The following is a 115,343-nucleotide window of genomic DNA, read 5'->3' as shown; positions in this document are numbered from 1 at the left end:
CATTGGTGCTTGTGTTGTTAGCCACTGCCCCGCTGGCGACACTAAAGTCGGCCGCCGCAATGACCGCGGTGGCCTCATCCGCTATAAAGGTCGAATTTTTCGGTACTGTCGTGCTCGCCCCCACTGCGGCCGTTACCGAGTGATCACCCGCCACCAGGCTCACCAATTCGGCGGTGGCTACACCGCTGTTATTGGTGGTCGCGGTCAGGCTGGTCTGGGTGCTACCGGTAAAGGTCGCCCCACCGGTGACGACAAAAGTGACACTCACATTCGGCACCGTATTGCCTCCGGCATCTTTCACCGTGACACTTAGCGCATTGGTGCTTGTGTTGTTAGCCACCGCCCCGCTGGCAACACTAAAGTCGGTCGCCGCAATGACTGCGGTGGCCTCATCGGCGATAAAAGTCGAGTTTTTCGGTCCTGTAATATTGCTTCCTACCGCCGCCGTTACCGAATGATCACCTGCCACCAGACTCACCAGTGCCGCTGTCGCCACCCCGCTATTATTGGTGGTCACTACCAAACTGGTCTGGGTGCCACCGGCAAAGGTCGCTCCGCCGCTCACCACAAAAGTGACACTAACATTTGGCACCACATTGCCCCCGGCATCCTTCACCGTGGCACTTAGCGCATTGGTGCTTGTGTTGTTAGCCACTGCTCCGCTGGCGACGCTAAAGTCTGCCGCCGCAATCGCTGCGGTGCTCTCATCCGCAATAAAGGTTGAGTCTTGCGGTGCCGTGGTGTTGGTCCCCACGGCAGCTGTTACCGAATGCACGCCCGCCACCAAACTCACCAGCCGGGCTGTTGCTACCCCACTATTGTCGGTGGTCACGGACAGATGAGTCTGGGTACCACCGGCAAAGGTCGCTCCGCCGCTCACCACAAAAGTGACACTTACATTCGGCACCACATTGCCCCCAGCATCCTTCACCGTGGCACTTAACGCATTGGTGGCAGTGTTGTTAGCTAGCGCTCCGTTGGCGACGATGAAGTCTGTATCTGCAATCTCGGCTGTTGTCGCATCCGCCTTAAAAGTGGTGTTCACACTGGCATTACTACTATTTACCGTCGCCGTCACCACCGTGGTACCCGTCACAGTATTGGTCAACGTCATCGTGGCAATACCATCTGGCCCCGTACTTGCACTCGGGCTGGCCAAATTACCATTATCCACACTGAAGCTGACTACCTCGTTGGGAACGGGATTGCCATTTGCATCGGTGACCAAAACCTGCACCGCATTACGGTCACTGCCATTAGCGGTAGCATTATCAACCGTCACGGTTAGGTTGCCACTGACTATCTCTGCTGTGCCGCTATCGGCAATAAAGACCAATGGCGCTTGCGCACGATTGCCGTTATCCAATGCACCACGGATATGCCCGCCACCAGCTAGCGTACTTCTGATCGTAATATTCGCTTTGCCCTGATTATCCGTAACAGCATTCGGGGTCAATACATTACCCACGGTGGAATCAAAGACGATATTCATCCCTGCTAATGGAGTTGCTACCGTGCCGCTCGTATCAACCACGGTCGCAATATAGCTCACCGGAGCATTACCATCGGCAATCGCTATATGGCTGCCACCACTAAGAGTAAGAGAGATTTGTTGCGGTGATTCTTGCACCACAAGAGTAGTTGTTGCTGTATTGGAGCGATTACCACGCACATCATAAGCAACGGCACTAATCTGATAGTTGTTAGCGGTCTGGAGCTGTTGATAAGGTGGCAGAGTGACAGACGCGGACTCCATGGTCAGCGGTATGATTGATCCTCCCGCAGCAATTAATGCCGGGGCACTCCATTCCATTCTCTCTGCGCCATATTTGGCAGTGATATTACCTGTTAGCGGAAGATTGGTAATCGCATAAGCCGACAGGGTTTCCGGCAATACCAGTTTGATTAAATCCTGTTTCTCATATTGCATGACAATATTGTAATTGCGGTCAACAAGATCGTAGCGGCTGCCCATTAGGCTACGCATCAAGCCAACGGTGTTCTTATTAATTTGATCGATCCAGGGCACCCCAAAGCGGTAATTAAAGTTCAGGCCAAGTTGTAATTCGTTATTGGTATTTTGACCTTTCTTATGTGCCACATCGACCGTGAATAATGGAATTGGCGTGTAATTAACCCCCACAGTGAAAGCCGAAGGGGAATCGCCTAAATCACCCGGATTTGTGCTACCCGAATTCAGGGCGACACCTTTGCCAAAATATTTTTCATACATTAAACGGCCACCCAATTGTGGATAGCTGGGCAGATAAGCCTCCGCACGGACATCAAAACCATTAGCCGGACGTTCGTTATAATCTTCCATATTGGCCAGCACGGACTGATGCCAGTCAGTCAACCGGTAATAACCATTAGCAGAGAATTTAAGGTTGTCAGTCCAAGCTTCACCGCCCACCCCCAAACGACTATTTTTGCCGGTCAGGTCGTAATCATAAAAAGTGTTAACACCAAACATCCAACTGTCGCTGAAGCTTCGCACCCCAAGGCCGACGTTATTGGTCGTTCTTTCCCCGTTGTAACGCACACCTAACTGACCAAATAACAGATTATTTTGCGTTTCAGTTAATGGGATCAGCACATCGACATTACCGATACTGTTCGAATTGAGTTGCACTCTGGCATTACCATACTGACCTAGCCAGTCTGCTGCCGCTTGCGAGGCTAAACCAGAAGCGACGCCAGTGACGGCACTTTCTGCCGCCCGGCTGCTATTCTCGTTACCCATAATGCCCCAAAGCTGAGTCGCAGCACTGGCAACATTATCTTCTGTTACGGCAAACTTATTGTTCACGTCGATATCATTCTGAATACTGCCTAAATCAGGCAGCTCAATGATATTTTTAGATGTATCTTGCGGTATGAAAAGAGGTGTCGATGGAACATTCAAAGGGGCATCTGACGGTAAAGAAGGCACCAAAAATGGGTTGTCAGATAAAGGGTTATCGGATTGTCCACTGTGCTGAGGTTCCGTGGTGTTGGGCTCTGTCAGGATGTCTGACAAACGCATTCTCGCCATCTGCTCATCTAATTCATTAGCACGAGCAGACGCAGAGATGAGCGGAGTAAACGCAATCACAAGTGGCAGCATTAATTGCACTAATAAAGTATTTAGTGCGACCATCCGCATAAATGATTTATATGAATAGAAACCGTTCATAATAAATTCAAAGTTCCGATTTTTAATTGGCAATATAACTCTAACAATGCAGACATAGAGTCATTGCGTTAGCAACAAAAAGGCGAATATCATCATAGTGATACATATGATGAACTTGCCTATCCTTGTGGCCTAAAGTATGTATATCACTCAAAGGTGATTTAGTTACACGCACGCATGAAGAATAAGCTGTTTAGCCAGCCAAACAGCCCTAGTTACTCATAAAGTTAATTATCTTTCTGTATAGGAATAGCCAATGAACCCGCTTATCTGAAGCAGAGATAAAGTGCATTTAAAATAACACAATAGAAAATTAGCACTGTTACTGACAAAAAGATTAAACGGGTAAACATGCCATAACACAAAAATACTAAATACGAGAAAGGTAATTCACTTTATTTTGTACTTCGTTGAAAGCAGTGTTTCTAACTCTGGCACACACCATTTTCAATTTTGAATCCAGCTCTAACGAAATAAGCTGCTTAGGATCATTATCAAGTATATTCCTATTCTGCTCCAAGAATGCATACATATCGTTGATCTTATCAAACTGACCTCTGAATACAGCGAAGTCATTCGCATTCAGCTTTTTAACCATAGAGAAGTTATTGACACATTGATCGTTAGTACTTTTTTTAATGATAGCGGCTGTCTGCTGTTCTGATTCCGTTTTAGCTTTTGTAGTACAGCCCATAAGAGCAGTACTTAGCATTAGTATTGTAATTGCCACGCCTTTCATATATATCCTCACTGCTCCTTTATAAGGAGCTGTTTCTATACTTTTTTCTGTTATTATTACGCATTTTAGACAACATACTAAATATGTTAAACGTAATATAAACGAACCTAAACAAAGTTAAAAAAATCTAAACTGACACCAAAATCCTGTAGTCCGATGCCTTTATATCACGATCTTTTATGCTATCAAACATTGTTATGTTAGTTTTAAATACCAACAAGACAGGTTCAACCAGTTTATTATTCTTTATAACTATTAATTTAAGGATACATAGATCGTTGATAATGTATTTTTTAGTTATATCTTTCATATTGTCGCACTATATTAGCTAATTCCCCTGAGTGAATTAAATGTATAAAATTCATGTTCAATCACAAATATTGTGGCCGATGTAATAAAAAACCAATTAATGCACTAATATTTTTCAATTAAAAACACAAAACATTATATTATCAAATCAATAACAAAAAACCTTAATTCATAGCATAATAGGTATTTTCTATTCAATAAACAATAATCCAAGAATGTTCTTATATTTAATGCGATGATGAATGAGGATATATCTAGCACAACAAGATTATATGCAAAAACATAGACACTCTGGTTATAGTGATCTTCTCTTTCAGCAATGTATCACTAGGTATGTTTTGTTACAGTAAATCCAACCCCCTTAACCAAGCCGCGGTATGACCATATCAGTACCAACGTCAAAATAGTGAAATATTCTGAGCCTAGCCCCAGAAAACAAAAAGCCAGCTATTAAGCTGGCCTTTTTTTCGGAATTTAGACATTCTTAGTGGTAGAAAGAGAGCGAATACCAAGTATCGATTACATCATTATCAAATACTCTTCCCGTCGTTAATCAGCGACTGAGCGCGTATCTGCTGGTTGGGCTATCAGTGCATATCGGTTCAATAGTTGGCTAAACCGGCTGTCTATCTGTTGGCGTAGAGCTGAAGGTGGCGTTTGTCCTAATGCAGATTGGACCTGATACTGACGCAGCAGTTCTTCCAGCGGTAATGTTTTTTCCAGCGGTTGCTGAATGGCAAAAACCACCGATTTCAGCTCAGAAACCGTCATATAGCGCCCTTTCTTCTCATCCAGCCCATTCAGACGTTCCGCAAGTTGGCGTAAACGTTCTTGCGCCAGTGCAAATTGTTCCAACTCAGCCACGGGTGCGGCGGCAGCTTCTCGCTGTTGTTGCCACCAAGTATTCAGCCGCTTGACCTCTTGACTGGCCGGCCAAAGTTGTTGTGCCTGTGACAACAATCCATCGCCTTGCGCCTGCACCCACAATGGTGGCAACAGGGTTAGTTGCTCTAATTGTGAAGCAGTGCCCTGCAATACAGGTTCAGCCAAAGCAGCCAATGTGTTATCCGAAGTGTGCTTTTTCAACTCATCGATTGATTTAGCAGGCAGAGACACAGGTAAAGCTACGGTACTGGTCAGCAACGCATCCTGTAGCGGATTGGCTGATACCGACTGCCAGATAAAGCAACCGCCAGCAACCAGCACTGCCATCAGTGATAAACCAGCAACAAAACCATGACTTGCTTTCCAACGAGGAGGGGGCGGCGAAGGCGGCGACAACTCTACCTGAACACGCGCCGGTGCCGGTTCGTTGACAATATAGACCAGTGGTTCACTGACTGCCGACGACGTGAATGTCAGTTCGGGGTGAGATTCTGGGGCTGATATACCGGCATGCCGCGCGGGTATGCTTAATCGGTCGGAGGTATCAGAGGCCGCCTCAGCACTTTCCAAACGCAGTGCAGCGTTATGCAACATCAGACGAACACCGTCCAGTTTGCTCAGGTGTTTAAGCTCCAGCGTTTGCAACTGAGTACACAATTGTTCCAGCGCCCGTTCTGCCCGATAAATCAGAGCCAAATCACCGTAGCACGGTGTCATTGTCCGCCAGACTTGCTGCAACCGGTTACTCAGCCATGCCAACAACTCAACCCGGGCATGTGTTTGCGGTGGCCACAATGCAGTCCATTGATGGGAGACTAACCCCGCCAACAACTCCAGCCCCTCACATAATCCGGCTAACCCCGCAAGCTGCGTCCGAGCCAGCGTAAAATCGACAGTGGTCTGTAACTCAACGCCATTTTGGCGGAACAGCGCCAGACATAAATGTTCCACCCGCCCCCAATTAACATCCGGGCGAGCGGGATGATGTAGCTTGCCGATCTCGTCACGCAGTGCGGTAAATTCAGCGAGATGGCGAGGATCTCCCCCGGTTTTCAGCGTACGTTCAGTATTCAATATCATGTGATGGTCTTCCCTGAACCGGCGTTAAAAGGACTCGCCCGAATTGAGATAATTTTGTTGTTTAAGATGACGTATCAACACCCTACCCTCTGGCATAAACGCCGTACCAAAGTGCACCAGCCCATACTCTTTCAGCTCGGCGTCAATGCCATATTCCAGGTGCCCCGGGGTGGATTGCGGCAGCAACACTACGGTGATACTTTTCAGCCGTGGCTCATATTTCAGCAAGGTGTCAGAGAGCGTGGTCAGCAGTGAATGTGCAGTGCCAGGCATCCCCTGTAGGATTTTGCTCATGTCCGGCAGACCGTAATCTGGTAGATGGCTGAGCGAACCGGCACGGCAATTAAGGATACGCTGCATATTATCGAGTACCGACAGAACCCCTTGATCGGCTTCGTTCACCTGATGGAGATCGAGACCACCGGCTACGTTGCCGAACAGCATTTCATAGAGAGAAGGCTGGGACATATTACTTATCCTTCAAAGGTAACAGTGCCATCCCATGATTGTTCAGTTCAATCTGGCGGGCCTTATCGGGGTCGAGGTCGTCACGGCTCAACACCAACCGCCACGTGTTATTAGCAATATCAGGTGCCAGAAACATACCTGCGACCGCCACATACTGCGTTTTTTCATCCAGCGGTACATCTATGGACACCGCCGCCCCCGGACGAATACGGATATCTTTTTCAGCAATCAGATCCGCTTTGATGGCCTGACTGTCCTCGGCAAATAGGGAGGGATAATCGGTGCCATCAAACGTTTTGCGATCCTGTAGCTGATAGATACGCACTACCGTGGCTAGCGGAGCACCTGTCGCGTTGTTGTTTACCGCGTCCCGCGCCTGTATATCCAGATGCAGGGTTTTTACCTGCTTATAAAAAATGGATTTTGTCATAGCGACGGTGCCGTCACTCACTTTCTGGGTCAACCCACATCCGCCCAAGGTGAATATCGTGACCAGCATCAGTAATGCAAAACGTGTTTTACCAGCGATAATCGCCATGTTCGTCAGTTTCCCTTCGGTGAAAATTTTCCTGAACACGCTGATAGCGGCCCAGATTAATCGTGATTATTTCAATATCAGTTTGTGCCGTTGACATGACGCGCTGTGTTCGCATCACAGCGGTTCGGCCTAGCAGAATACCGGTGCTTTTCGGCTGGCAGGAAAGTTGGGCATCAGGCAACAACGAGCGTGAGACAGACAACTGCAAACGCACGTTCAGCCGCGACCCCAGATACACCTGCAATAACGCTAAAAAATCTGAGTGTAACTGTCCGCCAGGGAGCCATGCTTTGGCTTCCTCGGGATTATCCGTATCCAGTCGCAGTAATACCTGACTATTAACATCCACTGCGTGACTCCCCATCACCGGGCTGTTGTTCATGCTGACAGGGTGGCGCGCGCTCAGTGCCAGTGGATTGCGCAAGGGGATTCGGCAGTGGTCATGCGCTATCACGTGAGCGTTTGTTTGCGGTGCCAGTAACTGAACCAGCGCAATAATGCCTTCGCTGGTGCGCGTGGGCAGGCGCATCATGCCGGTTAGGGCCAAAAAACGTGATACCGGCGTAGCGATATTCTGTGCACATCCCTCGATACCCAGGCCACAGAGGCTCAACAGATACTGCGAAGTTTTATCCGTACCGCCGGGAGAAAAGCTGGCGGGATAAGAGTACTTACGCCAGATACGGTAGTACTGAGTGATGAGTCGGTGATTGAAAATATCGAGAAAGTCACTGACCGCCTCATACCCTTCCCTGCGCTGGGTAATATCATCGATATACGCGGTGGGCAGCGGCGATTCCACACCATACAATCCCATAAAAGTGGTGCGAATGGTCGGAGGGAGATGTGCATGCTCGGGGATTTCCACCCGTTTAAATTCACTGGCCGGAAAACCCATGCCCGGATGGGGACGAAAACGAACCGGATCGTGTCTCACCTGCCAGTGGCTGCCCAGCGGAGGAGCATCCGGCTGGCTTTGCTCCAGTAACTGACAGAAGCGATAAAACTGGGTGTAGGGCAGTTTATCCCACAGTTGTTCGATTAGCCGGGCAGGCGCTGATTGTGATTCTCTTTCCATCGGATACATTTCCCGGCAGGCTGAACGATAAGGGTGAGCTGATTGAACAAATGGATGTCAGCATAAAGGGCAAAGAAACGGTTGAGCATTTCCCCGAACAGATGAATATCACCTTCACCGGTAAAACCGTTACCATCCAGCGTCACTTCAATGTCGATGCCTCGCAGCAGAAAGCCCTTTTCAAAACGCTGAGTCTGGTGGTGCTGCACCTGTTGAATGGCGTCAAGACGGCGATTATTCAGTTCATCCCCCTGCCAGTTGTACAGTTCCAGCGTCCCACGCAGCACTTGTGCGCTGCTCATCAGGTTAAGGTAACTTGAACCCAGATGGCTCAGTACCCGCCACTGGAAGTGATCTTCCGCTGGAGGATAAGACGGTAGCGTAGGCTTACAGAGATTGCGCACTTTCAGCGGCGTCTGTAACACCGCTTCGCAGCGGTCCAACAGCGTGCTCTGTAACGCTTTACGCGGTAGTTGGCCATTGGTACCGGTAATTTTCAGCGACACTGCCTCGCGGGTGAACAGCCGGTCCACTTCCCACTGCTGCCCCCCGAGGATCAACCAGGTATCGTGTAACCCAGTCACACCCCGTTTCACCCGAGTGTGGAAATAGCGTTCCGGCGCATGCCGTCTCTGCATTCCGCCGCGATGGCGAAAACTGGTAAAAGGGACATAGGTGGCATCCGATGTCCGCTGCGAGCCAGTCACCGAGTCCACGGAGTAAATTTCGGTGTGCCCATCCTGCAAGCGGCGTGGGCGCAGCATATACTCACTTTCCAGCCCGTTGATGGTCAGCGGATCAGCTTCCAGAGAGAACAGGTTAATCACCGGCACACAATGCAGATGAAGTGCATCATCCCTGACCGGCAGATCACTTTGCCACTGACCGTCAAGTACCACTTCGATATCAAACCAGGCAATCCCCGCAGGTAACGTCACTGTTTCCAGCCCATTTAGGTGCACGAACATAAACTTCTCGCGGAAAGTGAAATACTCCAGCAGTAACTGATAGCCACTGAATGCGCTGTCGCCTTTAGGCCACAGCAAGTCTTCGTCGGCAAAGCCGCCGGGTGAAAACCAGCCATCCAGTTTTATTCGGTCAGCCTGATTGGGTAGCCGCAAATAAAGTGCGGCCTGACGCCGGGTCAGTGCCAGATGTAACGCACTGCTAACCGCCGCCTCTCCCGCCAGATAAAAACACAGACGACGCAAGTCCACCTGTGACCAGTCAGCCTGTGGGCTGCATGCCAGCCGCAGACGCAGCACCGAGCGGCCATCCGGTTCTGTAGCCATCACCACGGTTGAGACGGCGAGGGGGTTGAGTGCTATATCACGGGTGGTTCGGTACTGACAGACGGTATTTTTCGGCCCAATGGGTCGGGAATAGACTTCCATTCCAACGGGGACGTTTTCGGTCATTTTCATCGCCGGGATATCCGGGGTCAACGCAACCACCGACAGCGAGGGAATGGTGCGCAGATAGTGTGGCCACAACATACTCACCAGCCCTTCGGTAAACTCCGGCAGGTCGTCATCAATTTTCTCGCGCAATCGCCCCATCGAGAAGGCAAAACCTTCAAACAGGCGTTCCACGTAAGGGTCAGGTGTGCCGGGTTTATCCAGATCTAACATCGCCGCCCGGTCAGGATGCGTTTGGGCGAACTCTTTGGCCGCATCGCGCAGATAGCGCATTTCAGCATCGTAATAACGCAGGGTAAGGTCTTTCATGGTTTTCTTTTTTTATCAGGATAGGGTTATCAATTAACCACACAGCACCGCAGCCCTTGCCGGGTCGAGGGCCACTAATCCGGCGAGCAGGTTTTCCATCTCGCTATGCAACCGTGATTTGTCCGACTCTGTCCGGCTGGCTTTCATGCGCAGCAGCTTCAGGCGACGGGCTTTCACTTCAAACAATAATTCCGGCTCCCATTGGGTGAGTGTCATCTGGGTTGCATTCCCCTCCAGTTCACCCAGCAAATGCAACGCCATATCGTTCTTTCCGTATTGCTCGGCCACCCGCGCCATCAGCAGGCGGATCAGCCACTGATGGCGCGGTGTACGGACATTCGGACGGTTCTGCAGCCAGTTCAACGCCGCTTCCACACCTTCGCTGTCGGCCTGTACCAGCGCTTCCGGCTCCAGTTGTAAAATATCGTCGTCGCCCGCCGTGCTGGCGGAGACAGCAGGTTCACTACCCCAACTGTCTGCTGCCATGACATGCTGGTTTATCCAGTGCAAGGTCACTTCGTCGGCGAACGGGGTACCATCATTGAACGCCAGCCCTTCAAGCCCCGGCAGGCGGGTCAGTAGCCCATTAAGATCCTGTTTAATGATGTCAGCCCAACGCTCATAGGGTGTACCCGTTTTCATCAGTGCCTGGTGGGTATACCACTGAAGATCCAGCCACAGATGATTGACGCCCTGAGCGAATAGAATGTCAGTTTGCTCCAACAGTTCCAGCCAGCTTTGTTGCAGATAAAGCCGCTTCAGCAGTGCACGATTTTCCGGTTTTGGCGGAGCCAGACGGGTACATCCATCAGCAGCCAGCGGTGGCAATTCATGCAGTGTATCCAAACGAATACTGTTCATCAGATGATGGCCCGATAGCCAGCCATTCGGCTGGTCGCGCAAAAAAACGGCCAGCAGTTTTGCCTGATCGAGTAAATCACGCCCAGAGGTGACGGCTTTCAAGGCTGGCGCATCAGGTGCAGCGTGACGGGAAGGACTGCTGTTTTGTGGAATGACGGCATCAGGGCCGCCAGACTGCATCAGCCGATTTTCCAGCGCTGTATAAAGGCCACCGAGCTGAGGACGGATGGACTCATCCCAGCAACTCACACTGTCTTCGGTTAACGCCAGCGCCCCTACGATACGTTCAAAGTCAGCTTTGGTGACTTCCGGGTAAAGTGACAGGCTGTCCAGCACTCGGTTACCCGCCAGCCATTCCAGTGCCAGCTTGCGGCTGTTGCCACGCTGCGGATGCAGTTCATCACCAAAACGTTGGACCAATCCAGCCAGCAGGGCCAGACCGTCCGCCAGTCCGCTTTCGCCATCGATGTGCAGCCGCGCCCAGATATAGTAAGTCGCGACACGTACATCCTTGCACGCCCCCGTCAGCAGTTTTTCCGCCAGTGCACAGATCAATCCCGTATCTGCGCCAGACAGTTTGTTGACCTCTTCACGCATCTGCTGGAAGTCATCGTCATAACCGGGATCGTCACCTACCGGTGCATCTGCGGCTATGGGGAGCAGCCATTTATCCCAGAGCAAAATCTGCTGCTGTACCTGCTGCGAAAGCGCCTGCTGTTCGACATGACTGGCGGTAAGTAATGTGTGCAACGTAGCCATCAGTCGCCCTCTCCTGTTGTGGTATCCGGTCTCTGAACACTACCTGCGGCATCCACACTGAATATTTGTGTTGGTAATACAAAGTTACGCAGTTTCAGTAAGGCCAGCGGCCCTTCTCCAGCTTCAGTCCGTAGGGTGTAGTTCAGCGGCCGGCCATCAGGTGCTTTCCAAGTGAGATTAAAACTGCTGTTCACTCCCTGATACGGTGTCACCTGAGCTTTCTCCAGTAAACGAATCCACCCCCAAGCTCCAGGGTGATCGGCAAACTGCCGGGTACCAGCCTGAGTGCTTATCCAACTCAGACTGCCACCCGGTGCTTCGGTGTCATTGGGCCAAGTGAAACGCTTCCAAATAGGCAGTTGGTTGTAATAGCTGAGCTTCTGACTGTCGATCACCAGGTCAGTCTGCATCACGTCCTTGGCAGTCCCTGGCCGCAGTTCAAAGCGCATTCCCGCTTCTCCGTCGGCAAACACGACATCAGACAGGTAACTTAGCTGGTCCACGGCTTTTAGGAACGCTGGGTTGAACGTCAGTCCCTGAGCATTAATACTGTCCGGAACCCAATGGCTGCCCTCTTTGTGCAGCACACCGTTCAGCCGAGTTTGCAGGAAACGGGCAATACGCCCACTGTCGCTGTTAAGGTAACGCGCCAGCAGCGGGAGTGACACTTCACTGCTGGTATCTTTTAAGGGATAGCGTCCGCCAAAGGTACTGTTCCAGTCATCGACAATAGACGCCTGCCACTGGGCATTCAGGCTCTGGGCGGCAGGGGTTAAGACCTGCTGCCACGCCTGTTCCATCGGCTGAACAAACACCGTCTGGCCAAATCCACTCCATTCCTGACCGAGACTGGCGGCCACCAGACTGCCGTAATCACGAGTTTCAGTCAGATCGACCGCCTTGCCCTGAAATACTGTCTGCGCCAGAGTCTGGGTCATGGCCTGAGGGTCGGCGGCATTCACCACCTGTTGAAGTTTAAGACGTACCTGAGTAACACGGGTCAAGAAGGTTTGCAGACTGAGGTTAGTGTTGCCCTGTCCGCCAGCCTTACCATCCATCAGCGCCAGTACTGGCCCGAAAGTAGCATCCAGCGGCCCTTGGGCACCGGCTTGCTGATCAATAGCAGGCTGCTCATCGCGGTTTAACAGATTCTTGGCCGATTTCACCAGCGAGTCCGACAACGCCTCACCGGTTTGCCCGGTTTTCCCCTGTATACTCAGGGTGTTCATTAGCGCCACCAGAGGGGACTGACGCACGTCGGCCATTAGAGTGAGCTGGTCGATAGAGTCCGACAGCGTCTGTGCTGGCTGCCAGTGCAGGCTATTGAGGAAGTCCAGCCAACTGGTGGAAAAATCAGCGAAATAGCGCGCTTTCAGACGTGCCTGCAGGGCTTCAGGAGAATCCTGCTGTAGCACGGCATTCTTACTGTCACTCAGCACCCAGTCCATCTCTTCCCGACGCTCGCTGACCACCTTTTCAATTGCTGGTTTTACTGCGTCCTCCCAGGCTTTACGGGTGAACATCCCCGGCACTACGGCGTCGGTGATAAAGATCCGCTCAGCATCGGTATCGCCAGTCATATCAGACAAGCGCAGATCAGCATACTGGTGCGCGACCTGAACCAACATCTTCTGGTAGAGCGAAGATTCACTGTTGCGGGCACCCAGTTGGCTGATCAGCCGAGTCCGCACCTGACTAACCAGATTCTCATCCAGCTTCAGACGCCAAACCGGGTGCAAGGGAAGATTGCGAGCATAAAAGTCCAGCAGAGCCGGGCCGCTACCCTGCCAGAGACTATCTGGCACACCATCGCGCTGTGGCCAGTCGCGCAGCAGCGTGGAGCTAAACCATGCTGCATCCATTTTTTCCGGACGCGCCAGCATCAGATAGAGTTTTAACTGGTCATAAGCGGGTTTTACCAGCGTGTCACGTAGCGGAGAGTCGGGAGGAAGCTGCGCCATGGTATTGAGTTGTTCTTCAAGGTGACGGGCAGCAGCATCACGCAATAAAGGAGTCGCGTTAGCCTGATAGTGCGGCCAGAGTGCCGCCAGCAGCGATTCGTTCTGACTTAGAGCAAACCGGCTGTACCAGGGGGCACCTTGCTGCTGACGATACTGAAGCCGGTCCAGTGTGTGTTGCAATTCCAGCAGCGCCTGAAGACGTGCCGGGAGGGCCTGCTGCACATTAGCGGCTTGTTTCACCTGAGATTCAGCGGTATTAAGGGTGTCGCGGTTGACCAGGAATGACATCACCATGCCCGCGCCCCACAGCACCATAATCCCTGCAACCGCCATTCCCAGTGTTTTACGCCAGGCGAACCCCAACTTTTTCGCCGCTAAGCCGGTGGGCAATGACGACAATGAATCAACCAGCACATCCCAGCGGTTATCCTTACCCCAGTGGTGTTTCACGCTGCGTTTTGCATCAACGGATGCCGGACTGAAGATAATCCCCGCCAGCGGTGAGGGACGATAGGGATTCAGTAGCGCAGCAAGGGGGCCTGCGACAGAATCCGGCTGACGTGATAATTGATCAGCCAGTTGCAACAAAAATGGGTGCTGGGTGTTGCTGCTAATCTGTTGCGTGCCCTGCTCAATCAAGGACGGCAGCAGCCCAGCAAGCTGTGCACTCAGTTCATCAGGTTTACAGCCCGCGGGCAGTAAACAGCCGACAGATTGTGTGATGCGGTCAACCCCATCATCGGCATGCAATGACCAGACATACAGCGGCAACCGCCAGCCGAGGAGTTCATAACGCGAAGCAAATGCCTGCGCCACGCTGTCCATCATATCGGCAGTAAGTGTTGTTTTAGATTCGTTCTGACCAAGCGTAGTGCGTTGGGCTAAGGCTGAGGTCACCCAGACGATGCCATCCAGCGGACGGTTGCGCAATTTACGCAGGGAACCCAACCACGCACTATCGGCCTGCGCCCCCAGATCGCCCCCCCACAACAGCACAGTGCCACTGTCTTCCTGCCAGTATTGCGACGTCAGGCCAGGGGTGAGCTGTTCTACATCAGCTGCACTACCGGTAAGCAGGAGGATGCGCACTTTGCGGGGCCAGAAGCGGCCATAGGTATGGTGCAGAGCTTGCTGTAATTCAGTGACCGTGACATGACGGGGCGGTGTTTGGAGCAGGCGCTCTTCGCTGCCTGGCAGAATATTTTGCTGCTTCTCTTCTTTTCTGTGCATTAATTGGCGCACTAAACGGAGAAAGGCGGGGCCAAAACGCAGCGCCATACCCAGCAAACAGACCAGCAGGAATACCACAACTTTTTTGTTGGTCGTATCGAGCCCTATCATTTCACCCTGGTGCCAGATAGCCCAGCCAATGAGACTCAGTGCCGCCAGCAGTAGCACTGTCAGTCCTCCAACACGCCAGATCCTACTTAACACGCTCATCCCCACTCCCTGATGTGATGGTATAGACAAAATTTTCTGCTCCTGTTGTGGATAACCCTAACCATGATTGCTTCCCGATACCGACCAAGTCAGCCCCCAGAGCAAGGGTAAACCACGGGGAAAAAGGCCCCTGGATACCGCAATATGTTTCGATAGTCTGAATATCTTCGGCCTGCCAGACCGTACCCAACGCGTTGCCGATTTGGATGAGCGTGGCAGATGACGCCATCCATTTTTGGTGGTCACCGAGAATACTGACGGTCTGGCGCGCCTGCGTCTGGGTGGTCAGAAACAATGTCAGTTCATCTGCAAGATTGCTCACATCCAGTGCCATAGGGCGCAGCAACCGAACGGAATGGGGTAATGAATATTTTTGTGCCACATCGTCACTGGTGAACAGCAATGCTGTCAGACCGTCGGAATAACGATCTCCCCCCTGCAATTGTATAACCAGAACCAGCTGGAGGGTGGACTCAGGCTGTTTAAGTCGCTCATCAAGGGTATGGAAGGATAAATGGTCCGTGATATTCAACGATGAAGGAGCAGAAAGTTCAGGGAATCTTTCCTGCCAGCAGCCAGCAAACAGAGCGTATAAATCCTGCCGGATTGCTTCCGGTTCATCGGTTAATAGTGTGACCTGAAGTAATAATTCCTGAGGAAGAGCCAGAAGTGCATTTTCGATTCCATTCAGTAACCCATTGATTGCCGTCAGAGATAGCTGTGTGTCTTCTGCCAAATAATCAATGCGGCGCACCAGACCCTGTTGTTGTGTCAGCCCCTGGGCATTTTGTTGTAACAAAGCCGCTGAGATATGGTCAGGCAGCAGCAAACAACTTGCTGACACAGCCAGATAACGTTCCGCCCAGTCTGTCCACTGCTGCTGCGCATGCCTGGCCTCATGTTGTAAGAACTGAAAGTGTTCCAGCTCACGTCCGTAGAGGTAGCCGCGCAGGCTGAAAACCAGTATCCAGAACACTAGTGGTGCCAAAGCAAGCAGCCAGATATTGATTGAATTCAACATACTCAGTGAGCCGGATGCATGTAAAATAAACAGCAACACGCCCGCAATAACTGCCAGCACCGCGCCGAGCAACCAGCTCGCAGACGAAGGCGGTGTAGGCTGCTCAGCCGTAAAGGGTTTTTGACGTTCCCAGCCCATGATTTATCCTATTGCACAATCCGATGCGCTGGAGATGACCTGACAACCGCACTGACAATGGCAACCATCCACCACGACTGCTTTACCGTCTGAAGACCATTCAGACGAACCTTCCACGATGGAGTTAGTGCCATGCCCGGTGACAGGGCAACTGACTTTATCGCCAATCAGTGCGACCTTTTTACCATTAACAACCATGGTCGAGGAGGCAGAAATAACGGAACCACCGTGGGTAGTTTTATCGCCAAGTAATACGAAACCTTTGGGCATGAGAATCCTTGTTTTATAAAATCCATCGCGAGGATATTAACGTTTTACAATCAGAGGTTATTATTTATTTACCACACTACGGAAATTATACTTAGGAAATATCTCACTATCTTTATTATCAGGATCAGGCTTCGAAAACTGCCGGTATACCGCTTGGTTTGTGAACTCTCCACCACCAGTTTGATAACCTCGAATTACCTTATACACACCATTCTCGGGACCTTGAGGATTTATTTCAGGAGAATTATTATAATAGCTATCATCATACCAGTCACTGATCCAGTCTACGCCATTACCTGCTATATCAAACAAACCAAGTGGAGTAGGAGGAAGTTTTCCGATAGGATAACTAAAACCAGAATCTACTAACATTTCTGATTTTTGAACGCTGCTGGCTAAATTACTTCCTGGCTCATATTTTCTATTATTCGTTGCGAAAATAACATTCCCCCCTCTATTCCGTGCAGCATATTCCCATTGTGATTCAGTCGGAAGATCTATTTTTTATTTGATTGCTCTCCTAACCACAAACAATATTCCCTTGCCTGTTGCCAGTTAACTATCGCTGGCATATTTTCATCTCGAACGTTAGGAAAATACTTTAACCACGATATCAAAGGAGAAATTGTGCTTTTTTTTGTTTAAGATAGAACACTCATCATATTCTTTGAATGTTATTTTATATTTCCCCATTGAAAAGTCGCTGAGCGTAACTTTATGAAGTTCTTTATCATCGTCATTTCCAGTGAGTGGTAACTTTTCTCCAATTAAAGGATCAAAGTCCCCCATCATAAAACTGCCACCTTTAATGTCGACCATATTATTCAGAGACTGCTGGACTAAAGTATCTTCCGCCTGATACCTGCTGGTCTTTTCTTCATGTTTTTGATCACACCCGCTAATAAGCAGAAGAAAATATAGTGTTGTATATATTATTCACATTCAACTTCCTAAGTGTTGCTATCCATCATTTATTAATGACACAACGGAAATTATATATTGGAATTATTCCTCCTTCTTCTTTATCAGGGTCTGGCCTTACAAATTGGCGGTACATAGTTTGATTAGTAAAAGGCCCTCCGCCTCCAAGGTACCCTCGAATAACTTTATAATTTCCATTGACTGGTCCTTGTGGATTTAATCCTGGTGATTTTATATAATAATCTTTTTCATACCAGTCATTCATCCAATCCACACCATTACCTGCCATATCAAATAAACCAAGTGGAGTAGGAGGGAACTGGCCTATGATATAGCTGAATCCGTCTATACCAGTGAGCGTTAGTTTTTGTTCTCCGTCAGCCATGTTTTTACCGGGTTCATATTTTCCATTATTTGTGGCAAACACAATATATTTGCCTTTGTTGCGGGCCGCGTATTCCCATTGTGCCTCTGTTGGTAAATCAATACTTTTTCCTGATTGTTTTCCTAGCCATTGACAATAGTCTTTTGCTTGTTGCCAGGTTGTCACTGCTGGCATATCCGGATTACGAAGCTTAGGGTAATCTTTGATCCATAATTTTAATGGAGTTATTTTTTTTGTATTAGTCAACAAAGAATATTCATCGTATTCTTTGTAGGTGATTTTATATTTCCCCATTGAAAAATCGCTGAGTTTAACCTTATGAAGGTCTTTATCATCCTCATTTCCAGTAAATGGCAATTTTTCTCCAACTAAAGGACCAAAATCGCCCATCATAAAACTGCCGCCTTGAATGTCGACCATATTCTTCAGTGACTGCTGGACTAAAGTATCTGCTGCCTGCTGGTCGATGGCCTTTTCTTCAGGTTGTTGGTCACAACCACTGACAATAACTAATGCCAGCAACCATAGATTTTTTTTTCTCATATTAGACTCCTGATTATGCTGTCATTGTATTACTATGAGATGTTGTTACAAATGCCAGATATTCATCCATTTGATATTTAGGGATTGGTTGTAACGGTGCAGTTGGATCAATATCTGTACCATCGGGTAGTCTTTGATAAAGCCATTTCAATTTTTTACCATACTGAGTGGAAAGATTTCCCATCCATCCTTGTTCACTCACAGATAAAAAATTAATTACTTTTTGTTCATTATTTTTCCAATCACCTTTTCCTTGAGCAGGAATTATTGTCAGGTGTTGCATGACATTCTCATAATCTGATTTTGATTGCACCCACATTAGTGCATTAAAAATGGCTTGCTTACGCAGTTTCATCGCACCCCATTTATAGGAGTTTAGGGTGGTCAGGTCGTTATTTTGGTTTCGTAGATCAATGCCATCCCAAACGGAAGAGTCAATTAAAATGGCAATTATTGCACCTTTGGTTTCAGGTGCTGTAAATTTTAAACTGTCAGGATTATTATTAATTGATTGCATCAATTTTACACGTTTATTAGCTTGTTGCAGATCAATTCGTATTGCTGTTAATGTTTCTTGGAATGTATCAAATGCTAACTCTGAAATTTGTACGCCTGCGCTGAGTGCTATAATGGGTAGCATACATAGTGTTTTAAATGCATTATCATCCATAATTTTCAGCATCTTGATATAATCCATATTTCTCAGCATATGTGTAAACATAGGCATAAACTCAACCAGCAATCCGGCGTCAACATCAAAACCAATGTTGCCCTTTGCACCAGCCCCCCAACACAAACCAGCCTTACAGAATATGCGGAACTTTCCTTTTACAAAAGTAATATAAAACTGCCCACTAGCACCCGCTCCAGCCTGTAGTGTGATACCTGGCATCAATTTCGCAAATACTTTAAAGTCGTTATTTTTTTCGGGCGATTTCCATTCAATTGTTCCGGCAAGATTAATACCTGCTTCTAACCCAGCAAAAGCACCAAGCTCTGCGCCAACTTTGGCATCAGGCACAGGAATGGAGATGTTACTTTTTTGCATTCCGGGTAATGATTTCAGCTCTAATTTAGAATTTGCTCCCCGGACACCATAGCCTTTTGCTGTCTTTCCACCCCAATCGAGTAAAACACCCGCCTCTACCCCCAGACTTGCCCCGACACTCCCAGTTGCGGTGATAATAATTACTGTTTTTATACGCCCAAGGGTGCCTTCTTTTCCATGGTTATTGGGGTAGCACATTTTGAAGCCGGCTTTATCCGGTAAATGTTTTTTAAATTCAGCTTTAGCCTCTCCTAATACGAAACTAGCATGTCCTTTAACTTTTGCATTCAATTGCTTATCAAGAGGATTATAGTCAGCACCAGCGCTTAGGCCTCGGGAGAAACGCATTAATTGTGCTTGAGCACTAAGATCCACACCTTTACTGTTTTTGTATATCTGATTGAGATTATCGAGTGAGTGTTCCAGCGTTTTATTATGTTCTTTAGCCCAATCACTCAAGATGAAATCTGCATTTTTGATTAGATCAGTACCCGCTATGGAACTTTTAATAGAAGGTTTAATTGATGAAAATTGTTTCAACAGTTTCTCACTGTCTATTTTATAGGTTGTTTTCTCTTTTCTTTTACCATTGGCATCAGGAGGTAAAGTTATTATTGTTTTCTTTAGAAAACTTTTATCCGCACTCTTACTGTCGCCTTTACTTAACTCATATGTGCGAAAATGGTTTGCCATTTTATCAGATCGCACATAGGTCATTTTGAAGCCAGCAGCCCCTCGTTTCGACATTGGGATTAATTCCATTATCCCTATAGCACTTTTTTTAGTGTCTGAACTGAGTAGTTTGCCATCATGAATAGCTGGCGTTAGGTCTTTTAATGCTTCTCTGAGCTTAATTGTGGCATTGTTTACCCGCTCATAAGCAGGTTTCAGTTGCATCTCTGCTGCACGTGGATTGGTTTTAGCCAATGCAAAGCATTGGTCGGTCACTTTTTCTAGTGCTTCTTTCGCGGCTAATTGATTTTCCATCAATTGGCTAAGAAATATTTGCTCTTGTTCAAGTAACTTATTGTCTTTAGCTTCAAATAATAAAAATGTACCGCTGTCAGGGTGAAAATAAAGTTCAGGGGAGGCTTTGACTTTTACCGGAATACCTTTTGGAGTATTGCTTGTTTTGCCTTGTTGTGGTTCTGCCATTATTTTTCTCCATAAAATTTCGTGCAGGGTGTTTATAGAAATTCAATTTTCATGTCGTCAGCAGTCGCAGTAAAAATCGAAGCCGTTTTACCTTCTGCATCAGTAATACCCTCAAATATTTCGCCTTTCCCTGTTGTAATGCGGTAGCGTTTGTGGGGCCACAATTCTCCTGTATCTTCATCTTGTGCGATGAAGTGCTCATTAAATCCTTTAGGTAATTCAGGCATTTTTACGTCAAAATCTGCGGGGCCCATCTTTTGTACATTCGCTGCTTTTAATAGAATATTCTGCGGACAACCCAGTTCGAGATTTCCGCCACTGAGTTTGATATATGCACCGCCACATGTCAGTACTAACTCTTTCGCCGCTGTCACCGTCACAGTTCCTTCCACGCTGGTTACAGTTATGTCCTTTTTCGCCAACGCTTCAATATTGTCATCTTGTGCTTGAATCTCTACTTTCCCTTTCGCCGCAAATAGTTTCATTCCCATCTTCTGGGCAAGCAAACTCACGGCCTGACCTGCAACAGCCGTGAATTTTTTCATTACGCTGATATCTGCATTCCCCCCCGCGGCTATCCCTACGCTCTCACTCCCTGATGACACTCGTACTCCTTTTGGGCTACTGATGCTTACACCCTCAGGAGCATTCAGCACCATACCGGCCTGAGCCAAGTCTTTCAAAGCGTCATTTAACCCTGCCCAGGAGGCGGTGTCCGCCGGGAAGGCTTGTGCCGTTTCTGCGCCAGTTGAAAGAGATTTAGCGATACTCAGTGCATTTTCTAACTGAGCTATCGCTTCATCCATCCCCAGCATTTTCCCATTAGCCGAGAGTTGTTTATCCGCAGAGATAAACACACCAGCCCCACCACGTACCGTCACCCATTTATCGGTACGCAATTCAGCCCCTTCACCACGCAGTGCTCTTTCGGAGTCCACGTTATGCCCGAGGTTCAACTGGGTTTTGCCACCGTATTCGGTGCTGAGCTTGATGTGCTCTTCGCCGCGTTTGTCTTCCATGCGCAGCTTGTTGAAAGCAGGAGTACGAATCACGTTACGGGTGTTATTCTTTTCGGTTACATGGTCGGTATGTCGCGAGTCGTGCAGGGCATGGGCGATATAGGGGCGGTCTGGGTCACCGTCATGGAAGGCTATCGCTACCTCGGTGCCTTGTATCAGTGGGAAGTGAATGCCGTACACATCGCCACCGTAAGGTTTGGCGAGTCGCACTGGCATACTCTCCTGACCTTGAGCTTTATCATCCTGATCCGCATCAAATTTCACCCGATACAAACCGGAGGTATCCTGCCAGGCATAAATATCATTCGACTTGGCACTGGTCACGCGTGCCATCATGGTGCCGCTGACTTTCGGGCGTGGAAGTAATGCCGGACGCCAGCACAGGGTTTCACTGTATGGGGTTGCCATCCAGTTCACTACTAATGCATCCTTGCGGCTGGCACTGAAGAAGGTGGCAGTAATAAGAAGACCGTTGTTCATAGCTGTAGGGAGTGTTGGAACGATGACGGTCTCGGTTATGGTCAACACTTGTCCTGGGCTGAGGGTAGCATCATTGCCCAAGCCGACAATGGTTGTCTGTGCCGATAAAAAACGCTCATGGTCGAGGCGTGCCAAGAAGTTGGCTGTTTCAGCTGTGGGGGCTGTTTTATCGCCGGTATCCAGATGACGAGGTTTGTAATGATACACTTCGCCATAAGTCACCTCGTCACTCTCACCGCGAGTCATATCTACCTTGGCGGACTGAAGGACTTTCTGAGCTTCACGATGGTTGTAATCTTTGGTGGTCACATTAGCCTGTACCACATGGTGCTGCACACTCACGTCCCAAACAGACACTGCACCGCTGTCACTCATGCCTGACGGGCTGTTCAGTGGCAGGGTTTTACCGAACTCATAAGCACTCTGCTTATCAGCAAAATGGACCACTTCAGTCTGAGTGTCCGACTGCAAGGTGAAAAAGTAGAATATCCCCATCTCTGAAAGCAATCGTTCAATGAAGGCCAGATCGCTTTCCTGATACTGATTTATTTGTTCACGTTTCGGATAGGTCTGCTTCAGAACAAACTCATATTCCCAGTTTTTAAAACCATGATCCTGAAGTATCTGCTCGACCACTTCGGGTACCGATTTGTTGACAAAGAAGCGGTGCGTGCGGAACTGATTGCGCAGCAATGCCAAAAATGGTGACAGCGTTATCTGGTATACTGTCTGGTCTTTTGAGCCACTGATCCGCTCAAAACTCGTCACTACCCCATGCACCACCTTTTGCTCCGAGAGGTTCTGCAGCAAACCCGTCCCCATCGTCAGGCTGGCGGGTTTACGTAGTAACTGACTGGCATCAATGTCTTTGTCAGTACTGGTGAAATGGACTGTGTAGCAATACAGTTCACTCATTGCTTCCGTCCCCACAAAATCCTCCACATCCAGAGGAGACTGGCAGGAAGGAATATCAAGGCGGTAACGATTTAGTGTAGTTTTGGTGATGGCTGATAGCGTGTTTTGAAGTGTATCAATGATACTCATGGGTTTTACTCCGTGTAACAACCTGTATTCCATGGGTTTGCACACCACATAGCCAGTTAACAGCCGACAGGTTTATTTTGAAGGGGAGATTATTATTTAATTTATCCAGTTCAGTTATATAGCCAATGCCCGGCCTTGGCTGATGCAATAAACATCCCCATCGTTAATGGTATTTTGTTTTGATTAATGGCTCTTCGTGAAAATACAGATTTCACCTTCCAAGGGTAATAGCTATTGAGGGAAAATCCGGCAGGCTGAACATTAAAATGTGAGAAAAATTTCTCTGCCATTTCAGCGATATCATCTGCTTCATGCAAATTCTGTAAGGGGGTATCATCGTCAATATCAATTTTTTTCATGAACAAATTGGTCACTAACGGTAGCTCGCTTTTAACAAACTCTCTGACCTTGTCTTCAATTGTCATGTTCACCAGATTTTATCCTCCGGCCGCGCTATGGTGTTATACCTACTGACGGTTTTGAAACTTATCGTAGCAACATCAGTCGCCAGTATAATCCACCCTAAAACGGGAACTGCTCTTCCTGCAAATGCCCCCAGATTATTAACCCAAAACACTCTGACTCCGCTTAATGAAAAGGATTTTTTTGTCAGTGTTGGTAGGATGCGTTTTTTGAATTTGTAGCTGAGATGCTTGCGAAAAAAGAGTGATGCATGTGACGTCCCCTTTGTTGCTGTATTGGGCTTTCCGGGTACGTCGACACTATTATTACCGAGAATGACAAAAGCTATCCCAATGATGTCCTTGATGCCGAGTTGATTTTCAGTTTCATCCACCAAGATCCAAAACAGCAACTCATAAGCTGTCAGATTATTTAATCCATTAAAAAAATAAGTACCGTTAAGTTCTTCAACTGTATCCATAGGTATAATTCTTCCTGGCAATAAACTAGCTGTGCTTGCTACGTCCCTGTCTTTTTAGAGATGGGCATTTTCTCAGTTAGGTAACATTGAGTCCTTAATCACCAAACTCCAGCACAATCCCTTCTTCTTCATCCCAGCCCAAAGTCAGTGACGTGGTAGGTGTTTGCTCCGACATCCGTTGCAGCAGTTGCTGACTCAGCACCGGTAAAATCTGTTGATTAAGTAGACTATCAATGTTGCGCGCACCGGTGTCTGGCAATAAGCAGGCAGCAACCAAGGTGTCATACAGACTGTCACCCAGGGTACATTGCAGGCCATAATGCTTATGTAGGCGTTTTGCCACCTGTGCCAGTTTCATTTTGACGATGGTGCGCAACGCGGTGGCATCCAGCGGGCGGTAGATTAATGTTTGGAAGCGGGCCAGCAGCGCAGGTTGGAAGTGATCACGCAGGATCGGGCGCAGCATTTCTTGCAGATCGCTATCGGTGGATTGCGGCTGTTCATCCAATAACTGCATGATGTGGTCACTGCCCAGATTGGCAGTCATCAAAATCACCGTGTTGCGAAAATCAATTTCACGCCCTTCGCCGTCGCGCATAAAACCACGGTCAAACACCTGATAGAACACATTCAGCACATCGCGATGGGCTTTCTCAACTTCATCCAGCAACACCACACTATAAGGTCGCTTGCGCACCGCCTCGGTCAAAATCCCCCCCTGACCATAGCCGACATAACCCGGTGGCGAGCCCTTAAGTTGGGAAACGGTATGTGCTTCCTGATATTCAGACAGGTTGATGGTAATCAGTGATTTTTCACCACCGAACAGTGTGTCGGCCAGTGCCAGCGCGGTCTCGGTTTTCCCTACACCACTTGGGCCAACCAATAGGAAAACGCCCAGAGGGCCGTTTTCTGGTGTTAGGCCGGTTTTCGCTGCCCGTAACCGCTGAGCCATATCTTTCAGGGCAGCATCCTGCCCAACTACCCGACTGGCTAAATGATTCTCCAGGGAGAGAAGGTTGGTTTGTTCATCCTTCAACAAACTGCCTAAGGGAACCCCAGTCCAATCGGCGATGACCGTTGCAACGGTACGGACATCAACATCCAGTGACAGTAATGGCGCACTGCCCTGCAATTCACTTAATTGCTGCTGTAGTGCATTGATATCGACCTGACGGCTGATGTCCTGACGAGTTTCCAGCAGTTGCTGCGTCAGGTTTTTTTCCTCATGGTACTGATTCTCCAGCCCCCGCAGTTGCTCATCTAAACTTGTTGTTTGCAGTTCAATCTGACCCAGACGCTCAGTGTTGCGGTGGTTACCGAGGGCGATATCTTCCAACAGCGCCTGTTGTTCCATCGCCAATGCGCTAATCTGCGCCTTCAGCCGGGTTAACTCCTCCGGCAAGGTATCAAGGCTCATGCGCACGCGGGCACTGGCGGTATCCAGCAAATCAACCGCTTTATCTGGAAGTTGACGGCCGGTGATGTAACGGCGTGACAGGCTGACCGCCGCTTTCACCGCCTCATCAGTAATGTGGACACCATGGTGTTGGGCATAACGCGACTTCAGGCCACGCAACATCAGGCACGCCATGTCGTCATTCGGCTCGTCGACTTTAACAATCTGGAAGCGACGTTCCAGTGCCGCATCGCGCTCAAAATACTGTTTGTATTCAGACCACGTAGTCGCGGCAATAGTACGTAATTCACCACGAGCCAGTGCTGGCTTTAATAGATTAGCGGCATCAGCGCCCCCTGCCTGATTACCAGCACCAATAATAGTGTGTGCCTCATCAATAAACAGCAACACAGGGTGAGGAGACTGCTGTACCGCCTCGATAACATTTTTCAAACGCTGCTCAAACTCCCCTTTGACTCCAGCGCCCGCTTGTAACAGGCCAAGGTCAAGTGTGCGCAGGCTGACAGTTTTTAGGCTATCCGGCACATTGCCTTCGGCGATACGCAATGCCAGACCTTCAACCAGTGCCGTTTTCCCCACTCCCGGTTCACCCACCAAAATGGGGTTGTTCTTACGCCGACGCGACAAGATATCCACCATCTGGCGGATTTCATTATCGCGACCAAATACCGGGTCAATCTGCCCAGCTTTAGCTTTGGCGGTCACATCCAGAGTGAATTTATCCAACGCTGCTTGCAGGGCGTCATTCAGTTGGGGTTGGCCGCTGGCTGAGGGGATGGTCGCTGCTTCGTCCGTCAAATTGACCGGGCTGTCCGCCAGTGCCGCAGCTTGCTGAACCTCGGGACGTTCATCGGATTGACTGTCCAGCAGCGGTAACAGACGGTGTAACTGGGTGGAACTCAGGCTGAGCAACGGCCAGGCGGCATCGGCGGCTAATAATGACGGCGTGGCAATCAGCGCGGCCAGCAGATGAACGGAACGCACGGTATCGGCGTTTTCCTGCAACGAGGCATCCAGCCAGGCACTTTTGATCAGTTGCTGTAACGCGGCCGACAACTGGGGTTTACCCTGCACTGTGCGCGGCAAGGTATCCAGATGGGCCAGCAATCCCTGCCACAGACTGTCCATGTCCCACTCATAGCGACGGGCAATCACCGTGATATCGCCTTCACCCTGCTCCAGCAATTTCAACAACCAGTGTTCGACGGTGATCTCGGCATGGGCTCGGGTCTGACACAGAGTAGCGGCACCGGCTAGTGCCTGCGCACAATAGGGATTTAACCGACGTAATAAGTGTGCTGAATGCGTTGTCATAAACTCTCTTCCTTGTGTGCGAAACCGTTGCAAAACCTGATAAGTAAGCTAGCGTCGGACACGCTACCGCCCATAGCCGTCAACCGAGGCCCATAAGGTCATCTGATAAAATGTGTATGCGTTTGGCTGAATACCGATGCACAGATACTCAGCTAAAAACACAAAAAAGCAGACGGCGAACCGCCTGCTGATGCGGGTTACCCTAAATAATTCGTGTTGCAGGCAGGCGGCAAGTGAACGAGCCCCTGGGAGCATAGATAACTATGTGACCAGGGTGAGCGAACGTCGCCAACGCACCTGCGGCGCGAAGAATGACGGGTAACTATGCGGTAGTACGTTCGTTCCATGAATCGGAATGAATGATGTTGCCGTCTTTGTAAGTCCAGGTGATTTTTTCGTAACGCAGTTCAATCGCTTCCAGATGGTTGTGTTTCTCTTTAGCTGGATCTTTGATGTCATGCATCTTCGGCGCGACTTTCACCAGTTTTACGTTCTCAAGCTTGGTGTTGAAATACTCCACTTCCTGACCTGCATCGTTAATGCGATACCATTTAAATTCCGCAGATTTCAGGGTCTGACCAGTGGTCACCGCCTTGTACAAATACGGGCTGGAAGAGTCGATTTCTTTGGTAAACAGGAATGGAGTATGAATACGGGTCCCTGTCAGCTTGCCGGTGTTGTTGTCAGTCGGGATATACAGGTTGTGTTCCTGCGCCACGATCTCGATGCTGCCTTCACGATCTTTAACGTCGACGGAACCTTTAATGTCCGCACCGCCGTCATCTTTCAGCCACAGATAAACTGGAATTGCCATGGTTTACTTCTCCATTTCTTGAGTTGATACGTCACTTTCATCCTGTGACGCTGTTTTTACGCCTGGCAGGCGACAGGCATCAGCCTGCGGTACCAGACTGATTTCGACACGGCGATTGAGCGCACGGCCCGCTTCCGTATCGTTAGATTTCAGCGGCCGACTCTCGCCATAGCCTTGTACGGCAAAGCAGCTTTCCGGAATGTCCCCGGTATCACGCATCCAGTCTCGTACCGATCCCGCCCGCTTAAGTGACAAAATCTGGTTGGACTGACTATCCCCCGTGATATCGGTATGACCCGCGACCACGATCAGCCAGCCAGGTTTCGCCTTAATCCCGACCAGCGCATTGATAAGCACTTTGGTGGAGCCCGCTTTGAGTATTGACTGACCCACGTCAAACAGTGACAGGCTATCCAGACGCAGGGTTTTGGGTCCCTGAACAATTCGATTAATTACGGGAGGGGGCGGTGGAGGAGACGTCCAGCTATTGATAGCAATTTCAAGTGGAGCCCTAAGCCGCAGGCCCTGATACAGCCCCAGAGACAAACGCATGGGTGCACCGCGGCGTAACCAGTCATCCAATAGGTGTGCATCCGCACGCAGTTGCTGCTGAGCCAGAGTCTTCGGAGCTGGAGGCGTGCCAGTGAGCCGGTTATACAGCGACAGATGATCGCCCACACTCTGAACCAGACGCTGGTTATTAACAAAAGAGGCCAACAGGGCAAACAATAAAAATACACCGCACAGCACACCGGCCATCTGCCAGCATTGCATCAGGCGGGAGACACCACGACGGCGAGGCAAATAAGGCAGTAACACTTCTGGCAACGGCAGGTCATTTTGCTCAGTGGCGGCTACAGGTGTCAGCGTGGTGACGCCACGAATGTATGTCTGCCACAGATTGTTTTGACGCCCCGTAATCGGGGTAAAACAGCAACCCCATGCACACGGGATCAGTGGAGGGACATCCCCTTGCCGCTGTGTCAGGATGCTCAGAACATATTCATCAAGCCAGCACAGAAGACTTTCCATCCATAATACAGAGCTCAGCCTTTCCTGCCCGTTGCGGGGATCTTGATGCCGACTCCATTCAACCAACGGCATAATCCCTGCCCCGGCTTCCTGAACCTGAATGCCTTTCTGCCCCGGCGTGACCATATACCAACGATCTGTTTGCGCTGGTGAAACCGTAGGCTGTGAAAGCCAGATGCCCAGCCAGACAGGTGGAACTCCTGCAAGCCATCCTTTGCACTGCACGATAGCCCGTTGCCAAGCACGCAGCGACTGTGAAAAATCATCCCGGTCCTGATGCTGCTCTGGCACAATGGCCAGTAACACAGAGATCTGAGCAATCAGCGCCGGACGTTCCGCCGCCAAATATTGCGCAAATATGGGCAATTGTTCTGGCATCTTCACCGTTAGATACCAACCCTGGTGGGTTTCACGAAAAGAGGCTGAGGGGGAAAACAGGGCATTGTTGTCACCGCAAACCAGCACTACCGCGCCCTGAAAATCTTCAGGTGGCAGCGTTGAATCTGCAATGGAGTCATGAGCCACTTTATAGCGGTTGTGTTTGCGCCACTGAAAATAACCGACACCGCCACAGAGGATGACAACCACGATGCTCAGTGCCACGCGGCTACCTGTCCCCAACGGCCAAAAACCCAGGATAAGCCACAGTGCCAGGCATGCACTCAGCAGTAGCAAGAGTAACGGCGTTAATCCACGCATCCGCTAATGCATCCCTGTCAGCTGAGACACCATCTGCGTAAGCCGGGTCGACAACATGAACCACAAAGCAACCAGGATTGCGACACCCGCGACCCACGAGAACCAATAGGTTTTGCGTCCGGAGCGCAGACGCAGTGAGCGCGAGACCAGCGGTGTCTCCTGTGAAGAAGCGAATGGTGGCACCAGCAAACTCAGCTTACGCACCACATCTTCTCTCCGCTCATCTCCCTGTTCACGATAGCGACCGGAGAATCCTAAGGTCAACGCACGATAAAAGCAGGTCAGCACTGCGGTATCCGGTGCCGGCTCCTGTAACACCGTACGGATCCGCTCCCACAATTCCTCACCTGCATTCAGGGTATTAAAGTAGCGGGCTTGAAGCGGGTTTTTCAGCCATTTGGTATAGCCACTGTCCTGTTTCTGGCGGTTCAGCACACTTTCATCCAGTAACGCACACTGGGTATACAACATATGGTCACTGCTGATTTCACTGAAACCGGCACGCGACAACGCCTCACGCGCGCCGTCAATCCACTCACAGGCACGGCGGTACAAAGCCTCACCGTCTTCAATTTCCTGACCGTTGCGCAATTGGCTAACCATCAGCCAGCAGGGATAGAAAACCGCATCAACGACAGATGTATTTATTTTGCTCATGAGCGCAGCACCGCAAACAGTTCAAGTTTGATATCACCCAGCGAACCTGGAGTGTAGAAAGCACAGTTACCCGCATCCAACATGGCTTGCGCTGCTGGCCCGTTGAGTTCAAGGGCAAAGTACTGATTCTCCAGACGCAGCGGGATAGCAGCCGGAACATGGGACAGTGGTTTCATCGCCACACCGTTGAGCGCCACATTAACCACATCGGACACATCTTCAACGCTGCCGGCTTTACACAACAGTGGGAACTGGGTCTGCAACAGATGATTGGGGATCGAAGAGCGAACAGACAGATAGAAATCAGCCCCTTCACGCAGGCGAGCATCGTGTAGAGAACCGGTCCAGAATTGGCCCTCATGAGCGAGTTCAATCACCACCATACGGGATGGCAGACTGGCTTCGAGCAGCGCATCAAGCAAGGTGAACAGCGGCGGGAAAACCTGCTCCGGTGCGTCATGCTGATACAGCGGAATGTCTTCGGCTTTATGCTCCAGAGAAAACGTCAACAGGCTACCGGCGAGGCGAACCAGTTCTCGATAGAACAGTTCGGGATGGCGCGAAGGCGTCTGATACAGTTCTGTTAATACCGGCTCAGCACTGTTTAACGCATTCAACAACCAAAACAGCGACACATCGGCCACCGAGAAATCAGCCATCCGCTCGTTGCTTTCACGCCGCATGGCCATCAGACGACGCCGACGAGCCTGCAGTCGATGGATGAGATCCCCCAACGCCATCAACACAACCGGACTGGCCGCCAGTGACAGCATCGGTGGGATAAAATTCTCATCTGGCATCCACTGCCCCTGGGCACTGCGTATTAACCGCACCACCGGACAGGTCAGATAGGCACTATTTTCCTGGTGAGCAAAACGCAGCGTGACCGCATGGCGCATTATTGCCAGTTCGGTACGCTCATGACCAGCAAGCTCCTGTACGGTAACCCACTCCTGCTGCCAGCGGCGAGGACGCGCGCTGTCCTGCCCATCATCCAGATTGCCGCCGTTAGCCGAAAGCAGCGGCAATGCCAGCACCACGTCCACGGCATCACGGTCTGAAACTACAGACAAATCGCAGCTAGGGGGCAGGTTATCCGCCCGTTCAGAATCAATTAGCGTGCCATCAGGAAAACGAACCACCAGTTTAAGCACGTTCAGGCGAGAAAGCGCCAACGACCCCCGGTCGAAGGTTGCCTCAATAACTCCCCAAGGAGATGCCAGTGCCATATGGGCCACGCTATCTGCCACATAAGCATCCCAGCGGGCCTGTTGCTGGAATTGTTGCGGGGCCAAAAAGGCCCCATCGCTCCATAACGGACGATAAATTTTCATCCCAACGACCGCCTTAAGCTTTAGCCTTCGGCATCTGCGAGACTAACGACAGATTGACGTCCATACCTTCCACCTGGAAGTGTGGTACGGCATACAGCTTGACGCGGAAGAAACCTGGGTTGTCTTCAATATCTTCTACTGTAACTTTTGCATCACGCAGAGGATGAGAAGCCTGCAAATCATCGCCCGGATCAGTCATCTCAGTGACCAGACTGCGTACCCAATTATTCAGCTCCAACTCCAACAAACGGCGATCTTTGGTGGTGCCGATATTTTCGCGTTGGATCAACTTCAGGTAATGAGCAATACGTGACAGCAGGAAGATGTACGGCAGACGGGCATTGATGCGGCTGTTGGCTGTCGCATCCGCCGTTTCATACAATGCTGGCTTCTGGGTAGAGTTAGCCGAGAAGAAGCAAGAGTAATCACGGTTTTTGTAGTAAGACAGTGGGATAAAGCCCAGATTGGCAAACTCAAACTCGCGCGTTTCCGGGATCATCACTTCTGACGGGATTTTCACCTGATTACCGGTGCCCAAATCGTACAGGTGAATCGGCAAGTCAGTTACAGCACCACCCGCTTGTGGACCACGAATCTGTACGCACCAACCATTTTTGATGAAGCTTTTCACCATGTTGGCCGCAAACGCAAAAGACGCATTCGCCCACAGATATTTTTCATGATCCGGGCCTTTCACTTCTTCGACGTAATTAAAGCTACGTACTGGCACAGTATCAGGGCCATAAGGCAGACGACCTAATACACGCGGCATAGTCAAGCCGATATAGCGTGCATCGTCAGAGTCGCGGAACGATTTCCATTTGATGTATTCCGCGCGATCAAAGTAGTTGCCGATATCTTTGATGGCAGCCACTTCTTCCATGGAGTCTTTGAGGAAGAATTTAGGGCCAACAGAGGCGATAAATGGCATATGTGCCGCAGCAGAAACTTTAGAAATGTTGCGTAATAGCGCGACATCTTGCGGACCGGCATCAAACTCATAGTTAGAAATAACCGAACCGATAGGCTCGCCACCTGGTGTGTCATATTCCTGAATATAGGTATGGCGATATAAGCCACTCTGGACAATTTCTGGGCAATCTTCGAAGTCCTGACGTAAGTCTTCTTTCGACACGTCCAGCAGTTCAATTTTGACATTCTGACGAAAATCAGTGCGGTCAACCAGGAACTTAAGGCCACGCCAGCCAGACTCTACACGCTGGAAATCAGGGTGATGCATTACCGCATCTAGCTGGCGACTGATTTGGTCGTCCAGTGCTGCAATGTGGCCATCCAGTAAGGTTTTATCCAGTTTTTCTACTTTTCGAGACGACTGTTTCAACAAGTCTAAAAAGACGCTGACCGCAGCGGTAACACGCTCGTCGGTTGTGGCTTCTGCCAGTGCATCGTTGTTTTGAAAAGCATCAAGACGGGTCAGTGATGACACTGGGCTAAGATTGATTTTTTCAAACAGCGAGGCATAAACCCCCTGGGCGACGGGGCGGTTCTTCTCTAATACGGTCGTCGCACTACCCTGCGCAGCATTTTCCTGTACAGACATCAGCATGTTCCTTTTCTTCTTTCCGTTTACAAGCGGCTAATTCAGTGATTAACAGTCTTTCGGGGCCAATGCCGCCAGTTCAGCACGCAGCTCATCGCTCAGTGCCTCGTCTTTGAGGATATTTTCCAGCTCACGGCGGAAGGTGGCGTTGTCCAGCAGATTGGATTTGAGGTCACGCAGCAGGTTACGCATCGCCAGCAAAGCCCTTAATTGCGGGATTTGACGCGCCACGCTTTCCGGTTCGAAATCTTTCATGTCTCGGAAGGTCAGGGAGACCGCTGTATCCGTGCTATCCCCGGCAAGAGTGTCAGGTACAGTCAGCTTCAGGCTCGGTTGGAACTCAGCCAGAACACTGTTGAAATTGTTTTTATTAATATCAAGCTTGTCACGCTCAGACAGCGGGCGCTGTTCCTGACCATTGCTATAATCTCCCACTACTAATAATTTCAGAGGAAGCTCAACTTTCTTCTGAGCTCCGCCAGTGTGGAGATCTAATTTAATATTAACGCGCGCTTTGGGTATTTCATTCTGGAAACTTGAAGAGGACATCAACGTTCCTTATTGAGTGAAGGAAACTTAGGAAATCCATTCCTGAGAAGATGTGTAAAAATAATCTACGCTGCCAGGTTCAATATCCACAACTCACCGACAATTCGGGTGAATGAAATAAGAAAATAATTGTTCGTAGATAACCTTACCCATTCACCGGATGGCATAAAACAGTCTCTGACAGGTATTTTTCGCACACATTAGCACATCAATTAAATACCCAGCGGCGGCAGTTTAGAAACATTAGACACTTAACACCAATTAGTTAAATGTAACAATTTGTAACAGCAACAAGACTGCCACAAACGGATCATCATATTGATATATAAGAATTTTCTCGGCACGGCACAATAACACCCTGTTATTTAAGGGAGACGGAAAACATCATCAAGGCTAAAGTAAGATTACATGTAATTAATTGTAGGACTACTCCTACAATATTTTTTCAAAAAATGTGATTTAAGACGGGAATTTTTATCGATGAGAAAACGAGGGAAATGCCATACCCATTATCATAATGAATAAGTTAATTTATAATAATATGAATGTAGCTTACGAATAGGTCTGACCATTGATGTTCGCAAGTTATAAAACATTACCAGACAGTATATTTCTCAATATAAACTTCAGAATAAATAACGTTTAAATCCATTGGTGACACTTTGTTTCGGACGAATTAATCATGATTTCCAGTTTAAAAAACCAATAATTAGATCTTACCAGCCAGATAATCCTGCCGTAAAACTTCAATTCATCGTTTCAATTCCAATTAAATTGAAACGACGAATATTTAGCATGTGAATATATTCTTTCAGTTTACTGCGGCATTGGTCATTCTACCCATCACGAAAGCCAAATTGGCGGCAGCAACTAATGAAGCGGCGTGGGCATCGGTACTCATTTGCTGAGCATTTAATAGGCCATTTGCAGCTTCGTTTGCGACCGTGATAGTACCGACACCATTGCGGTAAGACTCCAGTGCGGCGTCATAGGCGATAAATGAGGTTTTCACCAGATTTAGCGCGGCCTGATTGGATTCAAGTGCAGACCGCAAAGTATCCGCTGCGACCACAATTTCACGTACGGCCAATTCTTGCGTTTTCTTAAATCCTTCAGCCGCCACCGCAGCACGCGACTCGGCTTCTTTGACCCTTGCGGCGCGTATCCCACCATCGTAAATAGGCACACTGACACCGACTAAAATGCTGGATGATGAAGTTTGCTGGCTGATTCCCGGTAAACCCTGAATATCAAAGCGCCCATCTCCCCCAGCCACCGCGCCAGCAAGATAAACCTTCGGCAAGAAGTCCGCCTCCACCGCTTTGACGCCTGCGGTCGCCGCTTCAACTGCCGCGTAGCTAGCTAACACATCTGGTCGCTGGGAAAGGGCCAGACGAATCATCCTTTCTGTTGGTGGGCTAGCGACATCCGGTAAAGCGCGATCCTCCGCATAACCGACTTTAATCGCCAATGAAGGCGAAACCCCCATGGCACCAAGCAATGCCTGATAGGCATCACGTTCAGTCCCCTTGGCCACCACTCGGCGTAATTCAGATTGCGCAACTTGCTGTTGGGCCAAAGCCACTTCTACTGACGTGGCGATACCATTTTTCCTACGCTCCTGCGCAGCATCCTGAATTTTCAGACTATTTTTCAGTGTTTGCTCAGCGATTTGAGTCTGGGTTTGCGCGGCACCATATTGGAAATAGGTGCGGGTAACATCGTAAATAAGCTTCTGGTGCATACCATTAAAGCTCACATTAGCCGCATAGGAAGTCTGTTTGGCCGCTTCAAGTAATGCGCTGCGCTGCCCGAAATCAAAGATAAGCCACTGTAATGCCAATGCAGGAACAACAGCACTTCCAGAGGTTTTAAAATCCTTCTCACCGCCGATAGCATAAGGCAAGGGGGTGCTGGTGCTTTGGTAGCCGCCAATAACACTGGCTGAAATGATCGGTAGGAATACCGCCTCGCCCATACCCACGGCAAGTGCGGCCTGTCGCGCCTGCTGCCAGGCAATACGAGTATCAGGGTTCTGATTCTGGGCAATATCGATAAGCTCTGGCAATGAGTAAAGATGCTCACTTTTTATTGCCGGAGATTGGGGCAACTCTGCCACTAGCGGATTCGCTGGCACTGAAAAGTTACCGGCACCAACCGAGGCTCCGGCATTCCCATCAGGTGTCCAAGGGGTGGAATAGGAGCTGGGGGCGAGGTCTAAGCGGTCGGTAGCACAACCGGCAATTAGCATACTCAGACTCATTACTGCGCAAGTCAGACTTATTTTGGCGATCCGGGCCGTTAGTACCGCGTGCGTCATCATGTCATCAAGTTCCCAGAAGTTCCTCAAGCCGCTTTATGCGCTGTTGAATCGTCATCTCAATCGGCGATAATGGGTGCCGTAAAGAGTCACTATGCTGCTCTTGCTCATCAGAAAATACGCTAACATCGTCACCTGCCGAGAGGCGGCGCAGTTGCTCAGCATCTGACGGCGATTTTTGGCTGGATAAATACAGGGCCGGGCCTAATCTGCCGATTTCCGCCAATATTGCCTGTAGTCGTGCGCACTCTTCGCCTGAGGGGCGCAATTGTTTTGGCTCAAAGGGAACCAGCGCCAACTCTTCTCGTGCAGCGGTAACTTCGGCTTCAACAAGGGTTGCTTCTCTCAATGCCGCAGGGCGAGCATGAGATGGCAACGCGGCCAAGTTTGTCAGCCCGGTCAATGCTTTGCTAATTCGTATCTGCACAGCATCGGCAATCGCTACTGGCCACCAACGGGTGAAAATTAAATACACCACCACATTACCCAGCAATATGCCGAGCACCCTATCGAGTGCCACGCCCATATCGGTGCTCGGCCCAAAGCCTTGCAATACTGTCAGGAGGAAAGCCAGCCCTATTTGCACACCGGCATAAGCAATACGTTCGTTGCCACACGACACCCAAGCGGCCAATATCACACCACCAAACACCAGCGCCATCAATTGCCCAATCTCATTCATGTATGGAATGATGAAAATGATCGCGAGCACCCCCATTAAGGCTCCAATCAGGCAACCAATGATGCGCAACACCAGTTTGTGTACCGTCTCACCCGTGGTACCCAGTGCCGCAACATAGCAGGTGATCATGGCGGTATGAATGTCCTGCCAATCCAACGCGGTGTAAATCAGGTAGCAAATCAGGGCTGCGGCAGTGGTCTTCAGAGCAAAACGTTGATGAACTGGATTAGTGAGCGCATCAGCGGCAAAAAATGAGTCTTTGGGCGCATCAGGATCTGGCCCATTATCTGCATTAGCCAGTGCTAGCAGCGCATTGCTGATTTCAGTAATTTCATCCCCCGCCGACTCAATAGCAAACGGTGGGGCGACGGTAAGATGACCCGCAGCAATTGCCTCGCCAGCACGGGTGCAATATGCCGCCAGCTCAAGGCGCACATTTTCAGGGGTGGTGGCCGGTAAAACCGAGGTTGCCAGCAACAGCCGAAAACTGCTTTTTACCGCACTTTCGAGCCAGTGTGCTTCAACCGAGGGGCGCAGATGAAAAATACGCACGAACAGCGCCCGCTGCTGATGCTCATTTTGCCCTTCCTCTAGCAAGTCGGTCACTTTAGCCATATTAGCGGCATCGGGCTGCCGTAGTGCCTCGCCCACCGCCAATAAACGCTCTGACAAACTGGCTCGTAATAACCGCTGCGGGGCGCGGCCAAGAAAGAGGTTAAAGCCAATAATCAACAACATAGGAGCGACAGCCATTAGCCAGGCATAGAGTAGCCCCCGCGTCGCGACTTCACCGAGGGGAATATCACTGAGCAAGGTCATCACAAAAGCGATGACCAGCGCAATAATACTGCCTGCCGGGCCCAATTTGCTCGCCGACCCCAAATAGAGAAACAGAAACGAACTGACGATCAGCGCTGCCATGCGCAGTGGCGCGGCTTCCAAAGTGAAGTGGATAAGTAGAAATACCAGCCCGACAACTAGCGAGACCAATACCGTGATAGCAATCGCCATCACCATGCTCTCTACGCCATCCGGTTTCATGACGAAGATAATGAGATAGCAGCTAATCGCGGATTCCGGGATGCCATAAACCATGGCGACCATTGCCATCAAGGCGCACAGCACCGCAACCCGCCATGCCATGGCAAATCGCCCAGGGAAGAAGGCCAGATCAGCTTTTGCCTGGCGGAGCATGCCGCCAAGCGTACCGTCAGCAACCATCGTCATTTCGCACGACAACCACAGCCGTCGCTCCAATGCGCATTAGTTCTTCCGGTGGGTTATCCAGACTAATACGTACCGGGAAACGCTGTACAACGCGGACCCAATTCAATGACTTCGGCACATAAGGCAGCCCACGTGGAATATTGAGCAAATCCTCCGAGCTCACTCCCCAGCCAATCCCCTCGACCCGTCCCTGAATCGCGTGCTGACGGTCCGCCATAACATACACAGTGGCACAGTCACCCACTTTAATGTTCTTCAATTCTGTTTCACGGAAAAATGCCGACGCGTGCCAATGCTCGGTATTGATGAGGGTGAAAATAGCCTGATCCGGGGCGACAAACTCCCCAGCCGAGACAGTGAGCCCCACCACCCGGCCATCATGCGGAGCGCGTATTTGCGTGTTCGCCAGTTCCCGCTCGGCAATGGCTAATGCCGCGCGACGAGCAACCACCAGCGCTTCGGAAGCTGCCGTTGTGCTCACCAAAGCCTCAGCCGCAAAGGACTGTTTCAGTGCCTGGTTTAAACTGACCTCGGCATCATGTTTCGCCGTCGCGGCATCGTCTACCTGTTGCGCCGTCACATAACCTTTAGGCAACAAAGGTTGTAGCCGTGCCAGTGTTTGAGTCGCCAGCTTAAGATTGGCCCGCGCCCGTACAATTTGTTGGTCAGTGATGGCGGCATTCGACTGCTCGGCTACCACTGTTCTTTGCTGGGTATCCCGAGCAGCTTCTGCCATTTTCAGCTCCGCCTGCGCCTGTTCAACCCGCAAACGATAGAGATCCGGCTCGATAGAAAACAGCAGATCGCCACGCTGAACTTTGCTGTTTTCCTCCACATTCAGCGCAATAATGCGACCAGGAACCGAGCTGGAGACATGCACCACGCTAGCGCCCAGTTCCGCATCTTCCGCCAATGGATTCAGTGTGGTTTGCCGCACTGAAAGCCAGCCCGATATCAGTGCCGCGACCACAATCAGCCCGGCGACAATCAGCGCCAATTGCCGCTTACTCCCCTGTCGCTTATTCATCTTCATAATTTATCGCGCAAACAGTAGTAGGGAACAGATAAATGCCACAGCCAGCGCCAGGCAGACATAGACCAACAGCCGCCATGGCAGCACCTCATCAATACCAACACGAATAAATAGGACGCGAGCGGCCACCGCCGCAATAACCCCGATAAATGCGCAAGCCAGCCAAGCAGGGAAATAAGAGCCAAATAATGCAAAAGAGGGCGCCTCTGAGCGCGTACAGCCACTCAGAGCAATCGCCGATAACAGAACCCATGACCCACGCCATAAGCTTAGACTGGTGCAGTTTAACCTATTGAAAAGAATCAACTGTGGCTTCCCAACGTATTTTTGAATATTTGGCCATCTTTCATAATTACCCGGAATGCAGTCTCTGGATGAGCGATAAGTTGGATATCACTCAGAGGATCACCGTCAACCAGAATCAAATCCGCTAACGCTCCATTTTCCACCACTCCCAGCTTACCGGGATAAGGATTTCTTGGGCCAGAAAAGGCACAAAGTTCGGCGTTAACACTGGTCGCCATCTTGAGAACCTCAATGGGTGAATACCAGCGGGTCAGCTTGGCTAATTGCGCCCCCTGCCGGGTGGCTAATCGCGCATCAAACAGCGTATCAGTGCCCCAGGCGGTCTTGATATTGTATTTTTTTGCCAGCATATAAGCATTATCGGTGCCCGAGACCATTTCAAGCTGCTTGGCGCGTGAGGCAGGGCTTGCCATCGGCACCGCATCCTCGTCATCCAGGAAGGGTTGCAAGCTCCACCAGATACCTTTTTCGGCCATCAATTGGACGGTTTCTTCATCCACTAATTGACCATGTTCAATACATTTAACGCCGCCTTTAATGGCCATGGTGACGGCCCGAGCGGTATAGGCGTGAACCGTGACATAGGTGCCCCAGTTTTCGGCGGCGGTGACTGCCGCCTGAATCTCCGGCACTGACCCTTCAGTCACACTGATGGAGTCATACATGGAGGCCACACCACCGCCCGCCATATATTTGAGTTGTGATGCCCCGCGCATCAATTGCTCTCTGGCGCGTAATAGCACCTGATCGGCACCATCGGCAATGGCGGTCATACCCACACGCTCGGCGTAGCTCAGAGGATCTGATGGGGTATGAGGCAGCTCGCCAATCAGACGAAAATCGCCATGCCCACCAGTTTGGGTAATAAATGCCCCAGATGGGAAGATGCGTGGCCCTTTGGCAATTTGCTCGTCAATAGCGCGTTTCAAGCCAAATACTGGTCCCCCCATATCACGTACCGTGGTGAAGCCGCGCATTAAGGTGGCATCTGCTTCGGCAATGGCCAGCGCCTGAATATAGTTAAAATCTGCCGTCATCGCGGTCATCATTGAGGGACGAGCCATAATGGCGTGCCAATGTGCATCAATCAGCCCCGGCATCAATACCCCGCCGCCGCCATCAATCAACTCCACATCCGGTGGCAACTCGGTATCAACCGGCTCTACCGACTTGATCTTGTTGCCTTCAACTAAGACTCGCAATCCATCGCGCAGATGGTCTGAAACACCATCAAAAATACGCACATTAATAAATGCCATTACCTGCACAGCATTGGCAGCGACATCTCTTTTTTGCGGTTTTGTGCCCGGTACTGCCGCTGCAACAGTTGCCGCAGTGATAGGGGCTGATTGGGCCGCTTTCTGGGAAAATACGGTATTAATGCGCACGAACGCCGGGCTATGGCAGAGGCAACCGTCAGAATGGCTGGAGGGGGGCTTGATTAATGGCATATGAGACATAGAGTTCTCCTATATGAACTGTCCCCCCAATCAATAATTAGAGGGCCGCGCTCTCGATCATAGATCAAATTCTCACGTAACAGCTTATTTTTATGCCAAAAGTTGACCAAAATTAGTGATTGGCCTCTTATCCTGACGAGAACTAGCGGGTCGCCGACATGATCACTTTTGATAGGTGTATTTTATCTTTGCCTATGGCAATATACATAACATATATGTTTCGTATAGGTGTTTTATGGGCATTGTTAAAATCTCCGACCTGATGCATGAGAACCTTCGCATCGCCAGTAATGCTATGAGCCGGTCAATTAATGCGCAGGCTGAGCATTGGCTCAAAATGGGCATGCTTGCTGAGCTGTATCCTCAATTGAGCCATCATGAGCTTGCCCGCGCATTGGTACATGCAGAATTACAGGGCGGAGCTGATATTGCCAGAATCATCCAAAGTGAAACCAATACGCTTAATAAAGAAGAGAACGCGCAATGACATCAGTAAAGATCCACTCGCCAGCTGAGATTGAAATGGCCCGCGCCGCAGGTCAGGCTGCCGCGAAAGTACTGGAAATGATCACGCCGTATGTGCAAGCGGGTATCACAACCGATGAAATTGACCGGCTATGCCACGATTACATTGTGAACGTACTTAAGGTTATTCCTGCAAACATTGGTTATCACGGTTATACCCGTACCGTTTGTACCTCTGTAAATCATGTGGTTTGTCACGGGATCCCATCCGACAAAAAACTCAAAAAAGGTGACATTGTTAATATCGATGTGGCCATTATTAAAGATGGTTGGTACGGCGATACCAGCAGAATGTACTATGTTGGAGAGCCATCAGTCAGGGCTAAGCGCTTGGTGGATATCACTTATTTATCTATGGTTGCCGGAATTAAAGCGGTGCGTCCAGGAGCAACACTTGGGGACATAGGTGCTGCCATTCAACACGTAGCGGAGAGCGCTGGGTTTTCTGTGGTGCGGGAATATTGTGGTCATGGGGTTGGGCAGGAATATCATACCGACCCACAGATATTGCACTATGGCACGCCGGGATTGGGTATGAGCCTCAAAGCGGGGATGATTTTTACCATTGAGCCAATGATTAATGCCGGTAAAGCAGCAACCAGCGTCCTTTCTGATGGCTGGACAGTTGTCACCAAAGACCGCTCACTTTCGGCGCAGTGGGAACATACTATTGCAGTGACGGATTCAGGTTACGACCTGCTGACACCTTGGCCAGAAGGCACCGGCGAATACGCGCCAATCTAATATTTCCCGGTATTCGTGGCCCATTAATCTGCCACGAATACCAGAAAATTACCGTTTAATATCTCAGCGGTAGTAAATCGCAATATGCTGATCTTGCACTTTTTCTATTCTTATTTTTAGATCAAAAATCTCTTCCAGAATATCCGGCTGCATTATTTTTTCTGGTGCCCCGCGATAAATAACCGCACCGTCTTTCATCGCAATAATATGGTCGGAATACGCAGAAGCGAAGTTGATATCGTGAATAACCAATATGATGGTTTTGTTCAGTTCATCTGCTGCACGCCGCAATTGTTTCATCATCGCGACACAGTGCTTCATATCCAGATTATTTAATGGCTCATCCAGCAGGATATATTTCGTATCCTGACACAGCACCATGGCAACATAAGCACGTTGCCGCTGCCCGCCAGAGAGTTCATCAAGATACCTATCTTTCAGCGGCATCAAATTAAGGAATTCCATGGCCGCATCAATATGTTGGCGATCATTAGCATTGAGCCTGCCTTTTGAATAAGGATAGCGCCCAAAACCCACCAAATCCGCGACGGTCAACCGGCTGGTGAAATGATTTTCCTGGCGTAAAACCGACAGGATAGTGGCCAATTTATCCCCGGAAGTTTTCGCCACATCCAGCCCATTAAACCTCACACTCCCGAGGTCGGGGGTGAGTAAACGGCTCATAATCGACAATAACGTAGACTTTCCGGCTCCATTCGGCCCAATAATTGAGGTAATTCCACCTGAAGGAATATGCTCATTTATATTATCGAGTACCAAAGTATCCTGGTATTTTTTATTAATATCAGTTATTTCAATCACACCGGAGCCTTTTTTATTAAAAGATAAATAAACAGCGCGCCGCCAACAAACTCAATAACCACTGACAGCGTTCCCGACATGTTCAGTAAACGTTCGAGAATTAATTGCCCACCAACCAACGTAATAGCTCCCAGCAGAAAAACGCCGGGCAACAAATATTGATGTCGGAATGAGCCCACAATGGGATAAGCCAGATTAGCGATAAGCAGACCTAAAAATGTTAACGGCCCGACAAGTGCAGTAGAGATAGCCACCAGCAATGAAACAAGCAGCAAAATAATGGTTATCTTTTTCTGATAGGCAACACCCAGATTAACCGCGGTATTTCTACCCAACGCGATAATATCGAGGCAATGGCGCATACGCCAAACAGCAATACCCACGATAACGATTATCCCAGTGGAGAGAGCAATAATTTCAGGCGCGGCTCGCGTAAAGGTAGCAAATACCCTCCCCTGTAATATGGCAAACTCCCCCGGAGAGAGTAGGCGCTGCATCAGGCTAGATAAACTACGGAATAAGGTGCCGCACACCAACCCAACCAATAGCACCTTGTGCAGATTGATGCCCACGCCCATCAGTAACCAGCGGTAGAGAAATGCCGAGAACAGCAATAACAATGCTGACTCACAGAGAAACTTACCGGTAATACCTAATACTCTGAACCCATCGGCATCGACAAAAAATATCAGTAGGGTTTGTATCAGAATAAATAGTGCTTCAAGCCCCATAACCGAGGGGGTCAAAATACGGTTATTGGTGACGGTTTGGAATAAGACGGTGGCAATGCCAGCAGCAAATGCAACCAATAACATCGTGGCTAGAATAAGGCCACGATGCACCAGCACATAGTGGATATTGCCCCTGAGATTAATGGTCATGAAGAGAACAATCGCACTAAGGGCAATGAAGCTTAATAACAATAACCGCTTTGCCGGTAGACTTAGCGTTTTGCTTTTCTCGTGCCGGAGAGAGCCTGTTGGAGAATATTCATTAGCCTGCATGGCGTTTTGTCCTAACAATTAATAATAGGAAAACGAATGCACCAATTGCGCCCAGAATAACGCTGGCCGGTATTTCAAACGGATAGCTGATTAACCGACCAATAATGTCGCATAAAACGACCAGTGCTCCGCCACATAGCGCGACCCAAGGAATGGTGCGGCGCAAATTGTCGCCCATCGCCATGCTGACAATATTAGGCACAATCAACCCCAAGAAAGGCAGTACACCAATCACTACCACCACCACGCCACTAATGATGGCAATAATGGACATTCCCATCAGCATAACGCGTTGATAATTAAGCCCGACATTGACCGAGAAATCTCGCCCCATTCCAGCGACGGTAAAGCGGTCTGCAATCAGGCAGGCAATCAGCGTCAGTGCTCCAACTATCCACAGCAGCTCATAACGCCCCTGTAATACACCCGAGAAATCGCCCGATTCCCAACTGCCCAGTGATTGCAGAAGATCAAATTCCATAGCCAGAAAAGTCGTTACGGCACTAAATACTGCTCCCAGCATAATGCCGGTCAATGGAACCATGAGTGCCGACTTCATTCTCATTCGTGCCAATAACAGCATGAAAAGCGCGGTGCCGCCCATGGCAAATACCGTCGCCACCAGCATTTTGACCATAACTGGCGCTGCCGGGTAAAACACCATGATCAGCAATAAACCAAGGCTGGCTGACTGGGTGGTGCCAGCAATTGAAGGTTCGACAAAACGGTTTTGAGTCAGCATCTGCATGATAAGGCCGGCAACACTCATCGCGCTGCCCGCCAAGACTAATGCCAATGTTCGCGGTACACGGCTTATCACAAAAATATCGCGCATATCCGGGTCAGACCAAACATCAGCCAAAGTGACATTCCCGGCACCGATAAATAAGCTGCATATCATCAGGCCCAGTAAAATCACCAGGCCTGCAATAAAGCTAAGATTTTTCATTAGTGAAAATTACTGCGCTGTCGCTTGTTTATCCAACACAGTGCTAATTTTATCCATCAGCTGCGTATAACTCTGCACACCACCGGCAATATAGAGCGAGGCAGAATCGAGATAAATAATGTGATTATTTTGCCAGGCTTTGGTTTTACGAATCAGTGGATTATCCAGCACCTGCTGTGCAGATTGACCTTCTGCGCGGCCAATCGCGTTATCGCGATCAAGTACAAATAGCCACTCAGGATTAGCATTAAGGATAAATTCAGAGGTGACCACATTCCCATGACGACCCGTCTCGGTGAAAGTCGCTGCTGGCGTAAATCCTAACTCGTCAAAAATAAAACCAAAACGAGAACCGGGAGTGTAAGCCGACATTTTTCCGCCACTGACCATCAATACCATCGCTGAACCTGCGTTGGCCGATTTTTGCTTTATGGCATTAATCTGCGAGGTGAAATTACCCAGCAGAGTTTTCGCCTCTTCTTCTTTACCAAATATCGATGCCAATTGCTCAGTGCGATGAGTCAAACTCTGTGTGAAATGCTGAGTATCTACATCAAGCGAGATAGTGGGCGCGATGGCGCTAAGTTTGTCATAGGCATCTTGAGCACGACCACCGGCAATGATCAGGTCAGGTTTAGCCTGACTCAGTGCCTCGTAATCTGGTTCAAATAAGGTGCCAGCATTCAAGAACTCTGAGCCACTGTATTTGGATAAGAATTCGGGAAGATGAGTGCTGGTCTGTGGGACACCAGCAACTTTAATATGCAGAGCGTCGGCAGTATCCAGTACCGATGGGTTCAGTATGATGACTTTTTGCGGATTAAGTGGAACCTGAGTGGTCCCCTGCGCATGTTCAATACTTATTTTTGATGTTTCTTCTGAAGTCTTAGATGAATCATCACATCCGGTAATGGCAACAGTGGCTGCCAGTAATGATGAAAATAAAGCCAAACGTAATCGCATTTTCTCTCCTGAAAAGTAGGGATGTAAATATCCTTGAGTGCTAACGCTAATGATTTGCATTACTGGTGATGGATAATACCGATCTATGCATGCGATGAACAGATTACATCACCGACCTTCTGGCTAATCTGTAGGATGGGTAACAGCTAAAACACATTATTCAGACTTAATATATTGATTAATGAAATTCAACTCATTGTATTTTATAGAGTAAATATCATTTAATCGAGATAAGTGGGTTTATCGCCGTAATATGGAGAAATTGTGAATTTTCCTACAGGCTGTAGGAAATGCAGAGGATGAGTTTCAACTGTGCTGCAAAATATAGCCACATTACGGCTGTGGTAAGTTTTTGTAGGACTGACAGCGGGCACTCACCCTATAAAAAAGCCCGCAAATGCGGGCTTGAAAGAGTGCGGTGTTTAACGGCTAAAACCAATATTGTCATCAATAACGGCATTCGGGCCAATTGGCACCCTACCTGGCTTGGCCAACTGCAATTTATTGAACACAATTTTGTCACGCCATACTTTACGCAAAAAATCTTCAAACACCTGAATCGTCAGTTGCTCACCTGGGCAGCGACGATAGCTGAACCCGAATGGAGCAAAGCCCACATAATCACATACCGGTTTTGCTTTACCATCCACCACGCCAAACACCGTACCGAAACCGCTGTTAGTTAGCGCCACATTACGACCATCTTTAACCTCCAGTGAGGTGATATCAAATGGGCAGCGAGCCAGACCAATTTGTTTGCATTTCTCTTCGGTTATTTCGGCGCTGGTTGGCACATCACGATAACGGTTAGGATCAAATTCTTTAGGGTCTTTCCAGTGAACCGGGCTGAAACTGGTACTGGTATGGGGGGTGCTAATGTAGCTATGACGTTCAAAAGGCAAACCAAAACGATTATGAGGTGACTCTCCATAGGCCGAAGTACGGGCATCCTCCACCGCAGAAATACTGCCGCCATTAGGTGAGATAGTGCGGAATAATTCCATAACGAATAATTCCAGCGGTGTATAAGGTGCCCCATTAGCATTATCAAAATCACTGCTCATGGTCTTTTTAAATGCTTCACGGACAGCCGGGTCCCCTTCATTTTCACTCAAGCGGGACATGATACCGAATAAGGTATTCCCCCACTGACTGAAGGCAACAAAGTTGTGGAAGCATTCAAACACAATATCTTTCTTACTAAAGTGTTCACCGTTACCGGCATTCTTCAACCAATACCAGGCCATGGTTTTTTCAGGATTGGCAGTGCGCCCATTATTGATGTCATCGACACGCTCATCAATCCACTGCTTAAGAAAATCGAGTTGTTTACGTACTGTCATATAGTTTTCATAAACAATCGGTTGCAGTGGGTCACGGTAGGCTAATACGGTATTGAAAGACTCACCAATTTCTCTGACCTGTTTCGGGATAGCATCGCCTTTGACACCCAAATGCAAATCCCAATAAATATCAAAATAATAATCTAAGTAGTGCCGCATGAAGGGTTTATTGGCAAACTGAGGTTCCATCAGTTGGTCGAAAAATGCGACTACTTTATCCCCATACATTGGGCGATACAGATCCGGAGTGACAGCAGAGAAATAGATACGTTTGCGGAGGTTATTCTCACCACGTTCTTCCAAGCCCTGTAAAAAAACAGTGACTCCTTCAGAGGGCGTGGGCTTCCAGTCTTTATAAATCAAGCCCCAAAGATCATAAGGCAGCGCATTCTCTTTCGTAAAATTCAGGTCGATCATGGGTAACATCGGCCTTTCGCCCTCATAGAAACTGGTGAGGAAGAAAGGAACGACGGCATTCTCAACATAAGTTTGGTCAAAATTGGCGGGAATAGTTTCACGAAAACGGGCTAAAGCAGTGGCAATTTTATCGGGTAATGCATGCTCCCCTGTTGCTGCATGAGCTGATGCAGCTACTGCTCCCGCACTGGATGTCCCTGCTGCCAGCCCTAGCGCCGCAGCTCCTTTCAAGAATGTACGTCTTTCCATATCTGCACTCCTCACATTGAAAATAACACATACCAGCCATTGATTTTCTTAATGAATATATAAACAAAGTTAATATACTTATTATTCCATCACTGAATATAGCGATCAAAGTCACACTTGTATTATTTTAAGAGTCACAAATTTTACTGGGAACATTCTTACTATTTATCCTGCCTCACTTATAAAAAGGCAAGATTAATCTCATGGAAAATAAATAAAAAACACTAACTCTATAAAATCACTAATTAAAAGTCATCCAGAGTTAAATATTCCACCTAAGACAGATGCCCGATGAGAATTATTTTACTTTTGAATTCAAATTCTAATTTTAATTAATTTCTCGATATTTTTAATTGCCATTAATTAAATGACGCAATATTCCACTAAAATAATATGGTTACTCAGTATCAACCCAACTTTCGTTACCAAAATTGACGTAACGTCATCCTGATTGTTTGGGACTCAGGCTGCGGTGATGGCTTGGCAACAACACGTTCATAATTCACAATAATGTCACCGCCGCTCCAGGCTCTGATGCCGATCCCGGTCCCCAACCTCAAGGTATTAGCAGCATTATCTTGAGCAACATCATCAATACGTGTCTCACCACCAACATTGTAATAACTATCGAAAGATACCCATATTTGCGGCGTAATATTGCGACTGGCATGCCCCTCAATTACCACCAGAGGATCCTGAGCAAGTTTAGAGGCACCAGCAACCTGGTAGTTATCATTGTCCGTAAATACGGTCGTCGTAATATAAGTCTCAAGCCATGTCCAGCCTTGATCTGGCGTATAGCTATAGTTCAGGGTTGGCGAAAAAACCCATCGATTTGAGCTGGGATTTAGAGCGGAGTGTGCATCATATTCTCCCAATGGAGTGCCAAGATAAAAATGAAAGCTGGAGAAGGTTTCCGGAATAAAGGCGCGGAATTGCTCGCGACTCAATGCCGGCCCGCCAAACAAATTAATTTGCCACAACATGCCGATATCAGATACGCCACGAGTAGAAGCCCGGAAGTCATCAGAATGGGTTTCAACATAACGGTAAGGGAGAACCAATGAAAGCCCCCCGGTTCTCCCCCAATAATCCATCGTACGAGTCAGCATAAAAGATTGAGATAATACATTTGCTCTCACATCAGACGTAATATCCATACCATCTTCTGGAGTCACCGAAGATGAATAACCCGCATTATAAAACCCCAGCCATGAATCAACTGGGGCATTAAGATAATCACGAGCAGACCCAGCAAAGCTATTGATAGGAAAGAGAGTGGCGGTAAGATAAAGCAATGGGTAGGACCGGCGAGAAAGATACATAATGGAGACTCTCTTTATAATAGAGTTGATAACACATTAAGCCATTTATACTATTTCTGAAATACTTACATCCAGATAATTATAAAAAAACTCAATGATACATAGCCCTCAAAAATACTTTTTATTTTCTGCCGAACACAATGTTTAAGGCCATCACTGACAAGATCAGTGATGGCCTTAAACATTAACTAAAAGAAAAGTGGGAGACTCTATCTCAGGAATATCAATATTTAACAAGCAACAGCTTCAATATTCCCATTTTTATTATGCCTCTAGCGAAAAATATTGCCGTATTGAATCCTCGTCCCTCCTTTTTCTATCAGGGACGAGGATGACTATCTCGTTAACGCGCAACAGCCTCAATGATCGAGAGGTAAGTGCCTGTATCTATTATGCGGTTAATTTTCAGATCAGCCTTGGCCAGCAGTCCTTTTAGCTCAGTTTCGGTACGCTCTCTGCCACCGTCAAAACTGGCTAACATGAGAATATCCATGGTTTTTCCGAAGTGTGGATGGTTATTCTCCGGAATAATAGTGTCCATAATCAGCACCTTGCCGTCAGGCCGCATTGCCTTACGGCAGTTGCTCAATATTTCAACTGATTTTTCATCCGGCCAGTCGTGGACGATATATTTCAGCATATAAATATCGGCTGACGGACATGACTCGAAGAAACTACCAGACTGGAGTTCCCAGCGCGAATCATCCCCCAGTTCACCCAGACGGGTTCTTGCCACCACCGGCTCGCGATCGAATAAAATACCGTGAAGGGTCGGGTTAGCTTGCAATACTCTCAACAGCAATCCCCCCATGCCCCCAGCCACATCTACCACCGTCGCATTTTTCGGGAAGTCATAGCTGCGTACCAAACAAGCATTTTCCACATTGGACATAGAAGACATGCCAGCATGAAAATCTCTGTCAGGCGTGTGATTTTCAGGTTTTGACCAGTATTCGAAGAAAGAAGTGCCGAATATTTTCTTAAAGGCCGAGTGACCGTGAACACTTTCGGCAATGATTCCTAATGGACGCCAGAAGGTTTCATCAGTCAACATCAATACTGCCGCTCGCAGTGAGTGAGGTGAGGACTTAGATAGCAGCTCCGCCGCTGGAGTCAGCTCAAATTTCTGCCCGCCAATCTCTTTAAAGACATCTCGTGTCGCCAGTAGCCGCATTACCCGATGCAAAGGTTGCTCTTCCACACCCATTTCTTGCGCAAGTTCTTTCACTGTTTTTGGTTTATCTAAAAGATGGTCGGCTACCCCTAAAAGAGCGGCGGCCCGAAGCGCAGCTTGATAGGTATAGCTCATGACTTGATCCATTAAAAATAATGCAGCTTTTTCACTTTCAGGTGTAAGTGTCTTATTAGTTTCCATGCTTATAATGCCTCTAATATAATATTCAACAAGATTAATAATTAAGACAACCAGACTAATCCCCTACCTAATTCAGGGTAGAGACATTGCCCGGATATATAATGGTTGCAAAACATAAATGCGCTATCCATTAGCATTAAATATATTTAATGCTAATTGTGGTTTTTTATTTACATGTGGCCCGAGATGTTTACGTTTGAATAATTTTTATTTTGTCACGTTTTTATCGAATTGATTTAATTGAAATTATGGGCTAGAAATATCATATGGATATATATGACAAATACGAAAGGCATTGATAAAATTAATGATAAATACATTTCAGAACACAGAATAAAATAAATTAAACTCATTTAACCTTAAATAATATTAAACATAATTTTAAATATATAGCAAATCATTCAAATATAAATGATATCGAAAATTAAATATAAATAAATAGAGAAAAAATGATTAAATAGAATATGTTGTTCAAACTACCTCCTCACTGCTCCTCATAATTCAGCTAATAGTTAAGCTACATTTCTAAATCAGATACAAAGTGGCTCAATGAGAATCCCATAATGTGGACCTGTGCATAGACCACTTAATCAGGAAAATAATCTGTCACTTATTACGATAGATTGCCAAGTTAGGCACCTTTTTCATCGGGATTGGAGTCGTACGGGAATGGCGAATTATTCAGAAAAAACTGGCCGGGCTGTTGCCTTAAACCAGCAAACAGACAATAAACTGACGCAAGGCTGGCTCAATGGCTTCATCCGAATGCTTATTTTCAGTGGCTCTTTGCCCGCAACACGCGTCGCGGTATTGGAGTTCTCTCCCCTATTCTTGACTGGAATGAGAGCGGTGATCGCAGCATTACTGGCAATGAGTGTGTTGGTATGCGTATTTGGCGCGAAGAGATTTTCCAGATAAATCAGAAACAATAGGGCCGATGGATGGGTTTAGCCCCATTATTTTCTACCGACCCGATTGCGTCAGTGAAACCATAATCCCATTTAATTTGATGATTGCTCGAGTGATTTCTTGGTCACTGTATCCGCCAAGCCCAAGGAGTAACCCAGATCGGCGGCGTGCTGTGCCATACATGGGCGAAATAGCCCGCAAGGAGATTCCCGCCTGTGCGCATTTTTGTGCGACCACGCAGTCATCCAATCCTCGTTTGAGCCACAACACCATATGCATCCCCTGATCACAGGGCTGTAGTTCGCCAAGTTCAACATCAATATAAATTCTGATGGCCTCAATCAGTACTTTGCGTTTTTCCGCATATACGCTGCGCATCTTCCTAATATGCCGATCAAGATGCCCCTCGGCCATAAAACTGGCCAACACATACTGATCAGCACTAGGGGGATGGCGATCCATCAATATTCTTGCGCCGCAAAAAGCATCGACTAGCAGTTCTGGAACAATGGCATATCCCAGTCTCAGTGAAGGAAATAGCACTTTACTAAAAGTCCCTAGATAGATGACTCTGGCGGGATCCAGCCCCTGAAGAGAGGCAAATGGGTGGCCGGAATAGCGCATTTCACTGTCATAGTCATCCTCAACTATCCAGGATTTATGCTCTTTTGCCCATGCCAACAGCGCGTTTCTCTGCGCCATGCTCATGGGCATCCCCAATGGGTATTGATGCGAGGGAGTGACAAACACAGCCTTGGCATTTCCCGCGATTTCTCGCCCGACGGCCACATCAATCCCCGACTCAGCAACAGGGATTCTGACCATAGTTCTGTCGCGGAACGCACTGGCAAAAATGGCGGTAATTCCCGGATAAGCCGGTTCTTCAACCCATGCGCTATCACCTGAGTCCAGCAATATCTGGGTCGCCAGATATAACCCCTGCTGTGTTCCAGAGGTGATAATAATCTGCTGCGGCGTACAGTGAACTGATCGCGCTTTTCGCACATATTCACAGATAGCTTCGCGCAGTGCCAGTGCCCCCTGTGGATCACCGTAACCAGAAGGTGCACCCGGCCCTTTGGCGCGAATTCGATTACCTAAACGCCGCCAGATGTCATCAGGTGCGGTGTCTAATGCGGGAACAGAAACAGCAAAAGGCACTGGGGCCAATGGTTTCATTTGAGCCGCAGTCTGGGCGAAGGCCTGCGCCTGAGCCGACAGAGGAATATCGTCAGCAATGATAGGTATTGTGGGTGATGGCTTTTTGTTATCACTTTCCAGTAATCGCGCTACGCGTGTACCAGAGCCATATTGCATCTCCAGAAAACCCTCGGCTTTTAGCTGTTCAAAAGCCTCAAGCACTGTGCCTCTGGCAACATTGAGTGCACTGGAAAGAACGCGGGTCGAAGGCAGAAGGTCACCCGCTTTAAGCTCACCTTTATGAATGGCTTTGCGCAGTGAGCGCGCCAGTTGTAGGCTAAGATTTCCAGTTGTTCGATCAAGTTCACCAATAACCGGAATATCAACCACTCTGGCTTTTCTCGACATCTATTGTGGCCCATTAATTAATCTGCAATCTGGTACTTAATAGTAAACCACCATTGCCGTAATTTCGACGCCATAAGTCAGCGAGCCGCGCGAGTTGCTGTGCGAATACCTATTTGCACAGAAAACAGAGCAAGCCAATCATTAAAGGAGTGGAATATGTACTCTCCGCGTCAGTTTCAGGAACATCGCCCAGAAGTTCTGCATGCCCTTATTAAACAGTATCCATTGGGTATTCTCATCAACCAGCAAGCGGGAATACTTGATGCATGCCATATTCCCTTTGAGTATCGTGCTACAGACCAAGGGCCGGGTTCGCTGCATGCCCATGTAGCAAGAGCAAACCCTGTTTGGCAGAATATTGAGGGGTACGAAGAGGTACTGGTGATTTTTCGCGGCGAAAATGCCTATATTTCTCCCACTTGGTATCCCAGCAAACACCAACATCATAAACAGGTTCCAACCTGGAATTATCAGGTAGCCCAAGTGCGCGGAAAGCTCATTATTCATGATAATGAAGACGATATTCGTGAGCAGTTGGCCCGCCTGACTCACCAGCAAGAATCTGGTCAGCTTACTCCTTGGCAACTAACTGATGCGCCAGAAAGCTATATCACTGCCATGGTCAAAGCCATTGTCGGTGTCGAGGTGGTTATTACAGAACTCAGCGGAGTCATGAAACTCAGTCAGAACAAAGATGATACCGATGCCAAGGGGGTCAGCGAAAATTTGATAAAAATGGGCAATGTGGTCATCGGCGAGGCTATTTTGGCTAAAAGGCCACAGCGTTAATACAAAACAGGCCAAAAAAAGAGGGGATATCAGCAGCATCCCCTCCAATCACTTCTAACGGCTTATTTTATTATTTTTTATATATTCCACAATTTCATCATATTGGCTTCCCTCGATAAAGTTAGTGATCGACATGAAAGTGATCCCTTTATCTCCATGTAACTTTTTGGCGCGATCTATTAGTTGAATATGTGTAATAACCAAGTCGGTATCGCTGGGGATCTCCTCTATTTTTGCGTTAGCCACTTTAATATCTATCATCGCCTTCTTCAGTTTTGTTTTTAGCACTGAAGCCCCCATGGCACTAGAGCCCATACCGGCATCACAGGCAACAATAATCTTTTCAATATTTCGCGCACCCTGGGTGTTTAAAACTTCGCTATTAGCATTGTTGGCTGAGTGTGTATCAACAGACTCAGTTCCATCGATAGTTTCGGGGCGTTTATCTAATTTCAGTAAAACAGCGGCAATAATAAAGGAGACCGCCATCCCGGCAAAAAACCCAACCAAGTTACCTAACATGGCACCTTTGGGCGTTAACACCAGCATGGCAAAGAAACTGCCAGGTGAAGGTGTCGCAACGGTACCGCCGCCTAATAACATGAAACAAGTCAGTGAAGTGGTGATCCCCCCCATGGTGGCAAAGACCAATACGGGTTTCATTAGGACGAACGGGAAATAAACTTCACCAATCCCACCGACACCGGCAATTAATGCCGCGGTTGGCGCCGTCTTTTTCGCCATTCCTTTGCCAAAGAATGAAATAGCCAACAGTGTACCAACTGAAGGCCCACAGTTGGCATCAACCAAGAAGAGAATAGATTTACCGGTAGCGGCAACCTGCTCTAAACCTAGCGGGGCCATGATGCCGTGGTTAATGGCATTATTTAAAAAGAGTACCTGGGCTGGCGCAACAAAAATTGAAATAAAAGGCAGTAAACCGTGGGCTATTGTCCAGTCTACCCCGGCGGATAACATATGAATCAAACCCGCAATGATCGGGCCGATAATGATATATCCAGCCAGTGTAATAACCAGGCCGACAATCCCCATGCTGAAATTACTGATCAGCATTTCAAAACCCGCTCTGAATTTTCCATCCAGATACTGGTCAATTTTTTTCATTATCCATGCAGCAAATGGCCCCATAATCATGGCCCCACTCAGCATGGTGACTGAGGAGCCAATAATCAGCCCCATTGTTGCCAAGGCACCAATGGCTCCGCCTCGTTGTCCATGAACAATAAAACCGCCAGTAAAGCCGACTAATAGCGGCAGCAAATAGGTCAGAATGGGGCCGACCAGTGCGCCTAGGTGTTCATTTGGGATCCATCCGGTAGGAATAAATAATGCTGTAATTAAGCCCCAGGCAACAAAAACGCCAAGATTAGGCATTACCATTCCACTTAGAAAATTACCAAACCTTTGTACTTTTACGAGAAAAGTTTTATCTTTCTGTGCTTTGTCATTTATTGTATTAGGCATCTTAGTATTTCCCATAAGTAGGGTTACGAGGGAACTTTAAAGCTAAATAAATACTTTCCTTACCGCGACTTGCCTCCGGAAATATTTATCGTCGTTCCACTGATATAACTAGAGTGATCGGATACCAGATATGTCACCAGGTCACCTATTTCATGATGTTCACCTGCGCGCCCCAATGGAATTGAACCGGTGTAATCGTTATCGATATTGTCCGGATCAAGCCCTCGTGTATAAGCCAGTGCGCGATAGTTCTCATCGCTATTCATATTGGTTCTTTTATTTATGCCGGGAGCAATGCCAATAACTCGGATACCAAATTTACCCAACTCTTTGGCCCATGAGCGAGTAAAACTATTTAATGCTCCTTTCGTCGCAGAATAAATACTTTGTCCGGCAGAGCCTTCAGTACCTGCTTCGGAGGAAACATTAACAATGACACCATGTTGGCTTTCGATCATGTGCCTTGCGACAGCCTGAGCACATAAAAAAGGCCCTTTCTGATTTACATTAACAATAAAATCAAAATCTTCTTCGGAGGCTTCATAAGCATTATTCTTTTTATAATGGTCGACTAAAAGTCTCGGTCTATTCACGCCTGCATTATTAACTAATGCATCAACTCTCCCATATTTTTCTATTACCGTTTGAACCATAAGTTCAACACTGTTTTTATTGGTAATATCACACTGAATAAAAAGATCAGAATTAGTTTTGCACTCTTCACTTTCTCGTAAGTCACTGATGACGACAATGCTATTATTATCATGCAGGTTCTGCGCAATCTTGGCACCAATTCCAGAAGCGCCGCCGGTAACAATAACCACTTTCTTATTTAAATTTATCCAACCTGTGTTACTCATGACTATCTCCTATTCAAGATTTGCATGTAATTTCCATAAGCTATGCAATTCTATTTTCTTTTCTTCCACCATCATTAAAGCAATCGTATCGCCAAGAATAAGCAGTGATTGCTCAAATAGACTTGTCATTGGCTGTACTGATGGAATCTCACCGGGAAGATTTAATTTTGTCTGAACCGGTATTCTGATAAAAATATCGCTGAATGCCCCCATTGAGCTATTCGGGTTAGAACCTATATGAGCCACTGTTGCATCAAAGCTTTTAGCTTTTTTCGCAATGCCCAAAGGAAACATACTTTCACCACTGCCAGAGCCAACAATCAACAAGTCATCCGCAGTAATGGCCGGTTCAGTTATTTGCCCGACCACATAGGTTTTCACGCCCAGATGTGCCAAGCGCTTGGCAATCGCTTCCAGAGAAAGCAAAACCCGGCCAACCCCGACAAAGAAAACTTTGTCAGCTTTTTCGATTTTATCGACCAGCGCCATGATGCTGTCAGGAGAAATACTATTGAGTGTTTTGTCCAATTCGCTGACAATTTTTACTCTTGCGTCGCTGTAGTCCATGATTAAAACCTCGCTGTCATTTACCAAATGCTTTACAGAGTTAACAAGCCTTGTTGTACGGCATGGTCCAGTGAGACTTTGTTTTCAGATAATGTTTTCCCTGGAATATAAAGACTGGTACTTCCCAAGACTAAATTGTTGGCACCTGATTGAATCAATCCCGGAATAGAGGCCAGCGAAACTCGCCCATCAACTTGAATTCCGGTACTTCCTTGCAACTCATCAATTAACTTGGCTAAGTCGCGCACTTTGCTCTCTGAATAAATTGCCTGTTTCTCACTTTTATCTCCCGCAAAACCGGGATTAATAAGCATAAGCAAAACGTTATCAAGTTGAGGTAGTAAATACTGCAAACAAGATAATGGGGTCGCTGGATTCAACGCGACACTGGCTTTAACCCCTCGGTTTTTAATCATATTGACCAGCCGGTCAGCATGGAGGGTCGTTTCAATATGAAAAGAAATTTGTTGCACACCAATATCAAGAAGTTGTTCGACAAACCAATCATTATTCTTTGACATAATATGTACATCAAAATCCAGATCTGTCTTTTCTCTCAATCGTTTAACTGTATCAAGACCCAATGGCATACTTGGGCTAAAAGCACCGTCAATAATGTCTATATGGAGCGCATCAATCCCGATGCTTTCCAGTTCTTTAACTGAATTTTCCAGATTTAATAAGTCTGCACACATAATTGAGGGTGCAAGTATGATTTTGCTTCTCATTTCTCTATTCCTTTCTTATTAAATTAAAATTTTTAACTATATAAAAGCTTAAGAATGGCGATATTAATGACTTATATAGCACTAAAATAAGAGATTATAATTAATGGCTTAAAGTTAACTTATTCATTTTTATACTGACTCACCCAAGCCATTTAAAATTGCACTCTGTAAAGTATCTAATGTTTCTTGCGCATCATCACCTTGAATAAATACTCGAATGTTATGCCCTTTTTTAACACCCAGAACCATCAGGCTTAATAGACTCTTTGCATTGACTATTTTTGAGTCTCGGTTGGTATTGGTTATTTTCACTTCACTTTTAAATGGTTTTAAAGCTGCAACCAGAAATGCCCCTGGGCGTGCATGTAATCCATTAGGATTATTTATTATGAAATCTGCAACCAGCTTGTTTTCTTTCATTTTAAAATCTCATCACGTTAGCATTGGTTAATTCCATTGATAAATAAACAACTCGCTAAAGGCCAAGCACATCTAATATTTCTTGCCTACTTTTTGCGTAGCGGATTTTTTCGATGTTCTCTTCTTCCATGCAAGCAATAGCTATCTGGTTCAAAATATCGAGATGGCTCCCATCTTTACCGGCAATGCCTATCACTACATAGGCAACCGCCCCATCACCAAAACTGACGCCTTCAGGTATTTGGATAACTGAGATGCCTGAACGGACTATTTCACTTTCAGAGCCATCAACCCCGTGCGGGATAGCCAGATTATTGCCCATGAAAGTGGAGGTCATTGCTTCTCTTTTAAGCATGAGATCAATATATTTTTCAGTCACATATCCAGATGACTGCAATATCTCCCCCGCTTTGCGGATGGCATCGGATTTATGTAGGAATGAAGCCCCTAGCAAGATACTTTCTATATTGAGAATACCGTCCATTTTTGCCCCTTTAGCCTGTCAAATAGTGCTCGACGATAAAATTACGCTTCATAACCAATATATCGCTCTATCTATCGTTGCATCGCAATCTTATCTTTATTGATTAAGGTAATTGTATGATTCCGCCTACAACCCAACATATCACAATCAATTTACCCACCAATTCACAACCATTTTCCAAATTATCGCAACCTCAATCGCAATAATCGTAACTAAGAGGCCACTAATCAAGCTGATTAGTTGTAAAACCAGAGTTCAATCACAATTTTTTTCGCAATATCTATAAGATTGGGGCACCTTGAGGTAGAGTACTCGCACATTTCAGGATGAGTATTTGATCCTTTGAATAACCAATTTATAACGGAATAAATTTTCATTTTTTAACTTTAATTTATTGAAAAATATATTTTTAATGGATTTTTAAAAGGTAGTTATCATGGCTAACTCTTTGACGATTGAACGACGAAATAAATTAGCGCAAATTTTAATTTCCGAGGGTAGCGTTAAGGTTGGGAAGATTGCGGATATGTTTGGTGTTTCTACTGAAACCATTCGCAAGGATTTGATATATCTTGATAAAAAGGGCATTGCCACTAAAGGCCATGGTGGGGCGATCGCCTCTGGTAATATTCTGGCCATTGAGCAACCGCTAGCCAGAAAAAACACAGAGCACCTTGATATTAAAGATAAAATAGCGCAAGTGGCGGTCCAGTTGATTCCTGAAAAAGGGGTGGTCATTCTTGATACTGGGAGCACAGTCCAATGTGTGGCGAAAGCATTGGTCATGAAAAGTCGATTAACTATTATCTCCAATGCGATAAATATTGTTCAGCCTCTCAGTGGAACTGATAACGATATCTTTCTGGTGGGGGGGCGTTTCAGACCAAGTAGCTTGGCCATGGTTGGGATGTGGGGAGTCAGTGCCTTTCAATCAATTAATGCCGATATCGTTTTTTTGGGTACTGATGGCCTTAAGCATCGTAATGGGCCTTGTACCGCATCCTACGAAGAAGCTGAAATCAAATCAGCGATGGTTAAAAGTGCCAGGTTAAGAGTAGTTGTGAGTGATGGCACCAAATTTAGTAGCTCCGGTTTATTCCAATTCTGTGATTGGTCTGATATTGACTATTTTATTACTGACGCTGGAATTCCTGAGGATGAGCTTAAAAAAATGGAGAATTTGACTGAAGTCATTATTATCGACTAACGCTATTAATCATATTTATATCGTAAAAACTGAGCTACACATTCGATTATCTGGCAATTAAAGTCATTTAACCAGATAATAATCTCTGCATGAAAGCTATGGCAGAGATTATTAGGCCAATGTTAATAAATGGTTATCCTTTCTTTCACTTAGTATACTTATAACCATGTGATTTATTATTTTGGCGTGAAAACATGTCGACTTATGCTTGGCGCAGTACTGTTTGGATTGCGGTATACCTGTTTTTTATTTTAGCCCCATTATTGGCTTTATTGACCGGTACATTGCCCCCCGCCCGAGATTTCTGGACTGAGCTTTCTATAGCTCTCGGTTATGCTGGATTAGCAATCATGGGGCTACAATTTGGTCTGACGGCGCGCTTTCGCTATGTCACCGAGCCGTGGGGGGAAGATATTATTTATCACTTCCATCGGCGCATTTCGCTTATTGCCGTTGGATTAGTCATTGCGCATCCAATCATCCTGTTTGTTGTTCGCCCTGAGTTACTGGCATTACTCAACTCCTTCGAAGCCCCATGGCGTGCCCGTTTTGCAGCACTCTCAACCTATTCACTGATTGCTTTGGTCATTACCGCATTGTGGCGAGTGCAATTGAAAATCCGTTATGAAATCTGGCATTTATCTCACATTATTCTGGCTGTCGTTGCAGTAATCGCCGGGATCGCCCATATGGTTGGTTGGGGCTTTTACCTCGACGATCCACTGAAAAAAGCGCTGTGGATTGGCCTGATTCTGTTTTGGTTTGGGCTGCTGCTCTATGTGCGGATCGTCAAGCCGCTCTTTATTCTGCGCCGCCCTTATCGAGTGGTTGATGTGCGTGAAGAACGCGGGGACACCACCACATTGGTTATGGCACCTGAGGGCCATGCAGGCTTTCGTTTTACTCCGGGTCAATTTGGCTGGCTAACCGTTTGGGGCAGCCCGTTTAACATTACTGGGCATCCTTTTTCCTTCTCATCCAGTGCGGCAGTAAGTGATGGGCGCGTCGAAATGTCGATCCGCAACTTGGGCGATTTCACCCGTAATATTGCTAAAATACCGGTCGGTCAACGAGTCTATCTGGATGGCCCTTATGGCGCGTTCACCTTGGGTAATCCGGCAGATATGCATGTTTTAGTCGCCGGCGGGGTTGGGATAACCCCGATGATGAGTATGTTGCGTACCCTCGCGGACAGCGGCGACCAGCGCCCCGCCCTACTGCTTTATGGCAGTAAAGATTGGGAATCAATTACGTTTCGTGAGGAATTAGAAGCCTTACAATCACGGCTGAATTTGAAAGTGGTGCACGTATTATCCAATCCATCATCAGACTGGACTGGCGAAAAAGGGTTCATTAATGCCGAGGTCTTCAAGCGCTACTTGCCTCCTCCTTATGCCAGTCATGAGTATTTTATCTGTGGCCCAAATATCATGATGGATGCGATTGAAAAAGCGCTGGCTGAGATCGGGGTTCCGATGTCGAAATACCATTCTGAGCGTTACAGTTTTGCCTAAGGAGCATACCAATGCGTCGTTTATTTGCTGAGCGGCTGGTCATTGCAACCGCCGTTATTGTGATTGTAGTAGCCGTACTGTTTGCTTGGTTACGAGTTGCCGGGTAAGCCGATTATTCTTATCCTGAATACTCATCACGGCTAAAAATTGTCGACTCCCTCCCCTGTTATCAACTGATATTTTGCGGGCTTTACTCGGTTAGCCCGCATATTTCGTGCAAATACCAAGCAATTATGTGACAGTTTCGTGAACAATCTCTAAAGATTTAATAATTAGTTTGACCTATCTACGCGGGTAGATACACTTAAAGCACGGAACAAGATTAAAGTGGCTAATGTTTTACTGCTCAGCACCCTTTGGTTGATTATCCTAACAACCGGGTGAAAGGCGAATAAACAGGCAGACATTAATCTGTGAACATATTGATGCGTGAATATGATGCTTCAACACCAGGGGAACTTTTTTAATGACTTCACTAAATAGCTCGGCGGCAGACAATGCTCCATCAGAGAGCATGGCTGCAGAAGAGCGCTTGGCTACGCCCGAAGGTCGTAAAGATTTTTGGCGCGCAACCTTTTCGTGCTGGCTTGGCACCGCCATGGAGTATGCAGACTTTGCACTCTATGGCTTAGCCGCTGGCATAATATTTGGTGATGTCTTCTTCCCTGAAGCAACACCGGCGATCGCATTATTATCCAGTTTCGCCACTTACTCTGTCGGCTTTATTGCTCGCCCTATTGGTGCGCTATTGTTTGGCAGATTAGGCGATCGTAAGGGCCGTAAAGTGGTGATGATTACCACCATCACCTTGATGGGCGCATCCACGACCATGATTGGCTTGATCCCAAGCTACGCCTCTATCGGCTTGTGGGCACCGGCCTGTCTGGCCTTCTTGCGCTTTATGCAAGGGCTGGGAGCTGGCGCTGAGTTGTCAGGTGGCGCGGTAATGCTCGGAGAATATGCTCCGGCGAAAAGACGTGGTCTGGTCTCCTCAATTATTGCGTTGGGTTCTAACAGCGGTACGTTATTAGCGGCACTAGTATGGTTGTTGGTGCTGCAAATGGATAAACAAACCCTGCTCGATTGGGGTTGGCGTATTCCGTTCCTTTCCAGCATTTTAATCGCCGGTGCCGCACTGTTTATTCGCCGTCATATGCGTGAAAGCCCAGTATTTGAGCGCCAAAAATTAGTGCTGGAGCAACAGCGCCAAGAAGCACTGGCTCTCGGTCGTGAGCATATGACAGAAGTGGATAACCGCACTTTCTGGCAACGCAGCAAATCATTCTGGATTATGGTTGGCTTACGTATCGGCGAGAACGGCCCATCCTATCTGGCTCAAGGCTTTATGATTGGTTATGTTGCCAAAGTGCTGATGGTCGATAAATCGGTGCCAACCATGGCGGTGTTTATCGCCTCTTGCTTGGGCTTCCTGATTATTCCGTTAGCAGGCTATCTGTCAGACCGCTTTGGCCGCCGTATTACCTACCGCTGGTTCTGTTTACTGTTAATTATCTATGCTTTCCCTGCATTTATGCTGCTAGAAACCCGTGAACCTATTATTGTAATGGGAACTATAATTATCGGCATGGGTCTGGCATCACTGGGGATCTTCGGCGTGCAAGCTGCATGGGGTGTCGAGCTGTTTGGTGTGACTAACCGTTATACCAAAATGGCTGTGGCAAAAGAGTTAGGGTCAATTTTGTCAGGCGGTACTGCACCACTGGTTGCCGCGGCAATGCTGACATTGACTGGCCATTGGTGGCCAATAGCCCTCTACTTTGCTGTGATGGCCGGGATTGGCTTTGTCACAACATTCTTTGCTCCTGAAACACGCGGACGTGACCTAAACTTGCCAGAAGATGCGATTTAATACAGAAAAGTAGGTAACTTTGGTAAAGCCTCAATCTCATCGTATTACGCGTTCAGATGTTGCGCGAGAAGCAGGTACTTCGGTGGCGGTGGTGAGTTACGTCATCAATAATGGGCCGCGTCCGGTGGCAGAAGCCACCAAACAGCGGGTGCTTGATGCCATCAAGAAAACCGGTTATCGGCCCAATGAGATTGCCAGAGCATTAGCACGCGGTACGACTAAAACTTATGGTTTGGTCGTACCCAATATCTCCAACCCATTCATTTCTTCAATGGCTCATGCCCTGCAACGTGAAGCTTTTGCCAACGGGCAGGTGTTACTGCTGGGTGATGCCGGTGATTCTCGTCAGCGTGAACTCGAACTCATCAATAATTTGCTGCATCGTCAGGTTGATGGCTTGCTGTATACCAGCGTCGATCGCCATCCTTACATTGACTTAATTCAAGCTACCGGTACGCCGTTTGTCATGCTGGATAGAGTCGATCCTGCACAACAAATCTGTGCCATCCGTGTGGATGAGCGCGCAGCGGCATTTCAGGCAACCCAGCATCTGATTGAGCATGGCTATCGTGAAATTGCCATTATTTGCGGTCCGCTGGATATGCTTAATACTCAAGATAGGGTGAATGGTTGGCGCGATGCTTTGCAACAAGCCGGACTGACAGTACGCAACGAGTGGATTTTCTCTACCACCTATACCCGCCCTGGTGGTTATCAGGCGGCGCAACAAATGCTAGCTGGGCCATTACCACAGGCTCTATTTGCGACCAATGAATTACAGGCGTTTGGTTGTTTGCGGGCGATGGCCGAGCACAACCTGACTGCCCCAAAGGACTTAGCACTGATCTGTTTTAACGGCACAATTGAATCCGAATATAACGTACCGTCACTGACGACAGTACGCCAACCGGTGGATTTAATGGCGAAAACCGCTATTGAGATGCTGAAAAACTGGAATGGTGCTCCGACTATTCGCGAATTCGATTTTTCGCTACAACTCGGTGAGTCCTGCGGCTGCCCCACCAGTAAAAGAGTTTTTTCATTATAAAAAGATAAAAATATGCGTTTAATTATTGATTGTGACCCAGGAAATGGCGTACCCGGCGCCAATGTCGATGATGGACTTGCCTTAGCACTGGCCATCGCTGCACCGGAAATTGAGTTAGAACTTATCACTATCGTGGCGGGTAATACCCCAAGCGAAGTTGGATTCTCTGTTGCCCATGATTTGCTGACCCGTCTGGGATTAACCATCCCAATCGTTCGGGGCGCTTCACAGGCATTGGTTGAACCGGCCGCACTCTGGCGCGATAAGTTGGATAATAGCGCCGCCAGAAGCGGATTAACTGCACTTTGGCAACAGACTCCGCAACCACAAATTGTCCCCTCCAGCGCACCATTAGCGGCCCATGCTATAGGTGAATTAATCTGTAATAACCCCGGGGAGATAACCTTGGTGGCGATTGGTCCACTGACCAATATCGCCCATGCAATGCAACTTTATCCACAACTGGCGTCATCGGTGGCAGAAATTGCTATCATGGGTGGGGTATTTAATGTCGATGGCTATCTTAAAGACACTAATTTTGGGATCGATCCCGAAGCCGCCCATGTGGTACTGACCAGCGGAGCCAACATTACGCTGGCCCCTTTGGATGTCACGACCCAGACGCAAATGGTGCATCAGGATTTAGATAAGATTGCCCTGATTGACTCACCACTGAGCCGTTATCTGGTCGAGACTCTCCGCCCGTGGATCAGTTACTCGATGCAAACCCGCCAACTACCGGGCTGCTGGGTTCATGATGCATTGGTGGTCGCCTGGTTACTGGATAAAAGCATCGTGACCACCACCCGCGATTATATCGATGTCGCACTCGAAGGGGCATTGACTCGCGGAATGACCTTGCGTTTTAGCCCGGAGAATCTACGTTTAGATATTGGTATCCCGGCACCACAGGGGAAACCAGTAAAAATATTGCAAACGGTTGATAATAAAAAACTCTTGGCTACCATCTATCAATCGCTGAGTCATTATACCCACTAGATTTCCAGGTACAGGTCGGTGGGCAGCCTCCGACACTGTACCTTTAAATAATAAGGGGATTCCCAAACTCACATGCTGACACTGCTTCATCTGCTTTCTTCCGTTGCCCTACTGGTGTGGGGAACACACATCGTCCGCACAGGTATTATGCGGGTTTATGGTGCCGATTTGCGCCGGGTGCTGAGTGCCAGCATCCAGAAAAAACCGACCGCATTTGTTGCTGGGATTGGTGTTACTGCGCTGGTGCAGAGCAGTAATGCCACGGCGCTGCTGGTTATCTCGTTTGTATCGCAGGGGCTGATTTCCTTATCACCGGCACTGGTAATTATGCTCGGGGCTGATGTCGGGACCGCGCTGATGGCACGGGTGCTCACCTTTGATCTCTCCTGGCTGTCACCCTTACTGATTCTCGGCGGGGTAATTGTCTTCCTCGGGCAACGTAAAGCGCGTATCGGGCAGATGGGTCGGGTGTGCATCGGCCTTGGCTTGATTATTCTGGCGCTGCAATTGATTGTAACAGCCGCCGGGCCAATCACTCAGGCCACTGCCGTCCAGGCCATTTTCTCCTCCCTGACCGGGGATACCATTCTGGCACTGTTGATTGGGGCGCTATTCGCCATGATCAGCTATTCCAGTCTGGCTGCGGTGTTACTGACCGCCACGCTTGCCGCCACCGGTTTAGTCCCACTGAATATCGCCCTTTGCATTGTGGTTGGGTCAAATCTGGGCAGCGGTTTTCTGGCGCTGATCAGCAGCCGTGGGCAGAATGCTGTTTCCCGGCAAGTGGTGCTGGGGAGCTTACTGTTTAAAATTATCGGCTGTATTTTGGTCATTCCCTGGATCAACGTGTTAGGGAAATGGTTGTTCGGGCATAACTTACCGGCAGCCGAAGTGGTCATTTACTTCCATGTTTTCTATAACCTGCTGCGCTGTTTGCTGATGCTGCCATTGGTTGAAGTGATGGCGCGCATCTGTAGCCGGTTAGTCAGTGATGATAGCAGCGTCGTCCCGCCCGCAGCACCGCACTACCTTGATATTACGGCAATTGATACCCCATCACTGGCATTAGCCAATGCCGTGCGCGAAACCCTGCGCATGGGGGATGTGCTGGAGCAAATGCTATTGCGCTTTAAAGAAGTACTGGAAGGCAATAAGCAGCAAAAACATGAAGTCAGCTTGCTGGAAGATGAAGTCGATATGCTGTACAGCGCCATTAAGCTGTATTTAGCGCAAATTCAGCAAGATGAATTAGGTGAAATTGACTCGCGGCGCTGGGCTGAGATTATTGATACCGCAGTTAACCTCCAACAGGCAGGCGATATTATTGGCCGCATGACGTCGGATGTCGCCGCTAAGTCACTCAATGCACGCAAGCCATTTTCAGCCGAAGGATTTGAGGAACTAAATACCCTGCATGCCCGGCTAGTGACCAATCTGGATTTAGGTATGTCGGTATTTTTATCCCGTGATATCAATAACGCCAAGCGCCTACGTCGTGCCAAGCATCGTTTCCGTTTGCTAAACCGCCGTTACTCTCATGCTCACGTCGAACGCTTGCATCAGCAAAACGTTCAGAGCATTGAAACCAGCAGCCTGCATATGGGGCTGTTGGGTGATATGAAACGCTTGAATTCACTATTCTGTTCAACTGCTTATCATGTGTTGGAAGTGCAGGAAGAAGCATTGGATTAAGTCGATATGGGGAGAGCGTAATGCCCTCCCCTGATAGATTATTTCGCCGCTAACAAACAGATCGCCCGCGTCAATTCATACGATTTTACAAAGGAGCTGATAGGCAAGAATTCAAATGGCGAATGGAAATTATGCGCCCCAGTGAAGTAATTCGGTGTCAGCAAGCCCTGAGTGGATAACGCCGCACCATCAGTACCGCCGCGCATCGGAATCACCTTAGGCTCAATACCCAACTGTGCCATCGCAGAGAAAATCAGCTCAATGGCCCGCTTATCTTCACCAATCGAGTTACTGATATTGCTGTAAACATCCGTCACTGAATAGGTTATTTTCGCCCGTGGATATTGCGCCGAGATCTTGGCTACCGCCTCGCCAATTGAGGCTTTACGGGCTGCAAATGAAACATTATCAAAATCGCGAATCGCAATTTTAAGCTTGGCTTGGTTGGGATTCGCCACCATATCGGTGAACCAGACATAGCCTTCCCGCCCTTCGGTGTGCTCTGGTGTCTGTTGCGGGTCAAACTCGCTGATAATGTCATAAGCAACACGGATGGGATTGATCAGCACATTTTTGGCAGACATGGGATGCGCCGTCACCCCGACAATATCAATCTCAGCCGCAGCGGCATTGAAGTTCTCATACACCACTTCGCCCAGTTCACAGCAATCGATGGTGTAAGCAAAATCGACATCAAAGCGCGCGAGATCCAGTGCCTTGGCACCGCGCAAGCCAATTTCCTCATCCGGGACAAACGCCACCAGGATATCGCCGTGTTGATCATCTGCACTGAGATTTTCCAGCAATGTCATCACCACCGTCACCGCCGCTTTATTATCGGCCCCCAGCACACTGGTTCCATCACTAAAAATAATCTCTTCACCCTGATAACGCAGGATTTCTGGGTGTTCAGCGGTGCGCAGATAAATACCCTGCTGCGCATTTAGGCACAAATCACTACCGGTAAAACGCAGCCGCTGCGGGTGGATATCTGGCGACAAACCAACATCAACAGTATCAATGTGGGTGATAAAACCAATGCGTGGCGCTGTAGGTTGGGTGCCGGGTTTACGCGCGGTGACCGTTGCATGTTGATCAATGACGATATCTGCCAGCCCCAATTGGTGCAGATCTTCGGCTAGCATTTGCGCCATTTTATGCTGCCCGGCGGTGCTCGGCAGGGTGGTCGAGGCCGCATCACTCTGGCTACTCACCGCCAAATAGCGGAAAAAGCGTTGCGTCAGTTGTTCTGAGAGTGCGATTGTCATTTTTTCTTCCTTATGAATTCTTTTTAGAAACTAGCCCCAAAGTGATTGGCGTGGTAGCCCGATGGCCAGCACCGCTACCGCGCCAAATACCCAAGGTATTAATTACCCGCCGGATAGGTATACCCACTCTGGAACCCCAGCGGAATGCCTAATCCCCAGAACAAATAGAGCATCAGGGTCAGCACAATGGTCAGCCCGAGGGTATAAGGCAGCATCATGGCGCAGAGTGTTCCGACCCCAGTTTTAGTGCAATACTGGCGGCAATACATGATGATCAATGGATAGAAAGCAAACATTGGTGTCGAGATATTTACCGTGGAACTGACACGGAAACTGGCTTGAGTCAATTCCGGCGAAATGCCAACAGCCATCAGCATCGGCACCAATACCGGCGCCAAAATCGACCATTTTGATGAAGCTGAAGTAATAATGATGTCCAGCGCACAGGACAGTAAAATCACCCCCATAATCGTGAAGCCAGCAGGCATCGCCAGAGTCCGTAAGAAATCAGCCCCTGAAATTGCCAGCAAGGTACCAATATTAGAATGGCTAAATGAATATAAGAACTGCGCACAAAAGAAGCTGAATACTAAAAACGAGACCAATGACTTGGTAATATTCTCCATGCTGCTGGTGACGTCTTTGGTGCTTTTAAAAGTGCCAGAACTGAAGCCATAAATCAGGCCGGGAATAGCAAACATAAAGAATAGCAGTGGCACAATCGCCTGCATAATTGGCGCATCAGGGCGAGTTAGGCTGCCCTCTGGCGAACGCAATAATGAGTTCTCCGGGTACAGTGCCGCCGCCAGACCAATTAGCATCAATAACATGGTCAAACCGGCCTTTTTGAACGCTTTACTCTGTTGCGGCGTGACTTTTTGTAGCTCATCACTGTTGTGCAGCACACTGAGATCGTCATTCAATGGCATCGATTTAACCAAGCGCGGTTCAACGATTTTCTCGGTAATAAACCAGCACACCAGAATAACTGCAAAGGTGCTGCCAAAGCTAAGGAAGTAGTTACACAACACATTGACGTTATAACTCGGGTCAATAATATGTGCTGCACCCTGAGTGAATCCCTGCATGATGGGGTCGATAATCGACGGGGTGTAACTGGCAGAGAATCCACCGGCCAACCCGGCAAATGCGGCCGCAATACCGGCGAGTGGATGGCGGCCGCTGGCATAAAACATCATGGCTGATACTGGCATTAAGATGACGTAAGCCGAATCGGAGGCAACATGGCTAACCACACCAATGAAGATAACCGCCGGGGTCAGAATGCGCTGTGGAGTGACATTTAGCATCTTCTTCAGCATCACCTGAATAAAGCCACTGCCTTCAGCAATACCAATCCCCAGAGTGGCAACAATGGTGATCGCCAGTGGTGGGAAGTTAATAAAGTTTTTGACCATGGTAGTAATAAAGGTCACCAGTTCAACCGGTGCCAACATATTGGTCACTTTGATTTGGTCACCGGTCAATGGGTGATAATAATCAAAATTGATAAAGGACAATGCAAAGGAGAGCGCCCAGCACACTCCCAAAGCATAGATAAAAAGCATGGTGATATCGGGCATTGCATTGCCGATGCGCTCAATGGTGTTAAGTATCCCGGTTTGTCGATTTTCCTGCGGTTCAACTGCTGACATATCCTGTCCTTTCCCTTTAAAGAGGCCATAGCCAAAACGGACAGGAAATACGCGTGACTCCCTGTCGCGATAGATAGAGTGGTGATATGCCGTGGGGAAAAATAACTAACGGGATGGAAAACGAATAAACCCGACAAACAAAAATTCTTCACTAACTTAATGAATAATATAATATTTTTATATTCAATTTTTTATAACAAAAAACAGAAAGCGTCAATTTAATTTCGTAGTAAATAGAAATCAGTGCAATATTAAAATCCACATCCTAGATATGAATGTGGATTTAAAATTGAGAAGTAATAAAAAGTGAGATTAATAAACTAAGAATGTCATAAATTCGAAATATAAACCCAAATGTTACACTGCCCAATCGGCAAGAATTTGCGCTGTGGATTTAACGGCGATGCTATTGCCCGGAATGCTCAGTTCTGACCAAACTTCATTATGTTGGGCGATAAGCTGCTCAGCGGTGACATGCTGCCGATTCGCCGTGGTATGAGCATCTGCTGCGATGGTCAGGGCATAACCTTTGCTGGCAGCAATTTTGACAGTGGTATCAACGCAGTAATCTGTAGCACAACCACAGATTGTCAGATGGGTCGTTCCCAGTTGGGTAATAACACTCTCGAGCGGCGTGCGATAAAACGAGTCACAGGCAGTTTTATTAACTGAAATTGCACTTTCTGGGCGGTGCAGTTGCGGTAATATTTGCCACAATTCACTGCCTTCAGCCATTTCACCTTCGATATGCTGAATAAAAATAACCTGATCAGCATGGTCTATCAGCTGATTAATACGCGCGACTCGACCTGTACGATCAAAGCGGGGATGAGCAAAAACACCGTTTTGCATATCAATGACGATAACCACCTTTTTTCTGATCACTGCCAACCCCCGCTATTTATGTGCAATCCCCGTTCAAGTTAACACAAATTCTACGGCTTATTTTTTCAGTTGCAATGTCGTCATGCAGGTTTGACTTTCCGCTTGCGTGGCAAAAGGTGATAGCGCTTTAAGGCCTTGGTAACTGACTTCAATCGTCCCTTCGGTATTACGTGGTAACCAAACTCCGACGAAACCATTTTGATAGCTGGTGAGCTTATCCTGCATGATTACTTTGCCGGTATTATCAGTAATCTTTACATCGAATGTAGTATTTGCCAGCTCGCCACGGCAACCCGATAAACTGTGATTAAAGCAGGGGTGGGTTTGGTTTATATAAGGGGCAAAAGAGAGATAAAACTTATCACCCAGCGGGAAAGAATACTGCTGCTGCCCATCAGATAATTTCAATTCACTCCCAGTGACTGAAGCTGAATAGGGCAAAGGGCGTGGTTGCTTGGATTGATCAATAGTCTCGATCATCTGCTCAGTGGTTTTCCCAGCTAAACCATGTTGCGTTAGAAACTCTGTTTCTGCGGCGGCAGTGGATTGTGCCAAGGCAAAATGGCTGAAAGTCACTGCGGCTAAAGCAACAATGGCCAGTCGGACAGTCGAAGCAAATGTCTTTTTCACGGTCATGGTTTCCTGTCAAAAATTTTTACCCAACGTCATTGGGTGGCCGGTTGGCAGCAATGCCAATGAGAAGGATAAATGTAAACCCTCCCCATAGGGGAGGGTCAAAGAGAGATTTGAATAGAAAGGTAACCCATTGTATATATTTGGTTTTTCTTGATCTAAATCAAATCGAAACCGTGATATGACCCACAGTACGCCTTAATTAATATCAGGGTGCTGTGCAATCAAGTTCTTTCTCTTTTTCTCAAGTTCGGCAATTTGCTGATCGATATCCTCAATATTCTGTTCAATATTGTCATGGTGCTCCTGCAATATCTCTTTGGCTTCTGCCCGGTCTGAAGCAGCAGGCGTCGCCCCTTTCAGTGGCTTATTGGCCGTTTCTTTCATAAATACGCCCGTCACCAGGCCAATCACTGCCACGACCATCAAGTAATAAGCGGGCATAAACAGATTTTGAGTGGTTTCTACCAGCCATGCCGCCGCTGTCGGTGTCAGGCCGGCGATCAGCACCGAGATATTAAAAGCAATGGCTAGCGCACTGTAGCGAATATGAGTTGGGAACATCGCCGGTAATATCGACGCCGCCACACCGGTAAAGCAGTTAAGTAAAATCGCCAGGATCAATAAACCACAAAATATCAAACCAATAATGCCGCTGTTAATCAGAATAAAGCTAGGAATGGCGAGAATAAACAAGCCGATACTGCCGCAAATAACAAAAGGTTTACGGCCAAATCTGTCGCTCATTAACCCCATCACTGGCTGGACAAATAACATACCCAGCATGATGGCAATAATGATTAATACACCGTGATCTTCAGAATAATGCAGGCTATGTGACAGATAGCTTGGCATGTAAGTCAGCAGCATGTAATAAGTGACATTAGTGGCAATCACCATGCCGACACAGATAGTCAGGTTCTTCCACTGTTTGGTTAAAATTTCGCGGAAAGAGACCTTAGGCGGCTGGGCAATGCTATGGCGCGAGTCACTGTCCATCTTGTCCACATGCTGTTGAAAAGTGGGAGTCTCTTCAAGCGCATGACGCAGATAAATCCCGATTAGTCCCAGTGGGGCAGCAACAAAGAATGGAATACGCCACCCCCACTCAAGGAAGCTGGCCTCGCCCACAATACTGGAAATCAGTACCACCACCCCAGCACCAAGCACAAAACCGGCAATGGAGCCAAAATCCAGCCAACTGCCAAGGAAGCCACGTTTTCTATCTGGTGAATACTCAGCAACAAAAATTGCTGCGCCGGTATATTCGCCCCCGACAGAGAAGCCCTGCGCCAATTTTGCCAATAACAGTAAGATAGGTGCCCAAATACCAATCGAGGCATAAGAAGGGATCAAGCCAATACAGAAGGTACTGACCGACATAATAATAATGGTGACGGATAGGACTTTCTGTCGTCCATATTTATCACCCAGTGCCCCAAAGAATAAGCCACCCAGAGGCCGAACCAAAAAAGGAACGGAAAAGGTCGCCAATGCAGCGATCATCTGAATACCGGGATCGGCACCGGGGAAAAATACCTGGCCCAGTGCAAATGCGACAAAACCATACACCCCAAAGTCGAACCACTCCATGGCGTTGCCTAGCGCCGCAGCGGTAATAGCCTTCTTCAGTTTAGTATCATCAATTATCGTAATGTCATTGATTTGCATAGGTTTAACGTTCTTTCTTCGTAGTCCCATTTTTTCTTCCTTATGTTCTTAATAGCTCCACTGCATAAAGCATGAAAATGATGACGCGCAGCAATACCGTTAGAAATTCAAATTTCGTGAGATATTTATAAGAATAGTTGTAAAACGAGGGATTTGTAGGATGGCTCAGCCTGCAATCATTAGATAGATTAACGTAATATCATCAAAAATGCATGTTTGATAGCAGCAAAAGGCCGACGAAAGGAGTTTTAACAGCCATTTATATAAGGAAAATCAGCGTGATATGCTACTGTTGATTTCAGTAACATAAGTGGGGCTTACACACCCGTGTAATGCTGGGTTATCACTCTCATCCTTAAGCTGCACCCCGGATAAACGGCGCTGGAAAGATTGCTCTAACAGCCATGCCAGCTTAAAAGCCGCCTGAGGATAATCCAGCCCTTCTGGTCGGATATTGGAAATACAGTTGCGCTCAGACTCCAGCCGCTGGGTATTCGGCCCCCAAGTCATATAAATCCCTAGACTATCTGGAGAAGAGAGCCCCGGCCTTTCACCAATCAAAATGACCACCGCCTTGGCCTGCAAGCATTCCCCCGCATCATCACCCAACGCCACTCTGGACTGATGAGCCAATACCACCGGAGCGAGTGATAAACCTAATGTCTGTAAATATGGCAGTAGGGCCGCGACCAGAGGGATTGCCTGACGATGCACCGCTTTGGACGATAAGCCATCGCCAATCACCAACAAAACATCAGCTTGCTTATCAGGCCATGCGCACAGTTGCTCACGACTTTGTGGCGACAATTTCCGCCCCAGATCCGGGCGGCGTAAATAGGTGGAACGCTCCGGCGCAGCACTGTTCACCGTGATGGAGGTTAATCCTAAATCAGCCAACTGACTGGCAAGATCTTCACTGATAAAGGGCTGATGTACCGCGTCGCGTGCTTGCGCATGAGCTAAACCAAATTTTAGTAACTCGTGGGTCGGCAAACTTGCCCCGGTACGGCCAAGTGCAATACGAGCCGCGGTAAACTGGCGTAAAGCCTGCCACGGATTAGGATGCAACAGGTCATTATCAGCACTCATCGAGAGACCTCCAACTGCGGTAACTGAGCCAGTAATGGATGATTCATCGCGGTATCACGTAAGCGCCCACTGGCATCCATAATATTCATTTTCTCCAGCCACAGGCCAAACTCAGGGGCATGTTTCAAGCCGAGCAGTTGGCGGATATACAAAGCATCATGAAACGATGTGCTTTGATAATTCAGCATAATGTCATCGGCACCCGGGATGCCCATCATAAAGGTTAATCCGGCCGTTCCTAGCAAGGTCAGTAAGGTATCCATGTCATCCTGATCTGCTTCGGCGTGATTGGTGTAGCAGACATCACAACCTAGCGGAACCCCCAGCAGTTTGCCGCAAAAATGGTCTTCTAAACCGGCACGGATAATCTGTTTGCCATCATAGAGATATTCCGGCCCGATAAAACCGACCACAGTATTGGTCAATAATGGAGAAAACCGGCGCGCAATGGCATAGGCTCGGGCTTCACAGGTTTGCTGATCCACACCAAAATGGGCATTACCTGAAAGACAGCTGCCTTGCCCAGTTTCGAAATACATCACATTGTTGCCCACCGTGCCACGTTTAAGGCTCAGAGCCGCAAGTTGTGCTTCTTCAATTAAGGCGAGATTGATGCCAAAACCGGCATTAGCGGCTTCGCTGCCCGCAATAGATTGAAAGACCAGATCAACCGGCGCACCACGTTCAATCAATTTAAGGGTGTTAGTAATATGGGTCAGTACGCAAGATTGGGTTGGGATCTCAAAGCGGCTGATGACATCGTCCAGCATGTAATTTAGCTTTTCCAACAGCGGCAAACTGTCACTGGCCGGATTGATGCCAATCACCGCATCGCCGCTGCCATACAGCAGCCCATCAAGCATACTGGCCGCAATCCCCTGCAAACTGTCGGTGGGATGATTAGGTTGCAACCGCACACTTAAATGACCAGGAAGGCCAATCGTGTTGCGAAATCGGGTAATCACACTGCATTTCTTCGCCACCAGAATCAAATCCTGATTGCGCATGATTTTACTCACCGCCGCCGCCATTTCCGGGGTGATACCTGCGCTCACTTGCGCCAGCATCACCGTGTCTGTTTGATCGCTGAGCAGCCAATCACGAAAGTCGCCAACCGTCAGGTGCGCTATGGGGGAAAAAGCCTGTAGGGAGTGCGTGTCAATAATCAGTCGCGTGACTTCATCCTGCTCATAGGGGATTAGCATTTGCTGTAAAAAGGTTTTTAACGGCAAATCGGCCAGGGCCATGCGAGCCGCCATACGCTCTTCAGCGCTATCTGCTGCAACACCTGCCAGATAATCCCCCGAGCGCGCGGGTGAAGCTTTCGCCATTAAATCGCGCAAATCACCGAAGTGATAGCGACGATGGCTCAATGTTGTCTGGTACATAACGCGTCCCTTAGTTCAGCAGGCCGCCGAAGCAGCCTGAATATAATGAGGTCACTCTCGCCATGTCATTCGGCACCACTAAGCTGTGGATCGAATGCAGCGGCTGCGCGCGAACGATGGGTCAGACGGAAGTAAATATAACCGACCAACATCATTCCAGCGAATATCAGCGCCAATAGCGGGTTGTAATAGATCATTGCCACCAAACAGACCACCGCAAGAATCAATGCCAGTGCGGGAGCAAAGGGATAGAGAGGCGCCGAGAACGGGCGAGTCAATCGTGGCTCAGTTTGCCTGAGTTTAAATAGCGACAACATCGAGGTGATATACATCACGATGGCACCAAACACTGACATAGTGACGATATTTGCCGTCAGTGGCATACCGCCAATCACGATAAGCGAGTCAGAGAAAATGGCGGCAATCCCCACCACACCACCGGCCAGAATCGCCAGATGCGGAGTACGGAAACGCCGATTAACTTTCGCCAAGGGTTTCGGTAGATACCCGGCACGGGCCAGAGCAAAAATCTGGCGCGAATACCCCATAATAATGCCATGGAAAGAAGCAATCAGGCCGAATAACCCCAGCCAGACCAACATATGCAGCCAACCACTGTCACTGCCGACAATAATTTTCATGGCCTGTGGCAGTGGGTCATTAATATTGGAGAGCTTCGTCCAGTCACCGACTCCACCAGCAAACACCATCACACCGAGCGCCAGCACCACTAAGGTCAGAATGCCGCAGATAAAGGCGCGTGGAATGGTTCGTTGCGGATCTTTGGCTTCTTCAGCCGCCATCGAAGCCCCTTCAATGGCCAGAAAGAACCAAATAGCAAAAGGGATAGCGGCAAAAATACCTGACATTGAACTCAGACTGAAAGTATCTGCCCCCGCCCAGCCACCTTTAACAAAGTTGCTGGCTTCAAAACCGGGAGCCACCACGCCCATAAAGACCAACAATTCAAAAATCGCCAGTACCGTCACTGATAATTCAAATGTTGCCGCGATGCTGACACCCAGAATATTCAGTGACATAAATACCAGATAAGCCCCAACAGCGACCCATTTAGGGTCAATTGCCGGAAACTGCACATTAATATAGGCGCCAATTGCCATCGCAATTGCCGGTGGTGCAAAGACAAACTCGATTAATGTTGCGAGGCCGGCAATAAAGCCGCCGGTAGGGCCAAAAGCGCGGTGGGCATAAGCAAATGGCCCCCCGGCATGAGGAATGGAGGTGGTTAACTCGGTAAAGCTAAAAATAAACGCCGTATACATGGCCGCCACGCCCAACGCGGTAAACAGGAACCCCAGCGTTCCCGCCTGCGCCCAGCCATAACTCCAGCCAAAATACTCGCCGGAAATAACCAACCCGACGGCAATACCCCATAACTGAAAACTACCTAATGTACGTTTTAACTCCGGAGCCTGTTTCGCCTGTGACATACCTTATCCCTGCCATTTGCCAGTAATAGTACGGTCTACGGCTCAAGCAAGGTTTGTACCACATTACAGGCACCCGCTAATTGGCAGGAATACCCGCACTTTATGTAATGAAAAACGGTACCGGAGTGAGGGAAAAGCACAGATTGCGCGCACTTTTTAGAGGCAAATGCACGAAGATGCAGCAGCACTGTCACCCCAAGGCGAGGTGACAGATAAGTCAGCCGATGTTTACTCTTGCGACTCTTCATCCGCAGGTGATTTTCGCTTTTTTGTCCATTCTCGCAGCCGCTGAACATGCAAATAGAGTGCTGGAATAAACAAAATCCCCACGGCGGTGGCCATTAGCATGCCACCAAATACCGTGATACCAATTATCTGGCGGCTCATCGCCCCGGCACCACTGGCAAAGACCAGCGGCATCACACCGAGAATAAATGAAATTGCCGTCATCATGACTGCGCGAAAACGCTGCTTGGCCCCATCTTGGGCCGCTTGCGCAATGCTGGCCCCCTCTTCACGTCGAGCTTTGGAAAACTCGACAATTAATATCGCATTTTTGGCCGCCAGCCCTATCAGCAACACCAAGCCGATTTGCGCGTAAACGTCGTTGGCAAAGCCCATGGCTGATAGCCCGGCAACTGCACCGCCCACGGCAAATACCACCGAAAGAATCACCACCAGCGGGATGCTCCAGCTTTCATACTGGGCCACCAAAAACAGATAGGCAAATACCAGTGCCGCCAGATAAATAAACACTACCTGCCCGCCGGTTTGCTGCTCCTGCCATGACATCCCACTCCAGCTATAGCTGTAACCTTGCGGTAAATTCTGCGCCAATAGCGTCTCCATCGCCGCCATGGCCTGACCAGAACTGGCCCCATCAGCCGCTGAGCCACTAATGGCAACGGAAGGGAACTGGTTGAAATTACTGATAAAGGGAGCGCCAACCGACGGCGTTAAGGTGACAAGGTTCGCCAAGCTGACCAATGCTCCATTATCGCTACGTACGTTCAGACTATTTATCTGTGCAGTACGTTGGCGAAAGTCCATATCATTCTGCAATTGCACCCGGAACATACGGTTATTCAAGGTGAAATCACCGGCATTCATCCCGCCGAGTGAAGTTTGCAAGGTCTGGAAAATACGACTGACCGGCACCTGCAACAAGGCGGCGCGATCTCGATCAATGCTCAGATTGACCTCAGGTACTGAGGCACTGAAAGTGGTAAATACCCGGCTGAGTTTAGGGTCCTGATTAGCGGCAAAAATAATCCCCTGACTGACCTGCGCCAACTCCTGCGATGACTGCCCCAACAGAGCCTGAATGCGCAAATCAAAACCGGAAGCACTCCCCAAACCGGCGATTGCTGGCGGGTTTACCGCCATAATCATCGCCGAGGGAATAGTCGCCAAATTGGCTTGAATGCTGGCCAGCACCCGATCAATATGAGGGCGCTGCCCCCAAGGTTTGAGCATCACAATGGCAAAACCGGCATTGGGTGAGTTATTGCCACTGAGCAAACTGAAACCAGTGATTTTTATCACGTCCTCAACGGCGTCATTAGCCGTTACCTGCTGGTACATCTGGTCCATAACTGTCTGAGTACGATTCAGAGAAGCGCCATCCGGCAGTTGTAAACTGACAAAGAAATAACCCTGATCCTCCTCCGGCAAAAATGAGGTCGGCAGGCGGGTATAACCCCACCAGGTTGCCAGCCCCACCAACAATAGCGCCGCAATGCTAAACACCGCGCGGCTGCTAATCCGGCTGGTTAATCCGACATATCCATCACGCGCACGGTCTAAACCACGGTTGATACCACCAAATACACCGCTATTGGATAAAGTGCGCCGTTTAAGCAACACCGCACACAGCGCCGGACTCAGGGTCAGCGCATTGATACTGGATAAAATGACCGCCGCCGACAGTGTGACGGCAAATTGCCGATACAGCTCGCCCACAATACCCGGCAAAATGGCGATCGGCACAAATACCGCCATCAACACCAATGTAGTGGCAATAATAGGCCCGGCAATCTGGCTCATCGCCTGCTTGGTGGCTTGTGCGGGTGTTAGGTCTGGGTCATTCGATAATAGTCGCTCAACGTTTTCCACCACCACAATGGCATCGTCCACCACGATCGTCAGCGCGAGAATAATGGCGAATAAACTGAGAGTATTGGCTGAGTAACCAAAGACATACAGCACGGCAAAGGTACCAAGCAGCGACACCGGGATGGTGAGCGCGACAATAAAAGTCGCCCGCATACTTTGTAAAAACAGATAGACCACCGCCAACACCACAATCAGGGTCAATGTCAGGGAGATGGCGATTTCATGCAGTGTCGCGGTCACCGGCAAAGTGGAATCGTAATTTATCTCATAAGCCAGATCCGGTGGGAAAGAGGCCGACAACCGGGCCATTTCATCGCGAACCCCATTCGCCACATTTAAAGCATTGGCACCGGGTACCGGATAAACCACTAAAAATGCAGATTCAGTCTGGTTTTGTGCCGCACTAACCTGATAGTTCTGCGCCCCTAGCGCCACGCGGGCAACATCACCCAGCCGAATCATCCCGCCCTGTGGATTGCTGCGAATAATGACATTGGCGAATTGCTGCGGGTCGGTCAGCCGCCCCTGCCCACTGATCGTCAGGGTTTGTTGTTGCTCGGCAGTCGATGGCGATGAACCAATCTGCCCGGCAGCGGCTTGCACGTTCTGCTGCTGTAATGCAGTGACAATGTCTTGCACGCTGACATTCAGTGACTCCATACGTTGTGGATTCAGCCACACCCGCATACTGTAATCGCGCGCACCAAAGACCTGCACATCACCAACACCATTGATACGCGCAATAGCATCACGCAGCTGAATGCTGGTGTAATTACTGACAAACAGCGCATCATGGGCCTGCTTCGGTGAAAAGACACTCACCCCTAGCAATAAGTTAGACGCCCGTTTACGTACTGAAATACCATTCTCATTCACTTCAGCGGGCAGTTGAGCACTCACCTGAGAAATACGGTTCTGCACCTCAACGGCGGCCATATCTGGATCTGTGCCGCTGGCAAAAGTAATACTCAGTTGGTAGCTGCCGTTATTGCCACTGGTGGACTCCATATACAGCATATTACTGACGCCATTAACCTGTGCCTCTAGCGGCGATGCGATGGCTTGCGCCACATCACGGGCACTGGCACCGGGATAAACCGCACTGACCGAGACCACAGGCGGCGTGATATCAGGATATTGCTCCACAGGAATAACATGCAATGACACCCAGCCAACGATGGTGATCACCAGCGCAATGACAATGGCAAACTTGGGACGACGGATAAAGAAATGCAGCATCTGGCCTTCCCCTTAGTTCGCAGTCAGCGGTGTAGCAACACTGGCGCTGACCGTCATTCCGGGCCGGACATGTTGCAGCCCCGACACAATGACGCGCTCACCGACCTTCAGCCCATCCTTCACTTCATATTGTTGTTCAAATTGCTCGCCCAGTGTCACCGGCCGCACTTCAACCTGATCCTTATCTGTCACCACCAGCACAAAATGGCCCTGCTTATTCTGCTGTAACGCCGCGATAGGGATGGCGGTCACCGCTTTGGCAGTTTCTGCCGCCAGCGATACATTGACCACCCCACCGGGTAATAATAGATGCCGTGGATTAGCAAAGCGGGTGCGAATAGTCACGGTACCGGTCTGTTTATCGATTTGATTATCAACAGATTCAAAAACGCCGCTTTCCGGATATTGCTTACCATTCGCCAGTTGAATGCGTGGCGTGAAATGTCCAAATGGCGATGCATTGCCCTCTGCGGTAGCCGAATTGGTTGCTGATGAACCTGCCGTTGGTGAACCCGTCGCCGACAACTGATAGGTGGCCGTAATGTAATCACGCTCATTAACTGCAATTGCCACGCGGATCGGATCAAGCTGCACAATACTGACCAGTGTGCCACTGGCGGGATTAATCAGACTGCCAACATTAAAGCGACTGTGACCAATTTGTCCGGTTATCGGCGCGGTGATGCGGGTGAAACTAAGTTGCAGTTGCTGAATTTGCAGGTTTGCTTGTGCCTGAGCCACCGCCGCCCGGCTAATATCCCGCTGCGCCTGCGCTTCATCGACTTCCGCCTGGCTTACCGAGCGGTTATTGCCCAAGCGCTGTAAGCGGGTAAGCGTCACCTGAGCATGATTGGCACTGGCGGTTGCACTGTCTAATTGTGCCTGCGCCTGAGTCACTGACGCCTGATGTAACGCGGGGTCAATTTCATACAGCAATTCCCCCTGCGTAACCATTTGTCCTTCGGTAAACAATCTGGCGGCAATAAATCCTTCTGTTCGGGTTGTGACATCCACCGCCTGAATAGCTTCTACCCGCCCGAGATATTGCAACGCGCTATCCGGTGTCGCGGAGGTCACTACCGCAACCGTCACCGCCGGCAGTGGAGTGGCTGCCATCGCTGTACCCACGCCCAATAGCAGGACAATGGCGTATGCGGTCAGAGAATATAGCCGAGTACTTAGGATTCGCGCCGCATTAAGGGTCATCGGGTTGCGAACCAATTTCAGTGTAGACATGGTCATTTGTTCCTTACTCTCGGCGGGGTCATGAGTCTGGGTAGGACGTTAATAAAGCTTAGCGGGATTAGTCATATTTTGGTGTCACTTTAACGTCTTGCGACAAAAATTCCTATTACAGTCTAATGTCAGTACGCTAAGTTTATTTAAAAAGAGATGCGCGGAAAGTCACGAGAAGAATTTCAACTGGCTTTATTAAAAAATCGCATGATGATTAACTTCAGAATGTGACGAAATGGCATATAAATGGATAATTAGACGTTAGGTGACTATCCGAGCATAAGGGCGATATAGAGTGAAAACAAATATGCTGGAGGCGATGAGAATTTTTGTTCAAGTAGCTGAGCAGGAAAGTTTCTCCCGAGCGGCTGATATCCTTCAGTTGCACCGCCCCGCCGTCAGTAAAACCATGCAACAACTTGAAAGAGAAGTGGGCGTCAAACTGCTGCATCGAACCACCCGAAAAGTGAGTATGACGGCTGAGGGTGAAGAGTTTTACCAGCGTTGTATTCGCCTTATTAACGATTTTAGTGACACGATGGCAGCGTTTTCCCCGACGTTACCACCACGCGGTCGTCTTCGGCTTGATATGCCCATTACCCTTGCCACAGCAATCATTATTCCTGCATTGCCTGATTTTAAGGATAAATATCCTGATATAGAAATAGTGCTGCGCTCCTCAGATCGCAGAGTCGATCTAATTGCTGAAGGTGTCGATTGTGTGGTCCGACTTGGGGAACTTAATGATTCAAGTTTTATTGGTCGTCGAGTCGGAGAAGCCAAAATGGTTACCTGCGCCTCTCCTGAATATCTAAGAAAATATGGTACACCGCTGACACTTGATGACCTGGCAAACCATAAAGCGGTTAATTTTTTTAGCAATACCAGCCAAGAAGTCATGGACTGGAAGTTCCTAAATAAAGAAGAGGTGGTTACACGGCGGATAAAAAGCAGCATCCTCGTTGATAATTCTGAAGCATTTATCTCCTGCGGATTAGCTGGAATTGGCATTCTACAAGGCCTGAGAGTTTCGCTTGATCCCTATATCCAGGCCGGAAAACTGGTGGAAATTTTTCCTCATATACCTTCAGTAGCCAAACCAATTTCTGTTCTCTATCCAGACCGGCGTTATTTATCACCTAAAGTTAGAGCATTTGTTGACTGGGTCAGTGAATTGTTTTCCATACCACCAAAGCGCTAAATGATTATGATTAATTCAGTAATAGTGAGTTAATTTTTTACCTATTTTTCACCTGTCTGATTAAAGCTAAATTAATCCAATAGATATTCACATTAACCCGTGTTGAATTCGGCGCTGCATAGCGCAATTTAATCAGATTAAGGAGAGACAAGTCATGGCAAAAGTTGTTCGCTTTTATGAAACCGGAGGCCCGGAAGTTCTAAAATTAGAAGATATTGAGGTTGCCGCCCCCTCAGCAGGAGAGGTGCAGATCCGTCTACAGGCCATCGGTCTTAACCGCGCTGAAGTTATGTATCGTTCCGGTCAGTACGTTATTGACCCTCAGTATCCTGCAATATTGGGGTATGAAGGCGCAGGTATTATCGAGGCAATTGGCCCAGATGTAACTGATTTTGCACCAGGTGACGTCGTCAGCATCATTCCTTCGTTCATGTTCAGTGAATATGGCATGTACGGTGAATTGGTAAACGCCCCGATTCATGCGGTAGTCAAGCATCCGACTAACCTCAGTTTTGCAGAAGCCGCAGCAAGTTGGATGATGTTTGTTACGGCTTTCGGTGCGCTGGTTGAGTTCGGTAAGCTTAAGGCCGGCGAAACTATCCTGATCGGGGCCGCATCCAGTAGTGTCGGTTTGGCTGCTATTCAGATTGCGAATATGCTGGAGGCAATCCCCGTAGCCCTGACTCGCACCAGTGAGAAGCGAGATATGTTGTTGAAAGCCGGAGCCGCTCACGTTATTGCGACACAAGAAGATAATTTAATTGAATCCGTGAACAACATCACTAATGGTAAGGGGGCACGTATTGTCTTCGACCCTGTTGGCGGGCCAGAAGTCAGCAGAATGATGAAAGCCATGTCGGCGCAAGGTATTTTCTTCCAGTATGGTGCGCTAGACCCCCGCGACATCACGGTTTCAGTTATGGATATTCTGGGAAAACACCTCACATTGCGCGGATACGAGCTGTTTGAAATCACTACGGTTCCTGACAGGATGGCGCGGGCCAAAAAATTTGTTTCTGATGGGCTTTCTTGCGGACAGTTGAAACCGGTGATTGACCGAATATTCAAACTGGAAGATATCGCTGAAGCTCACCGATATATGGAAGCCAACGGACAAGTTGGGAAAATAGTGGTAACCCTATAGCGATTTCTGCGATGCAGGATATTAACCACTAAGTTAATTTTTTTCTTAACTCAGATTTAACAGCCATAAAAAATTCATATTAAACATAAACCTACGCTTCTGTCGTGGGTTTATGTTTCATTAAATCCCAAATTTTAAATATTAAATTATTCTGAGCTAAAATTATAATTTGACGGAGTTATGTTAGTTTAGATTGCCTCAGAGTCTTTACTTCCTGCTGATTAAACAGGTTTTTCTCTAATACTTAGTATCAGCCCGAACTTTGTAAGTGCTAAGGGAATTCACTATGACAAACTCCACCCCGCAAGAATCACGGGCAAGAGGAGAAAATGTTTTCTTTGCGAAACAAACTTTACAGGCTATGGCTCTGCTCGTTGGGGCAACTATCATTATTGCGGCGGTAGGCATTATCTACATTGCCTCACAATTAAATGAACAGGCGATATCTCAAAGCCGCTTTTTGGTTAATAAAGCGTGGGAGATGCGCCAAAATGAGATCAAAGCCAGAATAAAAGATAATGCTTTTTGGGGCGATGCCTATGAACATCTGCATGTAAAAGTAGACCCTGAATGGGCCTTTATCAGCCAGAATTTGGGGCCATCACTTTATAATGATTTTAATTATGAAGGCGTATTCGTCATTGATGGTCAGGAAAAGACGCGTTATTCCGTTATTGATGGGAAACTGGCAAATACGACGTTACCAGATTGGCTCAATGAGAATATTACACCGCTTATTGATACTGCCCGCGAGCGAGCCGCAACAGAGTATATTGCGACGGAAACCATCGACGTTGCGGGTCAGCCCGTAATCATTGCGGCAGCAGCATTGACCCCAGGTAATGACCCACGAGTTAAACCAGTGCCAGGTGCCCCCTCTGTTCTGGTGTTCGTCAATGTCCTCACACCGGCCGAGCTGGATGCCTTGGGCGAAGATTTCGGCATTCATCAATTACGTACTCCTCGTGACAAAAAAGATATCTCCTCCAGCCCTTCGGTGGCGTTAGTTTCCAGTGACAACAGTGACCTGACTTTGCACTGGAACCAGAGCATGCCGGGGGGGCAGCTACTCAATATATTGCTCCCATTACTGGCGCTGGTTGCTCTTATTCTTGGATTAAGTGGCTGGTTGGTACTGCGGCGAGCCATGTCAGAGGCACAAGTTGCCGATGAAAACAAAGCCGCTTTAATTGCCAGCGAAGAGCGTTTTCGTCATGTTGCAGAGGCCGCAACTGATTGGCTATGGGAAACCGATGCTGATTTACGTATTACCTATCTGTCACAGCGATTTTTAACTATTACCGGGCTAAGTATGGAGCACTGGTTAGGCCGCAATCTTGATTCACTGCTAAATTGCGACATTATTCCGCTGCGCTCTTGGCTGCAACACACCCATCTGACTGAATCTCGTAATGAACTGCAATGCACGTATTTCTCGGCCAAGGGCGATAAACGTATTTGCCGGATTTATGCCAAACCTATTATCAAAGATGCCAAGACTATAGGTTTTCGCGGCACCGCTTCAGATATCACCCGAGAGATAGAAGCGCAGGAACGTATTCAGCACCTTTCTCTGCATGATGTGCTAACCGGTTTACCCAACCGTCTGCGAATGAAAGAGTTTCTGGAAAATAAACTGCGAAACTTAGCCGCCGCACCACACCCGCTGGTGATCCTCAATGTCGATTTGGACAAATTCAAGCCAGTCAATGATACCTATGGTCACGTTACCGGTGATCTGGTGCTGCATCAGGTATCTGAGCGCCTAAGAAGCTGTTTGCGCGATCAAGACCTCGTCGCCCGTCAGGGGGGCGATGAGTTCATTCTGATTATTACCGGCCTGGCATCAATCAAAGAAATTGAGCAGCTCTGCGCCCGTGTTATCGCCCGTATCGAAAGCCCTTATGTCATCAATGGCCAAGATATTTATATCGGTGCCAGCATCGGCATTGCTTTGGCACCACAGGATTCAATGCATGCCGAGGAGTTGTTGCGGTTTGCCGATATTGCCATGTACGAAGCTAAAAATAGCGGCCGTAACCGGTGGAGTTTCTACTCCAGTGAAATGAATGAGCGCCTGATGCAACGCAGCGAACTGGAGCGGTTTTTACGTCAGGCGGTTAAACACAATGAGTTCAGCCTTTATTATCAACCGCGCTATCGTATTGAAGGGACACAACTCACCGGGGCGGAAGCTTTAGTGCGCTGGAATCATCCGGTGCTAGGGCTATTAATGCCGGATCAGTTTATTGCTCTGGCAGAAGAAACCGGGCTTATCACCTCCATCAGCGATTGGACTATGTTACAGGCCTGCCAAGATGCCTCCACCTGGCCTCCATCGTTGATTGTTTCCGTCAATATTTCGGCTATTGAATTCAGAAACCAGCGTCTGATCGAGCGAGTGCGGCAAGTTCTGCTACTGACGGGGCTGCCTAGCCATCGGCTGGAGCTAGAGATAACCGAGCGAATAATGATTGAAGATGCTGATGGGGCATTTAAAACCATGATGGCGTTGAAAGCCCTCGGTGTGCGCTTATCGATGGATGATTTTGGTACTGGATATTCATCACTTAATTATTTGCGCCGTTTCCCATTTGATGGTCTGAAAATTGATAAGAGTTTTACGGATGAACTGGCGGAATCCCATGAGGGTCAGTCAATCGTTGAAGGCATCATTAACCTCGGCCATGCCCTGTCGATGACCGTGACCGCCGAAGGGGTAGAAACCGCCGAGCAGCTTGAGCATCTGCAAGCCCTAATGTGTGATGAAGTACAGGGTTATTTATTAGGCAAGCCAATGAAATTAAATGATTTATCGGTTCTTATTCGCAGTGCGTATTACGACTAGATAAGTAGCAAGAAATACCGCCGAGCCTCTAGGTTAATGCTATTCAGAGGCCCGGCAGTATGGGGATTAGTTAGCTTTTTTGTTTGAAATTAACAATGTCATAAACCAATCCATCCACAGTACTCTTCACGTCATCCGCCGTAATTGGCGTATTACTGTTACTGACATCTTTACCGTAAGCTTTACGTACCACCACGATCACCGGTTTGCCGGTATTAGAGTCAATAACCTGCACTTCCATATAAAGCGCAGTATGTTGGGTGCGATTACCCGTGGCTGCCATAGTACCGGCGATCACTGCGGCAATAGGTACCACTTCATATACCTGCATATCTTTTGTTTCAGCAGAAACCGCCGTAATTGCCGCGCGAACAATTAATGTATTAGGTAGTTTTGGTGAATTGACTAATGGTAATTGACGGCTAAAAGCTTCTTTAAGTCTTTTATTTGCGTAGGCCAAAACTTGATCTAATGTTTGCTGACTCACTCGTTGAGTTGGTGTCGAACGCGGGTAATAAACCAACGGCGTATAATAAACGCCAGTATAGTTGGCAACATTAAAACCAGGTGCAATCCAGCGCAGTATTTTTTGACCACTCGCGGATTCTGTTTCTTGTAATTTGGTGTAGTCACCCAGAAAACCAGAGTATTGCGCGCTGGTTGTGACTTTTGAGGCGCATCCTGCCACTAATATCCCGACGGCAATTAGCGCCGCTATTTTATAACTTTTCAGAAGGAGCATTGTATTTTCCTATGTGTTTATTAGGGACCTAAAAAACAGGAATGCAGAAAAGACCGGGAAGACCAAAGAATGTGAGTACTCACCATTTAAATTCTAAACCATGGCGAATTATTTGCTGAATATAATTTAAGCCTCCGTAGAGGCTATTAATTAGATTTAATTTGAGAGTGAAATCTTGGTGGAAAGCTAATTAAATCAGGGCAAAACTAAACACCAATAGTTTTTAATTGATAAAGGCCATCAAGAAAAGCCGGAATAAAACTTCCCGGCCCGGTAACTTGCTGAGAGACCACACCACCAACCTGCGACATAATTCGGCACGCTGTCGCAACATGATGCAAGCGATCGCCTTCAAGTGCACAGAACGCCGCCACCACTGCAGACAACGCACAGCCGGTGCCAACTACCCGCGTCATCAGCAGATCACCGCCGGGCACGGCGAAATCACGCTGCCCATCAGTGATGTAATCCACCTCACCGGTCACCGCGACCACCGTCTTAACCTGCTGTGCTAACTGGCGAGCGGAAGGCAATGCAGCCAATGAAGTATCAACGCTATCAACTCCTCGCCCCATGGTTGCCATGCCGCTCAACGCCATAATCTCCGAGGCATTGCCCCGTATAGCCGCCGGTTTGAGTGTCAATAAGTGGTGGGCAAATTCGGTGCGATACGCCAACCCACCGACAGCAACAGGGTCCAGTACCCACGGAGTGGCTGTTTGGTTGGCCGCAGCAATTGCCGCCAACATGGCTTCTGCTCGTGTTCGATGCAAGGTGCCAATATTGATCAACAAGCCATTGGCCATGGCGCTGAATTGCGCCGCCTCTTTAGGCTCTACCACCATCGCCGGAAAAGCCCCCAGTGCCAGTAATACATTGGCGGTGAAGGACTGCACAACCTCATTGGTTAAACAGTGAACCAGCGGCGGTGTGGCATGAAATTGCTGCAAACAGGCCGCTGCCAATGTATCAGGGAATAAATCCGGTGTAATAGAAGGGTCAGAATGAATGGTGTGCACGGTGCCTCCCACCAGTGAACAGAAAGGATATTGCCATCAACCTTATGTCATCGCCCGGGCAGCCGCAATCAGTGCCTGGCCTAGCGCCAGACCACCATCACCCGCCGGAAGGCGCTGTGGCATCAATAGCTGAAAGTCATGCAGTTGCTCGCATAATAGCTCGCGCAGCAGTCGGTTATGCAACACGCCCCCGGAAAAGGCAATGGTATCAATGCCAAAGTCGTGTGCCGCTTGACGGGCTAAGGTGGCAATGCCCTGCGCCAGCGCGAAGTGGAAAGCATAAGCCCGCTCTGCCGGTGTAGCATCGTAAGCCAGCCATTGCTGCCAAAATGTGGCTAAATCCAGCTGATTACCGCGCAGCGGTAGCGTGACGGGGGGAACCGTTCTGGCACTCTGCCATGCCAGCGCTTCCAACTGACAAGCAGCCTCTCCCTCCCAACTGATGGTGTGCGGCACAATATTGAGTGCTGCCGCCACCGCATCAAATAATCGCCCCGTCGATGAAGCCAGTGGCGCATTGATGCCACGCGCAATGGCGCGCGCGAGGATCGCGCCCTGTGGCTGTGGAATGGCAGCAGCTTCAGGTAAGTTTTGCCCTAGTGGAACAAAGCGCTGTAACTGTGCCAACAAGTTGCGCCATGGCTGACGAGAAGCTAAATCCCCGCCGGGCAGAGCCACGGCTGGCAAGCCACCGATATGTTCACAACTCACATAATCTACACGTAAACATTCGCCCCCCCACAACTGGCCCTCTGCACCATATCCCAGCCCATCCAGCGCCAGACCAATTACTGCTCCGCCCTCACGCGGCCAGCCATGTTCTGCCAGACAAGCCGCCAGATGTGCGTGATGATGCAGCACCTCCACGCAAGGAATATTCTGTTGTGCGGCCCACTCTTTACCAAACTGATGGCTGACATACCCGGGATGGGCATCCACCACTACCGACTGTGGGGTGAAATGATAAATATTGCAAAATAGCGCGAGTAACTGCTGCTGTTGCTGCGCAATATCGCTATCAGCCAGATCCCCCAAGTGCTGGCTCAACACCGCATTGCTATCGCGCAACAGACAAAAGGTATTTTTCATGTCTGCCCCCAGCGCCAGAATTGCCGGTTGCTGGCTAAACCCCGGAGGCAGTTCGAAAGCATCGGGCACATAACCTCTGGCGCGGCGCAGCATTTCAGCGCCATTGTCGGTGAAGCGCACCAGCGAATCATCTGCTCGCTGCACAATAGCCCTATCGTGCAACAGCCAATAGTCGGCTATATCAGTTAGCGCACTCAGGGCTTGCTCATTACTGAGTGCCGGAGGTTTGCCACTGCCATTGCCGGAGGTCATCACCAGTGGGCGCGCGACTTGTTGCAGCAACAAATGTTGTAGCGGATTGGCGGGCAACATCACGCCGATTTCCGGTAACTTTGGTGCAATCGCGCCACTGAGTGGGCTGTTCGGTTGTTTAGCGACTAAAACGATGGGGGCCGCCGAGCTGCGTAATAATCGGAGCAAAGCGTCATTATCGGTGTCCTGCACACAGGTTTTTAACCAACTGGCATCCGGCAACATGACGGCCAGAGGCTTGGAGGGCCGGTGTTTACGTGCACGTAAACGGGCCACTGCGCTACTATTGGTGGCATCGACCGCCAAATGAAAGCCGCCCACACCTTTGACGGCAACAATCTCACCAGCCAATAGTGCCGAAGCCGCCTGCTGCACGGCAGTAAAGCCCTGAGCCAAGGTCTGGCCGTTTACATCACTCAGCCATAATTGCGGGCCACAATCCGCGCAGGCATTGGGTTGAGCATGAAAACGGCGGTCTGCCGGATGGTCATATTCGGCCTGACAGGCCGCACACAGCGGGAACTTGCCCATCGAGGTATAGGGCCGGTCATAGGGCATGCGGTGGATAATGGTAAAACGCGGGCCGCAATGGGTGCAGTTGATAAAAGGATAACGATAGCGGCGATTGGCGGGGTCATTCATTTCGTGCAGGCAAGCATTGCAGGTTGCAGCATCGGGCACGATTTGGGTGTCCATCTGCCCGGCCCCACTATGATGAATCACAAAATCCAGCGGCGGTTGTGCCCAGTGATAGGGTGCGCTGACGATGCTATCAATCTGTGCCAGCGGCGGGCAATCCAGCGGCAATGCCTGTAAAAAATCCACCACTGCTGGCGATTGCCACAGATGAATGGTCACTCCCGCGCTGTCGTTACTGACATCGCCACACAGGCCAAAACGATGGGCAAGTTGCCAGATATAGGGACGAAAACCAACCCCTTGCACCTTACCTTTTACCCGCAGGCGAAGACCATTTTTATCCACAATGAACTCCTGACCTCACCCAATTCCTGGCCACACTCATCGCCAATCCCCAAGGACGCGGAGGAGGATTAACAGATTCGTGGTAACGGCTCATCAAGAGGTAAATCCAAGCGGCGCGAAACACCAAATGCGCCACATAAACGCACTTGCTTGCTCTCGGTAACATGCCCAATAACTGCGGCGTCCTGGCCTAATGGATGGCGATGCAACTCGGCCAAAACCGCCTGTTGGGCCTCGGGGGAGACCACCAGCACTAACTTACCTTCGTTAGCAAAATTGAGCGCATCCAATCCCAGCAATTCGCAAATCCCGCGCACTGCCGGTTTCAGCGGTAAATCAGTTTCGTTGATTTCCATACCACAACCACTGGCGGCGGCAAATTCATGCAAGATAGCGGTCACTCCGCCCCGTGTGGCATCGCGTAGCGCTCGCACCCCGGCAATGTGGCGCAGTGGGGCAATCAGGGGTGCCAACAGCGCACAATCACTGATTAGTTCAGCTTCCAGACCCAAACCTTCGCGCAGATTCAGAATGGTCGCGCCATGATCACCCAAAGTGCCACTGACAATGATCCGATCACCCGCACGGATCATCGCCGTTCCCCACTGGATATCTGCCGGGATCACACCAATACCGGTGGTATTAATAAAGATCTTATCCGCCGCTCCACGCTGCACCACTTTAGTATCGCCAGTGACTATCTGCATACCCGCCTGCTGCGCGGTAGCGGCCATTGACTGCACAATCCGTTCAAGTGAGGCAATCGGCAGACCTTCTTCCAGAATAAAACCACACGAAAGATAGCGCGGTATCGCCCCACTGACCGCCACATCATTGGCGGTACCGCACACCGCCAATTTGCCAATATCACCGCCGGGGAAAAAAATAGGATCGATGACATAGCTGTCCGTTGATACTGCCAGCCGATCACCGAGCGCAGTAAGATCCGCCAGCGCAATACGCGCCTGATCCTCCCGCTCATTCAGCGCGGGGTTAGAAAATGCCGCCAAAAACAGTGACTCAATCAAGCTTTGCATGGCCCGCCCACCACTGCCGTGGGCCAGGGTGATCTCGTGGTTATTCATTCATTATTGCCTGATTTATTTATATTGGTAGTAAGCGGAGCAAGCTCCCTCAGAGGAAACCATCAGCGCCCCAAATGCATTATCTGGCGTGCACTCGCCACCGAACAACGGGCATTGGTTCGGCTTACAGCGCCCAGTCAGCACATCGCCACAGCGGGATCGCGGGTCATCCGCCACTTTCTGCTGCTGTGGTTTGAAACGCAGTTCGGCATCAAAAGCCTGATACGCCGGGCTAAGTTGCACACCGGAATCGGCGATTTCACCCAACCCACGCCACTCGCTGCTAGCTTTAACGATAAACACGTCATCCAGTGCTTGCTGTGCCAATAGGTTGCCGCTGTCCGGCACGATGCGCCGGTACTGGTTTTCCACGGCACAGCGCCCACTGACCATCTGCTCCAGTAGCATCACCAACCCTTGTAAAATATCCAGCGGCTCAAAGCCGGTGACCACCAGCGGTTTATTGAATTGATCGCAGATAAAGTGGTATGGCGTGGTGCCGATCACCATGCTGACATGGCCTGGAGCCAGAAAGCCGTCGATCCGCACATCGGGCTGCTGTAGCAGACTACGCAACGTAGGAATAATGGTGATGTGCTGGCAGAACAGAGTGAAATTGGTCAGCCCAAGCCGCTTGGCTTGTTGTAGCGTTAAGGCACTGGCCGGCATGGTCGTTTCAAAGCCCAAGCCGAAAAATACCACCTCGCGGGAAGGGTTATTCTGTGCCAGCGTCAGGGCATCCAGTGGTGAGTAAACCACGCGAATATCCGCGCCGCGCCGCTTAGCATCCAGCATCGAACCATTACGGCCCGGCACTCGCATCGCGTCGCCATAAGTGCAGAAAATCACCTCTGGGTGAGCGGCAATCTCCAAACAACTGTCGATACGCCCCATCGGCAGAACACAGACCGGGCAGCCTGGCCCATGAACAAACTCCAGCCCATCTGGGAGCAGTTGATCAAGACCAAATTTAAAGATCGCATGAGTATGACCGCCGCACACCTCCATGATCTGCAACGGCAAGCGCTGTTGATCCGGGATCTGCGGCAGTAAGTTTTCGATACGGCTCAACAACGCCGTCACTAATGCCGGATCTCGAAACTCATCAACGTAGCGCATCGCTGGCCCCACTTACGACATCATCCAGATCTAGCCCAACAGCTTGCATATGCGCTAACGCCGCCAGTGTTTGCTGAGCTTCTTCTTCATCAAGCAGACTCATGGCAAACCCAACATGCACCAAAACCCATTGGCCCAGCAAAGCCGCCGGACTTTCATCGCACACTAGCGCAATATTGATTTCGCGTTTCACGCCGTTCACTTCCACCCATGCCAATTGGTGGATATCTTCACCTACCGCCACAATCTTGCCGGGTACGCCTAAGCACATCGCTGCGCCTCCAGCCATTCCAGCCACAAGTCCATGCCCTCGCCGCTACTGGCTGACAGAGCAATAACCTGAATATCGGGGTTCACCTGACGGGCATAGGCGATGCACTGCTCAATATCAAAATCCAGATACGGCAACAAATCGACTTTATTGATAATCATCAGGGTAGATGCAGCAAACATATGAGGATATTTCAACGGCTTATCTTCACCCTCAGTAACCGAGAGCACCGCCACTTTGTGGCGTTCGCCCAGATCAAAGCTGGCCGGGCAGACCAAGTTGCCGACGTTTTCGATAAACAGCAGGCTATCATTGGCAAGCCCCAATCGGTGCGCGGCATCGTGCACCATCTGCGCATCCAGATGACAGCCTTTGCCGGTATTAACCTGAATCGCTGGCACGCCGGTAGCGCGAATGCGCTCGGCATCATGGGTAGTTTGCTGATCACCTTCAATCACTGCGCAAGGCACTCGCCCGGCCAGCAACTGTAAAGTCGTGGTCAACAAAGTGGTTTTGCCGGAACCGGGACTGGAAACCAAATTCAGCGCCAAAATATGTTGTTCGACAAAATGCTCACGGTTATGGCTGGCTAACTGATTATTTTTGCTCAGTACATCTTGCTCAATTTGCAATAAGCGGCGCTGTCCCATGCCCGGCGCGTGGCTACCGGCCTCACCCTGACCATAATGCAGCCCAAGTTTATCGGCATGAACTTGTGGGGCAAAAGGCTCTGCTGCCGGAGCGTCGGTATCCTCAGGTTCATTACCCGCCATCGGTTCCGGCGCTTTGCCATGATAATGATGATGAACATCACCTTGATGGTAATAATAGTGGTGGTGAACAATGACCGGCTGCGTGCCTTTAGCGACATATTTATTTTTATGTTTATGCTGAATTTTTTGCGGCTGGGCAGCGCTTTCATGATGATCATGGTGATGATGATCGTGGTGGCCGTCATCATGATGATGATGGTGGTCGTGATGATCGTCGTGGTGGTGATCATCATGATGATGGTTGTCGTCGCCCTCGATCTTTCTCTCGCCGCTGGCGCAACCACAAGTCGTACACATAGGAATTCACTCCTTCAGGATTATTCCACTTCTATCTGTTTTACCTGCAAATTGCTGCCACTCTCCACTTGCAGAGCATGGCTGCCGCAATGCGGGCACCCGGCATCATGCCGTTCAATAGCAACACTGGTGCTGCACTCCCAGCACCAGGCTTTGGCTGGCTGATAGCTAAGGTGCAATTGGCACCCCGCAGCCAGTGTCTGGCGGCTGGCGCTATCAAAACTAAAACGCAAAGCGCTCTCTTCAATACAAGATAGCGCACCAATCTCCAGCCATACTGCTGTTATCCGTTTGGCACCATGCAATTGTGCCTGTTTCTCAATCAGCTCCAATGTGCTGAGGCATAAACTGATTTCATGCATGCGGATTCGTCATTTGAGTGACCTTACTAAACAAGGCGCGCCGCCGTGGATTGGCGGGAGCATCTGCATCCACCACCGGCAGTGAGAGTGCCATGCGCGCACTCTGTTCTGCCAGTTGCACCGCCTGTTCTGCACCGAGCGCAGTGTCCAGCGGCGACATCAACGAGCGGCTCAGATATTGGCCGCAACCGGCAATCTCGCTAACGGTAAAACCGATGGTGCCGCAAGGTAGCGCCAGCATCAGGCGCTCTCCCACAATACGGCGTTGCCAGCTTTGCTGTGGCCCTGGCAATACCACCAGACTCAGCATCCATGGAGTCAATAACGCGCCAATCCATTGCTGCTCAAATAACTGAAATCCACAGGCGCGCAGGGGAATATGGTCGCGGTAAAATGGCAATTTGCACATTTCATCGGCCGCTATCTGGCTAAACACCTGTTCCAGCAATTCCGTCGGATTTTGTGCATGGCCGGCAATGACATCAGACATGGCTTTCTTCCCGTGCTTTGAGCGTGATTCCGCTGACCTGTAGTGCCGCGATAATCTGTTCCAGCGCCGGTTCGATGGCCTGCGTGACCGTCGGCGTCAGGCCAATCTTCGGTGCCAGCGATTCGGGCACTACCCCCACTAACGTAAGCTGGCGCGGGAACTCGTCGGTCAGTTGCAGCGCCATCAGCACATCGCAGAGCCCCAACTGATGCGGTGACACTTTGCGACTGAACATCGCCGGAATTTCTTTATCCCGCAGCACTACCACGCTACCCGGTGACTGCCCGGTCAATACCGCATCAGCGACAATCAGATGTTCGCGATTTGCCATCGCTTCCATCAACTCCAAACCGGCAGTGCCGCCATCCAGCACCTCCACTCCCGCGGGGATGTGAAAGCGCTGTTCCAGCGCCTCGACAATCCGCACCCCGACAGCTTCATCACTGAGTAATAAGTTACCTATACCTAATACCAAAATCCCCATCACAGCACCTTGACTTTGGTCACTTCGTTGCCCGTTGTGTCGACAATATGTACAGCACAGGACATGCACGGGTCGAATGAGTGAATGGTCCGCACCACCTCCAGTGGTTTGGCAGGATCGGCCACCGGCGTCCCGACTAGCGCTTGCTCGTAAGGACCCGGTTCATCGTTATAGTTTCGCGGCCCAGCATTCCAGGTTGATGGCACCACCGCCTGATAATTGGCGATTTTGCCATCTTTGATAACCACCCAGTGCGACAGCATGCCGCGCGGGGCTTCTTCAAAGCCCACGCCACGGATTTCACCCGTCAGGGGAATGTCAGGTTTGATAAAGGTTTCGACATCACCGGTGCCAATATTGGTCACCAGTGCCGTCCATTGCTGGGCCAACGTCTCATGCAGCACACAGCAATGCACCGCACGACCAATAATGCGGCCCAATGTTGATGGCAGTTGTTCAGCGCGAATACTCTGTCCACTTAAGGTGTGGTAAGCCGCGCCAATATCACTAAAGTGCTGTTTGGTTGGCCCATGATCTGCCGCCATCCCACACATCAACCAAGCCAGCGGCCCAACTTCCACAGTTTTGCCATAGAATGTCGGCGCTTTCACCCAAGAGTATTTGCCATCTTCCTGCCAGCCGGTGTAATTCGGGTTGGTTTTCCCTTCCCAAGGGGCCAGCGGTTCATCGTCCTTGTACCAGGCATGCTTACCACTCTCGGCAATCCCTTTGATCAAGTAAGGATCGTTGTGATTAACAATCGGGCGGAAGGTGCCATTTTCCAGATAACCGCCCGGCAGCAGGAAGGTTTCCCCTTTGCGATCGATGGGCAGCTCCGGCACGCTGAGGTAATAATCAGCGCCTTTGCCCAGATTGAGCCAGCCCGGATAATGGGCGGCGATCACCGCGGTATCCACCTTGTAGACTTGCTCGATAAAGCTCCCCAAGCGGTCGATAAAGGATTTCACCAGCATCAGGCGTTCCAGATTCAGCACACTCGGCATATCCAGATTAATCGGGTTGGCAACCCCGCCTACCGCCAGGTTTTGAATATGCGGCGTTTTGCCGCCCAGTACCGCCACAATGCGGTTGGCATCGCGCTGGCACTCCAGCGCTTGCAGGTAATGTGCCACAGCAATCAGATTCACTTCCGGCGGCAATGCCATTGCTGGATGGCCCCAATAACCGTTGGCAAAAATACCTAACTGGCCGCTGGCGACCAAATCCTTGATTTTCTGCTGTACGCGGGCAAACTCCTGCTCACTATTAAGCGGCCAACTGGATAGCCCTCTTAGCATCTCTGCCGCTTTACGCGGCGAAGCTTGCAGTGCCGAGGTGACATCCACCCAGTCCAATGCCGATAGCTGATAGAAGTGGACGATATGGTCATGAATACTGTGCGCAGCCAGAATCAGGTTGCGGATATGCTGCGCATTGACTGGCACTTCCATTCCTAATGCATTCTCGACTGCACGCACCGAGGCAATGGCGTGGATGGTGGTGCAGACGCCACAAATGCGCTGCACAATCATCCAGGCATCGCGCGGATCATTACCTTGCAGAATTTCTTCCATGCCACGCCACATGGTGCCGGAGGACCAAGCCTTAATGACTTTGCCGTCCTCAATTTCGCAGTCGATCCGCAGGTGTCCCTCAATTCGGGTGACGGGATCAATGGTGATGCGTTGGCTCATGCTTTACCTCTGTCTGATTATTCTTATGTAACTGCCCGTGAGCAGGAAGCACCGGCAACAGTCGAATCAATAAAATGTAGGCGCAGACCTCAATGGCGACGAAGCCGATGGAGATCAGGATTTCACTGGTGGTTGGGAAATAGTTGTAGCCGCCGCCGGGGTTGAAGGCCAATAGCGAGTAATTCAGCCGCCATAAGGCTCCGCCGCCAATCATGCAGAGCGCGCCGATAAACAGTAGGCGGCTGTCTTGTCTGGCTTTCGGAATGCGGAAAATTAGCAACGGCAACGCCATCAGGATAATTTCAGCCCAGAAAGCAATGGAATAGCGGTCAAACAGCCACAGATAATCGGTTTTATGGCGCACGATCACTTCACCAAGACGCAGCACAATAAACAGCAGCAGGAATACGTCGATGATGGTAGTCAATCGCGCGAATAGCGGCGCTTCGTTTGCCCCTCGCCCACGCAATCCGGCCTGAACCAATGAGCCTTCAAAGATGACAATAGAGAAGCCGAGAATAGCGGCCGTCAGCAGGGAGAATAGCGGCAACATTTCATAGCTTTGCCATAGCGGGTGAATCTTGGCACCTGCGGCAATCATCAACGATCCCATTGAAGATTGGTGCATGGTGGGTAGCAGCGCACCCAGTGCGATGACAAAAAACATCAATTTATTGAGTCGCTTAAGCGACACTTTCCAACCGAGGCGTTCAAATAACGCCGGAGCAAATTCCACCGCCATGACGCCAATATAAATCGTCATACAGACCGCGGTTTCGAACAGCACCGAGTTAACGTTGAAATGCCCGGGGATAAAGAAGTAAGGCAGGTTCCAGTAGCGGCCCACGTCGATGGTTATCGACAAGCCACCCAGCGCATAACCAAACAAACTGGCGAGCAGTGCCGGGCGTACCAGTGGGTGATATTCCCCGCGGTTAAACACATAAACCGCCCAAGCCAATGCCCAGCCACCGCAAGCCAAACCGGTGCCAACCAGCAAGTCGAAGGCAATCCAGATGCCCCACGGGAAGCCGCCATTTAAGTCACTGACCGACCCCAGCCCTAGCACCAAACGTTTGACAATCAATAGCGCACATAACACCACAAAAGGCGCTAACAGCATGACCGGCCAACTGACCAGCCGCCCACCCAGTGGGCTGGATTTATGCATCGTCATCTGGACCTTCCTTTTTATCCGGCGTGCCCGACTCGCCATGATGCTTTTTATCTTCATCATGTTCAGAGTCTTTGCGCTCATCACGCGTATTTCTGTGCACCAATGCCGTCACCCCGGCCAGTACCGCCAGCGGTAGGATCATGCCTTTGTACAACGTGTGCTGGACATGTTCAGAGCGAGCGCCCGTCGCCAGTTCGGCCAATGGTGGTAAATCGAGTTTCTCGGCCGGAATGCCCGCCAGCACCAAAACCTGGGTGCCACCGCCCTCTTTCTCACCATAAACGTGCTTATCATAGTGAGGGACCGGATGCTCGTAGGTGTCATTAGCACTGAGAGTTTGGCGTGGGAAACGGTAGTTTTCACCCGGTGCTAGCGTCAGCCGCCGTTGAGCTTCTGACAGTAGCTCCTCGCGAGTACCGAATATCACCGCCCCGGTCGGACAGACTTCAACACAGCCGGGTAAGCCGCCTTTATCCAAACGCTCAACCCCTTTCTGGTTGCACAATTCACATTTATGAATCTTGCCAAAGGGGTTGTCGTAATCATATTTCGGCACATTGAACGGGCAACCGACCATGCAATAACGGCAACCGGTACAAACATCGGGGTCGTAGTGAACAATGCCGGTTTTGGCATCTTTGCGCAGGGCACTTACCGGACAGACGGAGACACAATTGGGATCAACGCAATGCATGCACTGCTTTTTGATATAGGCATAGCCATCTTCCAATTGATCTTTATTAACCCCCGCGCCGCTGGTCCATACCTGAATAATATTGTTGGTAAAGGGGCTGAGTTTGTCATTCTCGGACCAAACAGCCTCGCCGCGGGCGTATATCTCGCTATGATTGACCTGCTGGCATTTGCTCACGCAGGCCTGACAACCGACACATAATGTGGAGTCATACAACATCCCCAGCGCACCGGGAATCGGTGGCCGGTTTTGTACCTCAGCTTTGGTGCTGGGCGACAGCCCCACCAACAGCACACCACCAGAGGCTAATTTGAAAAAGTGACGTCGGTTCACGGCTACTCCTCCCGCGATGAGTGATCGTCATCTTTGCGGCGCTGTTTCTGTTGCCGCCCCAGCTCACGCACCGTCATCAGGCTGACACCGGCGACCAATCCCACAACCCCACCCAGTAACGCTGTGGCGGTGGTCGAGATCTTGCCGCCTTCGGCGTTATGGATCAGCGGTAGCTCGCCACGCGGTGTCGGATGTTCAACACTGGACAATTGCGCGATACCTTTGGTGAAACCGATGCCTTCTTCATTACAACCGTAGCAAGGATGCCCTATCCCGACCGGCCAGATACCCCCGCCGACATCACAGAACTCCAGTGTCGGGCAGTTGCCATAGGTCTCCGGCCCCTTACAGCCTAAATGATAAAGACACCAACCTTGTCGATGGCCTTCATCACCAAACTGACGGGCAAAACGGCCAGCATCAAAGTGCGGACGCCGTTCGCAGTTTTCGTGGATCAGGCGGCCATAAGCAAAGGTTGGGCGGTTTTTGGCATCCAATGCGGGTGGCCGCTGGAAGGTAATGATATGGGCCACTGTCGCCAGAAAGTTATGCGGATTAGGTGGGCAGCCGGGGATATTAATGACGGTTTTGCCCGGCAGCACCTCTTGCAAGCTAACCGCGCCGGTTGGGTTGCCGCCAGTGGCAGGTACGCCGCCCCAGGCAGAACAGGAGCCAATAGCAATAATAGCCGCTGCATGCTCTGCGGCTTCACGAATATGCTCGACAATAGGTTTACCGGCAACCATGCAGTAAATCCCACCGTCTTTCAGTGGGATAGAACCATCCACCACCAGTACATATTTCCCTTTGTACTTTTCAATTGCGTGGTGCTTGTTCTCTTCCGCCTGATCACCAAAGGCGGCAGAGAGAACTTCGTGATACTCCATTGAGATAACACTCAGCAGCAGGTTCTCAATGGTCGGGTGAGTTGAACGTAACAGTGACTCGGTACAACCGGTACACTCCTGCGCACCAATCCAGATGACTGGCGGACGTTGGGGTGAACTCACTGTACTAGCGATTTCAGCGGCAGCCTTGCTGCTGAGACCCATGGTGGCAGCTAATGCTGCACAAAGTTTCATAAAATCACGACGGTTAACGCCATGCTGGGAAAGCATGTTTTTTCCCCTATTTTTTATTATTCTACTTATACCCACTAAATTTCAAGATTCAGGAAAACAGCAAGCGCACCTGCGACGTGAAAGATGATGAGCATACCCTTAGATAAAACATGGTTTTGTGTTAATATTTTGTAACCTCCGAAATTTAATTAAGTTGATCTTTATCAATGGATAATTGATTGAGTTAATGCGAGGAAAATATCTGTGAACTAAAACCGTTTCAGCAAAATATTTCATTTGCCAGAAGTTATAAAATCTGTCAAGTAGTAATGTGGGGGATACAGATGGAATTGAATATCATTAACCGAGCATGGCTAATTAACGATATGACTTTAATTACATATTACTTACTTTAGTTATTTAACCGGAAATGAAAGTTCTATCTGACTTAAAGATGAAATGAGCCTCTTAGCCCAATTAAGCAAACCTAATTGATAAAAAAAGCCTAATTTGGCATTGAAAACACTGAAGTATTGCCATTTAAAAACTCACCAAACCCGCGCCCCCCTTGCTGAAACGGGTTCTTTTTGCTCTTCTCAAAGTTCGATAAAAATCAGTGCAAAAAACCAGCATAAATTTTTTCCAATTACGTCAATTATTTACCAAAACTGATTATTTTAACATTTGGCTTAAGCTCCACTGATGCCAAAACGGGTTAACAATTCAATCTGCCATTATCATTTTATAAAAAATAAAACCAGAGCCACTTGAAAAGGCAAATCACATGGCATGATTAATTATTAATTTTGTCTGCGAGCCAAATATGAATTTTCAACTATCAGATTTTAAGTAATTTTATTAGCTATTGGATATTTCAACGTACAATTTTGCTATTTTTAATAGTGAATATTATTGTTACAAAATGGATCTTCTCGGGATAATAAAAGATAATATTGAGCATCGGCATCATTCACCAACAGTGTATTTGGTTAATATTTGAGCTTTTAACAGCATAATACCCGTGTCAACTTGACGATTTGCTGCCAACCAATACCCTTTGTCAGGTGCAAAGTGCGCCGCTAGAGCGTAGTTAATTGCATATTTTATATATGAATCAATTTACTGGTAAATGAGCCGTGCTATGATGAATTTACCGGTCAATATTCAACCGGTTATGCGCTAAAAGGGGTTCCTTTATGATCAAGCCATTCATTGTTGTTGCTATCGCCGTTGCCACACTCAGTGGCTGCGCCAATAATAATACCCTTTCGGGCGATACATTCAGCAGCTCTCAAGCGGGTGTTACCCAAACGGTAACTTACGGTACTCTGGTTTCTGTACGCCCAGTCACTATTCAGGGCGGTGATGGAAATAACATTGCCGGTGCAGTTGGCGGTGCGGTTGTAGGTGGCTTCTTGGGTAATACCATCGGTGGCGGTACAGGCCGTCGTCTTGGCACTGCCGCAGGGGCGGTTGCTGGCGGTGTTGTTGGCCAACAAGTTCAAAGTATGCTGAACCGCAGTAGCGGTGTTGAATTAGAAGTTCGCCGAGATAACGGTACCACATTCCTGGTTGTTCAAGCCCAAGGAGTGACACAATTCCATGCTGGTCAACGAGTTACCATTGCAACCCATGGCAATACTGTCACTATCACTCCACGCTAATTTCATCAGCCACCTATTCGTGATGCGGGTATGTGGCTGTTCCCAATAAAAAGCACCGCCCAGCCCGGGGGTATTCGAGGGTTGGCTGGACAGTGAAAATAGCAATGTAACTACTCGGCTTTATTCATTGCCGATTTCACTACATTCTCTCCGTGATTGCCAAAGAACTGATAGAGGGTGTCAGAGGCGGTTTTAGTTAACACCATGATCTCAATGCGGCGGTTTTTAGCGGCTAAAGGCTCGGTGGTGTTCAGCAACATCTGATCGGCCATCGCATTGATTTGCAATACTCGACCTTCGTCCAATCCACCATTTACCAGCGCTTTATGCGCCATCAATGCCCTTTCCCCCGACAGATTCCAATTGTTGTACCGCACTTGGTCGCGATAACGGGACGCATCGGTATGCCCGGTAATAATGATTTTATTGTCCATCTCATTAAAGGCCGGTGCCAGCTCACCCAGTAAACGGCTGAAAAAAGGGGTCAGTACTGCGCTACTGCGTTGGAACATATCTCGCTGTTTATCATCCTGAATCAGAATACGCAGCCCTTGGGGAACCACTTCCATATGCAGATTGGATTGTGCGTCATAAGCGGAGGTAATCTGCATAATAATGCGCGATAACTCTTCCATCTCCTGACGGGATTTATCCACCACCTCTTCCAATGACTGCTCCGGCTCTGGTGCCTCTACCGCGAGGTTACTTTTGGTCTCTTTGGCCTGTTCTTGACCATCGATACTGTCAGAGAACTTGCCGCCGCCACTTCTGCTTTTAGACGGAATCGAAATAAAGGATTGCTGGGCAAAAATAGTCTGGCCATTCAGTTGCGCCACAATCTCTTGTCGCTCCTCTTCCGAGACCACTCCGACAATCCACAGCACCATAAACAGCGCCATCATGGCGAGAGTAAAGTCGGCAAAAGCCACTTTCCATGCACCAGAATGCCCGCTTTCATATTTCTTTCTGGCAGAACGTTTGATTATGGTGGTTTGCCCACCCATGGCATGACTTCTCATTACGCGCCTGCCATCATCAGCTTGTTAATCCACGAATCCAGAGTGGCAAAGGTCGGTTTGCTGTCCAGCGGTAACATTTTACGCCCCGCGTCGACGGCCAGCAGTGAAGGTTTACCGGCCACATGATTGACCAACACCATCCGCACACATTCAAAGAACGCCAGTTTCTTTTTCATCGCCTGTTCCATGGCATTAGCCAGTGGGTCCATCAAGCAGTAGCAGATGAATACCCCTAGGAAAGTGCCGATCAAGGCGGCTGCCACTTTAATGCCGATCATTGCAATCGAGCCGTCAATGGATTGCATGGTGATGATAATGCCCAATACGGCGGCACAGATACCAAACCCAGGCATCGCTTCAGCGGTGCGATGAAAGGAGCGCGAGGGAACCAAAAGTTCCTCTTCTACCGCCGATAATTCCTGTTCGAGTATACCTTCCAGCTCATGTTGATTGATTTTGCCCATCGCCATTAGGCGGAAATTATCAGAGATAAAAGTCACCAGATGCTGGTCTTGTAAAATAAGAGGGTAGCGCTGGAATAGCGGGCTATTAGCCGGGGTTTCAATATGCTCATCCAAGCGTTTTAATCCGCCTTCATCCACCATTTCGAGTAATTCATATAAGAGCATCAGTAATTGCTGCTGAAATTCGGCGGTATATTCACTCTTGCGGGTGATGGCAAGAATCTGGTGCCACATTTCTTTTAATACATAACCGGGGTTTGCCAATATCATGGCTCCCACCCCTGATCCGAGGATAATAATTATCTCCCCGGGTTGCCAGAAGGAAGATAACATTCCGCCTGACATCATATAGCCACCAATCACACATACCATAATGACCAGCAGCCCAAATAATTTCTGCATAATACCCTCGACATTTTAAAAAAATGATTTAATTTTCTGTACTAACTTTTTATTAAGCTGACAAATTCGTGCTTCAGTGAGATCTAAAACTTCAGCAATCTCTTTCATACTCATTTCTTTTTGATAATAAAGATGCAAAATCATCTGCTCTCGCTCCTCTAATGAAGCGATAGCTTGATTAAGATTATCTTCAATAATAATACCCTCTTCCAACTGCCTGCTTTGTAAAGCATCAGTGGGCGTTTCCAGTGAAAGAATATCGTCCAGGCTTTCCATTGCACTGGCGCTCTCCAATAATAAATACTCTTGATATTCCTCTGCCGTCAGTTGCAGTTCGGCATTAATTTCCTCAAAGCTGGGTTCATGGCCCAATTGCCGTGCTACTTTACGAATAGCTTCATTGGTTTTATGCGTTTTCTGCCTTAGCCTACGTGGTCGCCAGTCATGTTCGCGCAGTTGATCCAGCACCGCACCCCGAATTCGATGAACAGCATAGGCAGCAAATTGCCCGTCAGGATGCCCATAGCGGCGTAGTGCCTCTAATAGCCCCATCAATGCAACTTGCTGCATATCCTCTCTGCCGATAACACTATCCGCCTGAAATGAAAGTTGTCTGACAACACGTTTTACCAAAGGTAAATACGCAGCCAGATATTGGCTTTCTTCCGCAGGCGTTAGCGCCAAATTATCATTAATGTCCATTATCGCCATATTGATTACTGGAACACCATACGGCTAATCACCACATCATCAAATGGCATTGGGACATTTAAACTTTCAAAATCCTTTTTATATTCACTCATCAGTTGGCGACGCAAATCGATAATAGATGTATTACGTACAGCTTGATAATCCATGTTAGAGAGTAAATTAACAGTGGCCGATTGAATAACCGGCACCATAGCAATCACTTTTTTAACATCATTATTATCACCGGTGGCAATACCCAGCTCGAGTTGTAGATAACGCTCGGATTTATTATCTTTCAGCGTAATAATCATGTTCTTTATTTCAACAAACTGAACAGCCTTATTTCCACGAATAAAAGATTTACTGATGGTCACTGGCTTACTCTTAAACTTAGCCAAAATATCCTTATGATAATTTACCGCTGCGGCGGTCAGGATAATTAACAATAGAAGTCCCCACACTTTCATTGAAAGTGTTTTTTTATTGCTGTTCATTTGTCGTCCCTTATACAGTAATTAAGAGTGTACCGTCGTCGATGCCCATATCCACTTGAGTCTCAATATGACGTGCGGCCAAAATATCGTCATGTGGTTTTTGATGCTGCTGTTGGCGCTGTTGTTGCTGGCTATTCGCCGATATTTGCACCTCAACAGCAGCACTATTTTGCCCGGTTAATGCCTGTCGTAACTCGGCACTACTCTGTTGTAATGCCCGATAAACATCCCCCTGACTCGCATTGATATGAACTTGTAGTTTTCCTCCTTCCATATGTACTGAAATATCAATTTTGCCCATATCCGGGGGATCAAGCCGAATAGTGGCATGCTGCACTTTGTTTTCGACCTGTAATTGCAGGCGCTCGCCTAGCACGGTTCGTAATTGCTGCGACCACTCTGGCTGGCTTTTCGCCAGAGTTAATTGGCTTTCCATGCGTGGCGCGGTCGCCTCATGAGGATGATTAGCACCATTTCCATTGGCGGGAGCTTGTGCCGCTGACTGTATTACCGGGCTTAATCCCTCCGGTACCATCCGGCCAGATAATGCATTTTCACCCACGCTGGCCGCTGGCGATGTGATATCCAGCCTTGGCCCAGTTGATTTCAGCAAACTCACTAATGCTGACGACTTCTTCTGCGGCCCCGGCGGCATCAGTTCTGTCGTCGAGTTGCCTATATCCTGCGGCAGACTGCGTGGTAAAGCCGTCATAGACAGTAAACTTGGCGCTGGCGCATTCTGTGCATGACTATGTAGTAACACATTCAGCAACTGCTGGTTCTGTTCATCCATTGCTGGCGTTGTCGCGCTATTCTTCCCGGCATCATCAACTTGTGCCATCAAGTCCATCACCACCGAGGGCCTTAGTGAGATAGGCTGATGTGGCTCTCTCGCCTGCAAAAGAGCTGCATCGAAAGCCGCCAGATTATTGATTCCCGCATCCTCTGCATTACCCGTGACCGGGGGATTTTCTAACCCCGACTCAGATGCCAGTTGGCTGGTCGCCTGAGCAAAGCCTGTTAATGTAATCACCGCTGCTCCTCTTCCGTGGCCATATTTTGGTAGGCTGTGATGGCCATCTCCGCGTAGGCGGTAATCCCGGGTTGAGCTTGCCGTAATTGTGCCATGCTGCTGTTTAAATGTGCCTGATACAATAAAGACTGCTGATAAGCCCATTGATAGCGAGTTTTTAATTGCTGCATGGCCTGCTCAATCGCTTGCGGCACCGAATGTTGTTGCTGCAAAAAAGTCACCAGTTGATCAATACGTTGATTTATCAGTGGCATAGCATCCCAGTGATTCTGCTGTGCTACATCAAGCAACTCGCACTGCAACTGCTCAATTAATGCTAAACCATTCATTCAGTATCCTTTATTGCTTCCCAGCCACTGCGCAGTGTGGCCAGGATTTGTTCTACTTCAGCCACAAAATCAACTGATAACTGATTGCTGGCATCGTATAGCCGGTAAACGCAGAAGTCATAAATCTTGCCAAGATTGACGACCAGTTCGCCACCACGCTCAAAGTCTAGTGAGCTGGTCAGTGCATTCAGAATATCAATGCATTTATTGATGCTTTGCGCCTTATGCTCATAGCGTTTCGCCACAATATGACTTTTGGCCCGTACCAACTCATCCTGTAGACCATCAAACAGCATCAGCACTAATTGATGTGGTGTTGCCGCTGCCGCCTGCATGGCAATATCAGCCCCTTGATAAGAACCAGGTTCCTGATTGGTATACATAATCTATTCCTGCCCGATCATCAGTTAAAACCCCAGGCTCGCATGTTTAATGCCATTTGCGCCGAAGCCTCTTTTATCTTGCTAAACTGCAACAGATAGCGCTCAAATGTTTGGCTATGTTGCTCTTTCAACATATCAAGCTGCTTATGGATACTGGCTGTTTTACGCTCAAGCGACTCATTACGCCCTTTCAGTAATCCGTTGTTTTTATTGATATAAGGTTCGAGGCTAGTATCCAGTTTTTTCAATAGTCCACTGTCACCGTTTAGCAAAGCCACCAATGCTTTAGGCTCGTCTTTTATTGCCTGCTCAAATTTTTTACTGTCGATTTCTAACCCACCATCACGGTTAGTTTTAATGCCGAAATCAAGAATGCTTTTGCCATCGATAGGCTGGCGAACCAAGCTATTAAGGATGCTATTTAACGCACTAATACCATGGTTTGAATTGCTGCTATAGCGGGTGGTGGCATCCTTATCTTTGCTGTCGTCGACCTTATCTCGGGTAGGCATCACCAGCTTTTTAATGCGATTAAATGCATCAACAAACTTCTTAACTTGTTCTTTGGTGGCAGAACTATCCATCTCAACGCCGATATGCAGTGGCGCATCGCCGGTTTTTTGCACTTTCGTCAGATTGATGGTGACCCCGTCAATCACTGAGTCCAACGTATTGCTCGAGTGCAGAATCTGAATCCCGCTATTCTCATTCCCCAGCCAAACCTCAGCATCGGCCGCAGCTGATAACTCTTTTTTACTTATCCCAGCAAAAGCAGTAGGTAATGAGCCAGGTAGCGTAATTTTGTTATCCTTGCCGCTGTTGCTGCTGGTTAATGTCAGCACCACTTTGCCGCCGCTACGGATCAGTGCAGCCGTGAGCAATTCTTTTTTGTCGCTGTCCTGATTATCTTTGTGCTTATTAATCGCCTCAGCCAGATCGGCAACCGTGTTCAAAGAGCCAGTTTCAATGCTGATGGTTTTGCCACCGAGCTCCAGCTCAAAAGGGCCAGTAGCATTAGCCACAGTGCTATCGTCAAGATCTTGCAGTGCTAATTGATGAGTACTCGCCAACTGTTTAACAAACAGGTTATAGCTGCCTTTCGCCGCTTTATGGTTAGCGGTAACCGTAGCAATCTCTTCATCACTGGAGGTGGTTTTCAGCTTTAGCACCCCCTCATCTCTTTTATTGATGCCATTCAGCGCGGTACGAAAATCATTTAAGCCACTTTGTATTTTGCTTAATGCATCTTGTTCTTTCTTAAATTGAGCCTGCTGGCCTTTTAATCGATTAACCCGTACCTCGAACAGACTATTGGCTGCACCTTGCGCCATTTGGCTGGGATCAAAATCAAGCATGCTATTACTCCCGGTATGATTTGCGTTATTCAGCATCGTTTATTGTTAGCAATCCTCGTGCCAACTTTAATTCATTGATATTTAATGAGTTAAATTTCACAGAGGAAATGATTTTTCCATTCAGCGGAAGAGCGCAGCAAACTACAGAGGAAAAAATACCGCCCGAAAGCGGTATCGTGTTTTAAGCCGCAGCCCTTTTTGCCAAGATGGAGCTTAGCCCAGCAGGTTGCCAATCATGTTCACCATGCCGTTAGACTGTTTCAGCATCATTGAGCTGGTCTGCATCAGCATTTGGTTACGCGAAGAGTTGGTCATTTCCACCGCAAAATCAGTGTCCATGATGCTGCTCATCGCCAGTTCGGTGTTGTCTTTCATGTTTGACAGGTTAGCGGCGCTGGAATCCAGACGGTTGATGTTGGCACCCAGTGTGGAGCGCATTTCACCGTAGGTGGCCACGGCTTTTTCCAGCTCGGTTACCGCTTTCATTGCCGTTTTAGCATTGCCAATCGTTAGGTTGGCCACACCAGCATCATAATCATCGCGGACAAACACCTTGTCCAGCTCGTCAGTGGCTGTTTTAGTCTCAATAATAGCATCGTCCCATGCTGATTTTGCCGCATCGATTTTCGCTTGCGTGGTCTGGCCGGCAGTCGGAGTACCGGTTACTACCAATAGGCCCTTTTCAGCCTCATAGTCTTTCTTTGCGACATCTTCATCAGCGGTTTTAGTTGTTACCAGTGCTTCTGCATCACCCAAAATCTGTTCAATAGTGCCAGAGGTAGCAGAAGCATTACCTACCACTTCTTTGGTCACGCCCTTAATCAGACCTTCAATTTGCTTCGCCACATCCAGTTCCAGACCTTCGCCCTTCTGTGCACCAGTCTGGAAGTTCAGCTTGCCGGTCAACTTGCCGCCGGTGGCAAACAGTTTTTCACCGCTGTAGCTGGTGTTGTCCAGAATGCTTTTCAGCTCCTGACCCAACTGAGTGAACTCTTTCTGCAAAGCAGCACGGTCGCCTTTAGCATTGGTGTCATTGGCAGCCTGGGTCGCCAAATCTTTCATACGGTTCAGGATATTATCTGACTCAACAAATGCCCCTTCCGCCGTTTTCAGCATCGATTTAGTATCTGAAATGTTGCGCATCGCCACATTCATACCACGTACCTGGCTGTTCAGGCGGGAAGCAATCTGCATACCGGCTGCGTCATCAGAAGCCGAGTTAATACGTTTGCCGCTGGTCATACGCATTGCAGAAACGCTTTGCAATGCATTAGCGCGGTTCAGTGAGTTGATGGCTGACATGCTGGCTGGATTAGTAAAAATGGACATTGCCATGGGATAATTCTCCTCAGTTCGGGGCTAACCATTAGCGCCCGTGGTACTAAGTTAAAGCGGCACAATAACGGCAAAAATTAAGTTAATGTCAAAAATAGACGGGCTAAAAAAAGTTAAAAAAATACCGCCCCGAAGAGCGGTATCTTGAATAAAAACCGGCGCTAAACTTAGCCCAGCAGGTTACCAATCATGTTGACCATGCCGTTAGACTGCTTCAGCATCATGGAGCTGGTCTGCATCAGCATTTGGTTACGCGAAGAGTTAGTCATTTCCACTGCAAAATCAGTGTCCACGATGCTGCTCATCGCCAGTTCAGTGTTGTCTTTCATGTTCGACAGGTTAGCAGCGCTGGAATCCAGACGGTTGATGTTGGCCCCCAGGGTGGAACGCATTTCACCGTAGGTTCCCACCGCTTTTTCCAGTTCCTGCACCGCACGCATGGCAGATTGAGCACCAACCACTTTCAGGTTAATCACCCCTGATTCAAAGGTCTTGGCATCCGCATACAAAGTATCTAACTCATCAGCAGCAGTTTTATTATCAGTCAGCGCTGTTTCCCATGCAGTTTTTATGGTTGCATCAGCTGGAGCCTTATCATAGGCCGCTTTCTTGGTAACCACATCTGCCTCAGCGGCAGTGACTTTAGCGATTGCGGCAGTTTCGTCAGTAGCATGACTCTTATTAGTATCTTGAGCGACTTCTTTCACCAGGTCACCAATTTGCTGCGCCACATCCAGCTCCAGGCCTTCACCTTTCTGTGCGCCAGTCTGGAAGTTCAGTTTGCCAGTCAACTTACCGCCGGTGGCAAACAGTTTTTCGCCGCTGTAGCTGGTGTTGTCCAGAATGCTTTTCAGCTCCTGACCCAACTGAGTGAACTCTTTCTGCAAAGCAGCACGGTCGCCTTTAGCATTGGTGTCATTGGCAGCCTGGGTCGCCAAATCTTTCATACGGTTCAGGATATTATCTGACTCAACAAATGCCCCTTCCGCCGTTTTCAGCATCGATTTAGTATCTGAAATGTTGCGCATCGCCACATTCATACCACGTACCTGGCTGTTCAGGCGGGAAGCAATCTGCATACCGGCTGCGTCATCAGAAGCCGAGTTAATACGTTTGCCGCTGGTCATACGCATTGCAGAAACGCTTTGCAATGCATTAGCGCGGTTCAGTGAGTTGATGGCTGACATGCTGGCTGGATTAGTAAAAATGGACATTGCCATGAGATAATTCTCCTCAGTTCGGGGCTAACCATTAGCTCCCGTGGTACTGAGTTAAGGCGACCCATAAAGAGATAAAATTAAATAGACGATCAAAATTATTAACCAGCCAGTTTTACCGGATATAGCAGTGTATTTATTTAAAGCGGCATAAATACCCATACTCTATGAGTAAAATTAATATTCTATTTTTTTGATTAACTATTCGTTTAAAAAAAACAGTAACACACACCCTCTGTTTCTTGCTATGAGAGCAATAAGATAATTGCCATCTCAACTGTAATTAAAAGTTCATATAAATCATAACAGTAAAAATACCTCAATGAATGAGTTGATTGTTTTATGTTGTTTGAATAATAATGTTGATGATGCAAAGGTTTAGCTAAAAAACAATTTATTACAGGGAAATGAATAATTTATCCTGTTCGGCAATGGACTAACCTGAAAACTTTTACATCTGGCATTAATTCTTAGTTTCTTTTTACCGTTTAAAGCAACATGGTGGCATCGTATATTTTCTTGGATATTCGCCAGCTTAACGCCTGGATAGCAATGGTGCTATCGTAACTTACCGCTACCTGTACATGAAGATGATAAGAAAAACATATGTCGTTAACGACTACACAATCGACCTGATTTCTGGATTTATTACCCACAGAAAGACAGGTGAAACTAAGCGCCTTGGTGAGTATCAATTAAAATTGATCACCGTGTTGCTGGAACATGCCGGTGAAATATTATCCCGTGATGAGATAACGAATTTAGTTTGGCACCGCCGTGTTATTGGCAATAACAGTTTACCGAATGCTATCCATACTCTGCGTGTCGCTCTGGGTGACGAGAATAAACAGCAGCGCATTATCCAAACTATTCCTAAATTGGGTTATTTATTAGACCCGGAATTTTGCGAGATTATTGAGGAAGACAGTGAGGAACAAGCAGAAGAACAAAATATTTCGCCTCAGGAAGAGCCCCCGGCTAACAACCTAAATGCTCCCCTGCTTGATGAGAGTCAACATCTGCATTCGCTATCTCTTGCAGATGAGCCACTAGCCACAGAAACCACTGAAGCTGTTGCACAACATATTAATCATAATGAAGAAGAACAGCCGCCCTCCAGTTCAGTGTTAGAGCAGCCAGCAACTCAAATAACTGCGCCGCCAAAGCGCCACAGTTTCAATTATTGGGTCATTCTTTTGCTGTTATTATTGGTTATCGTAATAGGTGCCGCGGGTAGCTATATCCTCCATCAGAGGTCAGGTTCCAGCCACTATCAAGCGGTTGAACAAGACTTGGGGATGTACAGCAACATCCGCATATTCCAGTTAGTTGATTCCCAGTTATCGCTACAGGATAAAGAAAAACTGAACCAGCGTTTAAAAGACACTTTCTACATGATAAATAAACAAATTAAGTTAAAAAACACACATATTACTGTTTATTACTTTGTGTCATTAAGGCGACTGGATTTTAATTTTTCGGTAGAGAGTCAATGTGAAAATAAACAACTTGGCATGACAATTTACCATTGGCGTCAAAGTGAACAATTACTCAATAATTTGATTTATCGAGAGATGGAGAGAAAAGTTAATGAAATGGCTCAATGTTAAAAGCGGAATAATGCTGGTAGTGCTGGCGCTATTTCTTTCATTAGCGGCAGCCAGAGTCTCTTCTGAAACTAGTGCACAGCAACCCTTTCAAGCCCAATTACAGATGGGTTTCTATGATTTGTTGTCGCAACAAAAAGAGATTTATGATGCCCGTATTACGACAACCCAAGGCGGAGTCATCAGTACAATTACTAATCCTAATGATAATCGCTTTATTTTTAAGGGAAAATTTACCGTACAGAATGCCGCCAATGGTCAATTAAGCTTTAATTACAGCCCAATATTTTTTAATAACCCAACCTCCGGTCGCATGATTGATGGTTTTTTAGATTATTTAGTCCATAACACTGTGTATATGACACCAATGGTCATTGATGGGCAGCCATTATTATTTGGCCAAAGCGGTATCGTGTTGGGAGAGAGAACCGAGGGGAAATAATGATTCCCCCTCGGTTTCAGACGATGATCACGCAAGGTGCGTGATAGCAAGTTAGTTTCCCAGTAAGTTTCTTACTGTCAAACTGTGTATATTTCCCTGTCCATTCAATGCCTGCAATAACAGGTTATAATGCTCTTTTCCTTGGGCCAACTTACTGGCGAGTGATTCAGCCATTAACTGCACTGTATTTGATGACGATAAACTGCACATACTTTCAATGCTGCTACGTACCTTTTGCTTATGCTCATTAAGTTCCCGCATTTGTCCGGTTATCTGCGTTAATGCCTGTTGCATATTACCCAGGTACTTTTTAGCCTCTATGGGCTGCTCAATAATATGGCGAACATCATCAACCAGCGCGGCTTCCGCCGTCAGCACTAAAGGTTGACTATTCTCGGAACCGAAACGATAGCCCTCACCCCGAACATGGAGTTGATTAATTTCCTGCCAGTGTTGCTCATCAATACTGAATCGAACCTGCCCATGCTGAGTCAGCTCGCCATGAATACCTAAACGCCCTAACCCTTTATTCAGTACCAATAGATTCTGACGGATATTTCCCTCCGCCGGAAATCTGAGAGCAACTATTTTAGTTTCAGCACCTTGTGAAGAAAAAAGTAGCGTTTCCTCTTGGGAGGATTGCAATACACGATTGGCATCCTGCCAACTGAAATTAACTTTTGCAGCTTGCTCCAGTGCAATATTTAATTGCCGGTCAACCGTATTGGCTGAAACTGATGCACGACATTGTAGCCAGTTGACGGTTTTTTCTGCCAATTGCTGCACTTCAGTGCTGACTTTCCCTTGCTGTACTACATTGTGTAATTGAGCAATTTGCCGTTCAGCTTCATGCAAATACCGACCTGCTTGCTGTAAGGAGGTCAGTTGTTGATTAAGCTGCACGTTATAACGTAATGGCTGGCTAGATATAAATGGCGAATCTGGAAAATTCGATATTACTTTATTCTGCTTATGACCATTAACAGGCTGGTGCTGATGAACGGCCAGCGGATGACTGGATGTTTTGTTCCCGCGAAGCCCGTGAGTGGTGTTAAGTCCTACCTGCATGACATTTATTCAGCTTATAGTAAGTTAAAAAGGGAAAGATTATTGACCTGATTGTACATTTTGAATGTACTGATCAAGGCATTTTGGTGAGCCTGCATTTCCAGAATCATAGCCTGGGTTTGAATTTCATCTAATCCCACCAGATTGCGTGCAATATCGTTATTGGCCTCTTCATTTCTTTCATGTGTATCTGACAGTAAGTTAATCCGATTTTGGCGGCTACCCAGCTCTGTTTCTGTAGCGGCCATGTAATTGGTCGCATCATCAATTAACTCGAGCATATCCTGTAGCTCGCTGATATAACTGGCCTTATCTGGATTGGTCTTCATTTCATTACATAATTCTTTTAGCTTACTTAGCGTACCCATATTGCCCGATGATTGCAGACCAAAAGCTTCCTGTAGGTGCGTGTTTTCACGTACATTTATGCCATTAGCGGTGATCGTCTCACGGTAGTCGCTATTGCCATCGTAGTGATACTCTTTGTTGCTGGCATCATAGCGAATGGGCAACGTACCTGTTGCCGTACCCGAGAATATATAACGCCCCTCGCCACTTTTAGTGTTTAAGAATGTCACGATAGATTCCAAACGCGCTTCTATCGAATTACCATAGCTGGCCATATCTAAACTACCGCGGCTATCATTCACTGCTGCCAGTAATTCATCTTTAATATCACCCAGTTCATTTTTGAGTGCGGTAACATTCTTTTCTTGCTTGGTTAAACTATTATTCAGCCGTGAGATATTTTGCTTATATTGGTTAATTGCTGATTGTTCTTGCTCTAATTGCCCCATCCAAGTACTGGCAATAGGATCATCAGACGGCACAATAACTCGAAGTTGGCTACTAATCTGTTTCATTAGCTTCTCTCTTTCTGAGTTACTATTACTTACCGACTGATGCATGGTTGCCGTCATCATTGAAGTGCTGATTCTCATGGCTATGTCCTTATTCTTTAGTTAGTGTCAAAACAGCGCTAATAAATCACGGAATAATTGGTCGCCAGTGGAAACCACTTTAATATTTGATTGATAAGCACGCTGATACTCCATTAAATTCATGGCCTCCTCGTCTTTCTCAACGCCGCTGACACTTTCTCTCTCACGGGTTGCTTGAATTAATACATCGCTTGCCGCTTTTAGCTCAGTTTTGTTTCGACCACTTTCCACGCCAATATCACTGAATAACCCAACACAAGCATCACTCAGGCTAGAGAGATGACCACCACTAAAGGTAATCTGTTTATCTTTGATCGCGATAAGTGTATGTAAATTGGCATTATCACCTGGCCCTTTACCCTTTGCAGCCAGTGCTAATTGTTTCAAACTAATAGGATTCACTGTCAGCATGCTGCTGGGATTAGTGGCGTCAAATGTAAACAGCGCAGCTCCGGCATTACCGTCTAAATCCGAACCCTTGGCTAATTGGTCGTTAAATTCTTTTGCCAGTTGCTCCGCAATATTACTGATAGTGTCCTGAACACTGCTCAACATACCGGTCTCATAATCATATAAGGCCCCTAACTGACCACCACAGGACATTTCCATGGGTGATTGACTCCCTGAGAAGGTCAAATTAAGCGCCGGCCCACCAACGTTAGGATTAGTTGCAATTGATGCAGCAGTAAAGCCATTGACTAACGGCTGACCGTTTTTCAAAGAAATATTAAAACTTCCGTCCTTCTCTTGCGTTGAGCGAATCTCTACCAACGCACTCAATTCTTTTATCTGCTGATCACGGCTATCTAATAGTGCATTGGTATTTACACCACTGGCATTTAACTGCACTATTTTCTGGTTATAATCGGCAATCGAACGGGTCAGTATATTGATTTGATCTACACAGGCCATCCGTTGATTGGCAATAGCTTGTTTCTGATCAGCAATAATACTGTTGGTATTATTAATACGTAATGCGA

General features: G+C 48.3%; 96 protein-coding genes and 1 pseudogene (2 of these 97 cut by a window edge). 16 read left to right on the top strand and 81 right to left on the bottom strand.

What is annotated here, in order from left to right:
* From N0H69_RS07035 to N0H69_RS06890, 30 genes are all read right to left on the bottom strand, one after another.
* A protein-coding gene (locus N0H69_RS07035) for an Ig-like domain-containing protein (protein ID WP_259705576.1) crosses the window boundary here: on the bottom strand, positions 1–3,175 show its 5' end (the start). Its footprint begins 4,766 nt before the window's first position; the window shows 3,175 of its 7,941 coding nt (coding positions 1–3,175); it begins with the start codon at positions 3,173–3,175; its stop codon lies off the left edge, out of view.
* Between the two features lie 370 nt (positions 3,176–3,545).
* Positions 3,546–3,914, bottom strand: a complete 369-nt coding sequence (locus N0H69_RS07030; RefSeq protein ID WP_032911743.1) for a YuaE family lipoprotein — start codon at positions 3,912–3,914, stop codon at positions 3,546–3,548.
* Positions 3,915–4,772: 858 nt separating this feature from the next.
* The gene (locus N0H69_RS07025) at positions 4,773–6,188 is read right to left on the bottom strand and encodes a VasL domain-containing protein (protein WP_050150921.1); all 1,416 of its coding nucleotides are present in this window, start codon (positions 6,186–6,188) and stop codon (positions 4,773–4,775) included.
* 24 nt (positions 6,189–6,212) lie between these two features.
* The gene (tssE, locus tag N0H69_RS07020) at positions 6,213–6,656 is read right to left on the bottom strand and encodes a type VI secretion system baseplate subunit TssE (protein ID WP_375541934.1); all 444 of its coding nucleotides are present in this window, start codon (positions 6,654–6,656) and stop codon (positions 6,213–6,215) included.
* 1 nt (position 6,657) lies between these two features.
* Complete coding sequence (tssJ, locus tag N0H69_RS07015; RefSeq protein ID WP_050108373.1) at positions 6,658–7,194, bottom strand: type VI secretion system lipoprotein TssJ; 537 nt, start codon at positions 7,192–7,194, stop codon at positions 6,658–6,660.
* Positions 7,175–8,281 carry a type VI secretion system baseplate subunit TssG gene (tssG, locus tag N0H69_RS07010; RefSeq protein ID WP_050108375.1) on the bottom strand — a complete coding sequence of 369 codons (1,107 nt, stop codon included), beginning with the start codon at positions 8,279–8,281 and terminating at the stop codon, positions 7,175–7,177. Before tssG ends, tssJ begins: the two co-directional genes overlap by 20 nt.
* Entirely contained in the window at positions 8,236–9,999 is a 1,764-nt protein-coding gene (tssF, locus tag N0H69_RS07005; RefSeq protein WP_050134364.1) for a type VI secretion system baseplate subunit TssF, read from the bottom strand. Before tssF ends, tssG begins: the two co-directional genes overlap by 46 nt.
* A gap of 33 nt (positions 10,000–10,032) precedes the next feature.
* On the bottom strand, positions 10,033–11,619 hold the full coding sequence (gene tssA / locus N0H69_RS07000; protein ID WP_050150918.1) for a type VI secretion system protein TssA: 1,587 nt from the start codon (positions 11,617–11,619) through the stop codon (positions 10,033–10,035).
* On the bottom strand, positions 11,619–15,020 hold the full coding sequence (locus N0H69_RS06995; RefSeq protein ID WP_050150916.1) for an ImcF-related family protein: 3,402 nt from the start codon (positions 15,018–15,020) through the stop codon (positions 11,619–11,621). The genes tssA and N0H69_RS06995 overlap by 1 nt, the downstream gene beginning before the upstream one ends.
* Complete coding sequence (locus N0H69_RS06990) at positions 15,004–16,179, bottom strand: KPHS_23130 family T6SS system protein (protein WP_050150914.1); 1,176 nt, start codon at positions 16,177–16,179, stop codon at positions 15,004–15,006. The genes N0H69_RS06995 and N0H69_RS06990 overlap by 17 nt, the downstream gene beginning before the upstream one ends.
* 3 nt (positions 16,180–16,182) lie before the next feature.
* On the bottom strand, positions 16,183–16,449 hold the full coding sequence (locus N0H69_RS06985; protein ID WP_050150911.1) for a PAAR domain-containing protein: 267 nt from the start codon (positions 16,447–16,449) through the stop codon (positions 16,183–16,185).
* A gap of 60 nt (positions 16,450–16,509) precedes the next feature.
* Positions 16,510–16,890, bottom strand: coding sequence for a formylglycine-generating enzyme family protein (locus N0H69_RS06980; protein WP_253272127.1), 381 nt, complete (start codon positions 16,888–16,890; stop codon positions 16,510–16,512).
* A 147-nt stretch (positions 16,891–17,037) separates the two neighbouring features.
* Positions 17,038–17,268: an SUMF1/EgtB/PvdO family nonheme iron enzyme gene (locus tag N0H69_RS06975; protein ID WP_050150906.1), complete on the bottom strand. Its 231-nt coding sequence runs from the start codon at positions 17,266–17,268 to the stop codon at positions 17,038–17,040.
* Positions 17,269–17,416: 148 nt separating this feature from the next.
* Entirely contained in the window at positions 17,417–18,298 is an 882-nt protein-coding gene (locus tag N0H69_RS06970; protein WP_050150904.1) for a formylglycine-generating enzyme family protein, read from the bottom strand.
* A gap of 13 nt (positions 18,299–18,311) precedes the next feature.
* Positions 18,312–20,501, bottom strand: coding sequence for a hypothetical protein (locus N0H69_RS06965; RefSeq protein ID WP_050150901.1), 2,190 nt, complete (start codon positions 20,499–20,501; stop codon positions 18,312–18,314).
* Positions 20,502–20,533: 32 nt separating this feature from the next.
* Positions 20,534–23,044 carry a type VI secretion system Vgr family protein gene (locus N0H69_RS06960; protein ID WP_050150898.1) on the bottom strand — a complete coding sequence of 837 codons (2,511 nt, stop codon included), beginning with the start codon at positions 23,042–23,044 and terminating at the stop codon, positions 20,534–20,536.
* A 110-nt stretch (positions 23,045–23,154) separates the two neighbouring features.
* Entirely contained in the window at positions 23,155–23,469 is a 315-nt protein-coding gene (locus N0H69_RS06955; RefSeq protein ID WP_080994226.1) for a DUF1493 family protein, read from the bottom strand.
* A gap of 2 nt (positions 23,470–23,471) precedes the next feature.
* Positions 23,472–23,927: an STM2901 family protein gene (locus tag N0H69_RS06950; RefSeq protein ID WP_050108405.1), complete on the bottom strand. Its 456-nt coding sequence runs from the start codon at positions 23,925–23,927 to the stop codon at positions 23,472–23,474.
* Between the two features lie 94 nt (positions 23,928–24,021).
* Entirely contained in the window at positions 24,022–26,661 is a 2,640-nt protein-coding gene (tssH, locus tag N0H69_RS06945) for a type VI secretion system ATPase TssH (RefSeq protein WP_050150893.1), read from the bottom strand.
* 322 nt (positions 26,662–26,983) lie between these two features.
* On the bottom strand, positions 26,984–27,475 hold the full coding sequence (gene hcp / locus N0H69_RS06940) for a type VI secretion system effector Hcp (protein ID WP_004711812.1): 492 nt from the start codon (positions 27,473–27,475) through the stop codon (positions 26,984–26,986).
* Between the two features lie 3 nt (positions 27,476–27,478).
* On the bottom strand, positions 27,479–29,206 hold the full coding sequence (locus N0H69_RS06935; protein ID WP_050150892.1) for an OmpA family protein: 1,728 nt from the start codon (positions 29,204–29,206) through the stop codon (positions 27,479–27,481).
* 3 nt (positions 29,207–29,209) lie between these two features.
* A complete protein-coding gene (gene tssL, locus N0H69_RS06930; RefSeq protein ID WP_072077443.1) occupies positions 29,210–29,863 on the bottom strand; it encodes a type VI secretion system protein TssL, short form in 654 nt (217 codons plus the stop codon).
* Complete coding sequence (tssK, locus tag N0H69_RS06925) at positions 29,860–31,197, bottom strand: type VI secretion system baseplate subunit TssK (RefSeq protein ID WP_050150890.1); 1,338 nt, start codon at positions 31,195–31,197, stop codon at positions 29,860–29,862. The genes tssL and tssK overlap by 4 nt, the downstream gene beginning before the upstream one ends.
* A gap of 13 nt (positions 31,198–31,210) precedes the next feature.
* On the bottom strand, positions 31,211–32,764 hold the full coding sequence (gene tssC / locus N0H69_RS06920) for a type VI secretion system contractile sheath large subunit (protein ID WP_050108416.1): 1,554 nt from the start codon (positions 32,762–32,764) through the stop codon (positions 31,211–31,213).
* Between the two features lie 42 nt (positions 32,765–32,806).
* On the bottom strand, positions 32,807–33,307 hold the full coding sequence (tssB, locus tag N0H69_RS06915; protein WP_050108418.1) for a type VI secretion system contractile sheath small subunit: 501 nt from the start codon (positions 33,305–33,307) through the stop codon (positions 32,807–32,809).
* 811 nt (positions 33,308–34,118) lie between these two features.
* Positions 34,119–35,630 (bottom strand): TolC family protein, encoded by a 1,512-nt coding sequence (locus N0H69_RS06910; RefSeq protein ID WP_050150888.1) that lies wholly within the window; start codon positions 35,628–35,630, stop codon positions 34,119–34,121.
* A gap of 4 nt (positions 35,631–35,634) precedes the next feature.
* Positions 35,635–37,536, bottom strand: coding sequence for an FUSC family protein (locus tag N0H69_RS06905; RefSeq protein ID WP_050150885.1), 1,902 nt, complete (start codon positions 37,534–37,536; stop codon positions 35,635–35,637).
* The gene (gene mdtN / locus N0H69_RS06900) at positions 37,520–38,563 is read right to left on the bottom strand and encodes a multidrug transporter subunit MdtN (protein WP_050108710.1); all 1,044 of its coding nucleotides are present in this window, start codon (positions 38,561–38,563) and stop codon (positions 37,520–37,522) included. The genes N0H69_RS06905 and mdtN overlap by 17 nt, the downstream gene beginning before the upstream one ends.
* 9 nt (positions 38,564–38,572) lie before the next feature.
* Positions 38,573–38,875: a YtcA family lipoprotein gene (locus N0H69_RS06895; RefSeq protein ID WP_235895249.1), complete on the bottom strand. Its 303-nt coding sequence runs from the start codon at positions 38,873–38,875 to the stop codon at positions 38,573–38,575.
* Positions 38,872–40,335: a metal-dependent hydrolase family protein gene (locus tag N0H69_RS06890; RefSeq protein ID WP_050150882.1), complete on the bottom strand. Its 1,464-nt coding sequence runs from the start codon at positions 40,333–40,335 to the stop codon at positions 38,872–38,874. Before N0H69_RS06890 ends, N0H69_RS06895 begins: the two co-directional genes overlap by 4 nt.
* 235 nt (positions 40,336–40,570) lie before the next feature.
* Between N0H69_RS06890 and N0H69_RS06885 the strand changes: the two genes are divergently transcribed.
* Together N0H69_RS06885 and map are read left to right on the top strand one after the other, a co-directional pair.
* Entirely contained in the window at positions 40,571–40,822 is a 252-nt protein-coding gene (locus N0H69_RS06885) for a ParD-like family protein (RefSeq protein ID WP_050108426.1), read from the top strand.
* Entirely contained in the window at positions 40,819–41,604 is a 786-nt protein-coding gene (map, locus tag N0H69_RS06880; protein WP_050150880.1) for a type I methionyl aminopeptidase, read from the top strand. The genes N0H69_RS06885 and map overlap by 4 nt, the downstream gene beginning before the upstream one ends.
* Positions 41,605–41,667: 63 nt before the next feature.
* Here the strand turns inward: map and N0H69_RS06875 are convergent, their stop codons facing one another.
* The 7 genes from N0H69_RS06875 to N0H69_RS06845 form a co-directional block, all read right to left on the bottom strand.
* Entirely contained in the window at positions 41,668–42,426 is a 759-nt protein-coding gene (locus N0H69_RS06875; RefSeq protein ID WP_050108431.1) for an iron ABC transporter ATP-binding protein, read from the bottom strand.
* A complete protein-coding gene (locus N0H69_RS06870) occupies positions 42,423–43,430 on the bottom strand; it encodes an iron chelate uptake ABC transporter family permease subunit (protein WP_050108433.1) in 1,008 nt (335 codons plus the stop codon). The genes N0H69_RS06875 and N0H69_RS06870 overlap by 4 nt, the downstream gene beginning before the upstream one ends.
* A complete protein-coding gene (locus tag N0H69_RS06865; RefSeq protein ID WP_050108435.1) occupies positions 43,420–44,379 on the bottom strand; it encodes an ABC transporter permease in 960 nt (319 codons plus the stop codon). Before N0H69_RS06865 ends, N0H69_RS06870 begins: the two co-directional genes overlap by 11 nt.
* 9 nt (positions 44,380–44,388) lie before the next feature.
* A complete protein-coding gene (locus N0H69_RS06860; RefSeq protein WP_050147369.1) occupies positions 44,389–45,342 on the bottom strand; it encodes a siderophore ABC transporter substrate-binding protein in 954 nt (317 codons plus the stop codon).
* A 422-nt stretch (positions 45,343–45,764) separates the two neighbouring features.
* A complete protein-coding gene (locus N0H69_RS06855; RefSeq protein WP_072077442.1) occupies positions 45,765–47,351 on the bottom strand; it encodes a twin-arginine translocation signal domain-containing protein in 1,587 nt (528 codons plus the stop codon).
* 422 nt (positions 47,352–47,773) lie between these two features.
* Entirely contained in the window at positions 47,774–48,676 is a 903-nt protein-coding gene (locus N0H69_RS06850) for a transporter (RefSeq protein WP_050150877.1), read from the bottom strand.
* Between the two features lie 343 nt (positions 48,677–49,019).
* The gene (locus tag N0H69_RS06845) at positions 49,020–50,051 is read right to left on the bottom strand and encodes a methyltransferase (RefSeq protein WP_050150875.1); all 1,032 of its coding nucleotides are present in this window, start codon (positions 50,049–50,051) and stop codon (positions 49,020–49,022) included.
* Positions 50,052–50,720: 669 nt separating this feature from the next.
* On the opposite strand from N0H69_RS06845, the pseudogene N0H69_RS06840 reads away from it, so the two are divergent.
* Positions 50,721–50,936, top strand: a pseudogene (locus N0H69_RS06840) (EamA/RhaT family transporter); the annotation flags it as partial.
* Positions 50,937–51,014: 78 nt separating this feature from the next.
* Here N0H69_RS06840 and pdxR read toward each other — a convergent pair.
* Positions 51,015–52,508 carry a MocR-like pyridoxine biosynthesis transcription factor PdxR gene (gene pdxR / locus N0H69_RS06835; protein WP_050150871.1) on the bottom strand — a complete coding sequence of 498 codons (1,494 nt, stop codon included), beginning with the start codon at positions 52,506–52,508 and terminating at the stop codon, positions 51,015–51,017.
* Between the two features lie 156 nt (positions 52,509–52,664).
* Between pdxR and N0H69_RS06830 the strand changes: the two genes are divergently transcribed.
* Positions 52,665–53,297, top strand: coding sequence for an FMN-binding negative transcriptional regulator (locus N0H69_RS06830; protein WP_050108442.1), 633 nt, complete (start codon positions 52,665–52,667; stop codon positions 53,295–53,297).
* A gap of 54 nt (positions 53,298–53,351) precedes the next feature.
* Here N0H69_RS06830 and N0H69_RS06825 read toward each other — a convergent pair whose 3' ends face one another.
* The 6 genes from N0H69_RS06825 to N0H69_RS06800 form a co-directional block, all read right to left on the bottom strand.
* Positions 53,352–54,692 (bottom strand): PTS transporter subunit EIIC, encoded by a 1,341-nt coding sequence (locus N0H69_RS06825; protein ID WP_235897520.1) that lies wholly within the window; start codon positions 54,690–54,692, stop codon positions 53,352–53,354.
* 149 nt (positions 54,693–54,841) lie between these two features.
* A complete protein-coding gene (locus N0H69_RS06820; RefSeq protein ID WP_050108445.1) occupies positions 54,842–55,642 on the bottom strand; it encodes a sorbitol-6-phosphate dehydrogenase subunit in 801 nt (266 codons plus the stop codon).
* Between the two features lie 9 nt (positions 55,643–55,651).
* On the bottom strand, positions 55,652–56,209 hold the full coding sequence (hxlB, locus tag N0H69_RS06815; RefSeq protein ID WP_050150866.1) for a 6-phospho-3-hexuloisomerase: 558 nt from the start codon (positions 56,207–56,209) through the stop codon (positions 55,652–55,654).
* Positions 56,210–56,241: 32 nt separating this feature from the next.
* Complete coding sequence (locus N0H69_RS06810; RefSeq protein WP_050150864.1) at positions 56,242–56,937, bottom strand: ribulose-phosphate 3-epimerase; 696 nt, start codon at positions 56,935–56,937, stop codon at positions 56,242–56,244.
* A gap of 129 nt (positions 56,938–57,066) precedes the next feature.
* A complete protein-coding gene (locus tag N0H69_RS06805) occupies positions 57,067–57,357 on the bottom strand; it encodes an HPr family phosphocarrier protein (RefSeq protein ID WP_050108451.1) in 291 nt (96 codons plus the stop codon).
* Between the two features lie 55 nt (positions 57,358–57,412).
* Positions 57,413–57,841, bottom strand: coding sequence for a PTS mannitol transporter subunit IIA (locus tag N0H69_RS06800; RefSeq protein WP_050150862.1), 429 nt, complete (start codon positions 57,839–57,841; stop codon positions 57,413–57,415).
* Positions 57,842–58,277: 436 nt separating this feature from the next.
* On the opposite strand from N0H69_RS06800, the gene N0H69_RS06795 reads away from it, so the two are divergent.
* The 6 genes from N0H69_RS06795 (at position 58,278) to N0H69_RS06770 (ending at position 66,171) form a co-directional block, all read left to right on the top strand.
* Entirely contained in the window at positions 58,278–59,048 is a 771-nt protein-coding gene (locus N0H69_RS06795; RefSeq protein WP_050108454.1) for a DeoR/GlpR family DNA-binding transcription regulator, read from the top strand.
* Positions 59,049–59,242: 194 nt separating this feature from the next.
* Positions 59,243–60,562 (top strand): ferredoxin reductase family protein, encoded by a 1,320-nt coding sequence (locus N0H69_RS06790; RefSeq protein WP_050108456.1) that lies wholly within the window; start codon positions 59,243–59,245, stop codon positions 60,560–60,562.
* 466 nt (positions 60,563–61,028) lie between these two features.
* Positions 61,029–62,432, top strand: coding sequence for an MFS transporter (locus N0H69_RS06785; protein ID WP_050123565.1), 1,404 nt, complete (start codon positions 61,029–61,031; stop codon positions 62,430–62,432).
* 82 nt (positions 62,433–62,514) lie between these two features.
* Positions 62,515–63,480 carry a LacI family DNA-binding transcriptional regulator gene (locus N0H69_RS06780; RefSeq protein ID WP_050147389.1) on the top strand — a complete coding sequence of 322 codons (966 nt, stop codon included), beginning with the start codon at positions 62,515–62,517 and terminating at the stop codon, positions 63,478–63,480.
* Positions 63,481–63,492: 12 nt separating this feature from the next.
* Positions 63,493–64,479, top strand: coding sequence for a nucleoside hydrolase (locus N0H69_RS06775; protein WP_050150859.1), 987 nt, complete (start codon positions 63,493–63,495; stop codon positions 64,477–64,479).
* Between the two features lie 72 nt (positions 64,480–64,551).
* Positions 64,552–66,171 carry a Na/Pi cotransporter family protein gene (locus N0H69_RS06770; protein WP_050150857.1) on the top strand — a complete coding sequence of 540 codons (1,620 nt, stop codon included), beginning with the start codon at positions 64,552–64,554 and terminating at the stop codon, positions 66,169–66,171.
* A 38-nt stretch (positions 66,172–66,209) separates the two neighbouring features.
* Here N0H69_RS06770 and pepT read toward each other — a convergent pair whose 3' ends face one another.
* From pepT to N0H69_RS06720, 10 genes are all read right to left on the bottom strand, one after another.
* The gene (gene pepT, locus N0H69_RS06765; protein ID WP_050150855.1) at positions 66,210–67,439 is read right to left on the bottom strand and encodes a peptidase T; all 1,230 of its coding nucleotides are present in this window, start codon (positions 67,437–67,439) and stop codon (positions 66,210–66,212) included.
* Between the two features lie 98 nt (positions 67,440–67,537).
* Complete coding sequence (locus N0H69_RS06760) at positions 67,538–69,094, bottom strand: AbgT family transporter (RefSeq protein WP_050147400.1); 1,557 nt, start codon at positions 69,092–69,094, stop codon at positions 67,538–67,540.
* Positions 69,095–69,451: 357 nt separating this feature from the next.
* Positions 69,452–69,979, bottom strand: a complete 528-nt coding sequence (locus tag N0H69_RS06755) for an isochorismatase family protein (protein ID WP_072077440.1) — start codon at positions 69,977–69,979, stop codon at positions 69,452–69,454.
* A 57-nt stretch (positions 69,980–70,036) separates the two neighbouring features.
* Positions 70,037–70,609, bottom strand: a complete 573-nt coding sequence (cueP, locus tag N0H69_RS06750) for a copper-binding periplasmic metallochaperone CueP (RefSeq protein ID WP_050150950.1) — start codon at positions 70,607–70,609, stop codon at positions 70,037–70,039.
* A gap of 201 nt (positions 70,610–70,810) precedes the next feature.
* Positions 70,811–72,313 (bottom strand): glycine betaine/L-proline transporter ProP, encoded by a 1,503-nt coding sequence (gene proP / locus N0H69_RS06745; RefSeq protein WP_050108470.1) that lies wholly within the window; start codon positions 72,311–72,313, stop codon positions 70,811–70,813.
* A 243-nt stretch (positions 72,314–72,556) separates the two neighbouring features.
* Positions 72,557–73,372 carry an ethanolamine ammonia-lyase subunit EutC gene (gene eutC / locus N0H69_RS06740; protein ID WP_050150853.1) on the bottom strand — a complete coding sequence of 272 codons (816 nt, stop codon included), beginning with the start codon at positions 73,370–73,372 and terminating at the stop codon, positions 72,557–72,559.
* Positions 73,369–74,760, bottom strand: a complete 1,392-nt coding sequence (locus N0H69_RS06735) for an ethanolamine ammonia-lyase subunit EutB (protein ID WP_050108473.1) — start codon at positions 74,758–74,760, stop codon at positions 73,369–73,371. Before N0H69_RS06735 ends, eutC begins: the two co-directional genes overlap by 4 nt.
* 65 nt (positions 74,761–74,825) lie before the next feature.
* The gene (gene eat, locus N0H69_RS06730; RefSeq protein WP_050150851.1) at positions 74,826–76,211 is read right to left on the bottom strand and encodes an ethanolamine permease; all 1,386 of its coding nucleotides are present in this window, start codon (positions 76,209–76,211) and stop codon (positions 74,826–74,828) included.
* 228 nt (positions 76,212–76,439) lie between these two features.
* Positions 76,440–79,565 (bottom strand): efflux RND transporter permease subunit, encoded by a 3,126-nt coding sequence (locus N0H69_RS06725; RefSeq protein ID WP_050150849.1) that lies wholly within the window; start codon positions 79,563–79,565, stop codon positions 76,440–76,442.
* Positions 79,566–79,577: 12 nt separating this feature from the next.
* On the bottom strand, positions 79,578–80,801 hold the full coding sequence (locus tag N0H69_RS06720; RefSeq protein ID WP_072077438.1) for an efflux RND transporter periplasmic adaptor subunit: 1,224 nt from the start codon (positions 80,799–80,801) through the stop codon (positions 79,578–79,580).
* A 295-nt stretch (positions 80,802–81,096) separates the two neighbouring features.
* Between N0H69_RS06720 and N0H69_RS06715 the strand changes: the two genes are divergently transcribed.
* From N0H69_RS06715 to N0H69_RS06705, 3 genes are all read left to right on the top strand, one after another.
* Positions 81,097–82,002, top strand: a complete 906-nt coding sequence (locus tag N0H69_RS06715; RefSeq protein ID WP_216594547.1) for a LysR family transcriptional regulator — start codon at positions 81,097–81,099, stop codon at positions 82,000–82,002.
* Positions 82,003–82,156: 154 nt separating this feature from the next.
* A complete protein-coding gene (locus N0H69_RS06710; protein ID WP_050150843.1) occupies positions 82,157–83,146 on the top strand; it encodes a zinc-dependent alcohol dehydrogenase family protein in 990 nt (329 codons plus the stop codon).
* A gap of 286 nt (positions 83,147–83,432) precedes the next feature.
* Positions 83,433–85,994, top strand: a complete 2,562-nt coding sequence (locus tag N0H69_RS06705) for a bifunctional diguanylate cyclase/phosphodiesterase (protein ID WP_050108484.1) — start codon at positions 83,433–83,435, stop codon at positions 85,992–85,994.
* 70 nt (positions 85,995–86,064) lie between these two features.
* Here N0H69_RS06705 and N0H69_RS06700 read toward each other — a convergent pair whose 3' ends face one another.
* The 14 genes from N0H69_RS06700 to hybO all read right to left on the bottom strand — a co-directional run bounded on the left by N0H69_RS06700 (position 86,065) and on the right by hybO (position 99,977).
* Positions 86,065–86,736, bottom strand: a complete 672-nt coding sequence (locus N0H69_RS06700; protein WP_050150841.1) for a DUF3313 domain-containing protein — start codon at positions 86,734–86,736, stop codon at positions 86,065–86,067.
* Positions 86,737–86,942: 206 nt separating this feature from the next.
* Positions 86,943–87,755: a hydroxyethylthiazole kinase gene (gene thiM / locus N0H69_RS06695; protein ID WP_172665414.1), complete on the bottom strand. Its 813-nt coding sequence runs from the start codon at positions 87,753–87,755 to the stop codon at positions 86,943–86,945.
* 42 nt (positions 87,756–87,797) lie between these two features.
* Positions 87,798–90,080, bottom strand: coding sequence for a carbamoyltransferase HypF (gene hypF, locus N0H69_RS06690; RefSeq protein ID WP_050150839.1), 2,283 nt, complete (start codon positions 90,078–90,080; stop codon positions 87,798–87,800).
* A 68-nt stretch (positions 90,081–90,148) separates the two neighbouring features.
* A complete protein-coding gene (gene hypE, locus N0H69_RS06685; protein WP_050108490.1) occupies positions 90,149–91,165 on the bottom strand; it encodes a hydrogenase expression/formation protein HypE in 1,017 nt (338 codons plus the stop codon).
* A 15-nt stretch (positions 91,166–91,180) separates the two neighbouring features.
* Positions 91,181–92,284 (bottom strand): hydrogenase formation protein HypD, encoded by a 1,104-nt coding sequence (gene hypD, locus N0H69_RS06680; protein WP_050108493.1) that lies wholly within the window; start codon positions 92,282–92,284, stop codon positions 91,181–91,183.
* Complete coding sequence (gene hybG / locus N0H69_RS06675; RefSeq protein WP_050134304.1) at positions 92,271–92,555, bottom strand: hydrogenase maturation factor HybG; 285 nt, start codon at positions 92,553–92,555, stop codon at positions 92,271–92,273. Before hybG ends, hypD begins: the two co-directional genes overlap by 14 nt.
* On the bottom strand, positions 92,546–93,625 hold the full coding sequence (gene hypB, locus N0H69_RS06670; protein ID WP_050134303.1) for a hydrogenase nickel incorporation protein HypB: 1,080 nt from the start codon (positions 93,623–93,625) through the stop codon (positions 92,546–92,548). Before hypB ends, hybG begins: the two co-directional genes overlap by 10 nt.
* A 20-nt stretch (positions 93,626–93,645) precedes the next feature.
* Complete coding sequence (gene hypA / locus N0H69_RS06665; protein ID WP_050123545.1) at positions 93,646–93,987, bottom strand: hydrogenase maturation nickel metallochaperone HypA; 342 nt, start codon at positions 93,985–93,987, stop codon at positions 93,646–93,648.
* Entirely contained in the window at positions 93,980–94,477 is a 498-nt protein-coding gene (gene hybE / locus N0H69_RS06660) for a hydrogenase-2 assembly chaperone (protein ID WP_050108499.1), read from the bottom strand. The genes hypA and hybE overlap by 8 nt, the downstream gene beginning before the upstream one ends.
* Positions 94,470–94,961 carry a HyaD/HybD family hydrogenase maturation endopeptidase gene (locus N0H69_RS06655; protein WP_050108501.1) on the bottom strand — a complete coding sequence of 164 codons (492 nt, stop codon included), beginning with the start codon at positions 94,959–94,961 and terminating at the stop codon, positions 94,470–94,472. The genes hybE and N0H69_RS06655 overlap by 8 nt, the downstream gene beginning before the upstream one ends.
* The gene (gene hybC / locus N0H69_RS06650) at positions 94,961–96,655 is read right to left on the bottom strand and encodes a hydrogenase 2 large subunit (protein ID WP_050150836.1); all 1,695 of its coding nucleotides are present in this window, start codon (positions 96,653–96,655) and stop codon (positions 94,961–94,963) included. Before hybC ends, N0H69_RS06655 begins: the two co-directional genes overlap by 1 nt.
* Positions 96,633–97,832 (bottom strand): Ni/Fe-hydrogenase cytochrome b subunit, encoded by a 1,200-nt coding sequence (gene hybB / locus N0H69_RS06645; protein ID WP_050108504.1) that lies wholly within the window; start codon positions 97,830–97,832, stop codon positions 96,633–96,635. The genes hybC and hybB overlap by 23 nt, the downstream gene beginning before the upstream one ends.
* A complete protein-coding gene (hybA, locus tag N0H69_RS06640; RefSeq protein WP_050150834.1) occupies positions 97,819–98,859 on the bottom strand; it encodes a hydrogenase 2 operon protein HybA in 1,041 nt (346 codons plus the stop codon). Before hybA ends, hybB begins: the two co-directional genes overlap by 14 nt.
* Positions 98,860–98,861: 2 nt before the next feature.
* The gene (gene hybO, locus N0H69_RS06635) at positions 98,862–99,977 is read right to left on the bottom strand and encodes a hydrogenase 2 small subunit (protein ID WP_050123536.1); all 1,116 of its coding nucleotides are present in this window, start codon (positions 99,975–99,977) and stop codon (positions 98,862–98,864) included.
* A gap of 1,139 nt (positions 99,978–101,116) precedes the next feature.
* On the opposite strand from hybO, the gene N0H69_RS06630 reads away from it, so the two are divergent.
* Positions 101,117–101,584, top strand: a complete 468-nt coding sequence (locus tag N0H69_RS06630; protein ID WP_050108509.1) for an outer membrane lipoprotein — start codon at positions 101,117–101,119, stop codon at positions 101,582–101,584.
* 110 nt (positions 101,585–101,694) lie between these two features.
* Here the strand turns inward: N0H69_RS06630 and lafU are convergent, their stop codons facing one another.
* The 10 genes from lafU to N0H69_RS06580 all read right to left on the bottom strand — a co-directional run bounded on the left by lafU (position 101,695) and on the right by N0H69_RS06580 (position 110,308).
* Positions 101,695–102,603, bottom strand: coding sequence for a putative lateral flagellar export/assembly protein LafU (gene lafU / locus N0H69_RS06625; protein WP_050145358.1), 909 nt, complete (start codon positions 102,601–102,603; stop codon positions 101,695–101,697).
* On the bottom strand, positions 102,603–103,469 hold the full coding sequence (gene motA, locus N0H69_RS06620; protein ID WP_050123533.1) for a flagellar motor stator protein MotA: 867 nt from the start codon (positions 103,467–103,469) through the stop codon (positions 102,603–102,605). The genes lafU and motA overlap by 1 nt, the downstream gene beginning before the upstream one ends.
* A gap of 15 nt (positions 103,470–103,484) precedes the next feature.
* A complete protein-coding gene (locus N0H69_RS06615) occupies positions 103,485–104,171 on the bottom strand; it encodes a FliA/WhiG family RNA polymerase sigma factor (RefSeq protein WP_080990537.1) in 687 nt (228 codons plus the stop codon).
* Positions 104,172–104,185: 14 nt separating this feature from the next.
* Complete coding sequence (locus N0H69_RS06610) at positions 104,186–104,653, bottom strand: flagellar basal body-associated FliL family protein (protein ID WP_050123529.1); 468 nt, start codon at positions 104,651–104,653, stop codon at positions 104,186–104,188.
* A 10-nt stretch (positions 104,654–104,663) separates the two neighbouring features.
* Positions 104,664–105,686, bottom strand: coding sequence for a flagellar hook-length control protein FliK (locus N0H69_RS06605; RefSeq protein WP_050150832.1), 1,023 nt, complete (start codon positions 105,684–105,686; stop codon positions 104,664–104,666).
* Positions 105,683–106,015 (bottom strand): hypothetical protein, encoded by a 333-nt coding sequence (locus tag N0H69_RS06600; RefSeq protein WP_050134297.1) that lies wholly within the window; start codon positions 106,013–106,015, stop codon positions 105,683–105,685. The genes N0H69_RS06605 and N0H69_RS06600 overlap by 4 nt, the downstream gene beginning before the upstream one ends.
* Positions 106,012–106,398 carry a flagellar export chaperone FliS gene (fliS, locus tag N0H69_RS06595; protein WP_050123522.1) on the bottom strand — a complete coding sequence of 129 codons (387 nt, stop codon included), beginning with the start codon at positions 106,396–106,398 and terminating at the stop codon, positions 106,012–106,014. The genes N0H69_RS06600 and fliS overlap by 4 nt, the downstream gene beginning before the upstream one ends.
* Positions 106,399–106,418: 20 nt before the next feature.
* The gene (gene fliD, locus N0H69_RS06590) at positions 106,419–107,753 is read right to left on the bottom strand and encodes a flagellar filament capping protein FliD (RefSeq protein ID WP_172665413.1); all 1,335 of its coding nucleotides are present in this window, start codon (positions 107,751–107,753) and stop codon (positions 106,419–106,421) included.
* Positions 107,754–107,966: 213 nt separating this feature from the next.
* A complete protein-coding gene (locus N0H69_RS06585; protein ID WP_151419884.1) occupies positions 107,967–109,088 on the bottom strand; it encodes a flagellin N-terminal helical domain-containing protein in 1,122 nt (373 codons plus the stop codon).
* Between the two features lie 167 nt (positions 109,089–109,255).
* Complete coding sequence (locus tag N0H69_RS06580) at positions 109,256–110,308, bottom strand: flagellin N-terminal helical domain-containing protein (protein WP_259705575.1); 1,053 nt, start codon at positions 110,306–110,308, stop codon at positions 109,256–109,258.
* 587 nt (positions 110,309–110,895) lie between these two features.
* Here N0H69_RS06580 and N0H69_RS06575 point away from each other — a divergent pair.
* Both N0H69_RS06575 and N0H69_RS06570 read left to right on the top strand, forming a co-directional pair.
* Positions 110,896–111,915, top strand: a complete 1,020-nt coding sequence (locus N0H69_RS06575) for a winged helix-turn-helix domain-containing protein (RefSeq protein WP_050150826.1) — start codon at positions 110,896–110,898, stop codon at positions 111,913–111,915.
* Entirely contained in the window at positions 111,896–112,354 is a 459-nt protein-coding gene (locus N0H69_RS06570) for a hypothetical protein (protein ID WP_050150824.1), read from the top strand. The genes N0H69_RS06575 and N0H69_RS06570 overlap by 20 nt, the downstream gene beginning before the upstream one ends.
* Before the next feature lie 51 nt (positions 112,355–112,405).
* Here the strand turns inward: N0H69_RS06570 and N0H69_RS06565 are convergent, their stop codons facing one another.
* The 3 genes in view from N0H69_RS06565 to flgK are tightly spaced (at most 27 nt apart) and all read right to left on the bottom strand, a layout consistent with a single transcriptional unit that may run on beyond the window.
* Positions 112,406–113,422 carry a hypothetical protein gene (locus tag N0H69_RS06565; RefSeq protein WP_050150822.1) on the bottom strand — a complete coding sequence of 339 codons (1,017 nt, stop codon included), beginning with the start codon at positions 113,420–113,422 and terminating at the stop codon, positions 112,406–112,408.
* Positions 113,423–113,436: 14 nt separating this feature from the next.
* Entirely contained in the window at positions 113,437–114,363 is a 927-nt protein-coding gene (locus N0H69_RS06560; RefSeq protein WP_072077437.1) for a flagellin N-terminal helical domain-containing protein, read from the bottom strand.
* 27 nt (positions 114,364–114,390) lie between these two features.
* Positions 114,391–115,343 carry the 3' portion of a flagellar hook-associated protein FlgK gene (gene flgK / locus N0H69_RS06555; RefSeq protein ID WP_050150820.1) on the bottom strand. It continues 412 nt past the right edge of the window, so 953 of the gene's 1,365 nt are visible here — the last part of the coding sequence; its start codon lies beyond the right edge, outside the window; it ends in the stop codon at positions 114,391–114,393.

Source organism: Yersinia alsatica (genome assembly GCF_025133195.1).
Taxonomy (GTDB): domain Bacteria; phylum Pseudomonadota; class Gammaproteobacteria; order Enterobacterales; family Enterobacteriaceae; genus Yersinia; species Yersinia alsatica.
The sequence above is the reverse complement of the archived record's forward strand: the minus strand, read 5'-3'. Positions and strand labels throughout refer to the sequence as shown.

Coding starts and splice junctions, on each gene's coding strand:
- map (WP_050150880.1), top strand. CDS start 40,819: ATGACATCAGTAAAGATCCACTCGCCAGCTGAGATTGAAATGGCCCGC.
- fliD (WP_172665413.1), bottom strand. CDS start 107,753: ATGCTTGATTTTGATCCCAGCCAAATGGCGCAAGGTGCAGCCAATAGT.
- N0H69_RS06850 (WP_050150877.1), bottom strand. CDS start 48,676: ATGTATCTTTCTCGCCGGTCCTACCCATTGCTTTATCTTACCGCCACT.
- N0H69_RS06955 (WP_080994226.1), bottom strand. CDS start 23,469: ATGACAATTGAAGACAAGGTCAGAGAGTTTGTTAAAAGCGAGCTACCG.
- hybB (WP_050108504.1), bottom strand. CDS start 97,832: ATGACGATGCATAAATCCAGCCCACTGGGTGGGCGGCTGGTCAGTTGG.
- N0H69_RS06975 (WP_050150906.1), bottom strand. CDS start 17,268: ATGGTCGACATTAAAGGTGGCAGTTTTATGATGGGGGACTTTGATCCT.
- N0H69_RS06990 (WP_050150914.1), bottom strand. CDS start 16,179: ATGGGCTGGGAACGTCAAAAACCCTTTACGGCTGAGCAGCCTACACCG.
- tssA (WP_050150918.1), bottom strand. CDS start 11,619: ATGGCTACGTTGCACACATTACTTACCGCCAGTCATGTCGAACAGCAG.
- N0H69_RS06890 (WP_050150882.1), bottom strand. CDS start 40,335: ATGTCTCATATGCCATTAATCAAGCCCCCCTCCAGCCATTCTGACGGT.
- fliS (WP_050123522.1), bottom strand. CDS start 106,398: ATGTATACCAATCAGGAACCTGGTTCTTATCAAGGGGCTGATATTGCC.
- N0H69_RS06855 (WP_072077442.1), bottom strand. CDS start 47,351: ATGGAAAGACGTACATTCTTGAAAGGAGCTGCGGCGCTAGGGCTGGCA.
- N0H69_RS06910 (WP_050150888.1), bottom strand. CDS start 35,630: ATGATGACGCACGCGGTACTAACGGCCCGGATCGCCAAAATAAGTCTG.
- N0H69_RS06965 (WP_050150901.1), bottom strand. CDS start 20,501: ATGGCAGAACCACAACAAGGCAAAACAAGCAATACTCCAAAAGGTATT.
- N0H69_RS06580 (WP_259705575.1), bottom strand. CDS start 110,308: ATGGCAATGTCCATTTTTACTAATCCAGCCAGCATGTCAGCCATCAAC.
- eutC (WP_050150853.1), bottom strand. CDS start 73,372: ATGAGTGCTGATAATGACCTGTTGCATCCTAATCCGTGGCAGGCTTTA.
- N0H69_RS06845 (WP_050150875.1), bottom strand. CDS start 50,051: ATGGAAACTAATAAGACACTTACACCTGAAAGTGAAAAAGCTGCATTA.
- N0H69_RS06905 (WP_050150885.1), bottom strand. CDS start 37,536: ATGACGATGGTTGCTGACGGTACGCTTGGCGGCATGCTCCGCCAGGCA.
- N0H69_RS07030 (WP_032911743.1), bottom strand. CDS start 3,914: ATGAAAGGCGTGGCAATTACAATACTAATGCTAAGTACTGCTCTTATG.
- eat (WP_050150851.1), bottom strand. CDS start 76,211: ATGTCACAGGCGAAACAGGCTCCGGAGTTAAAACGTACATTAGGTAGT.
- N0H69_RS06600 (WP_050134297.1), bottom strand. CDS start 106,015: ATGAATGGTTTAGCATTAATTGAGCAGTTGCAGTGCGAGTTGCTTGAT.
- N0H69_RS07025 (WP_050150921.1), bottom strand. CDS start 6,188: ATGATATTGAATACTGAACGTACGCTGAAAACCGGGGGAGATCCTCGC.
- hypB (WP_050134303.1), bottom strand. CDS start 93,625: ATGTGTACGACTTGTGGTTGCGCCAGCGGCGAGAGAAAGATCGAGGGC.
- N0H69_RS06785 (WP_050123565.1), top strand. CDS start 61,029: ATGACTTCACTAAATAGCTCGGCGGCAGACAATGCTCCATCAGAGAGC.
- N0H69_RS06610 (WP_050123529.1), bottom strand. CDS start 104,653: ATGAACAGCAATAAAAAAACACTTTCAATGAAAGTGTGGGGACTTCTA.
- lafU (WP_050145358.1), bottom strand. CDS start 102,603: ATGAGAAGTCATGCCATGGGTGGGCAAACCACCATAATCAAACGTTCT.
- N0H69_RS06575 (WP_050150826.1), top strand. CDS start 110,896: ATGATAAGAAAAACATATGTCGTTAACGACTACACAATCGACCTGATT.
- N0H69_RS06630 (WP_050108509.1), top strand. CDS start 101,117: ATGATCAAGCCATTCATTGTTGTTGCTATCGCCGTTGCCACACTCAGT.
- tssJ (WP_050108373.1), bottom strand. CDS start 7,194: ATGGCGATTATCGCTGGTAAAACACGTTTTGCATTACTGATGCTGGTC.
- tssH (WP_050150893.1), bottom strand. CDS start 26,661: ATGACAACGCATTCAGCACACTTATTACGTCGGTTAAATCCCTATTGT.
- N0H69_RS06560 (WP_072077437.1), bottom strand. CDS start 114,363: ATGAGAATCAGCACTTCAATGATGACGGCAACCATGCATCAGTCGGTA.
- N0H69_RS06705 (WP_050108484.1), top strand. CDS start 83,433: ATGACAAACTCCACCCCGCAAGAATCACGGGCAAGAGGAGAAAATGTT.
- N0H69_RS06860 (WP_050147369.1), bottom strand. CDS start 45,342: ATGCGATTACGTTTGGCTTTATTTTCATCATTACTGGCAGCCACTGTT.
- N0H69_RS06770 (WP_050150857.1), top strand. CDS start 64,552: ATGCTGACACTGCTTCATCTGCTTTCTTCCGTTGCCCTACTGGTGTGG.
- N0H69_RS06885 (WP_050108426.1), top strand. CDS start 40,571: ATGGGCATTGTTAAAATCTCCGACCTGATGCATGAGAACCTTCGCATC.
- N0H69_RS06995 (WP_050150916.1), bottom strand. CDS start 15,020: ATGAGCGTGTTAAGTAGGATCTGGCGTGTTGGAGGACTGACAGTGCTA.
- N0H69_RS06720 (WP_072077438.1), bottom strand. CDS start 80,801: ATGTCTACACTGAAATTGGTTCGCAACCCGATGACCCTTAATGCGGCG.
- N0H69_RS06805 (WP_050108451.1), bottom strand. CDS start 57,357: ATGAAAGAAAACAAGCTGGTTGCAGATTTCATAATAAATAATCCTAAT.
- mdtN (WP_050108710.1), bottom strand. CDS start 38,563: ATGAATAAGCGACAGGGGAGTAAGCGGCAATTGGCGCTGATTGTCGCC.
- pepT (WP_050150855.1), bottom strand. CDS start 67,439: ATGACAATCGCACTCTCAGAACAACTGACGCAACGCTTTTTCCGCTAT.
- hybG (WP_050134304.1), bottom strand. CDS start 92,555: ATGTGCTTAGGCGTACCCGGCAAGATTGTGGCGGTAGGTGAAGATATC.
- proP (WP_050108470.1), bottom strand. CDS start 72,313: ATGGGACTACGAAGAAAGAACGTTAAACCTATGCAAATCAATGACATT.
- N0H69_RS06790 (WP_050108456.1), top strand. CDS start 59,243: ATGTCGACTTATGCTTGGCGCAGTACTGTTTGGATTGCGGTATACCTG.
- hypE (WP_050108490.1), bottom strand. CDS start 91,165: ATGAATAACCACGAGATCACCCTGGCCCACGGCAGTGGTGGGCGGGCC.
- tssG (WP_050108375.1), bottom strand. CDS start 8,281: ATGTATCCGATGGAAAGAGAATCACAATCAGCGCCTGCCCGGCTAATC.
- N0H69_RS06830 (WP_050108442.1), top strand. CDS start 52,665: ATGTACTCTCCGCGTCAGTTTCAGGAACATCGCCCAGAAGTTCTGCAT.
- hybC (WP_050150836.1), bottom strand. CDS start 96,655: ATGAGCCAACGCATCACCATTGATCCCGTCACCCGAATTGAGGGACAC.
- N0H69_RS06825 (WP_235897520.1), bottom strand. CDS start 54,692: ATGCCTAATCTTGGCGTTTTTGTTGCCTGGGGCTTAATTACAGCATTA.
- hypA (WP_050123545.1), bottom strand. CDS start 93,987: ATGCATGAAATCAGTTTATGCCTCAGCACATTGGAGCTGATTGAGAAA.
- tssC (WP_050108416.1), bottom strand. CDS start 32,764: ATGCTGATGTCTGTACAGGAAAATGCTGCGCAGGGTAGTGCGACGACC.
- N0H69_RS06960 (WP_050150898.1), bottom strand. CDS start 23,044: ATGAGTATCATTGATACACTTCAAAACACGCTATCAGCCATCACCAAA.
- N0H69_RS06970 (WP_050150904.1), bottom strand. CDS start 18,298: ATGAGAAAAAAAAATCTATGGTTGCTGGCATTAGTTATTGTCAGTGGT.
- tssE (WP_375541934.1), bottom strand. CDS start 6,656: ATGTCCCAGCCTTCTCTCTATGAAATGCTGTTCGGCAACGTAGCCGGT.
- tssL (WP_072077443.1), bottom strand. CDS start 29,863: ATGAGCAAAATAAATACATCTGTCGTTGATGCGGTTTTCTATCCCTGC.
- N0H69_RS06935 (WP_050150892.1), bottom strand. CDS start 29,206: ATGCGTGGATTAACGCCGTTACTCTTGCTACTGCTGAGTGCATGCCTG.
- N0H69_RS06565 (WP_050150822.1), bottom strand. CDS start 113,422: ATGCAGGTAGGACTTAACACCACTCACGGGCTTCGCGGGAACAAAACA.
- N0H69_RS06795 (WP_050108454.1), top strand. CDS start 58,278: ATGGCTAACTCTTTGACGATTGAACGACGAAATAAATTAGCGCAAATT.
- hypD (WP_050108493.1), bottom strand. CDS start 92,284: ATGCGCTACGTTGATGAGTTTCGAGATCCGGCATTAGTGACGGCGTTG.
- N0H69_RS06820 (WP_050108445.1), bottom strand. CDS start 55,642: ATGAGTAACACAGGTTGGATAAATTTAAATAAGAAAGTGGTTATTGTT.
- N0H69_RS06710 (WP_050150843.1), top strand. CDS start 82,157: ATGGCAAAAGTTGTTCGCTTTTATGAAACCGGAGGCCCGGAAGTTCTA.
- hybO (WP_050123536.1), bottom strand. CDS start 99,977: ATGCTTTCCCAGCATGGCGTTAACCGTCGTGATTTTATGAAACTTTGT.
- N0H69_RS06615 (WP_080990537.1), bottom strand. CDS start 104,171: ATGGACATTAATGATAATTTGGCGCTAACGCCTGCGGAAGAAAGCCAA.
- hxlB (WP_050150866.1), bottom strand. CDS start 56,209: ATGGACTACAGCGACGCAAGAGTAAAAATTGTCAGCGAATTGGACAAA.
- N0H69_RS06800 (WP_050150862.1), bottom strand. CDS start 57,841: ATGGACGGTATTCTCAATATAGAAAGTATCTTGCTAGGGGCTTCATTC.
- tssB (WP_050108418.1), bottom strand. CDS start 33,307: ATGTCCTCTTCAAGTTTCCAGAATGAAATACCCAAAGCGCGCGTTAAT.
- N0H69_RS06585 (WP_151419884.1), bottom strand. CDS start 109,088: ATGGCAATGTCCATTTTTACTAATCCAGCCAGCATGTCAGCCATCAAC.
- N0H69_RS06870 (WP_050108433.1), bottom strand. CDS start 43,430: ATGCAGGCTAATGAATATTCTCCAACAGGCTCTCTCCGGCACGAGAAA.
- N0H69_RS06725 (WP_050150849.1), bottom strand. CDS start 79,565: ATGCTGCATTTCTTTATCCGTCGTCCCAAGTTTGCCATTGTCATTGCG.
- N0H69_RS06775 (WP_050150859.1), top strand. CDS start 63,493: ATGCGTTTAATTATTGATTGTGACCCAGGAAATGGCGTACCCGGCGCC.
- N0H69_RS06570 (WP_050150824.1), top strand. CDS start 111,896: ATGAAATGGCTCAATGTTAAAAGCGGAATAATGCTGGTAGTGCTGGCG.
- motA (WP_050123533.1), bottom strand. CDS start 103,469: ATGCAGAAATTATTTGGGCTGCTGGTCATTATGGTATGTGTGATTGGT.
- N0H69_RS06985 (WP_050150911.1), bottom strand. CDS start 16,449: ATGCCCAAAGGTTTCGTATTACTTGGCGATAAAACTACCCACGGTGGT.
- N0H69_RS06700 (WP_050150841.1), bottom strand. CDS start 86,736: ATGCTCCTTCTGAAAAGTTATAAAATAGCGGCGCTAATTGCCGTCGGG.
- N0H69_RS06810 (WP_050150864.1), bottom strand. CDS start 56,937: ATGAGAAGCAAAATCATACTTGCACCCTCAATTATGTGTGCAGACTTA.
- N0H69_RS06865 (WP_050108435.1), bottom strand. CDS start 44,379: ATGAAAAATCTTAGCTTTATTGCAGGCCTGGTGATTTTACTGGGCCTG.
- hcp (WP_004711812.1), bottom strand. CDS start 27,475: ATGGCAATTCCAGTTTATCTGTGGCTGAAAGATGACGGCGGTGCGGAC.
- N0H69_RS06760 (WP_050147400.1), bottom strand. CDS start 69,094: ATGTCAGCAGTTGAACCGCAGGAAAATCGACAAACCGGGATACTTAAC.
- pdxR (WP_050150871.1), bottom strand. CDS start 52,508: ATGTCGAGAAAAGCCAGAGTGGTTGATATTCCGGTTATTGGTGAACTT.
- tssF (WP_050134364.1), bottom strand. CDS start 9,999: ATGAAAGACCTTACCCTGCGTTATTACGATGCTGAAATGCGCTATCTG.
- N0H69_RS06655 (WP_050108501.1), bottom strand. CDS start 94,961: ATGGGGATTTTGGTATTAGGTATAGGTAACTTATTACTCAGTGATGAA.
- N0H69_RS06950 (WP_050108405.1), bottom strand. CDS start 23,927: ATGGATACAGTTGAAGAACTTAACGGTACTTATTTTTTTAATGGATTA.
- N0H69_RS06735 (WP_050108473.1), bottom strand. CDS start 74,760: ATGTACCAGACAACATTGAGCCATCGTCGCTATCACTTCGGTGATTTG.
- tssK (WP_050150890.1), bottom strand. CDS start 31,197: ATGAAAATTTATCGTCCGTTATGGAGCGATGGGGCCTTTTTGGCCCCG.
- hybE (WP_050108499.1), bottom strand. CDS start 94,477: ATGTCTGATGTCATTGCCGGCCATGCACAAAATCCGACGGAATTGCTG.